Consider the following 102,944-nt stretch of genomic DNA (forward strand, 5'->3'; position numbering starts at 1 on the left):
GAGGACACCCCACTCCAACTCAGCGCATAACCCAACCCGAAGGACACAAAACGATTACACCACTCCACAGTACTTGACCTGAGCAAGAGCACGTTCTACAATGACGCATAAGTTCAAGGAGGTTCGCATGACCGCTTACGACCACTCGTCGGGGTACACCTACGGCACCGATGCCGTCCCCACGTCTCCGCTCACACTCGAGGATCTACGCCAGATTGAGGCCGCCGCGCACGTCCAGCCCGGTGACGCAGAGCTGCTCGCGCGAGCAGAACCCATCCTGGCGCCGCATGCCATGGAAATGGTCGACACGTGGCGCGGGATTTTGGCTCAAAAGACCTACCTGGCAGCACATTCCGCGCATCCGGATGGACAGCCGAACCCCGAGTACGCGCAGGCGTCAAAGCCCCGATTCGCCCAGTGGATCATCGACATGTGCACGCGCGAGCGGGATCAGGCGTGGTTGGACTACCAGTACCTGATCGGAGCTCGACACATGACCGCGGCGAAGAACGCGGCGGATGGGGCGGACTCGACGCCATTCGTGCCTCTGCGCTACGTGCTCGCCTTCATCGCGCCGACTGTGGAGGTCGGGCACCGTCTCCTGGCGGAGGGCTTCGAGGGCGCAGAACTGGACGCTGTCCGTGACGCGTGGACTCGCGCTGTGACTGTCGCCGTGACAGTGTGGGCGTATGCCTACCGCGATCACCCCGAGCAATTCTGATCCGGCGCTCGCCACCTACGACTCCCCCATCGGCCGCCTCACGCTTGATAGCGGTGTATTCGTCTTTCGCACTCTCTGACTGCTCTCCCTGGAAGCCTCAGTGGCTTCCAGGGAGAGCTTTCTTTCTGGGTTATAGGACACTACGTGTTGCTGGTTGGGTGACTTTTCGGCTTTCTGGTGCGGGAAAGTCACTCTTTCAGTTGGTCGTGTTTGCCTCGTTCCTGTGAATACTGCATCGTGCTCTGTGTGTGGCTGCCCCATGATCCGTCACGGTAAGAAGTCAACAGGAGGTCCTTTGAAGATCGCGGTGGTAGAAGTCCGCTCATCATCAAGGACCTCGACCTCTACCCACAACCCCCGACCAATACCTGGTCACCCACACTCAACTCGGAAGAGCCGGAAATAGCCTTCGTGATAGCGGAATAAAACGAAGGTGTGGAACTTGCAAGGACCGATCTCAAACTGGGATTCGATAGAACAGTTTAGCAAACGCTGACTTCGCTTTGCCGTCACTTGGAAACCTATCCGTTGGAAGTGCAGCTATCCTCACATACGCTTTTCCAAGTGAAGTATAGCTATGCACGTTTCACCGACGTTAGTAAAAACCCCGAACTTATCGCAGCCAACAGAAACCCGGTAGAAAATATATAGGAGCCAAAGGTGGCGCCTTTTAAAATCCAAGTCGTGGGAACGACAGCAAACAAGATCGGTGAGTTCGCAAAATCACCTGTGCTAATCGGAAGACCTGCCACCACAAAAAAGATGATAACAATCCATGAAACTAATGAAGTAGTCCAAAGCCGAAGCGCAAAACAGGCCAGAGTTAGCACAACCGAAGAGAAAACAAGTACTAAAGCAGTATGACTCGACAGTCGCTCATTAACAAGCTCGCCAATGATAGAGACATAAAGCAGACTCAAACAAAGGTTAACTACTTGTGCGAGAAGCAGCGATTTAGCAATGAACCGGAGCAGAACTTTATCGTGAATACTAAACGAGACGTACGAGGCAGGGACCTTAGCATGCGACAAAGCTAGACCTGCCGTGGCAATTGGGAGCATGATGAGTAACGCGGATTGCGCTACGGCAATGGTATTTCCATAACGGAGAAACAGCAGCGGAAGAACTAGTGCACCGAGATAAGCGATCGTGACCCAACGAATGATTGCAATTCGCTCGATAGAACACAAAGACTTCATTTTCTTACTGCTCCTTTACTTCGAAACCTAGCCACAAGAACATAGGTAATAATTAGGATTGGTACCGGGATAAGCGCAGAGAAACCGAAATTTGATTGCTCCTGGATATCTACGAACGAGATTGCGGTACCATTGAGATTCAGCCCTACGGAGTGGAGGGCGTTTGATATGTATGGGGTAGCATTGTCAGCTAGGTTACCGGGTAGCACTATCCAGAAGTACAGAAGAACACCTGAAATTACCGCGGCAGTCGGAGGTTTTGAGAGACATTTCTAATGTCGAGTAGATCAGAGCAATTAGTATACTTTGGAAGGTAAGAAAGCAAAGCAGGGTTGCTAGCCCAGAGTGCATTTTCGAACCAGACAAAACCATTGTTAGATCGAATAGCAGCACACTAAGTAGGTTTACAAGAACTATTGAAAGTGTTCGACAGATGGTGCGTAGGACGCTAGGCAACCAGGCAATGTATACCTGCTGAGGCAAACCCCCGTAGTGGACCTTGGAAACCCTAGCATCAAGTATAAAGAGTAATGCGAGGGAAATTAGTGGCTGCGTTCCAGTAAAGAAGAAGCTGTATCCCCCTGTTATTGGAGTTCCGCTTGCCTCACTTGAAATCCATGCACCGAGGAATAGTGACGCCATTGAGCCCAAGATAGCCGCGAGAAAATACCAGATGTTCCAATAGTAAGTAAGCAAAGCACGGATAGCTGAAGTAATTCGCATGGTCCTACCCCCGGTGATATAGGTCCGCGAGATTCACGCCGTTGAGGTCGGGGATATGCAAAGCTTTGCCGTTACGAACTACGACACACTCATCCGGGACGCCTTGAATCTCATGGAGGAGGTGCGTTGATATTACAACGCAGTTCCCTTCGTCCCGATAACGACGAAGCGTCGCAGACAAGGAGATCATGCCATCTGGATCCAAACCATTCTGTGGCTCATCAAGGAACAAAAATCTTGGTCTAGATAATAAAGCAAGACAAAGCTCCAGCCGTTCCTTCATGCCGGTCGAGTAGTCCTTGGCTTTCCGCCCGTGGGCAGCGCGGACGATGCCCACACTATCCAAGGCCGACTCAGGATCAACATCCAGACCCCAGAATGCCGCGACGACCTGTACATTTTGTTTACCGCTCAGATACGGAAAGTAGCTTGGATGGTCGATTGCAGCTGACATTTCGCTAATGTCTGTCTGATCGTATCTAATGTGGCCACTTACTGGTTTTATCCGACCAAGGAGCGTTTTCATTAAGGTGGTTTTACCTGCCCCATTTGGTCCAAGGAGGCAGATTATCCTGCCAGTATTTAGCTGCAAGTTAATGCCGCTCACTACTGGGGAATTCTTGTACCCAACCGACAAATCAGTTACCGATATAGCTGGCATGGCCTACCTTTCAAAGAAAACGGCCCTGGAGGTAAGGCCTAGGATGCCTTCCCTCCAGGGCCGACTGCTGCGACAAAGCTACTAACCACTTGCAGCCAACAGAGATGCCGCAGCCGTTAGCACACTGGGCAGTGAAGCATGCAATGCCACCCGTCGGGCACCCAGGGGCGCACAGGAACTTCGAGGTGATGTGAGGACAAACAGCTTCCTCAACCTCTTCAACACGGGTGTCAAGGTCAACGGTGACCACGACTTCTCCAAGCTCTCAGAATCTGAACATATTCAGGTAACAGAAAGTTACCCGCACTGCTATGATACAACGATGCAAGATTAGTAGGGGCAACTTTCAGAATGTTCAGGTCGCAGGTTCAAATCCTGTCCCCGCAACGGATAACTCCCGATAGCTTAGCTATCGGGAGTTTTTTTATTCCCTAAAACCCGTACTCCCGCCGACCTGTCTCCTTCTGCTGTCCTCCCGTCACCTTCCGACCGCCGGTCTGCCTTCTTTCGCCACCTTCCTGCACCTTTCCTGTCGGCGACCTGTCTTCATTTGCCGCCTACTTTTCTTCTTCTTGTGCTACCTTTCTGCCGCCTGCTGGGCGGCTTTCTTTATATCTCCTGCCTCTCCGTATCTCCTGCCTTCTGTAATCTGCGGAGGGGGTCTTCTGAACCTTGTCGGGGCGGTGCTTCGGGGAGACTGATGGGGGGGGGCAGCCTGCTGCCCCTTCCGGGGTGCTTGAGGTGGATCTTTCGGCCTCTCGAAACCCCTCTTGAAACCTCCTCACGGAATTTCATAGAACCGTCGTGAAAGTACCCTGGACTGGTTTCGGAACGTCTCCCGATGCGTCTTTCGAGGTATTCCTCAGTCCGTCTATCGGGGCTTCAAGCGGGTGTGCCCATGGGGGTGGTGGAGTCACTTCCGAGCGGTTGCTGGAGGGTGGTTACGCCTTCTTGAGACGCTGCTTTTGAGCTCCTTGAAAGGGGATCTGAAAGGGGTCCTGAAGGGGGCTCTGGGGCGGGTCTCAAGAGCGTGATGAGGGGTCCGATAGGATGCCTGGGTGGGGGAGTGGCGAGGGGGCTGTTTTTGCCTCAAAGTGCATTCTCAAAGTGGAATATGCGAAAGGTGTCTATATTCCGGGCTTGGAAATCACCCGTTCTGCCCCGGAATTCCGCGGTTTTTGGAAGAAAATGGTCTTCGAGTGCAACAATTCACTCTGAAAGTGATTGTAGTCACATATAAAACATTCAAGTTAATTGTAGAGTTTTTTGAAACTCTTTCAAAAAACGCTCAAAAACCCCGGAAAATCAAGGAAAAATAGCCCATTCAACCTCTACTTGAGGGTGATTCAAGTTAAACTAGAAGCTTAGAAAAAGCTCTTGTTAAGATTGAATCTTGTTCGATACCCAAAAATAGCCCCAAAAAACCGCTGGAAAAGGCTTTTTGACCTGGTAGCTTTGAGTACGTGGTCACCGCGGTCCGCCGCGTAGCTCTCCGAAATGAATACTGCACCCCTCCATCACACGAGGAAACCCCCGCAACACACACGGGACGGTTACTGGACTTGCTCCATGCGGCATCACATTCGCAGGCCGACCGCCTATAGGCTTCTCACCTATAGACCACCTATCACTCAACCACTCTCGGGCGTCCGCGCCCCACGAAACACCAACAACGAGGACAACCCATGGCACTTCGCCCCCGCACCATTAAGGCTGGCTCTCTCGCAGCCATCGCCGTACCCTCCGTGCTCGGTAGCACCCTGGTAGCACCCGCTTCCGCATTCGCACCCGTCGTTCAGGACATCCCCGGCGCAGCTACCCAGGCTCCGAAGTCCCTGTTCACCTCCACCGTGCAGCCCACCCTCTCGCAGGTTGCTGTGCAGATCCGCCAGCAGGCAGAACAGGCAAAGCAGACTCAGCAGGCTCCCGCAACGACCGCGGTTCAGCCCATCCAGAAGACTTACACTGCACAGGCTGCTCAGCCCGCACAAGCAACCCAGCAGGCTGCTCCCTCAGCTACCTTCCAGTCTGCACAGGCGGCACAGGCTGCACAGCCTTCCGCTCAGCCGACCCTGGCGCAGGTTGCACAGACCCCCGCAGCTACCCAGAATGTTGCCCCCACCGCTCAGCCTGCACAGGCTACCCAGGCGGCATCCGGTGTGGCGGCAACCCGCACCAACCAGACTTTCCTGTCCTACACCTCCCCGGCGGGTACCACCTCGCAGTACCACGTCTACGCTGAGGGTGTGGACTTCTCCAAGCCCATTGGCGTGGTCTTCTACTTCGATGGTGACTACTGGCGCAACGACCAGTCCAAGGTCTACGACCCCTCCGGTGAACTGGCTCAGATGGCTGCATCCGCTGCGGCACAGAACATGCTGTTCGTGCCCGTCATCTCCCCGGATACCAACCGTTACGATGCTGGCGTGACCTGGTGGGAAGACATGGAGCGTAACGGCGAGTTCTTCCGCTCCTTCGCTTCCTCCTTCATTGCGGCTAACGGTGTGGACTCCTCCAACGTGTGGACCATGGGCTACTCCGGTGGCGCTGAGTTCATCACCTACGAGCTGAACACTAAGCCCCAGACCTGGCGCAACGGCGGCGGATCCATCATGATTGCTGGCGGCGGCCTGGACGAGGGCACCCCCTCGGCTGCGCTGAAGTCCCAGCCCATGTTCTGGTACGCAAACTCGAACGATGGCTCCGGCGAGACCTACCCGCAGACCTGGAGCGCACGAGGGGCCGTTGAGGGCGGCTACAACGCCTACCGCAACGCCGGCTACACCAACGCTTCCGCGACCGTTCTGAACGGCTCGGGCCACTTCGACTACAACTTCTCGCAGATTCTGAGCAACTCGCTTACCAAGGGTAAGGCAACCGCCGCTCCCAAGGTCGAGCAGAAGGCTGAGCAGAAGAGCGAACAGAAGTCTGAGCAGAAGCAGAACACTCAGCGTGCCCGCACCATGAGCTCCGCAACCTACCAGAGCTACACCTCCCCGGCGGGCACCACCTCCCAGTACCACGTGTACGCGAACAACCTGGACTACTCTAAGCCCGTTGGCGTGGTCTTCTACTTCGACGGTGACTACTGGCAGCGTGACGAGTCCAAAGTCTACACCCCCGACGAGGGTATGCTCGCGGCAATGGGCAAGATCGCTAACGCCCGCAACATGGTCTTCGTACCGGTTATCTCCCCGGACACCAACGCATCCGGTGACGGCATCACCTGGTGGGAAGACATGGACGCTAATGGCGAGTTCTTCCGCTCCTTCGCGAAGTCCTTCGTTAGCCAGAACAACCTGGACGCTTCCCAGGTGTGGACCATGGGCTACTCCGGTGGCGCCGAGTTCATCACCTACGAGCTGACCGACCACAACACCGCATGGCGTAACGGCGGCGGCTCCATCATGGTTGCAGGCGGTGACTCGGACGGCTCCGTGGACGCTGACGCAACCACCAAGGCATCCCCGATGTACTGGTGGGTTGGCGCGAAGGACACCTCCGGTAACACCAACCCCGTCACCTGGAGCGCACGAGGCGCAGTCGAGTCCGGCTACAACGCATACCTGGGCGCTGGCTTCTCCGACGCCCGCGTGAAGCTGATTGACGGCTTCAGCCACCACGACTACGACCTGCCGCACATCCTGGCGTCCTCCCTGGACTTCGCCGGTAAGACCCCCGCGCTGGGCTACACCGACGTGTCCTCTTCAAACCCGAACTACAACGAGATCAGCTGGAACTCTGATCGCCGCATCATGCTCGGCTTCGCGGACGGCACCTTCCGCCCGAACGCATCGGTCAACCGTGCGCAGCTGGCAACCTACCTGTACCGCGTGGCTGGTCGCCCCGCCGTGAACGCACCGGCTGTTTCGCCGTTCAGCGATGTTCCGGCGAACCACCCCGCGTACAAGGAGATTTTCTGGCTGAGCCAGCAGGGCATCAACGGTAGCGACTTCCGCCCCCTGGAGGCCGTCACCGAGTCCACCATGGCTGAGTTCATGTACCGTGCAGCTGGCTCCCCGGCACAGGCTCAGGGCGGCTACGCGTCCCAGGCTCTGGCGTGGGCCGCCTCCAACGGTATCGGTACCGGTTCCACCTCTTCGGATGCGGTTACCCGCTCCGCGATGGCAGGCTACCTGTACATTTACGCGAACTAAAGCTCGCACCCCTTAACGCATAAAGATCCGCCCCGTTCCTGAACTCATCAGGAACGGGGCGGATTCTTTATGGGTTTAGCTCAAGAAGCTATGCGCTAGACCAGGCATGAGAATCTCAGGCTTAGAGAGTCTGGGTGGGGAGTTCCACAGCCAGGGGAGCCGGAGCTGCCGGAGCGTTCTTTGCCTTCAGAGCGGCCAGGCGAGCGTCCAGCTCGGTCTCGCGCTCCATCTGGTCCAGGGTGTTGAACTGTGCATCCAGGGAGGAAGCTGCCAGCTCCTGCTGACCGATGACGCGTGCCTCTTCGCGGCGAACCTTCTCTTCGAAGCGGCTCATCTCGCTGGTCGGGTCCAGAACGTCGAACGCCTTCAGAGCGTCGTTCACCTGGGTCTGAGCTGCTGCAGTCTTCTGACGTGCGGTCAGCTCATCGCGCTTGTACTTGACCTCTTCAAGCTTGGAGCGCATCTTCTCCAGGCCGTCCTTGAGCTGGTTGACAACCTGAGTCTGGGAAGCCAGCTGAGGCTCAACAGCCTGTGCAGCCTTCTCAGCCAGCAGCTGCTTGTTCAGAGCAATCTTCGCGAGGTTATCGAACTTGTCAGCGTTGGCAACGTCGCCAGCTGCGCGGAACTCATCAGCCTTGTTAGAAGCTGCCAGAGCCTTGGTGCCCCACTCCTGAGCGGCCTTGACGTCCTCAGCGTGGTCCTTTTCGAGCAGTCGCAGGTTGCCGATGGTCTGTGCTACTGCAGCCTCCGCCTCGCGGATGTTGTTGGTGTAGTCACGAACCATCTGGTCCAGCATCTTCTCCGGGTCCTCAGCTGCATCAATCAGAGCGTTGATGTTTGCCTTAGTGAGCTGTGCAATACGGCCGAAGATGGTCTGCTTAGCCATAATCTCCTACTTTCTGTTCACGGGCTGCGGGGGAGCACTACGCTCCTCGTGAGCCGTGCCCGTATAACTAATTATGTGGCAGATTTCTGGGTGCATGCTGTGAAAATGATGCACGCCTGATTTCTGCAACCTAAACTTTTGGTAAATTACCTCAGGTGTTTTCCGACTGGGGAAGAAAGCGGTGAGGTAAGCTAGCCACCCCGCCGGTCAGACTGTAGAAAAACCTACAGAAACCGACCGACAGAATCGTTAGCATCGGAGGCGGTTAGAAGCTACCGCCGTCACCGCCGCCGCTACCCCAATCGCCGCCGCCGCTGAAGCCTCCGCCCCAGCTGCCGCCGCTACTACCGCCACCGCTGTGGCCGCCGCTGCTACCCCAGCTACTGGTGCCGGAGTTCATTGCGGTCATCAGAGCGCCCAGCAGCAGGCCCTTTGCCAGGTCACCGCCGAAGCTACCGCCGCCTCGGTCGTTCTGGTTGTTGTAGTAGTTGCCGACCTCGCTCTGCGCGCGGTTCTGTGCGTCAGTAGCCTTCTGGATCGCCATGTTGGCTTCCTTCATGGCGTTCAGCGGATCCGAAGAAGCCAGGCGCTGAGCCTGACCCAGGTGACGCTCCGCCTCAGAAACAGCGGTCAGGGTCATCGGGCCCACCGCAGCGCGGCGGTTATTGATGTAGCTACGCGCACCGTTCACCGCAGCGTATGCGGAACGCATCGTACGATCCAGGTTCTGCGAAGCCGCACGAGAACGCTCGCGGGTAGCACGCATATTCGTCATTGCCTTATCCAGCTCAGCGGAGAGCTGACGCAGCTGGTTCGCCAGAGTCAGCGGGTCATTCGGGCGAGCCGAAGCGCTCTGGTTGACCTGGTTGAGTACCGCCTCCATACCGGCGGCGACCGCGCCCAAATCATCGCGACGCTGAGAAGCAGCGAGGCTCTTCGCCTCCGCCACGTCACGCTGAATGCTCAGCAGATCGGTGCTCAGACCCAGCTGAGCCTGCTCCAGCTCCTGCGAACGGGCATGCACAGCCGCACCCAGCGCCTGAATCTGCGAGGCGGCTTCCTCAGCGGTGCGCAGGTGAGCGACCGCCTCCGAACGTGCCGTAGCAACGGTCGCCTGAGCCTTCTCAACCTCAGCGGCGCACAGCACCATGTTCGACTCCAACAGGGTAGGAGTCTTGGAAATGGGCTCCAGAGCGCTGGGCAGGTAACGTTCCTTCAACGCGCGGTACTGGGCGGCAATCTCTTCCACCGAGGCGCGCAGCTGCGGCAGACGCTGAGCCAGCGCCTCAATAGCTTGGGGTGCCTCCTGTTCCAGGTTGCGCAGCTGAGCCAGCTTAGCGTCCTGCTCCTGAGCAATGCGGGTGACTTCCTGAGAGTTATCAATAATCTCAGTCAACCAGGCACGCTGCTCAGCCTCGGTATCCGGGATGCTATCGGTCAGAAGCTGCTGACGCTGGAAGGACTTACGCATCAGGTCCTCAGCGCGTGCAATCTCCTGAGCGAACTCAGCCACCTGCTGGTCGCTGTACTGTGCACGCGCAAAATCCAGTTCCTGCTTCGCGTGGCTCATCGTCGTATCAGCCTGAAGCAGGGCGCTGCCGGCGCGAGTGCGCAGCTCCTCCAGCGGAACCTCCGGGATGGGGGAGTAGTTACGAGGTGCACCGTAGGAACGCTGAGGCTGCTGCTGAGCGTTCTTCTTCTTGCGGCGGCGGTACATCGCGTAACCACCAGCACCCACGGTCGCCGCCGCACCCACACCGAGCACGCCGGTCACCACGCCAGAAGAGCTACCGCCCTTCTGAGCCTCGATACCCTCAACCGCGGCCAGTGCCGCACCCGAATAGTCGCTGTTCTGCAACTTCGGCTTGATGTAGTTCTGGTACACCTTCGTCTGCTGATCGCTCGACAGGGTCTTGGTGCTACCGGCTAAGAAATACGCCTGGCGAGACTCGGTAGCAATCACCAGCACCACATCGGCAGAACCCCAATTGTTCTTCGTGGCAAGCGCCTTCGTCCAGCTCGAAGAAGTAGACGGGTTCTCAAACTTATCGATGACCACCACGTGCAAATCCACGTTGTGCTTCTTCGACAGAGCCGAAATCTTAGACTTCAGGGTAGCGGTATCACCCAAAGAGTTCGTGGAATCGTACACGGTGGTGCCCGTAATCTGCATCGGGGCAGCAGCCTGCGCCGACGTGCTCAAAAATGCAGAACCAGCCGGCAAAACCGCCGGGGCACAAGAAAGACCTGCCGCCAGCACTGTGGCACCCAAGATAGTGCGCAGGCGAGGGCGTGCGGGACGAATCTGACGCGCAAAGGCGTGCTCGGTCATGGTCTTTCCTCCGTTGTCGTGAAGTATGAACGGACCTGCACTTCACGGTGTGCTTGTTCATCGCACACCTTAGTGCTGGTCACATTATTAGTGTAGCTGTGGCACAGCCACACAGACGCACAGATACGAGAATATTGCGCCGCTGTTTGCCGACCGTTTACCGACTTCCCAGGCTTTATACAGGAAAGCTGGTATACAGGAAAGCCGGTATATAAGAAAGCCAGGGTCTAGGCTCATGCTAGACCCCGGCTCACCGGCTATTCAGTTAGTTAGCGCCGGCGCGCAATCTTCAGATTGCTCATCAGGTGCTCCACTACCTCCGCGGCATCAACATCGTGGATACTCTGTGCTATGCCGTTCACCACCTGAACTCGTGAAGACGAGGCGAACATCCAGCCTAAGAACTGCACAGTATTCAGCAACCTAGAACTGCGATCTGCCTGTTCCCGCATCTGTGACCACAGGATGCGGGGGACCGGCACGTCACGACCCCTATACTCCCGGGAGCTAGCGTGAGCCTCCAGAAGCTCAGCGAGCGCCTCAATATTTTCGGTCAGCTCCTTCAAATCCTCATCCCCGGCAGAAGGGCCGACGTAATACCGATCAACCAGGCTCAAAGGCATGTAACCGCTACAGCTACTCACCCACGCCAGCTTCAAACGTAGATTCTGCAGGCGAAGCACCTGCCGTAGAAGCCGCGAATGAGTGCGCAATACCGACAGCGGCATGGAAGATAGCCTCTTCTCCTCCGAAAGCAGACCCTCGAAGGAGCCTTCCCCGGAAAACGCCTTATACGGATCCGAGACGCCCGCTAGAAGCACCGGTCCCTCGTAGTGAACGAACGCCAGAACCTCGGGAACACTCGAGAGGGAACGGATGCGCTCGCCAATGGTCGGAAGATCCTCCCCATCCGGGGCGTACTGTTCGCGGCTGAACATCAACGTCTGGATAGGCTGCTCGGCAAGGTCGGGCGAGTCATGAGCAAGCGCCCGCAAATCGGTCACGACCTCCGCCAGAACGCCGTCCTGCTCAACCTGCAGAAGCTCCTCCAGGAGCTCAATGACAGAGCGCGCCTGCAAGCTCAAGACCGCGGCGCAGAACTCCGCATCCTGAAGCTCAAGACGCACCTTCTCCAGGCGCTCTTCCAGCGTGGACTGCACGCCCTTGAGCTCAAACTCGCTCAGCTGTTCCGGGCGGAGCATACGGTGCGTACCGTCCTCGCCGGAACGGTAGAAAAGCTCGCTAAACTCCAACGTAGACTGAACGCCCTTCAACGCCCGCTCTCGCAACTCGGGCAGAACGTCAAAGGCAACTTCGGTCATCTCATTCCAGACCTTGACCTCATCGAGATTCGAGTCCTTACGAACAGTCTTCTTCCAGGTCTCGGCAAGCTGCATGGCGCGATCAAAATCGCTCAGCTCCACAAAAGCCGCCAGCTTCTGCGCGCTCTCACGTAGATAACGCACCGCGTAGAGACGGTCGCTCAAAGAGTCCGGGAGGGTATCCTCCAGCAGACGCCACCGGAAGGTGCGCTCAAAGCACTCCTCGGTCAGGCTAATGACGGTGGCGCTCAGGGAGAGCGCATGATCGCGAGCAAACGCGAAAGAGCCCGGGGTATCCGCCAGACGAGGCAGGGACGTATAAAACTCCAGCGCCCCGCTCAGCTTCAGCCGAGATACCCGGATGGTTTCTTCCAGCTCAGCGGCAAGTACCGTGCGGTCAGCCTGGGCAGTCTCCTTGAAACTGTGCAACGGAGAAACCTGCGCACGCTCCAGCGTCTGCAGGTTCATGACCGCACGCATGAGATAGTTCTCAAGAATATCAATCTGCTGCAGGCGCGGACGCTGATTCAGCGGAACATGATTCTCCTGCGTGCCCACCAGCAGATGCTGCGGCACACCGCTAATCGACGGCAGCGCAAAGACTTCATCCTCTGATGTACTGACAGAAAGCACCATGGGGTAGCGGCTGCGCTGCGCGTTCTCTAGAGGGGGAATGAGCTTGAAGTTGGTGCTCAAAGAGAAATGGTCGGAGGGCGCCGGGTTATTCTTGGGAGCCTGCGGGGCGGTCTCCTGCTGCGGGCGCTCTTCAGGCTGCGCCGGGGTGTTCTGGGTCATGCTCTGCTGCTCCCGGTTTTCTGCTGATGGGCTTTCTGCTGAATGGTTCTGCGCTGTAGAAGAACTAGACTCGCCACCTACCTGCATCGGCTCCAACGGGGACGGCGCCGCCACCGGCTGCTGAGGAGGCTGAGGCGAGGCAGGGTGAGGCGAGGGCGCCTGAGCCTGCTGACTCTGCTGAGTCTGCTGAGCATTGACAGCCTGATCCGGCTCAGGGAGCGGGGACTGCGCCTGGTTCTGAGCAGAACCCTGCGCCGACTGCTGAGCACTATTACCCGGCTGTGCTGGCTTCGGCTGGTAGTGCATCGGGTAGCTCACCGCGCCCTGTATTGGTTGCGAAGGAACCTGCTGAGGGGGTACTTGCTGCGCCGCAGACTGTGAAGGTCTCTGCTGATTCATCGCCTGGTTCTGCTGCTGTTGTAATACCTGCCGCCTAATCTCACGCGCACGACGGCGCGAAGGGCTCAACGACGCGAAAAACGCTACCGCCGCGCAGATCAGAACAAATATAAGCAACGCATACAGGCGTGTTGCGCCATCCAAAGAAGACGCCACCGCCGCAGGCATGACCGACAGCGCGCCAACAAGAGCGAAAACAGCAGAAATAATCCTCATGACTTCACCATAACCCAGCTAAATCCCGGGTGCTCGCAACGCCGTTGCCTTACCGCATACTAAAAGGGAAGTAGCCGGGGTGCCGGGTACTCTCCGACAGTGCTTCCTGTGCCCCGCATCCGCCTCACAGTTAAAGGACGATGCGGCGTGCGCCCTCATGTAGGGGCTCACGCCGCATCAATCATCACTCAACTCATTATCACACCCGGGCCGGTCCTCACACCGACCCTTCGGGACATACTGGGGATTCTCGCCCCTCCCGGTGCAGGGCTCTCATCTCCCGCCCCGGAAAACTATCAAACTCTCTACGCTACCTACCGGCAGTCAGTGCGTGGGTAGCCATCTGCTGAGCCAGCTCGGAGGCCTTTTCCGCACGATGACGGCGGTACACCATTCCCGAGCAACACGCCACAATACCCGCACCAATACCGATGGAGCTTGCCAAGATCGCACAGAAAATCAGGGTGCCGATCATCATGGGTTTCTCCTTTACCTTTGTCCTTTGCCTTTGTTCTCGGCTCTATGTGCCTTCAACATTACGGACTGACCCTGTGTTCAAGCTGTGTACCAAGAAGCATCATGCTGTGTAAACCGTGGAGAAAAACTGGGCGCTTTAAAAGAGAAACATGAGAGCGAGTAGCGAACAAAGCCCCAAAACAAACTAGCCGTCGGGCAAATCTCCGGGTATCTCAGACCCGCGAATCAGCTGCCGATGAAAGGGTGTGAGGAAAATTCCCAGGGAACTCCCCGATAACCAACAGCAAAAAAATATAGAACGCCATAAAACACCCTCTACAGTAGAAAGATAGCGTGCGCCCAGGGTGAGGCACACGCGCGACTCTAGGAGAACTTATGACTCAGAACAACGGATGGTCTTACGGCGGCAATGACGGCGTCACGGATGCAACCCGTCCCCTGCAGAACGTGAACGGACAGGCAAGCTACCAGCCCGCAAACCAGCAGCAGGGTCAGAACGCATACCCGCAGGCATACGCCTCTCCCGGATACACCTACCCCCAGGCGGCGGCTGCTCAGGTCGCTTCGGCACAGTCTGCACCTCAGAACACCGATAACAACAAGCGTTACGGTGCCGGTGTTGTGCTCACCGCAGCTCTGCTCGCAGCCCTCGTTGGCGGCGGCGTTGGCGCGGGCGTCGGAGGCGGCATCGCAGCATCGAACAACAGCTCCTCCAGCGCTTCCTCGCGCGGCTCCGTCAGCTCCAATATCAGCAACTCCTCCACCGTGGCAGGCGTAGCAGAAACCGCGAAGAAGGTCCTGCCCTCTACCGTGACCATCGTTGCTTCGAACGGCTCCTCCTCCGGCGGCGGTAGTGGCGTTATCCTCGACAAGGAAGGCCACATCCTCACCAACCACCACGTGGTTACCCTCGAATCTTCCAGAGAAGCATCCACCATTGAGGTGCGCCTGAGCGACGGCACCGTACGCACCGCAACCGTGATGGGCCTGGACTCTGCCGCTGACCTGGCGGTCCTGAAGATTAACCCCTCCGGCCTGGACCTGCAGCCCATCACCTGGGGTGACTCCTCCAAGCTGGTCTCCGGCGAGGTAGTGGTTGCCCTCGGCGCGCCGTATCGTCGTAGCGAATCGGTAACCTCCGGCGTGGTCTCGAACGCAAACCGCGTGCAGCCTGCCGATGCGAAGGGCCAGAACTACATCCCCATGGTTCAGGTTGACGCTCCCATCAACCACGGTAACTCCGGTGGCCCGCTGGTGAACCTCAAGGGCGAACTGGTCGGCATTAACGCGCAGGGCCAGGCAAGCCAGGATGGCGGCACCGCCGACGGTATGGCGTTCTCCATTACCTCCAACTACGCCAAGCGCATCTCCTCCGAGATCATCGCCAAGGGTAAGGCAACCCACGGCTACCTGGGCGCGAGCGTGAAGAACAGCCCCGCGGACACCGGCTCGGGCTCGTCCAAGCTCATCCCCGGTGGCGTTGAAATTGCCTCGGTAGAATCTAACAGCCCCGCCGCGAAAGCAGGCCTGCGATCCGGCGACGTCGTGATTGAAGCCGACGGTCACGCCGTGACCAAGAGCGACGAGCTTAACGGTACCGTGCGTGCCGCGGCAGCAGGCTCTGATCTGAAGCTGAAGATTAAGCGCGGCTCCTCCACCCATGACATCACCGTGACCCTGGGCGACGCCGACAGCCAGAAGTAAACAGCCAGAAGCAAAACGCGTTGCGCCAACGAACGTTGAGAGATACGGCTGAGAGACACCCGCTCAGTTGCCTATAACGTTCAGCAAGAACGCAACATAGCGTACACAAAGAAAGCTCCCACCCCGCGTATGGGGTGGGAGCTTTCTTTTGTTAGTACAGCAAACTGTATTGGCGTTGCAGATTAGGGGAGAATTAGACGCCCTCGAGAACCTCGCCCACGCGCTTCTGCAAAGCCGGGACAACCTCCTGCTCGAACCACGGGTTCTTCGCCTGCCACCTAAAATTCAGCGGCGAAGGATGCACCAGCGGCAGAAACTTAGGAAGATAAGACTCCCACGCACGAACCGTCTCCGTCAGGTTCTTCTGCGCCTTAGGGGCATGCACACCATCCAGGTAGTGCTTCTGCGAGTAAGCCCCCACCAGCAGAATCAGCTGCACATCCGGCATCAGCTCCAGAAGCTGCGGATGCCACTTCGGCGCGAAATCCTTACGCGGCGGGTTATCGCCGTGCGCGCCCTTACCCGGGTAATAGAAATCCATCGGCAACAGCGAAATCAGCTCGGGGTCATAGAACTGCTCGTCCGTCACGCCCATCCACTCGCGCAACTTTACGCCGCTCGGGTCATTCCACGGGATACGGCTCTCCTGTGCGGCACGCCCAGGCGCCTGACCAATCACCACAATACGGGCATGAGGCGATGCCGAATAAACCGGCTCCCAACCCTGCTCCGTGAACTCCCTATTCTGCGAATCCAAACGAATCTGCTCAGCCAGGGGAGGGGTGGTTTCCAGAATCTGCTGAACCAGAGGCCCCGGCAGATTATGGTGTGCTGCAGCCATGCTAGATGGAGCCTCCCTCAAAACCGTTCTGACGCCATGCCTCAAAAATCGCAATGGATGCAGAATTAGCCAGGTTCAGCGAGCGGCGACCCGGCTTCATCGGAATCTTCACCCGCTCAGTCACGTGCGGATCCTGCTGAACCTCAGCGGGCAGACCCACCGACTCCGGACCAAACATGAACACGTCACCGGGACGGTACTCAATATCCGCATACGACGTCGAAGCAGTCGTCGTGAACGCAAAAACACGTTCCGGAGCCAGAGCCTCCCACGCGTCCTCAAGGGTCTCATGCACCGTCACCACCGCCAGGTCGTGATAATCCAGACCCGCGCGGCGCAGATGCGCATCATCAAAGTTAAAGCCCAGCGGCTTCACCAGGTGCAGCTCAGCGCCAGTAATTGCCGCCAAACGGATAGCATTGCCGGTATTGCCGGGAATCTCAGGGGTATAGAAAAGAATCTTGAACACGTTCCTAAGTGTACCGCGCAGCCCCCGACCAGCCCGGAACAGCCCCCGACCAGCATTGAGCGTCCCGGGGCAGTAGCGCTCGCCGACCCAGCCGCAGGTGAACACGCCTAGAAGAGCTCGGACAGGGCGCGATAAAATAAGCGAGGCGAAAAAAGTCGCCAAACAACCCAGCAGGAGGAACCATGAGCGCAGAAACCAACCGTCAGAACGGCCGCGTCTACCTCGACCACGCCGCCACCACCGACGTACTGCCCGCCGCCATCGACGCCATGGTCGAACAGATGCGCAACGGCGGCAACCCCTCCTCCCTGCACGCCGTAGGACGCGACGCCCGCGCCACCGTCGAATACGCCCGCGAACGCATCGCCCGTGCCATCGGAGCCGACCCCGCCGAGGTTATTTTCACCTCCGGCGGCACCGAAGCGGACAACCTCGCCGTTAAGGGCATCTACTGGAAGCGCCGCGAAGAAGATCCGCAGCGCACCCGAATTCTCGTCTCCTCCATCGAGCACCACGCCGTGGAAGAAACCTGCGAATGGCTCGAAAAGGCAGAAGGTGCGCAGCTCGAATGGATCCCCGTAGACGAGCACGGTAGCGTCAACCCGCAGACCGTTCGCGAGCTCATCGAAAAGAACCCCGAAGATGTCGCCCTCGTGACCGTCATGTGGGCGAACAACGAGGTCGGCACCGTACAGCCCATTCCTGAAATTGCCGCTATCGCCGCCGAATACGGTATTCCCGTGCACTCGGATGCGGTGCAGGCATTCGGTGCGGTCCCCATTGATTTCCACGCCAGCGGGGTAGCGACCCTCGCCATCTCGGGCCACAAGATCGGCGGCCCCATGGGCATCGGCGCGCTGGTTGCAACCCGCGCCGTGCAGCTGACCCCCGTGCTTCACGGAGGCGGTCAGGAACGCTCCGTACGCTCCGGCACCATCGACGCGCCCGCCATCGCAGGTTTCGCGGAGGCCGCCGTACACTCGGTTCAGCACCTCGACGAAGAATCCGCCCGCATCGCCGCGCTACGCAACGAACTCGTTGCGGCAATTAGCGCGCTTATCCCGCAGGCGCACCTGAGCGGCGAAAACCCGCTCACCGAAGAATACCCGGGCCAGAAGCGACTGCCCGGCAACGCCCACTTCACCTTCGAAAACGCCGAAGGAGACACCCTGCTCTTCCTGCTGGACATGCAGGGCATCAGCAGCTCCACCGGCTCCGCCTGCAACGCCGGGGTGACCCGCCCCTCCCACGTGCTCATGGCAATGGGCATGGACGAAGACACCGCCCGCAGTGCCCAGCGCTTCACCCTCGGCCACTCCACCACCGGAGCCGATATTGCGCGCCTCATCGCGGCACTACCCGCCGCCTACGAACAGGCTGCAAAGGCGGGACTGTCCTCGCAGCTGCCGGACGCCTCCCGCTGGCATTAGAAACCCAGAAGAGAAGATACCGAACCGCCCTCAGCCTGCAATCTCAGCGTTCGCTGAGGGCTGGCTGAGGGTGCACTGCCCAATATCCCGCCGAGCCCCTGCGTACAATGGATAGCTACAGTAACAGAAAGTCCGCCCACACGCAGGGCGCGCTCCGAACGTTCCTAGAGGCTCAACACAACAGAAGGATAGGCAGTGAAAATTCTTGCAGCTATGAGTGGCGGCGTTGACTCCGCAGTCGCCGCAGCCCGCGCCGTAGACGCAGGACACGAAGTAGTCGGCGTTCACCTCGCCCTATCCCGCATGCCCGGCACGCTACGCACCGGCTCCCGCGGCTGCTGCACCCTCGAAGACTCCATGGATGCCCGCCGCGTCTGCTCCCAGCTGGGCATCCCCTTCTTCGTCTGGGATTTCTCCGAACGCTTCAAGGAAGACGTCGTTGACGACTTCATCTCCGAATACGAAGCCGGACGAACCCCCAACCCCTGCATGCGCTGCAACGAAAAGATCAAGTTCGCCGCGCTACTCGAACGCGCCCTCGCCCTCGGCTTCGACGCCGTGGTGACCGGCCACTACGCCCGCGTCATCACCACCGAAGACGGCAACCGCGAACTGCACCGCGCCGCCGACTGGGCGAAGGACCAGTCCTACGTGCTCGGCGTGCTCACCCACGAACAGCTCAAGCACGCCTGGTTCCCCCTGGCGGACACCCCCTCCAAGGCACAGGTGCGTGCGGAGGCGGCAGAACGCGGCTTCTCCGTGGCGAAGAAGCCGGACTCCTACGACATCTGCTTCATTCCCGAAGGCGATACCCGCGCCTGGCTGGGCGACCACATCAAGATGCGCCCCGGCCTCATCAAGGACACCCACGGTGAGGTGCTCGGCGAGCACCCCGGCGCGCAGGCGTACACCGTGGGCCAGCGCAAGGGCCTGGCTCTGGGCCGCCCCGCCGCCGACGGTAAGCCCCGCTTCGTGCTGGAGGTGCGCCCCAAGGAGAACGAAGTCATCGTCGGCTCCCGCGAGCTGCTTGCCGTGCACGAAATCCGCGGTATTCGCGCCACCTGGGCTGGCGTGCCCGTGGAGCAGGCGGCACGCTTCCTGGAAGAGCCCGCACAGGCGGGCGCCCGTAGCGAAGAGTTTGAGGTGACCGCACAGGTTCGCGCGCACGCCGACCCGGTCCGCGCCAAGGCGTACATGACCTGGGCACCCGACCCCGAAGCTGAAGAAGAAGGCGCACTGCGCCTAGAAACCGTAGTGCGCCTGCTGGACCCGCTCTCCGGCGTGGCACCGGGCCAGACCATGGTGCTCTACCAGGGCACCCGCGTGCTGGGCCAGTCCACCATCGCCCGCGCCTACTCACTGGACCGCGAAGATATTCAGGAAACCCTGAGCGCCAACTCCCAGCGATAGACACCCCGCGGATTGCCCCAACCACACCGCAACCGCATCGCATAGAAGACCACAAACGATCTGAGGAGAAACCGATGACCGCCGAGAACACGTCCTGCGAATTTGACCCCCACGCCACCTCCATGGGCGATGAAGTCGCACCGGAAGTCTACGAAGAGCTCTTCGCCATGCGCCGCTCCATCGACAACTTTGACGCAGCGCTGGTGCACATCCTCGCGGAGCGTTTTCAGGCAACTAAGCGCGTGGGCATCCTGAAGGCTAAGCACAACCTGCCCGCCGGCGACCCCGGTCGTGAAGAGGCACAGATCGCTCGCCTGCGTGCCATGGCAAAGGAATCCAGCTTGGACCCGGAGTTCGCGGAGAAGTTCCTGAACTTCATTATTTCTGAGGTGATTCGCCACCACGTGCGCATCGCAAACGAGCAGGCTGAGCAGGATGGCGAGGCAACTGAAGCTGAGAAGTCCGAAGGCTAGTACCGCGCTACTTTCGCATCATTGCGTTTGAATCTGTACGTCATCTGATTCCTCTGGATAAACCCCTATGCCCGCTCATTCTTCCAACCGCCAGAATGCCCGCACCGAGCCGGTGCCGGAGCGCCTGCTACTGCCCGGTGAGTACCGCGCCCCCGAAGGCGACGAACTGACCGAGCAGGACCTTGCCGCGCTCGCTACTGAGCGTCCGCTGGTGCGCGCTAGCGGTCGGGGTGATTTTCCCGGCGATGATTTGGCTGAGGCGATGTCCCGTGTAGAAGGCGAGCTGGGCGCACCGCATCTGCCGTTCCTGCCGCATCTGCCTGCGCTGGGTTGGCGGGCTAGCCCGCTGGCACGCACCCTGGCGGTGTGCGAGGGACTTGCCTTTGACGGTGTCTCGTTTGGCTGGCGCATGGTGCATAGCGGCGGCAGGGGAGCGCGCGAGTCTGCCCTGGCGCAGGATCGTCTGCTCTCGGATATCAACCTTCTGGCTGATCGCGTGGGTGCGCAGAAAAAGCGTTTTGGCTCCGGACAGGACACCGCCCCGGTGTATAAGATTCAGCTGGTTGGCCCGTTGACCCTTGCCGCAAGCATCTACCTGCCCGGCGGTGAGCGTGCTATCAGCGATACAGGGGCGAGCCGTGATCTGCTGGAGTCGTTCCTGGAGGGGCTGGAGCGCTGGGTGGAGTCTCTGCGTGAGGCTTTGCAGGCTCCGCGGGCGCTGATTGCCGTGCAGCTGGATGAGTCGGAGTTTCAACGTCTGCTGGAGGGCTCTATCCCTACGGTGAGTGGCTTCCGTTCGGTGCCTTCGCTGCAACCTCACTACTATCAGCAGGTGTACCGCCGTGTGGCGGAGCGCTTCGCGGAGCTGAACCTGCAGCTCATCCTTGATGTGGATGGCACCGCGCTCAAGCCGGTGCAGGAGCTGAAGCTGCTCAGCCAGTCCCGCCCCGCCCTTGATGCTTTGGCGCTGGTGAAGGCTATGCAGGTCGAGGGTGCCGCTCCCTGTGCTTTGCTGTTGCATCCTGACCGTGCCCGGTTGAAGGGTCCGGGCATGCTGCAGGTTCCTCCGCTGAGCGATCCTCGTTCCTGGGAACCTGTGGCGCAGCTTTTGGAGGCTCAGGCTCAGCTGTGGCTGCCGGTGGTGACTTCTGCACGGGTTCCTGATCAGGTGCGCCGTCTGTACAGCCTGTGGCGTGAGGTTGGTCTTGAATCTGCTCAGCTGAGCGCGGTGGGTTTGATGCCTGATGAGCGTATTCAGGGCGGTTCCGCGTCTGCTGGGGCGGCTTCGGGTACGGTGAGTGTGCTGGATGCCACGGCTTCGCTGGCTCGTGTGACAGAGTGTGCCCGTGCATTGGCTGAGTGCGCGGTATGATTAGATAATCAGCATTTTTATGTAAGTATTTACGACAATTCTTTAGGGAGGTACTGTGAGCGCAAGCGATGCACACACCATTTTGGTGGTTGATGACGATGATGCTCTGGCGGAAATGATTGGCCTCGTGCTCGCGCAAGAGGGCTTTAACGCTGTTTTCTGTGAAAATGGTGCACGCGCTTTTGAAACTTTTATGCGTTCCACTCCCGATTTGGTGCTTTTGGATTTGATGCTTCCTGGCATGAACGGTATTGAAGTGTGCCAGCAAATTCGCCGCTCTTCTAATGTGCCGATTATTATGTTGACCGCTAAAAGCGACACTGAAGATGTTGTTAAGGGTCTTGAGGCTGGTGCTGATGATTACATTGCGAAGCCTTTTAAGCACGCTGAATTGTTGGCGCGTATTCGTACTCGTTTGCGTCCGCGCGAGAGCCGCCAGCTGGTGGTGTCCATTGGCGATATTGTCATGGATATGGACGGTCGTACCGTCAAGTACCACAGCACTGAGGTTCCGATGACTCCTCTGGAGTTTGACCTGCTGGCTGCGCTGGTGCGCCACCCGGGTCAGGCGTTGAGCCGTCAGGAACTGCTGGATATGGTCTGGGGTTACACTGATGTGAGCGATTCGCTGGTAAACGTGCACGTCCAGCGTTTGCGCGCTAAGTTTGATGAGCTGGGTGCGGATCGTTTTATTCAGACGGTTCGTGGCGTTGGCTATAAGATTCCGACCGAGCTGGTGGGATCTTCCGGTAGCTAATCGGAACCTATTCATAGGCGAAGGGATAACCTGATTGTCTGTTGCGAAGTCGAGCCATGAGCACGGCGCTTTGACGGCGGAGGCGGTAGCCTCCGCCTCTTCGCGTACCCGCACTTCCAAGCCGCGTAAGGCGAAAAAGCAGAGTAGTAGGAGCCTGATGCAGCGCGCTCAGCGTCTATGGAAGGAATCTCTGCAGTTCCGTGCTTTGGGCACTGCGGGCATCATGATGTTCCTGAGCTTCTTGATGGTGGGTTGGTCCTTGTCGAGCCAGATTGCGACGAGTCTTTTTGAAAATCAGAAGGGTCAGGCGCTGGCGGAATCGGAGAGTGGTTTCCGTAACGTTCAGAGCGTGCTGGACTCCTCTGAGGCCCGTAGTGACAGCGAAATTCGCCGTAATGTGAGCCGTACCCTGACCGTGCTGGATGCGGGTAGCTCGGGTAAGCGCAATTGGATTCTTGTGCCTTTGGAAGGTCAAGGTAAGCAGGGTTTTATTCCTGAGCAGAGCAGTAATAATTCTTTGAATTCTTCGAGTATTCCGAATGATTTCAAACAAACTGTTCGCGATAAAGAGGGTATTTTCTGGCAGACGTCTACGGTGACTACTGTCGAAAATAATCGTGAGCGTACCTATCCGGTGCTTATTGTTGGTACACATATTTCTATTGCACAGAACCCTAATTACGGTTTGTTCCTTGTGTACGATATGACGGATTCTTCCGCCACGATTGCGCATATTAACTTTGTTCTTTTTGGTGGTTTCTGTGCACTGCTTACTGTGGTGCTTTCTGTGGTGTGGATTGTGACTCGTTTTGTGGTCCGCCCGATTACGCAGACCGCTATTACGGCGGAGAAGCTGGCTGCTGGCGACCTGGATCAGCGTGTGTCTGTACACGGTGAGCATCAGGCGGCGCGTCTGGGCTATTCCTTCAACCTGATGGCTGACTCGCTGCAGGAGAAAATTGTTCAGCTGGAGCGCCTGTCGACTCTGCAGCAGCGATTCGTTTCTGACGTTTCGCACGAGTTGCGTACCCCGTTGTCGACGGTTCGTTTGGGTACTGAGCTTCTGTACGATACGCGTGACGAGATGGAACGCACGCAGAGCCGCACCGTGGAGCTTCTGCACGATCAGGTGGATCGTTTCCAGTCGATGCTTTCTGACCTGCTGGAGATTTCTCGTTTCGATGCCGGTAGCGCAATGCTGACCATCGACACTGAAGACTTCATGCGTGTGCTGTCGAATATTCTGCAGGAGGCTCTGCCGCACCTGGAGCGCACGAATACTAAGCTGAACGTGCATACGAGCCATGAGAGCATCATGGTTGATATGGACCGCGTGCGTATTGAGCGTGTGCTCCGTAACCTGCTGTACAACGCGATTGAGCACGGCGAGTCCCGCCCGATTGACGTGTACGTGGGTGCGAATGCCACGAACCTGGGTGTTGCGGTGCGTGACCACGGTATCGGTCTGTCTGAGGATGAGGCTGTTCAGGTGTTCAACCGTTTCTGGCGTGCTGATACTTCACGTAAGCGCACCCTGGGCGGTACGGGTCTGGGGCTGTCGATTGCTGCCGAGGATGTGCGTCTGCACGGCGGCACGATTGAGGCGTGGGGCGAGAAGGGCCGCGGTGCCTGCTTCACGATAAACCTGCCGCTAATTCACGGTGCGCCTTTGGGCGAGTCGCCGGTTTTGGTGACGGGTGAGCCTGAGGTGAGTGCGCATCGTTCGGCGACCGCGAAGGATACGCTGCCCAATATTGCTCCTCGAGCGAACCTTGAGGGCGAGCTCTAAGGGGTTCAAACGGGGAGAGGCTTTAGGCTTCTGTCATATATCGGTGCGTTGGTGTTGCTCGGCTGTATTTACGCTTATCCTTGCGTATTTGCACTGTTCACCCAGTACAATCAATGCAGATATGTTTTCACGGTGTTGCTATTTCGCTGTGGTCATCTTTTCACCGTGTTGCGATGGCCTGCAACGGTAGTTGGCGATTGTTTGTCTTTGTTCGTAGAGGAAGGTTAAGACCTCCATGGCTCACAGGGCTATTGTTTCTCGACGCGCCGCGCTGTCTTGGGGCGCGGTGTCTTTGGCGACGCTCGTGAGCTCTTGCGCGGGTCTTCCTTCGAACGATCGAGTGACTCAGCACAGCAGCGGTCTGGACGTGAAGAGCGTTAATACTTCTCCGGCGCGTGCGCCGGGACCGCTGGCGGGTGCTACCCCCGAGGCGATTATTGAGGGCTTCGTGCGTGCTGGTGTGGATAGCATTGAGAATTATGCTGTGGCGCGCCAGTATTTGAGTTCTTCTTTTGCGCGCCGTTGGAATCCTATGGGTACGACTCGCGTGTACCGTAATACGGTGCAGCCTCGCAGTGACGATAGTGGAGCTGCCAAGGGTACCTACCATGTGCGTTTCCAGCAGACGGCGACTGTGAATAGTCAGGGTATTACGAGCACCTTCCCGGAGGCTCAGACTGAAACTCAGGACTTCACCATGGTTATGGAAGATAACCAGTGGCGTATTAGCTCCTGCCCGGATGGTCTGTGGCTGGATGGTGCCGAGTTTGAGCGCGTGTTTAGCCCGTGCCGCCTGTACTTCTATGATCGTGCGTTCCGTTATGCTGTGCCGGATATTCGTTGGTTCCCGCATACGGACCGCTATTTTGAGTTGCTGGTGCGTACGCTGATGGCTGGCCCGGCCTCCTACCTGAAGGATGTTGCGTTCTCGGCGTTGAACGAGTCGATGAGCCTTGAGACGGCGACCATGAGCGATAACCAGGATGTGCTGGTTCGTCTTTCGGGTGAGCACCTGGACGATAACCGTTTGGCGCGTGTGCGTGAGCAGATTATGCACGGTTTGGAGAACTTCTCCGGTCTGGGTAAGACCGAGGTGTTCTACAACGGTACTTTGATTCCTGAGAATGCACCGAGCGGCTTTTCTGCGGTGAAGCTGAACCCGGGTGTTCCTGCCCGCACGGTTGCTATTAATTCGAACGGCCAGATGGTGGCGCGTGATGACTACATGAGCAACGCGGGCGAGCAGCTGCTTCTGCGTGGCGTGAGCCAGTTGAGCTCCCCGGCGATGGGTTACACTGCGGATGTTTATGCATGCTTGGCGAATGATGCCGCGAGCCTGTACACGGTGTATCAGGGTACTGCCCGCCGCGTGTGGCAGAGTACCGCTCTGACTGCTCCGAGCTTTGATGCGTACGGTTGGGTGTGGGCTGCCGATGGTACGGGCGTTGTGCGTGCGTTCAAGCCGGACTCTGAGGACGCGAATGAGCGCGAGCGCGGCGTGGATATTGGTCTGTCGTGGCAGCGTAATTTGAGCTTTACGAGCGTGAACGTCTCTCACGATGGTGCGCGCATGGCGATTGTGGCGTCAACTGAGGGTGCGTCGGCTGTGATTATTTCCGGTATTGTGCGTGATGATGCCGGCAAGCCTCTGCGCCTGACGGAGATGGTTCGTCTGAGCTCTTCGGTGACTCCGCGTAATGCCCGTTGGGCTGGCGACCAGAGCGTCGTGGTGGTGAACGTGAAGAACGGTGAGTCTGAGGTGATTTCCCTCAGCGGTGAAGAGACGAAGCTGGACCGTCTGGATGGCGTGATGACCATTTCGACGGCGGATAATACGTCGAACATTATTGCCCACCGTTCTGACGGTTCGTGCTACCTGATGGAGGAGCGCGGCTGGATCCGTCTGGATACGACTCTGCACGAGATTAGTTACGCCGGTTAGCCTCGGGCACCGGGTATAGCGCGCGGAAAGGTTGCTTTCGGTGAGTTCAGAACAGCGTGGTTTGAACGAGCCCGTGAACGGGTCCCTGAGCAAGTCTCTGACCGGGCTTGCGGGTGCTCTCAAGAGCGCCGGCGGGTCTTTGGGTGAGGTTCTGATGCCGCGTACCTGCCCGTGCTGTGCGGTGCCGGTTGCCTATGGTGCAGGTTCGCCGCTGTGCGAGGCGTGTCTGCCGCAGCTGCATTCGGCGTTGGCTCGTGTGGAACAAGTACAGGTTCTGCAGCCTCTGTCTTCTGGCGACTGCGCTACTGGCGGAGGTGCCCCTGAGGTGCGTGCGGCATCCCGTTATGAGGGAATCATGCCGCGTGCGCTGTTGGCGTTGAAGAATGCCGGCCGCACCGATTTGTTGCCACTGCTGGGCGAGGGCTTGGCGCGTAGCGTGTATGAGCTTCTGCGCGCTCGCCGGGCTGAGATTCAGCACGGTTCTTCTGCGCCGGTTGAGGTTTTGCTGATTCCGGCACCGTCGTCTGCGCAGAGTGTGCGCCGCCGCGGCTATGCGCCGGCAAATCTTTTGGTGCAGGAGGCGGTGCGCCAGCTCAACCGGCGTTTGCCCGCCTCGGTGCGGGTGCGCGCTGTGGACGTTATCGGGTACGCTCCTCGCAGGCGGCGGGGGAGCGGCGCCTCCATTATTTCTGATGCAATTTCCGGTGCGCAGAACGAGCAGAAGGGCCTGGGCGCTGTGGGTCGTGCCGAACGGATGCACGGTGCCTTGCGCGTCATGGAGCCTGCCCTGTGCGCGGGTCGGGTGAGCATTATCTGTGATGACGTGGTGACTACCGGTGCGACTGCCTCCGAGATGGTGCGTGTGCTGCAGGAATCGGGTTCGCGGGTGCTGGGCGTGTGCGCTGTGGCGGCGGTGCCGAAAAAAGCTCAGATATAGCGTTTCCTGTAGTTAGTTGCAAGAGATACACGATTTTTAGCTGTTAAAGTTCACAGACCGACGAATAGCTATTATTTGGGCTAAATATTTGTCATATCTAGTGATATAAACCATGTTTCGTACTAAAATAAATACAAGGGAACGGCATTGGAGTCGAACCCCCGTACCGGGTCCAACCGGACGCGGTATAAGCCCCCAACCTGGAGGGAATGATCGTGGAAGTCAACATCTACGGCCGCAATATCAAGGTCACCGAACGCCTGGAAGAATACGTGAACGACAAGGTTCAGAAGTTCGCGCAGCTCGGCGATAACGTGAAGGACATCGACGTCAAGTTCAGCAAGGACGGTCACCTGGGTGGCGAGTCCATCCGCGTTGAGATTACCGTTGTTGGTACCGGCCCTGTCCTCCGTTCCGAAGCCCAGGGTCACGACAAGTTCGCGGTCTTCGATGAAACCTACGGCAAGCTCCTGGAGCGTCTGCGCCGTGCACGTGACCGCCGCAAGCTGCACAAGCGCGGTGGCAAGCACCCCGTCTCCGTGGCGGACGCTACCGGCTCGATTCCCGTGGTTACCGAAGCAATTACCGAGATTCTGCTGCCGGATGTTCCGGTTGAAGAAGCAGCATTCGATAACAGCGAGGTCACCCTCGCCGACGAAGCCGCATCTCCCATCGAGATTCGCCACAAGAGCTTCAAGGGTGAGCGTCTGACTCCCGCAGAAGCTGTTGACCGTATGGAACTGGTCGGTCACGACTTCTACCTGTACATTGACAGCGAGACCGGCGCACCGGCTGCGGCATACCGCCGTAAGGGCTGGAGCTACGGCATCATTACTCTGGATAACGAGTAAAACCCAACGTACCTGCTGGTAGCTGAAGCGGCATGCCCAGCGAGCAGGCTAAAGACCCGGGCGGTCTGGAAACACGCACTGTGAATCTCCAGGCCCCCGGGTTTTTCTCTGCCTTCTACAGCTGAGGTTCTCGACTCGGATTCTCAGCGCGGGGATGCGCCCGCCCCCGGAACCCGGTGCTCCCTCCACCTCAGCCAGAGGATGAACGACGCGCAACGTCACCAAATGTCACCTCGTGGGCGTACAGCGTAAAAAATAGCTCGGACGGGCGAATTAGGCGGCTCTGCCATACAATATGTAGGAAGGCCTCACCGCGCGCACTCTCGCGCGCCCTTGGTGAGGGTACCGAAACAAGCAAGGAGTAGAAGCTCAGTGGCATCTTTCTTGGAGAAAATCCTCCGAACCGGCGATAAGAGGGTTCTGCGACAGCTCGAAGCGTACACCAAGGCGGTGAACTCGCTCGAGGACAGCTTCGCATCTATGACCGATGAGGAACTGCGAGCAGAGACCGACAAGTTCCGCGAGCGCGTCAAGGACGGCGAATCCCTCGACATTATGCTGCCGGAGGCCTTTGCGGTGGTCCGTGAAGCATCCAAGCGCACCCTGGGCAAGCGCCACTACGACGTGCAGCTTATGGGTGGTGCAGCGCTGCACCTGGGCAACATTGCCGAAATGAAGACCGGTGAGGGTAAGACCCTCGTTGCGACCCTGCCCGCGTACCTGAACGCGCTGAGCGGCAAGGGCGTGCACATTGTGACCGTGAACGACTACCTGGCTGAGTACCAGGCGAACCTCATGGGTCGTGTGTTCCGTTTCCTCGGCATGGAGTGCGGCGTGATTCTCTCCTCCATGGAACCTGATGAGCGTCGTAAGCAGTACGCCGCAGACATCACCTACGGTACGAACAACGAGTTCGGCTTCGATTACCTGCGCGACAACATGGCGTGGACCGTGGAGGAGCAGGTTCAGCGCGGCCACAACTTCGCCATTATTGATGAGGTGGACTCCATCCTGATCGATGAGGCGCGTACCCCTCTGATCATTTCCGGCCCCGCAGCCGGTGAGGCGAACCGCTGGTACGCAGAGTTCGCGCGCATTGCCGCGACCCTGCTCAAGCGCGGTGAAGACTACGAAGTAGACGAGAAGAAGCGCACCGTCGGCATCCTCGAATCCGGCATTGACAAGGTGGAAGACCACCTGGGTGTGAAGAACCTCTACGAATCCAAGAACACCCCGCTCATTGGCTTCCTGAACAACTCCATTAAGGCGAAGGAGCTGTTCACCAACAACAAGGACTACGTGGTCATCGACGGCGAGGTCCTGATTGTTGACGAGCACACCGGTCGTATTCTGCCGGGCCGCCGCTACAACGACGGCATCCACCAGGCGATTGAGGCGAAGGAAGGCGTCGAAATCAAGCCTGAGAACCAGACCATGGCGACTGTGACCCTGCAGAACTACTTCCGCATGTACGACAAGCTGTCCGGTATGACCGGTACCGCGGAAACCGAAGCGGCAGAGTTCATGAACACCTACGAGCTCGGCGTGGTGCCCATCCCCACCAACAAGGGTGTGCAGCGCATCGACAACCCCGATAAGGTGTACCGCGACGAAATCGCCAAGTTCAAGGCGGTCGTCAAGGACATTAAGGAACGCCACGAAAAGGGCCAGCCGATCCTGGTGGGTACCGCAAGCGTGGAGAACTCCGAATACCTTTCTCGCCAGCTGGCGAAGGCAGGCGTGCGCCACGAGGTGCTGAACGCAAAGAACAACGAGCGTGAGGCTGCTATTGTTGCGCAGGCGGGCCGTAAGGGTGCCGTCACCGTGGCAACCAACATGGCTGGTCGCGGTACCGACATCATGCTCGGCGGTAACCCCGAATTTGAGGCCGTCGAGAAGATGCGTGAGCTCGGCCTGGACCCGAACACCAACTCCGAAGAGTACGAGGCACGCTGGCCCGAGGTTCTGAAGGCCTGCGAAGACGCCGCTAAAGAAGAGCATGATGAAGTCACCAAGCTCGGTGGCCTGTACGTGCTCGGCACTGAGCGTCACGAGTCCCGCCGTATCGACAACCAGCTGCGCGGTCGTTCCGGCCGCCAGGGTGACCCGGGCGAGTCCCGCTTCTACCTGTCGCTGACCGACGAACTGATGCGCCTGTTCAACACCGGCATGGCGACCCGCCTCATGGCGGCAGCCCCCGAGGACTCCGCACTGGACTCCAAGATCGTTAGCCGCGCTATCGCTACCGCACAGGCAAACGTTGAGGGCCGTAACGCTGAGCAGCGTAAGAACGTGCTCAAGTATGACGACGTGCTCAACCGCCAGCGTGAAGCGATTTACAAGGACCGCGGTCGCATCCTGCACGGTGACGACCTGAAGGAACAGATTTCCGGCTTCGTGGACGAGGTGCTGACCACCATCATTGACGCCCGCGTCTCTGAAGGCCACGCCGAGGACTGGGACTTCGACGAGCTCTGGAGCGCCCTCAAGCAGGTGTACCCCATCTCCATCACCGTGGACGACCTGGCAGAGGACGCCGGCGACCGCACCAAGATCACTCGCGACCAGATCGTGAAGGAAGTTTTGGCGGACGCACACCTCATCTACGAGGAGCGTGAAAAGAGCGTCGGCGAAGAGAGCATGCGCGAAATTGAACGCCGCGTCATGCTGTCCGTCATTGGTGAGCGCTGGCCCGAGCACCTGTACGAGATGGAATACCTCAAGGAAGGTATCGGTCTGCGTGCAATGGCTCAGCGTGACCCGCTGGTCGAGTACCAGCGTGAAGGCTACGACATGTACCAGTCGATGCTCGGTGCGGTCCGTGAAGAGACCGTGACCTACCTGTTCAACCTGGACCTGTCCAAGCAGCGTACTCAGGCTTCTGCCGTGCGCCTGGCTGAGCCTTCGCGCCCGAAGTTCCTGCAGTACTCCGCCCCCGATGAGGACGGTCACGAGCAGGTTCACGTGGAACGCTCGAAGGACAAGTAGCCTCAGCGTAAAAGCTGACGCACCGCAAAGCGTAAAAAGAGCATAAAGCACAACAGAGAGGGTGCGAATCCAAGACCGGATTCGCACCCTCTCTGCGTGTCTGTGGGTTTGTGCTCTGCGGGCGATTTATTCAGCAGGCGATGAGGAAACCTAGTCTTCGTCAACCCGGCTCTGCGGTTGCTCAATCGCGGTAATCAGCCACATGCCGTGAATCAGGCGCATCTGCATGGTCACCACACGCACCCTATCCGCGCAACGTAGCAGTGCCACCACCTCGTAGAGCTCATCGTGCACCTTCTGCGCTCGCACCCGCAGCAGAACCGGCGGGAGAGTCAACAGCATCTCCTGGCGCACCTGGCGCGGGTTCTTCGGGAAGAACGGCAGCAGACGGTGGAAACAATCGGCAGACACCCACTGCGCCAACTGCTGACGCGAACGACGAGCCGACATAATCTCCAGGTACGCAATCGCCACACCCGCGCAACGGCCCTCCAACTGGCGAGCTAGTGCATCCGCCGGACGCAACGGGCGGCCCTTCTTCATCACCTGCGGACGCTGCGCCGAATGCTGCTCGTAACGCGGCAGCGGCAACAGCGAGTAAACCGACGGGCTATTACGCTTCTGCACCAGAGCCATCGTGCCCTGACCCTGCTCGGGGAGAGGCTCCGCTTGCTGCGGAATGACCGGCTGCTGAACCACAGACTGAGCGGACGGGCGACTCTTCGAATACGGGCTGACAGGCTGTGCAGGCTGATGCGGCGGGGTCCACGGGGCGCGGGGGAGAAGATGGGAGAAGCTCATGACGGCTCCTTTCGGTGCGAGGGTTTCGGCGCAGAGGCTTTCGGTGCAGGGATATGTGAGGTGAGCTGAGCGAACGAAAGACTGTTAGGATGAGGTGGAATGGGGTGGAAGACGCGGGTGAGGTTAGTGAACGGGCTGTTCGGGAATCTGCAGAACCTGCCCCTCGTAGAGCAGTTCGGCGTTCTGACCCAGAGCGTCCTTATTCGCCTCGTAAATATCGAGAGTGTAGTCGTAAATGGTGGAGGCGTCGGTGCCTTCACCCAGTTGCTCGGCGGCAATAGACCAGAGCGTATCGCCCGCCTGGACCGTGTAGGAGTAGGTGCCCGCCTCAGCGCGGGGTGGGGAGAAGAACGGGCTGCGATCCTGCAACGAGCCTGACGCCTCCGTGGGCTGAGGAGCCAGCGGAATATCGGGAATCTCTGCAGAGAGGGTCAGGGGAGCGGAGGCGGCTTCCGGGGTGATGCTGTCCGTGGTGGTACTGGCGGGCTCCGCATCTGAGACGGTGGCTGGGCTGGCCTCTGCAGTCGCGGTACCCATTGAATCTGTGGTTATGACCGCCGAAATGGTCGTTTGCGGCATGCCCTCCGTGCCGTTTACCCCGGCGTTGCTGGGCGTAACCACCGTAGCCTGCGCGGGAGCCAAGACCGCGCCCACTCCAAGAGCCGTGCCGCCAAGCGTCAGAACGATGCGGCGCATAAAACGCGGACGGAAAAACGCCGGAACCTTCAGCACCGCACGGTCAGTGTTGTGGCTCGAAACGCGCAAAGACCAAGCGTAGAAGAGCGCGTAGATAAAACTGATGAACCACCAGGCGGTAATGAGGGCTGCTACCGCGCCAGCGCAGAGCAGCGAAGCATCAGCCAGCGGGTGTGCCGAGGGGATGCGATGCAGGTTCACGCTCAACGCGCCCAAGACCGCCGCGGAAAGCAGAGGAGGGGCGATGAAGAGCAGCGCGTCCTGGTAGCTTGCCTTAGTGCCGGGCCCGATTGCAGAGCCGCCGCCAGCGGCTACCTCTGCACTGACAGTACGAGGCGCGGCTACGGAGTGTGAGACTGCGGAGTGTGAGGCGAAGGTGGCAGGGCGTGAAGCGAAGGCTGCGGGGGCTGATCCCGGGGTGGAAAATTGGTCCACGATGACCTCCAAATGGTATGTTTGATAGCTTTTGGTGTTGTTTCATTTATACAGGAAGACGTGCCAAAAATGAAGCAAAACGTATCAAAATGCATAAAAAACATATAATTTGGTGGAATTTGCTTCAAAAATTAAGCTCAAGAAGCATCATTCGGCCAGAAAAACGCCCCGGTTCGTATCCGCACCCGCTACTCGGGTAGGGTCATAGTATGAGCATGGAAAAGTTCCTACGAGACATTGAGGCGCGCCTCGCCTCCGAACGTGCCTGGGATATGGAACAGGATGCCCGCCAAGTCGCCCGCGTCCAGTACTCCACCATTACCCTCGACGACCGCCTCCTCGCGCAGGTTGGCGGCCCGATCCGCATCTGCGCCACCGACATGCAAACCTACGAAGGTAAGCTCGAAATGGTCGGCGAAGAATGGGTCAGCATCGAAGCGCGCGGCGAAAACATCATCATCCCCCTGCGCGGAATGCTCTGGTGGGAAGGTGGCATCGCCCCCGGGCGAGCCGATATTCGCCCCGAACGCTACCGCATGAAAATTCAGCTCGCCCTCCGCTCCCTCGCCATGGCACGTGAACCCGTTCGCCTCTCCCTCGAAGGTGGAACCGTCAGCTACGACGGCGTAATCGAGCGAGTCGGTGCAGACTTCCTCGAACTGCGCCTGCTCAATGGCGGCCAGTACCCGCGCATCTACGAACGCGACCAGTACGCGCGTGCAGCCTATGGTGCGCAGGGAGCCTACGGTCAGGCGGGCTATAGTCAGGGTGCCTCCGGCTACTCCCGCGCACCTCGCGGCGCCGGCGTGCGCACCATCCCGCTGGCTCGCGTCAGTGCGGTGATTGCCCGCATCTCGCGCTAAAAAGCGCAGGATAAATAGTGGGTAATGCCAATTGTGGGCACCTTCATAAAATGTGTCTTGACAAGCATAAACACCCGAATAAAGGCGACAATAAATACAAAAAGGTCCGCCCCTCTCCGTTGAAATCTCAACGAGAGGAGCGGACCTTTCTAAAACACTCGAGCGTTACGCCCGTGAGGTGCATGTCGAATGCTACTCAGCCTTAGCCTTTGCAGTGAGCTTGCCGGAAGCAATTGCCTCCAGAGTCTGCTCGTGGCGCTCGGTAATGTACTCTTCGAAACGAGAGCGTTCAATACGCCACTGGTTACGCCCACCAATCTGAATGGCGGGAAGTTCGCCGCTACGCACCAGAGCGCGTACCTGCGAAAGCGAAACCTGCAGCTCCTCGGCGACGTCGCTCAGAGTGAGGAAACGAGGTGCAGTCATCGAATTGGATCCTTTCCGTGAGTGAAATCCTGGGCCCCTAGCTACCGTTAGTAGCCTTTCAGATAGAGTTCGTAGTGAACATCTATTGAGTACTTTCAGTATATGCTATCACCGTGAAATTTGCCCGCAAAAAGCCTTATATGAGCTGAAAAGTTATCTAATCACCCCTTCAAAAGGGACGAAACTCAAAAATATTTCATAAACACGACTCTTGTTGAGAGCGAGTACTAAATGAAATATGCTGTTAGGGTTAGCGCCAGAATCCAGTCAAAGCACTAACGAACACACACCACTCGCTCATCGGTCAGTTGAACAACACCCGGAATCACCGCCGGCTTCCGCACCGAAAGGCACAACCACATCATGCGCATACGACAGAACGCGACGAAGCGTTCCACCCTCACCGAGCCCCACGCCAAACGCCTCAAAAGGCCCACCGTCAAGGACTGGCGATTCATTCTCGGTGTGTTGCTCGTGCTCGTCTCCATCACCGGCGTGCAGCTCTACGTGCAGGCGAACAACAGCAAGACCGAGTACTACACCGCCAAAAGCGAGATCCGCCTCGGCGAGAAGATCACCGAAGACAAACTAGCTCGAGTCGAAGCGAACATCGACTCCGCCAAGGACAAGTACTTCACCCGCGCCGATGCCGCCCAGATGAACGGTAAAATCGCGATTCAGCGCATCCCCGCCGGCAACCTCATCAGCAAAGAATCCGTAGGCACCGAAACCTCCCCGGGCCGCCGCCTCGCAACCGTCAGCATTGACCGTGCGGCAGCCTCCGCACTGAAGGCGGGCGAGCGCGTGGACGTGTGGACCTCCGGCCCGCGCAACCCCGACACCAAGAGCGATAACCGCACCGAAAACGGCGCCCGCGCCATCGTCACCAACGCAGAAATCGTCGCCATCACGGTCGACGAGGGCGTGCTCGGCGCCAACGGCAAGGCAACCGTGCAGCTGTGGGTCAAGGAAGAAGCCCTCACCGACCTGGTGAAGGAAAGCAATAGCGACTCCAAGATCAGCCTCATCCCCGGCACCTACGGGGAGGGCCAGTGAATATCCCCGTCATCCTCTACGGCGATGACGGCTCGCTCTTGACCCGCATCGAATCCCAGCGCGGCCGCGTCTCCGTGGCGCGTACCGTGCAGGACTTCAGCGAAGCCGTCGGCATGGCGCACACCGGCATCGCCCGCGTGTTGCTCTGCGCGCACGTGCCCGCCGAAATGAGCGCCTCCACCGTGGATGCGCTCGCCGCCTCCGAAGTGCTCCTGGCGGTTATCGCCCCGGACAACCTGCCCCTGCCCACGCAGGCGCACCGCATCCGCCCCGAAGCTGCCCTCGACGAGATTCTGGGCTCGCTTGAGCAGGCGGTGGATGCGGCGCTCGCCCGACCCGCCGTAGGCTACGGTATGCCCGCCCCGACCCCGAATCATGCGCCCGCGCAGGCGGTGCACCACCCGGAGGCCGCCTACGGTCAGGACGCCGGCTACGGATACGACGCAGGGTACGGCTACGACAGCGCCTACGGTGGCTACGGTTACGATAACGGCGGACACAGCCCGGCTGGGTACGAGTCGGCTGGGTACGGATACGACCCCGCCGCGGGTGCTGCTACAAATGCTGGTGCACACTACGGCGCCGACTACGGAAGCTACGGAATCGACCCCGCAGCCCCCGCCACCCCGGCATCCGGTGCGCATGACCCGGCGGAAGCCTCCTCCGTTATGCCCAGTAACGTTGCGCCCAGCAACGAGGAATCCGTGCTCAGCCAGGCCGCCGCCATCGTCGACTCTTTCGCACCCGGTAGCGACTACGCCCTGCACGTGCAGAACGAGAACAACGACGGCACCCTGCCGCAACACCCCGACATTAACCAGGACCCCGCCGCGCCTTCCCGCTACCAGCCCGGCCACCGCCTCGGCAAAATCGTGACCGTCTGGGGCACTCACGGCGCACCCGGTCGAAGCACCATTGCCTTCAACCTCGCCGCCCTCGCGGCGCAGCAGGGTCAGCAGGTCTGCCTCATCGACGCAGACACCTACGCGCCCAGCCTGGATGCGCTCATGGCGCTCGAGGATACCGGCTCCGGCCTGGCAATTCTCTGCTCGGACGCCGACCGTGCCCAGCTCGACGAGAAGAAAGCCGGCGCCATCATGGAGCGAGTGCCCCTCAAAAACGGCACCTTCGACTTCTTGAGCGGCATCACCTCCTCCTCGCGTTGGCCCGAGGTGCGCGCCCGCGCTTTCGCCGAGGTACTCGAATGGCTCAAGCACCGCTACGACCTGGTCATTTGCGATGTTGCCGCCCCCATTGAGGTCGACGAGGAACTGACCTTTGACGGCCCGGCACCGCGCCGTAACGCCGCGACCCTCACCGCGCTCGCCTGCTCCGACCGCGTGATTGCGCTGGGCGAAGCGGACGTCATCGGCCTGCCGCGCCTGATTAACCTCGCCCGCGAGGTGCAGGCACGCCCGGATCTTTTCGCCCCCGAAACGGATGTGCAGTACTGGCTCAACCGCAGCCGCCGCGAAGCCGCCGGGTTCAATCCCGAGGCGAAGATGCGCGATAACTGGGCGCGCTACCTGTCGGTTCCGCTCGCCGGCGTGATTCCGTACGAACGGAAGGTCATGGACCGTTTGCGCCGCAACGGTGAAGCGCTGCTGGAGGTCGCACCCCGCCACGCGGTCGTGCAGTCCCTGGAGGCTATGCTCGAGGGTATGTACGCGGTACGCCCCGGCGCTTAACTTCAGCCCCGGCGTACAGGTCCGTCAGCTACAACTAATGCCCGCCAGAGGCGGGCGAACGAAACCCCGGCGTATCGGTGTTTTTCTCGGTTTCTTCTAGGAACTGCAGAGCGCCGATATGCCGGGTTTTCTGTGTCTTTACGCCGGGTTTTACGTAGGGTTTTGGGCCGGGGTTTTGAATCGGGGAAGGTGACAATAATGCAGGGCAGTAGCGCGAATATTTCACCTCAAAGTTGAGGGGTTCATCTCATCTCAGGGCGTCATATTTGCGATTAAAAAGCGCGCTCCAAGAAATGCTCTGTAAACTATTCCACGTATTGTCGTTTGAATGGGATTTGCGGCGAACAAACCGTAAAATGGTTGAACACACCCGAACTTAGGGAAGCACACAAACATATGTCTTTTGCAGAAGGAATTATGAGCGCCTGCGACTTCGGTCCCGGCGACACTGAACGCGTTCACCTCATCATGGGCGAATGGCAGGTCATCTCTGACATCGCCCAGAGTGACCTGGTTCTATGGTTCCCCACCGACTACGTTGTTGCCGACGGCAGCTCCCCGGACGCCGTATCCGGTCCCAGCGAAACCAGTACTTTCCGTGCCTTCGCGCACGTGCGCCCCTCCAATGTCCGAACCCTCTTCCACCACGACATCATCGATCACGACATGGAAGACGGAATCCGCGACGAAGCATACCGCGTCTGGATTGACCAGAACATCAGCACCTACACCGACGAAGGAAGCGGTGAGGGTGTTGGTGCCCGCCCGCGCGTACACGTAACCTTCGTGCCTATCGTGCGCAACAACCGCACCATTGCGTTGCTGACCAGCCACAAGATTGCCACACCCAGTGGCTACCCCTCCATCAGCGACGAGGTCTACGAATATACTGCCGACACCATGCTCTCCATGGTGCACTCCGGCTTGTGGCCCGACCCCCTCGCCCAGGGAAATAACACCCAGGGCAACCCCCGCGTGATCGACGGCATTATTGTGCTTGACCCCTCCGGTCGTGTGGTCGTCGCTTCCCCGAACGCGAACTCCATGTACAACCGCATGGGCATGACCGGCTACCTCGAAAAGCAAAACCTTGCCGACGTCACCCGTGCGATGCTTCCTGCCGGTGAACAGGCAGACGAAACCCTGCAGCTGGTCCTTGCCGGTCGTAGCGACCTGCGCACCGAATTGGTTATTGCCCGTGCTCGCGTGACCATGCGATCCATCCCGCTGCTGGTGCAGAGGCGCGCCCGCATCGAGCGTGAGGGCGCCGTGATTCTCTGCCGTGACGTGACCGAGTTGCGCCGCCGCGAACTGGAACTTATGACCAAGGACGCGACTATCCGCGAAATCCACCACCGCGTGAAGAACAACCTGCAGACCGTGTCCGCTCTGCTGCGCCTGCAGTCACGCCGCATGACCACTGACGAGGCGCGTCAGGGCCTGGAGCAGGCGATGCGCCGCGTGGCAACGATTGCTACCGTGCACGAGGCGCTCTCGCAGGGCCTGACCCAGAATGTCGACTTTGACGAGTTGATTGAGCGTCAGTTCCACCTTGCTGCTGAGCTTGCTTCCCCCGGTCAGCACGTGTCCACCAAGCTGATTGGCTCCTTTGGTTCTTTGCCGAGCCAGTTCGCTACCCCTCTGGCGCTGGTCATTAACGAGGTTGTCGCGAACGCCGTGGAGCACGGCCTGGACGGCGAGACCGGCACCGTGACCCTCGAGGGTATTCGCGGCACTAACGATGAGGGTGAGAACATCCTCACAGTCGTGATTACCGATGACGGTAAGGGTATGGGCGATAAGAAGATTGAAGAGTCCGGACCGAACGCCTACCGCCCGGTGACTGGCAAGGAAGGCCTGGGCATGCAGATTGTGCGTACCCTGGTGGCGAGCGAGCTGAACGGCTCGATTCGCTGGGAGGCTAATGAGCCGAAGGGTACCCGCGTGGTCATTACCGCGGTGCTCGTCTAAGCGCCTTCTTGCATGACATGTAGAACTGCCGCCGCTTCCAATCAGGGGAGCGGCGGCAGTTTACTGTCTAGAGAGGTTCTGGATATGGCAAAAGCGTGGTGCAGTGACAATGTCACTGTACCACGCTTTTGATGCCCTATTGAATACTCCGGAAGTTAGGATGCACGGCGGGCACGAGCTGCGCGACGCTTCATCGCACGACGCTCGTCTTCACTGGTGCCACCCCATACGCCGGAGTCCTGGCCGGTCTCGATGGCCCACTTCAGGCAGACGTCTACAACCTCGCAAGAGCGGCAGACAGTCTTGGCCTCTTCAATTTGCAACAGGGCAGGTCCGGTGTTTCCTACGGGGAAGAACAGCTCCGGATCCTTGTCCAAACAAGCTGCACGACTACGCCAATCCACGGTGGACCTCCTTCATGATTTACGGTCTCACGCGGCGGCAAGACACATCTATTTTCCTGTGTGCGTGTCAAATACATCCGCTGACGGGATGCTCACCCAGCGTTAGGGTGAAAATTGACTTATCAACTTTCGCATGTTGGAGCGGATGTGACAAGTACTTTTCTCTAAAAACTTCAGTATTACACTGAGGCATCTATCACTTAGGCAAACCTTTGTCTAATTGAGAGGGTGGGGAATCGCATGCTGACACACATAGTCTGCACCCCGTCTCATGGGCGAGACGTGGGCGGTTGGGTGAGCGGCACCTCAGGCATAATATAAAGCGGTACCTACCCCTGAAATACCGCACCGAAGACGAGGCGGTGAACCCGAGGCGAACCCGAGGCAGGGGAGCACCCACCCGCTAACGCACTAGCGCATCGACCAGCGCATCAGGCCGAATACACCCCGGTCTGCCGCCGACACTACCCCTGAGGAGCCCACCGTGCCGTCACGCCCGTTCAACGTCATCTACGCATTCGCCCTGACCGAAACCTTCGCGGCATACATTCTGATTCGCGGTATCCTCTACCCCTTTATCGTCAGTGGATTGTCCACCGCCCAGGCAATTGTGGGCGGTGTGCTCCAGGTGCTCATTGCCTCGGGCATGACCTACTTCGGTCTACGTTTTTACCGTGGTCGCTTCGGCTCGCGCCTGCCCATGATCCTGATCACCCTCTGCGCCCTGTGGGTTACCGCAAGCACCCTCATCATGAACGTGAGTGCTTACGGCCTGAACATTAGCCAGTCCATCACGATTGCGGGTGTTATTGGCGCGGCGGTTGCCTTCGTCTTCGTGCTCATGCCCAGTAGCCGCCGCTATATTGAGGCGGTCACCGAGGCATCGGGCGAAGAAGCAGAGAAGTACAGCCGCCGACGCCGCTAAACCCCTAGCGCCGCTAACCCCTAGACGGCTTGGCTCTAGAGTGCTCAGCTCTAGACCGCTCAACTTTAGACCCCGGCCGGCACCTTCTGCACGGCTGCTGCAGCCTGTGCTGCCGTGGTCAGCGCCAGGGGAACCTGCGCCGCGCACACGGAGGCGCCATCCACCACTACAAGACGGCCGGCGGGCTGCTCACCCTGCGTGAATCGATCCAGAGGTAGCGCGGTCACCGTGCACATGTCGGCATCCGCCAGGGATGCGGGTGCGAGCAGAAGCGCACGCGAGCATCCCATGAGCGCAGCCAGCAGGGGTGAGGAGGCACGCCTCGGCCAGGGCGTGTAGGCGACCAGCATGGCGCGGAACTCACCGCGACGCTCCAGAAGTAGCTGCTGAACGGCGGGCTGCAGGTACTGCAAATCATCAATGAGCACGAGCGTGCGCGCGGGGTTTGTCACCGAGTCCAGGAGCGCACGGGTACGCTCCACGCTCGGCGGCTCACCTGTAGCACCGCCAGACCCCTCAAAGACGAGGGTATCCAGCTGCGGGTTGAGCTGAGCAATGCTTTCCAACAGGGTGCTTTTACCCGCCGACCGGGAACCCTGCACGGGAATTACAGCGCCAGCCGGGGCGCTCAACCATACCGGCATCTGCCGGCGGTCAAATGCGACGAGAAGCTTAGAGCCCTGCGGATTGCACGCGGCATGGGCGGCGGTCACGTACTCGGCCGAGGGCATGCGATAGTACTCGGGGAACTGCCTCAGAAGAGTGCCGGGGCGAGTGCTCGACCCGTTAGAAGCGCTCGCGGTGTTACCCCGCAGAACCTGAACCAGCTCCTGGAAACCCGCAACGCAGGGCGAAAGAATCGACGCGCTCAGCGGCTGATCACCGATGAGCTCCTCATTGATGGCACCTTCCACGCAGTAGTGGCTCTGCGCCGGGGTCGGGTAGTCCTTGCTCGTTGAACGCATCAGGTCGGCGTCCAGGAAGCGGCGGCTCAACAGCGTGGAATGCGCCGCAGCGGCGAAACGACCGCGCGGGTTCAACGCGGAGGTGAACACCACCGAATAGCCGCGACGGCACCCCTGCGAGAGTAGATCGTAGAGCAGGTTCTCCGTATCGGGTTGGCGGACCAGCGCCTCCAGCCAACTGTCCAGACCGTCCACGACAATGAGCGGGCGGGCGGAAGCCTCGGTGCCCCACAGGTTCGGGACGCGCAGCTCCTCCAGGCAGAAACGCAGATGCGAAAGCTCCTGCGCACCCACGAGCGTCTCAAAGGCACCGGCGTAGGGTTCCAGGTCGCGGTAGAGTGCACCGTCAGAGGTCAGCAGAACAACCGGCGTGCGGGCGGCGAACGCCTGCATCAGAAGCCCGTAAAGCATCGGGGCTCGTTCGGCGCTCTGCGCCAGCAGCGCCAGCGCTTGCTGACCCGACCAGCTGATCGGGCGGCGCACGCCGTATCGGGCAATCTCCAACTCACCCAGTAGGTACCCTGCGGAAGCGGTGCCAGAATTGGCGGGTTCCTGAGAATCTACAACCTGAGAGGTAGCCGCCGGATCAATGCCGTACGCTACCAGTTCGCTCACCGGCGCCTGCACCACTGGCAGCGGGGTGTTCTCGGGAAGCTCCGGCGGAATCGGGCAGTATTCATCCTCAACTGCTGCATTCTTCTGAAGACCCCTCGGCGCGTACTCGCGTTCATAGAGCGCACGAATCTGCTGCGCCGAACGAATCAGCAGCTCATCCTCATTGCTACCCAACGTCTGAACGGCAGAAGCGGCAGTCAGCTCACGCCAGCCGCCCTCCTCAAGACCCAGCACCTGCACCGGACGGGTATCGCTGCTCGAGGGGACCGCATCCACCAGCGGGGCGCGGAACGGCAGGGAACGACCATCCGGCAGACGCACATACCCGGCACCCGGATGCGCCGCCGAAATATACGCCGCGGACTCATGCTCCAGCAGGTTATAGGAATCCTGTGAGCTCGCCACACGCAAGCAAATGCTCGTGGCAATATTTGCGCGAATATCCTGCGAAATAGCACCCTGCGGACGCTGAGTCGCCAACACCAGGTGCAGACCCAGCGAGCGGCCAATCGTGGCAATGCGCATCAGCTCAGCCATAGCGTCCGGCATAGAATCGATGAGCATACGGAACTCATCCACCACGATCAGCAGCTCGGGGTAGCGCGGAGTCGTGCCCGCCGTCTGGCAGGATGCCAGGTAGTCGCGGTAGGAGTTCACGCCGAGCGCCTGCAGATCCACCTCGCGGCGGTGAATATCGGCGCGCAAAAATTCGAGGGCACGCTCCACCGCGGACACATCAAAATTGCTCAACACGCTGAGCGCATGCGGTAGCTGAGCCAGAGGACCCAAACCAGCCGAGCCCTTGAAGTCCACCAGAATCAGGCCGAGGCGCTCGGGCGGGTAACGTAGCGCAGCGCTGAGCACCAGCGAACGCAACAGCTGCGATTTGCCGGCACCAGTCGTGCCACCGAGCAGCCAGTGTGGGCCGTGCTCAGACAGACCAATATTCAGCGAGCCACCCGAAGAAACACCCAGGTAGCAGCGAATATCGGAGGCGTAACGCTGAGCGGACCAACGTTGCAGAACGGACTCCACCGCCATGTCATCGGTGCGATTCTTCTGCCGCGCGCTCTGCGCCTGCAGGGAAGAGAATAGATGCGCCGACTGGTGCACCTGAGCCTCACTAAGCGCGCCCTGCTCCTGCTCGCACCCGGCGCGGTACAGGTTCTCAAGAGCGGCACAGAATGCCTCAACGCTGAGCCCATCGGCGTGCTGGCACAGACCCTCACACGCCAGAGGGTGCACCTGGTAGACACCCTCGGTGGGCTGCACCGGCGGCGCCGCGTAACCCTGTGTACGGTAACGGATGCTCTGACGGTGGCTACCCTCACTTGCACACTCAACCCAGGCGGCACCAAAAAGCGCACCGGGTGCATGGGCGGAACTATCACCCTCAGCACTGCCCAGCACGCAGAGCGCCGGGGCGTTCATCTTCTGCTCACGCGGGGAGGCGAACGCGCGGGACTGCGAAGACTCCGCGACCGCCCCAGAGGTCAGCGCGGTCAGCAGAGGAGCGTAGACAGTGCTCGCCTGCAGGGGCATGAGAATCAGCGGCGGAACCGAGGAAGAAAGCTCCGACTGCAAGCTACTCTGCAGGGCCTGCAGATACTTCTCATGCTGCACGCCCGGCAGGCAATGCACGCTCACGCCCGGCACCACAGCCAGAGTCTGCAAGAGACTATTGGTGCGCTGCTGATCAGCGCTTTCAGCACCCGCCAGCAGAACGTGCACCGCACCCGGATAGCCCGCCACCAGCTGCACCAGGTAGGCGCGCAGATGTGCCTCCTCCAGCTTCAGGTAGTGCCCGAGAGTCGGGGTGGGTAGCGGCAGATAGTGGGGTGCATCCTGTTTCTCCAGAGTGCCCAGCGGGAGGTTGCGGCCGCGCAGGTAGGGCTGGCGGGGACCGCACCCGAGCACAATAGCCGGGTAGGCGGCATCATGCAGGGCAGAGGTGCCCGAAATCGCCAGGTCGCCTGCGGTCGGCAGGGCGAGGGCACGTTCCTTTTCCTGCTCAGCCGCCTGATGAGTTTGCTGCGATGCGGCACGGTTCTCCGCCCGACCGCCAAAGAAATGCAGAAGCATCAGCAGTGAAGACGCCGCTGACATCAGCAGAAGGAACCACATGCCGGTCACCAGCGCAATGATCAGACCCACCACAATCGGCAGGCACACGCTCAGCAGAATCTGCTTGAGCTTACGCGGCGCGGGAGGGTTCACCACCACCGGCTCAAAGGGGTTGCCGGCATCGCCCAGGGGAGCGAGCATCTGCGCGGGCTCGCCACTGGAAGAGCCAGAAGAAGAACCGAGAGAAGAACCGGGGGTAGCGGTGACGCTCGCCTTCTTGGCGGTGTGTTCGCCGTCGGCGCTGGGGGAGGTGAGCATGCAGAGTGAGGAGCCGAGGTGGAAAGGCTCGTCCCAGCGCAGGATGCGCGGCTCGGCGCTCTGCACCTTCTTGCCGCCCTGCACCTTCTTGCCGCCCTGTGCTTTCATACTGCTCTGCACCTTCTCGCTGCCCTCGCTCGCGGCGGGGTGCTTTTCGATCCAGCGGATGCCGGAGCTATCGGCGTAGAAGTTGCCGTGCACCGGCTTGAGGAAGGGGTCTTGCAGGTGAATGTGGTGCGGCTGTTCTCCTCCAGGGGCAGGTAGTGCCGCCCTGCCGAGGCTGGTGCGGCCGCGGCTGATGGGGAAAGTTGCGCCCGCGTCGGGTCCGCGCAGAATGTGCAGGAGGCTGACGGCGGGCGCGCCCGGAGTTTGAGATTCGTTCGGAATGTGGCTGTTTGGCGCAATCGAGGCGCCGGCGGGATCCTTATCGTGTGCGGGGCGTAGCTGGAACGTCGTTTCCTGTGCCTGAGCGTGCGCGCCGGGTGCAGGGTGCTGTAGAGCTTGGTTGAGTGCCTGATCTAGAGCCTGCTGGTGTACGCTACCGGGGCGCAGCTGTATTCCGGTGGGTGCCGCCTCGCCGTCGAGTCGGAGTACTCGGGGGTAGGGGAGCGCGTTGGTTGTGTTGTGGTGGTCGAGAAAGAAGAGAGTCATACCCTCAGAAAACATTAAAAAGCATTAAAGCTCAATAAATTATCTGTAGGTAAACTAATATGTTCGTATTTTTTGAATTTTTCGCCCTATTTTTCAAAAAATTGTGGATAAACCACCTCAATCACCTCTCGCGTGCACCAGCGCGCATCCCCAAATATGCCGCAGGGGTGCTTCCTTGTAGCGCGTGAGAGCCATGAAACGCCACCCTCGAACCACCCCCCTGCGCCTACAGCTCTAGGTGGCGGGTAATTACCGCCGCAACTAGGACAGGGTGAATATTTACCCGTAAATAAAATTCCTTCACCATGAGTAGACCGTAAAAATACGCAGAAGAAAGAACTGTCTCAGACCGGCGTGACCTCGGGGCTCGCGAAGAATATTCACTCGGGGAAAGAGCGTGCGAACAATAGTCCAAAAGCCCCTAAAAGCACGTCATAAGTATGCGTAGTGCTTGATAAACAGGTATCTTAGATTATGACTATATCCATCACGGGAGGGGCTTTTTGTGCCCACCCGTGCGGATTGCGGCGCGACTGAGAACCCTCGGATGTGTCCAATCTGGTAGGTGAATACCGCCCTCGCAGAAGCGGCGGTGCGCCGTGATAATACAGGAGAAAACATTGACCGCTGACCTCGTAGTAGTCGGTTCGGGCCTCTTTGGTCTGACCATCGCAGAACAGGCTGCCACTGAGCTGGGCCTGAAGGTTGCCCTGCTGGACCGCCGTTCCCACATCGGTGGTAACGCATACAGCGAGAAGGAGAAGCAGACCGGTATTGAGGTGCACCGCTACGGTGCGCACCTGTTCCACACCTCCAACGAGCGTGTCTGGGAGTACGTGAACCGTTTCACCGAGTTCACCAACTACGTACACCGCGTGTACACCCGCCACAACGGCATCGTGTACCCCATGCCGATTAACCTGGGTACCATCAACCAGTTCTTCAACGCAGCTTACTCTCCCGCAGAGGCAAAGGCGCTCATCGCTGAGCAGGCTGGCGAGCTGGCTGGTACCGACCCGCAGAACCTGAACGATAAGGGTATCTCCCTGATTGGTCGCCCCCTGTACGAGGCGTTCATCAAGCACTACACCGCTAAGCAGTGGCAGACCCCGCCGGAAGAGCTGCCCGCATCCATCATTTCCCGCCTGCCGGTTCGCTACAACTACGACAACCGCTACTTCAACGACAAGTACGAGGGTCTGCCCGTTGACGGCTACGCAGCATGGCTGGAGCGTATGGCGGCGCACCCGAACATTGAGGTGCACCTGAACACTGACTTCTTCGAGCCCGGTCACCAGTACTCTCGCGAGAACGTCCTGGGTCAGATTCCCGTGGTCTACACCGGCCCGGTTGACCGCTACTTCGACTACGCTGAGGGCGACCTGTCCTGGCGTACCATCGACCTGGAAGAAGAAGTCCTGCCGATTGAGGACTTCCAGGGCTGCTCCGTGATGAACTACCCCGATGCTGATGTTCCCTTCACCCGCATCCACGAGTTCCGTCACTTCCACCCCGAGCGTGACTACACCAAGGACGCAACCGTCATCATGCGCGAGTACTCTCGCTTCGCGAACAAGGGCGACGAGCCGTACTACCCGGTCAACACCTCCGTGGACCGTGAGAAGCTGCTGGCGTACCGCGACCTGGCTAAGGGTGAGAACAACGTGCTGTTCGGTGGCCGCCTGGGTACCTACAAGTACCTGGATATGCACATGGCTATCGGTGCTGCACTGTCCATGTTCGACAACAAGATCCGCCCGCATTTCGCTAACGGTGCGAAGATCGAGTCCGGTGGTGTTGACGCATAACCATGGCTGATAAGACTTTGAAGAACCTGCAGCGGGTTATTTTCCCGAGCGCGGTTGAGACTGACGTCGTGCCCCTGTACGTGGACGCGAGTGTCGCAACCGGCGTTCAGTTGCCCACCCGTATTGACGGCGACGCTTCCACCTCCATTGCGGAGGCGATGAACACCTCCGGTCAGTCTGTATCGAACGCTAGCGCGAACCGTGATGCCGCGAACAGCCTGAACAGCCGCCGCTCCATCACCGTGAACGCGGGCCAGAGCCTGTCTTTCGGTACGTACTTCAATGCGTTCCCCGCTTCGTACTGGCGCCGCTGGACTGACCTGCAGAAGGTCGTGCTGAGCGTTCAGACTCGCGGCGAGGGCATGGTCATTGTGTACAAGTCCAATGGCCGTGGCGTGATCCAGCGCGTGGATGCGAAGCTGCTCTCCGGCGAGGAGACCAACACCTTCACCCTGCCCCTGGCACCGTTCGGTGACGGCGGCTGGTACTGGTTCGACCTGGCTGGCACCGGCGACCTTGAGCTGATTGAAGCGAACTGGCTGGGCGACATTGAGCCCCGCGCAGACGTGAAGGCTGGTCAGGCAACCGTGCAGATTACCACCATGAACAAGGTGGAGTACTGCATCAACAACATTCGTGCTCTGGGTGAGAGCCCCGAGATTTTCGATGCCGTGCACGAGTTCCTGATTGTGGACCAGGGCACCCAGAAGGTGCAGGACCACGAGGACTTCGAAGAGGTCGTCAAGCCCCTCTCCGGTAAGTTCCGTATTATCAACCAGGGCAACCTGGGTGGTTCCGGTGGCTTCTCGCGCGGCATGTTCGAGGCTGTCAACAACGGTTCCGATTACGTGCTGCTACTCGATGACGACGTTATCGTTGAGCCCGAGTCGATCCTGCGTATGGTGACCTTCGCGAACTACTGCAAGGAACCCACCATCGTGGGTGCGCACATGTTCGACATGTTCGACCGTTCGGTCCTGCACGCATTCGGTGAGGTTGTTGACCCGTGGCGTAACTTCTACGCTAAGCCGCACGATGACATGGCGATGGGTCACAACCTGGGTCACCACAACCTGCGTAACACCCCCTGGCTGCACCGCCGCGTGGACGTGGACTACAACGGCTGGTGGATGTGCCTCATCCCGACCACCGTCATCAAGGAAATCGGTCTGTCTCTGCCCCTGTTCCTGAAGTGGGATGACGCTGAGTACGGTCTGCGCGCTAAGGCTGCGGGCTTCTCTACTGTGTCCTTCCCCGGTGCGGGCGTGTGGCACGTGTCCTGGACCGATAAGGATGACTCGGTCGGCTGGCAGGCGTACTACCACGAGCGCAACCGCCTCATTACGGCGCTGCTGCACTCGCCCTTCGATAAGGGCGGCCGCGTGCTGCTGGAGTCCCTGTTCTTGGATGTCAAGCACACCCTGTCCATGCAGTACTACACTGAGGCTGGCCGCCTGATGGCACTGGAGGATCTGCTCTCCGGCCCCGATCACCTGCACCCCTCGCTCTCGCAGCGTCTGCCGGTGATTCGTGCGATGGCTAAGGAGTACCCGGAGTCTCAGGTGAAGCCGAATGTGGATGACTTCCCGGCTATTCAGACGAAGAAGCCTCCGTTCCGTGGCCGCCGCTCCTTCGCGTCTCCCGGTTACAAGAAGCTTGCTTCCTGGACCGCGAAGACTGTTGCTCGTCAGCTGTTCAAGCCGGTGAGCGAAGAGGCAAAGGCTCACCCGCAGATTCAGCTGAACTACGGCGAGACCAACTGGTGGACCCTGTCGAAGTTCGATTCGGCTCTGGCGACTAACGCTGAGGGTACCGGCCTGTTCTGGTACCGCCGCGATCCCGAGCAGCTGAAGTCGAAGCTGGCACAGGCAGCTAAGCTGCACGTCCAGCTGGTGACCGGCTGGGAGCAGCTGCGTGAGCAGTACCGTTCGAAGGCTGCAGAGGTTGCGTCCTACGATGCGTGGGCTAAGACCTTTGCTGAGCATACGGATTCTGAGCTGACCCGATGAGCGATTTGAAGTCTGTTCCCCTGAAGGCGCCCGGTCGCGGCCGCGGCATTCTGGATGCGATGAAGAATCGCTACCTGCTTCGACTTCTGGTCGATAAGGAAATCCAGGTCCGCTACCGCGGCTCGGTGCTGGGTATTCTGTGGTCCTACATTAAGCCGGGTGTGCAGTTCCTGGTGTTCTACATTGCCATGGGTCTTTTCCTTGGCCTGGAACGCGGTATGCACAACTACGCTGTGTATCTTTTCTCGGGCATGATTGCTATTAACTTCTTCTCGGAGGGGTTCGGCAATGGTGCTCGCGCCATGGTGGTTAACAGTGCTCTGATTCGCAAGATTTACCTGCCGCGTGAGCTGTTCTCGCTGTCTACGGTGTGGGTGGCTCTGGTGCATTTTGTGCCGCAGATTGTGGTCATGCTCCTGGCGTGCTTTGCGGTGGGCTGGCATCCGTCCTTGTTGGCTTTTGAGTCGATTCTGGCGGGCATGCTCATCGTGATGCTGCTGTCCTATGGTCTGGGTCTGATTTTCGGTGTGGCTAACGTGTTCTTCCGAGATTCGGAGAACATCGTGGACATGCTGCTGATGGTGGCTACCTGGTTCTCGCCGGTGCTGTACTCCTGGACCATGGTGCGTGACACCCTGTACCCGTGGGTGTTCAACGTGTTCATGATTAACCCGCTGACCGTTGCGGTGGAGCTGTTCCACTATGGCTTCTGGCATCCGACGCTCCGTCCTGAGGATTTGGCGCTTCCTGCTTCGCAGGTGGTTCCGCATCTCTTCAGCTTCTGGACTCCGATTGCCATTGGTATTTCTCTGCTGACCGTTTTGATTGGTGATTTGCTCTTCCGTAAGTTTGAGGGCAACTTCGCCCAGGAGCTCTGATTCTGTGGATATTAAGAAGCTTGAGTTCCCGCCGGTGAGCCCGGACGCTCCCGTGGTGATTCACGTGGAGAATTTGGTGAAGCGCTTCGTTCTGCGCCACACCCGTTCGATGAAGGAAGCTTTTGTGTGGCTGATTAAGGGCCGCAAGGGTGATCTTTCGGAGAAGTTCAATGCGCTCAACGGCGTGAGCCTGGATATTCGTCAGGGCGAGCGTGTGGCTCTTCTGGGTCTGAACGGCTCGGGTAAGTCCACGCTGCTGAAGATGATTTCTGGTGTGATGCGCGCCGATGAGGGTGAGGTTCTCACGCGCGGCAATATTGCGGGTCTGATTGAGGTGGGCGCTGGTTTCCACCCGGATCTGACCGGCCGCGATAATGTGTACCTCAACGGCGCGATTTTGGGTATGACCAAGGATGAGATTGAGGCTTCCTTTGATTCGATTGTGGATTTCGCTGAGATTCACGACTTTATCGATACAGAGGTGAAGTTCTACTCTTCGGGTATGTATCTGCGTCTGGCCTTCTCGGTTGCGGTGCATACGAACCCGGATATCTTCCTGGTGGATGAGATTCTTGCGGTGGGCGATGAGCCGTTCCAGAAGAAGTGTATTGCGAAGATTCAGGAGCTGTGCTCTGCCGGTAAGACTCTTGCCGTGGTGAGCCACGACCTGGATTTGGTGTCGAAGATTTGTGACCGCGGCGTGGTGCTGGAGCACGGTAACCTGCGTTTTGACGGTCCGATTAAGGAAGCTGTGAAGGTGATTCGTGGCGGCGACTAACCGCTAGATGTATCGCTTGTGATGGGGCGTGTATTCCCGATGGGGGAGTGCACGCCCCTTTACTGTGCCCGGGAAGGAGCGCCCGAAAGTTGTGCCCGGGAAGGTTGTTGGTGCTGGGTAGGGTTCTTGCGCTTTAGCAGGGGAGGCTGCGGCTTTTAAGACGAAATATTACGTGTGCACTAAGTGCAATATGGTGGTGCTCAACGGTGAGCGGTTCGGGAGGCGCACGTGCAATTGTTCTGCAAGTCACAGCTGACTAGGCACTTTGAATTTTGATGCACGTTAGGTAATGATATGTGCGATTCCATGCATCAAAAATACTCAAATACTATACTCGTAAATATTAAGGGGCGTTTTATTACATTTTGATAAATTTGATGCACTGAGGGTAGGGTGATGATGGCATTGATGTATCAATGCTTCACCGTATTCCACACAACCACACCACACAGCATCGGATCATTTCAATGGAGAACACCGTACTGGATACCCGGGCGGAGCATCTAACTCTGCTCGAGGAAAATATCCGTGAGGCAATGCGCCACCGCAGCCTGGACCCGCACGAGGACCAGCGCGCCGTTCGCGGGCTCATTGACGAGCACCTGAACGATTACGAACAGCGCCGCACCCGCATCTCCCTGCCCGATTTGGGCGACCGCGAATCCGTGATTCAGCGCCTGCACGATGAAATCTGCGGCTTCGGCGTGATTCAACCGTTCCTGGACGATGAGAGCGTTGAAGAAATCTGGATCAACTCTCCCGACGAAATCTTTATCGCCCGCAATGGCGAGAGCGAGCTGACCGGCCTGCACCTGAGCGCCGAGGCGATCAATAGCCTTCTGGAGCGCATGCTCAAGCCTTCGGGCCGCCGCGTAGACCTTTCCTCCCCGTTCGTTGACGCATCCCTGCCGGACGGCTCCCGACTGCACGCGGTGATTCCGGACATTACCCGCAAGCATACGAGCATCAATATCCGTAAGTTCGTGGTGCGTGCCCGCCGCCTGCCCGACCTGGTGCGCATGAACTCGCTGAGCGCCGGCGCGGCCTCCCTGCTGCACGCGGCGGTGGAGAGCGGCATGAACATCCTCGTTTCGGGTGCGACCCAGGCGGGTAAAACCACGATGCTGAACTGCCTGTCGGCATCCATTCCGCCGCGTGAGCGCGTGATTACCTGCGAAGAAATTTTTGAGCTCGCGGTTCCGCTGCGCGATGTGGTGGGTCTGCAGTGCCGCCAGCCGAACCTTGAGGGCACCGGCGCGATTGAGCTACGCCGCCTGGTCAAGGAGGCTCTGCGTATGCGCCCGGACCGCATCCTCATTGGTGAGGTGCGTGAGGCGGAGTCCCTGGATATGCTCATTGCGCTCAACGCGGGTCTGCCGGGCATGTGCACGATTCACGCGAACTCGGCACGTGACGCGGTGACCAAGATTTGCACCCTGCCGCTGTTGGCAGGCGAGAATATTTCCTCGGCGTTCGTGGTGCCGACCGTGGCGTCCTGCTTTGACATTGTGGTGCATTGCGGCCGTGATTCGCGCGGTCAGCGTCAGGTCGAAGAGATCAGCATGCTGGGTGGTCGCGTTGAGGACGGTGTGATTGAGATGTCCCCGCTGTTTGTGCGCCGTGATGGCCGGATGGTGTGCGTGGCGTTGGAGCTACCGAATCCGGACCGTTGGGTTCGTGCCGGTCACCGCCCCGAGCAGGTGCTGGCTGCGGCGAAGGCGGGTCAGTAATGCCTCTGTTTCTGAGCCTGATTTTGGGGTTGGGCGTCTGCCTGATTTACCTCTCTTGCTTTCCTGATAACGGCAAGCCGCCGAAGCCGAGTAATGACCCGGCGCTGGTGATTGCGTTGCGTAAGGCGGGCATGCATTCGTTGACGCCTCGCACGTTCATGTGGGTGAGCGTTGCCAGCGGTGTGACTGCCTCAGTGTTGTTGCTGATGGTTACTCAGCTTCTGCCGTTGGGTCTGTTGGGCCTGATTGGTGGTTTTGTGGCGCCTCGCGTGGTTGTGAATCATCGTGCCCGCGCGGCGGATGCCCGTATTTGGCAGCTGTGGCCGGATGCGGTGGACCACCTGCGTTCTGCGATTCGTGCGGGTCTATCCCTGCCGGAGGCGCTGATTCAGCTCTCCTACCGCGGCCCGGAAGAGCTGCGTGATGCCTTCGCCCATTTCTCGCGTGATTACCGCGCGTCGGGTGAGTTTGTGCCCTCGCTGAACCGCCTGAAGGAGTACCTCTCTGACCCGGTGGCGGACACCATCATTGAGGCGTTGAAGATTGCCCGCGAGGTGGGCGGCTCGGACCTGGGTAAGCTGCTGGGCACGCTGAGTGATTTTCTGCGTGAGAATGCGCGTACCCGCTCGGAGCTTCTGGCGCGTCAGTCGTGGACTGTGAATGCGGCTCGCCTTTCCTGCGTGGCGCCCTGGTTTGTGCTGTGCTTGATGGCGACTCAGCCTGCCGCGCGTATGGTGTATAACTCGTTTGCCGGTGCGATGCTGATGATTGCCGGTGCCGCTATTTCTTTGGCGGCGTACCGTCTGATGCTGCGTATTGGCGAGTTGCCGCGTGAACGGAGGGTTTTCGGATGAACCTGCCTCTGATTTTTGGTCTGCTGTTGGCGACCGGCGTGGGTCTGATTCTTTCCTCGGTGCTGAATACTCGCAGTATTTCGTTCTCTGATCGTGTGGCATCGCAGCTGCGCGGTGAGACTTTGCGTGAGTCGCTGTTGAAGGAGCAGGAGCGTCGTGAGCCGAGCCTGTTGGAGGCGATTTCGGCGTTCTGTGCGCCGCTGCTTCGTTCGCTATCTTCGTCGTTGAGCGGTTCGTCGCTGAGTGATAGTTCGGTGCAGGAGCGTCTGCGCCGTGCTGGTTCTTCGCAGAGTGTGAGCGCGTTTCGTGCTGAGCAACTGCTGTGGGCGCTTGCCGGTGTGACCGTCATGAGCGCCCTGACCGTTATCGGTGTGGTGCAGGAGCGTTTCTCCATCCTGGTGGCTCTTGTACTGGTGCTGGTGAGCGGTTTGAGCGGCTTTCTGGCGCGTGACTGGTGGCTGGGCGAGGCAGTGACTAAGCGTGAGAAGCAGCTGGTTGCTGAGTTCCCTGCGCTGGCGGAGATGATGGCTCTGTCGGTGACGGCGGGCGAGTCGGCGCTGGCGGCACTGGAGCGTATCTGTCTGACTTCGCGCGGCGAGTTGGCTCGCGAGTTTTCGGAGATTTTGGCGCAGACCCGCACCGGCGTTTCGCTGTTGAGCGCGCTGCAGGAGTTTGCGGAGCGTACTCGCGTTCCGGCGCTGAGCCGCTTCGTTGAGGGTATTGCCGTGGCGATTGAGCGCGGCACCCCTCTAGCTGATGTGTTGCGTGCGCAGGCTCAGGATGTGCGCGATAACGCTAAGCGTGAGCTGATGGAAACAGCCGGTAAGAAGGAGATTGCGATGCTCGCCCCGGTGGTGTTTTTCATCCTGCCGCTGACGGTGATTTTCGCGGTATTCCCCGGCTTGTCGCTCATGCGTTTGAACTTTTAGATTTTGCGGCGGGTACACACCGTACCGGCTGCACCGCGGTGGGCTGGGCTGATTGCCCGGCGTGCCGCACCAACCACACACTACACCCTTTGAGAGAAGGAGAATACAATGTTCCGTCGTTTCCGCACCACCCTGACCGTGCTGATCGCCCTGGCTATCGCATCCGTGCTGGCTCTGCGCCTGAAGAACAAGCAGGACGACCCCGAGCGCGGCGACGTGCCCGGCTGGGTCATGATCACCATGATGAGCGCCGTGCTGGTTGCAGCTATCCTGGCGATTGCTCAGCCCGCTCTGACCAAGATGTTCAACGACGCAATCGCTCTGGTTCACCAGTGATGCGTAAGCCCCGCATCGCTTCTGAGCTGACTGCCGCTGAGCTATCCTCCGCGGAATATTCTGTGGAGGAGAGCGAGCGCGGTGATGCCAGCACGGAATTCGTCATGGTCGGTGCGCTGTTGGTGTTGCTGACTATGGCGATTCTGCAGGTTTCTTTCGCCCTGTATGCACGAACCATGTTGGTGGATGCTGCGGCGGCTGGGGCACGTTACGGTACGATGCGTGACCGCACTCCGCAGGAGGGCATGGAGCGTACCCGTCAGATGATTGAGGGGGTTCTTCCGTCTTCGTATGCTGAGAATATTTCGTACCGTCAGAGTAGTGATTCTACGGGTGTGCGCACTTTGGAGGTGACGGTGAAGTCTCCGTTACCGGTGCTGGGCCCGTGGGGTTTTCCGGATTCTATTGAGGTGAAGGGGCATGCGATTTATGCGGAGCATCGTTCCGGTGATTAGTGACTTTTCGCTTCGGCAGCGGGTGAAGGAACGCCTGAAGAGCCGCTCTGATCGGCACAATCCTGAAGAGGGCAGCACCATTGTGGAGTTCCTGGGTTTGGGTATTACTCTGCTCATCCCGGTACTCTACGGCATTCTGACGATTTTTAGCTTGCAGTCTTCGGTAATGGCGGCTCATGCGGCGAGCGCCCAGGTGGTGCTGTATGTGCAGGAGCAGCCGCAGGACTCGTCGGTTGGCCCGGATTTGGCTCAGCGTCTGGCGGTGCATGCTGCCGCCGATTACGGGGTTGAGCCCTCCGATGTGAGCGTGTCGTTGAGCTGTGCGTCGGGGGAGTGCGTCTCGGGTACGAAGGCGTACGCCACGGTGACGGTTCAGGCGCGTTTGCCGCTGCTGCCTTCGTTTATGGGTGGCGGCGTGATTCCGGTGAGTTCTCATGCGACGAGTTGGGGGTCTGGTCATGCTGATTCCTAATGGTTTGCTGGCTCGTGCCAACATGAAGATTCGTGCCCGTGCGCAGAGCCGGGCGCTCGCCTCAGGCCGCCTCGCCGCTGACCCGGTCGCCTCAGACCCGGAAGAGGGCAGTATTGCCCCGCTGATTGTGGGCATGCTGGCGTTGCTTCTGCTCATCGGTTCGGTGACGGTGGCGATTACGGGCGCGTATCTGCAGACTCAGCATCTGCAGGATATGGCGGACGCTCAGGCGAACTCGATTACCCGCACGATCCGCACTCCGGAGGAGGCGAACGGTTCGGCGGCGTGGGAGTATGCGAGCGCGTATCTGGCTGAGGTTCAGTCCGGGCAGGATTTTCATGCGTTGCGCCTGGAGAATGTGTCCGTGGATTCTGATCACGGCGTGCACGTGTACCTGTCGGCTCGTATTCGTCCGCCGCTACTGTCGATTCTGGTGCCTGATGGTATTGAGGTAACCGCTCACGGTTCGGCGCGTTTGAAGACTAGCCAGGGCCCGACCACCGATTAGAGACGTTTGAGCCCCATAGACTGCGAGGGCGCATCCGCAAGGTAGTGTAACGGCTAGCGGATGCGCCCTCGTTTTATGCCCTTTTTATGTCTTCGTTGCGCGGGTTCTTCCCTCTGCCTGCCTTATCCTTCTGCGCTGTGGGCTGTTGCGGGCTGTAACGGCGGGACTTTCTGGCCGTTTCGCGATAGTGTTAAAAGCTATGGCATCCTTCGACTTTTCTGCTGAGATTAAAGAGCTTCGCGCGATTTTCACCTCTATTGCTGCTGTGAGCGATATTGAGGGGATTGAGCGCGCTATTGAGGACCTGTCTGCGCAGGCTGCCGCACCCGATTTGTGGGATGACGTGGAGAACGCGCAGAAGGTCACGAGTGCACTGTCGTATAAGCAGTCGGAGCTGAATCGTCTGCGTTCGCTGTCTTCTCGCATTGATGATGTTGAGGTGATGGTGGAGCTTGCCGAAGCTGAGGATGAGGAGACTGCCGCCGAGCTGCTCGCTGATGCTGAGCGTGAGTGCGGTGAGATCCGCACCAAGCTGGAAGAGCTTGAGGTGCTGGTGCTGCTCTCGGGTGAGTACGATCAGCGTGAGGCTGTGGTGACGATCCGTTCGGGCGCCGGTGGCGTGGATGCTGCTGATTTCGCGGAGATGCTGCTGCGCATGTATCTGCGTTGGGCGGAGAAGAACGGCTACCCGACGAAGGTGCTGGACACCTCCTACGCTGAGGAGGCGGGCCTGAAGTCGGTGACCTTTGAGGTGAACGCACCGTATGCTTTTGGTCGCCTGTCGGTGGAGGCGGGTACTCACCGCCTGGTGCGTATTTCGCCGTTCGATAATCAGGGCCGCCGCCAGACCTCGTTCGCGGCGGTTGAGGTGATTCCTCTGATTGAGCAGACGGATGCTATTGAGATTCCCGAGTCTGAGATTAAGGTGGATGTGTTCCGCTCGTCGGGCCCGGGTGGTCAGTCGGTGAATACGACGGATTCGGCGGTGCGTATGACTCACTTGCCGACCGGTATTGTGGTGTCGATGCAGAATGAGAAGTCGCAGTTGCAGAACCGTGCGGCGGCTTTGCGTGTGCTGCAGTCTCGCCTGTTGCTGTTGCGTAAGGAGCAGGAGGACGCGAAGAAGAAGGAGCTTGCCGGTGATATTAAGGCAAGCTGGGGTGACCAGATGCGCTCCTATGTTCTGCATCCGTACCAGATGGTGAAGGATCTGCGTACCGGCTATGAGGAGGGTAATACCTCTAATGTTTTGGATGGCGGTTTGAACGCCTTTATTGATGCTGGTATTCGCTGGCGTGCTTCGGGGCGCGCGGCTGAAGAGAGCTAAGACGTATAAGGATTGAGTGATGGCTCAGAAAAAGAAGAAAGACGCGAAGAAGGACCCGAATAACGCGATTATTGCCCAGAATAAGAAGGCTCGCCACAACTACAACATTGTGGATACCTATGAGGCGGGCATTGTTCTGCTGGGTACTGAGGTGAAGTCTCTGCGTGATGGTGGGGCGTCCATTGTGGATGGTTTCTGCCAGGTGACCGATAACGAGATGTGGCTCGAGGGCATTCATATTGCGGAGTATGGTTACGGTACGTGGACGAACCATGCGGCTCGTCGTCGCCGTAAGCTGCTGCTGCATCGTTCTGAGATTAATAAGTTGGCGCAGAAGCTGAAGGAGACCGGTTACACGGTGGTTCCGTTGAAGCTGTACTTCTCGAATGGTCGTGCGAAGGTTGAGATTGCTTTGGCGACCGGTAAGCGTGAGTACGATAAGCGTCAGGCTTTGCGTGAGCGTCAGGATGACCTGGAGGCGCGCCGCGCGATGCGTTACCGCAACCTCGGCTAGGGCTGAGGCAACGGCCGGGGTGCACGGTTGCTCTAGGAACTTGCCGGTAGGGGCGGGGCGCGGTTCCTCACGTATAATGGTTAAAAATTCGTGGCGTACCGCGAGCACCATTCATTCTTTGAGGAGACATATGTCTGAGAACCCGAACTACCAGCAGAACCCGGGCGAGTTCATTCCCGCACCGCAGCAGGCACCCGCATACAACATGCAGGGCGGCTACCCCGGCTACCAGCCGAAACCGGGCTCGGGGCTGGCTATCGCCTCCTTGGTCTGCGGTATTTTGGGTGTTCTGACCGGTATTTTTATCTTTAGTGGACTTTCTCTTGGCCTGGCGGGTATCGTGCTGGGTATTGTTGCGCTGGTGAAGGTGAAGAACGGTACCGCTTCCGGTAAGGGCATGGCGATTGGTGGCATTGTCACCGGTGCGCTGGGCATGATTGTTGCTGTTGTCGTGCTGGTTCTGGGCATGATTGGCCTTAGCATGCTCGGCGACTGCGCTGAGCAGGCCGTGCAGGATTCGAACGGCAACTACGTGTGCACCATCGAGGGTAAAACCATGACGATGAGCCCCGATGAGTACAAGGTGTACCGCCGTTAAATCGCGTTGAGTCTTTGAAGCGTTGAGGGACCGAATAGTGTTGAACTATTCGGTCCCTTGCTCTGTTTCTGCGCTGATTCTGCCCGATTGGTGGATTCTGGGGGATGATTCTGGAATCTTGGACTTCATAGATGACCCAAATGGCGGCTTATTTATATAATGGAACCGAACTCAGCGCGCAATGGTGCGTTGGGCGAGTATAAATTGTTCGCTGCAACTGTGAAGGAAAGAACGACGGATGTCTGAGAATAACTACGGAAACAACCAGGGGAACGCACAGAACCCCTACGCTGCTCAGCAGCCTAATTCTTCCGCCCAGAGCTCGTACGGTCAGGATTACGGCCAGGCTCCTTCGGCACAGAACACCTACGGCCAGGATTACGGTCAGAGCGCATCCGCTCAGAACACCTACGGCCAGGCACAGCAACAGAACGCTACTCCGCAGAACTCGGCCCAGCAGAACCAGTACGGTCAGTTCGGTGCGCAGTCTTCTTCGCAGACTGCTTACGGCCAGAACGCAGCTCAGGGTACCTCCGCCCAGGGCGCTGCGACTCAGAACACCTACGGTCAGGCTCAGCAGCAGTACGGCTATGGTCAGGACGCTTCCTACCAGGCGCAGCCCGCTCAGCAGAACCAGTACGGTTACGGCCAGGAGGCTTCCTACCAGGCGCAGCCCGCTGACTACAACTACCAGCAGAACTCTTACCAGCAGCAGCCCCAGCAGGATGCTTACGGTTACGGCCAGCCCGCGGGTTACCCGTATGCGGCTCCCGTGACGAAGAAGGCTCCCGGCATGGCGCTGGCTGCGATGATCCTCGGTATTGCGGCTGTGCTGACCGGTTTCCTCGTATTTGGTATTCTGCTGGGTATTGCCGCGATTATTCTGGGTGCGCTGTCCCTGAAGAAGACTAAGGAAGTTGGCGCGGGTAAGGCATTCGCGCTGACCGGTATTATCACCGGTGCGGTGTCTGTCCTGATTTCGATTTGCATGCTTTTCGTATACATTTCTTTCTTCCAGACCGCTGAGAAATGCCTTGAGGTTGGTACCGAGGACGGTCACGGTAACGTGGTCTGCCAGATTGGTGACAACCCGAACAACCGCATGACTGTTCCGGCTCACCGCTAAGGTTTGACCGCCTAATTTTGACTGCCTAATTTTGGCTACCCGGTGCGGTACGCGAACGGGGTGGGGCTCCCAGATGATCTGGGGAGCCTCACCCCGTTTGCTGTGCCCGTGATTTTCTGCACCGATTTTCTGCGCCCACCGTTGATCCGGGTGTGTGCTGGAGGCGCGCTCGCTGTACCCTCTGCGTCTGTTCTTAGCTGGTGTTCTCTATCCTGGTGGTCTCTGTCAGTGAGCGTGCCGCGTGTGTGGGGTAGGGGGGGGACTTGCACGCCGTTAAACATCTTAGATATACTGAATCTCTACCGTGTTTGAATGGCACCACGGCATCAAGGTATGTCGAGGAAAACTTTCAGAAGACGGTGGGCTTTTTGATAAAAGCATAGGGGGATGATCGGTTTCGACGATGTGAGTTGAGATGGGTGAAGCGTGCCGAGGATGCAGGGTTATCTCGTTAACGCCCTCTGCAAAAAATTAAGTGCAGAATCTAAGCGCACTGACTTCGCACTCGCTGCCTAAGCGCGAGTTGCCGTCTGTCGGCCTGAGCATGCCTTTGGCTCAGTTACCGGCATCGACTTAAAAGGCCACTGCTGCTAGCCCTTGTTACGGGGGTTAGTGGGACTTTTACGTGACTAGGTTCGTCGGTATATGTGTTTATGCAAGTACCGGAGCCGAAAAGTAGCGTTCGCATAAACTGCGCACGGAGAAGCCCCGTTGACGCCACATCGGACCGGGGTTCGATTCCCCGCATCTCCACGATCTCCCAACCGCCCGCTCACCTTCACGGGTTTGCGGCGGTGATTATCGGTTCCAATCCAGAGGAAGAACCGCGGTAGGTTTCTACCACCCGGCAGGACGCCTCACGGCGTCACCTGCCGGGTATTTTTATGCCCAATTTTCGGGCCGTTCAGGGTGTGCCTGCGTGCCCGAGGGTGTGCCGACGTGCTCGTGGGTTGGGCGTCAAAAAGTATGGGCTGGCGTCGAAAGGTTTAGACGGACAACATCTTCAGCCGCACCGACCCTGCCGGGACCATCAAACCCGACAAATAAAAATCCACCGAGAAAATCGACGGCGTGGTGGCCACCATCATGGGCCTCGACCTCGCGATTAGATGCGGCAGCGGACCCGCCACTGAGAGTGTGTATGACAGAAGAAGCATATTTTTCATGTAATGTAAATTTACGTGTTACATCTGGCGAGACTCTCTGATAGACTGCTGAGTAGTAACGTAAGATACGTCACTATGTGACGTGGGAATGCAATTACAACCGCAATTTCTGCTTGGAATTGGGGGTTAGCTGCTTCCACGATTGCAAGAGCTTAGGGCCAGCATTTGTTGGTGGTTTTGGAAAAGCCCTTGGAGGTCCGGCACTAATTGCCTTTGCGCTAGCTGTTGCAGCAGTGTCCTGCACTCTTTAATCTGGGAGAGGTCCAATGCGTACGAAGAATATATTTACACTAGGATTTTTTCTCACTATTGTTCCGGTGTTCTGGGTGATTATCTCATTTGCCAGAGACGGGGAGTTCTTTAATCCAGTATCAATTCTAAGTGCAATTTTAGGAGGTCTTTTGGTCACTTTTGCAGCCAGAAGGACGCTTGAGAGTGATTCAAAGTTCCCTAAGGGACCCCCTAAAGGACCTAGTGTGTAAAACATCGCTTAGAAGTTTCTAAGTGGTCAACGAGATGTGGTAGCAGTTTTAAAACTGCTGCCACATCTTGCTGTATATAAAGGTAATATATGAGTCTTTTATCTTGGTTTGGTCTTAAAACACCTGCTCCATCAGCACCACAGAACACCTGGTCTTTGACGAACACCGCGTTCCCCGCATCTCCACGATCTCCCAGCCGTCCGCTATCCCGTATGGGGTGCGGCGGTGATTATCGGTTCCAATCCAGAGGAAGAACCGCGGTAGGTTTCTACCACCCGGCAGGACGCCTCACCGCGTCACCTGCCGGGTATTTTTATGCCCTTTAGTAGCTTGAATTTGAGAGACACATCGATATATATCGTTTGAACATAGCTAAATACAAGTTGGGGAGGTAATTATGCCTCGTGGGTTTCCTACTAAAAAGCATCGTCAGGTGTTTATGATATTTACTTCATGAAGAGGTATCGTAGAGGAAATACTCTTCGAAGAGCGGGATGTTTGCCTGGCGGTTTCTAAGCTGAAACTGAGGTAAATCATCTGGCAGGTAGCCTACCTGCTAATAAGAGTAGGCAAGCCGTACTGCTTTGAGAGCGGAGGAAGGGCTGCTATGAGCAGGTACGGATATTGATTGGTAGACGCTGTAGACCTCGACATAGGGGCTACAGAACACATAGGAGGTGAACAAGTAATGAATCGGTTCAATATCATTGACACGGTTGGTCGTGAGTACCTTACGGAGAATCTCGAGAAAGGTGAATTTAGCTATCCTAAAGCTTTCAAAGAGAAGGGTCTTGAATTTGACCCAATCATGAAGAAGAAGGGGAAAGGCGCTTGGCAGTTTCTTGATATTCGATTTGAGCTGTCAGGAGTTTCCCTGCTCATTGAGACAAAGAACAATGCTGATAAGTGGCCTACTGTCGAAGAGCAAATTGCTGCATATGTCGAATATGAGAAGCGGTTAACTGGTAACAAGATTATTGCGATAGTTGCAAATACTGAGGATGATCGCATTACTGTCTGGAAGTCTGCAGTTGAAGATGACCGAAAACTGGTAAGCGAAGGAGCTATCCGTACGATGCCAGAGTATGTAGAAATGTTTGATGCAAAGCATACAAACAATAAAGAAGAGGTGATGCGCAATACTTATAAGCTCAATGAAAAGCTGCATCGTCACGGTATTAACGAGAGGCTGCGTGCTCAGTTCGTTGGCACTTGTCTCTTGGCTATTAAAAATGGTCTTTCTTATAGTCGCAAACTAAAAACTTCGCAGATTATTAGTGGTATTCGGTCTATTCTTGAGGATCTACTTGAAGGCTCTTTACAAAAAGCTGAAAAGCTATTACTGATTGATGTTCATGTTCTTAAAGATCAAGATATCCGTGACATGAATAATGAAAGCTTTTGTGAAATTCTTGATTTTATTAAAATGGAAATATTTCCGTTTATTAATGATAAAAGTACTGCGGGTCAAGATTTGCTAAATTTGTTCTTTGTTACCTTTAATAAATATGTTGGTAAGTCGGATAAAAATCAGGCCTTCACTCCGGATCATATTACGGACTTTATGTCGACCATTTGTAACGTAAACAAAAACTCAGTTGTTCTTGATATGACGTGTGGTAGCGGTTCATTCCTTGTGCGCTCAATGACGCAGGCTCTTGAAGATTGCCACACAAAAGCTGAAGAAGAGCAGGTTAAGAAGTTCCATATTTATGGCGTTGAGTATGATGAACAGGTATATGGCCTTGCGACAACGAATATGCTTATACACGGTGATGGAAACTCAAATATCGTTCAAGGTAGTTGTTTTGATGAAGTTCCCAAATTTATTAAGGATGGTATTAGTTTTGATGTTGTTCTGATGAACCCTCCGTACAACGCAATGGTAAAGCAGGTTCCCAAGGAGTTCTCTAAAAAATGGGGAAACGCTAAACAGGACCCATCTAAGGGGCTCTACTTTGTCAAATTTATTCTTGAGCAAATGAACGAAAATAATATGCGGGGTAAATTGGCAGTTCTGCTTCCCATGGCATGCGCTATTGGAAATAGTTCACTGATGAAGCAGATGAAGAACGAAATTCTAAAGAATAATACGTTGGATGCTGTTTTTTCGCTTCCTGATGATATCTTCTACCCTGGTGCAAGTGCATGTGCCTGTTGTATGGTTTTTGATATTGGAACTCCGCATGCTTCTGCCAAGCGGGAGACTTTCTTTGCATACTGTAAGGACGACGGGTTTAAAAAGCGTAAAAATCTTGGTCGTGTTGAACAGGTGGATGAAAACGGTGACAGCTTGTGGGTAGCATTTCGCGAAAAATGGATTAATACGTATAAGAATCGCGATATTATTCCTGGTTTTAGCGCAAGACATATGGTTACGGGTAATGATGAATGGCTGTGTGAGGCATACATGGAGACTGACTACACAGCCCTGACTGACGCAGACTTTCAGCAGACTGTTAATGATTATCTCGCCTATTTAGTAAAGATGGGAAATAAAAGGCTTGGTGTTTCGATAGATTCTAATAATTGGAAATGGTTTCAGCTTGGTGGTGAATCTGGTTTATTTGATATACGTAAAGGAAAGCGATTGACAGCAGAAGATCAGACAGAGGGATTTACTCCATATATTGGGGCTATAGATTCAAATAACGGCGTCTCGAATCTTATTGGTCAAAGCCCTCTGCATGAAGGAAATACTATTTCTCTGAGCTATAACGGGTCAGTAGGAGAAGCGTTTTATCAGCCTCTGCCTTATTGGGCAACGGATGATGTAAACGTATTGTACCTTCGTCCTGAATACGGGAAGCTTAACCCAGCTGTGGGGCTATTTATATGTTCTGTGCTCAGAAATGAGAAATATAGGTACTCTTATGGCCGTAAGTGGACGCTTGATAATATGAAACGGACAATGATTAAACTCCCTGCAACCTTTGAAGGTGTCCCAGATTGGGTCCAGATGGAGGAGTATATAAAATCAATGCCTTACGGTGATAGGCTATAAGGATAGATTGGTCTATCTCTTTTGAGATAGACCAATCCGTCGTTACATGACTTGTACTTGTTATTTCCTATATATTCTTAGGTTTCTACCACCCGGCAGGACGCCCCACGGCGTCACCTGCCGGGTATTTTTATGCCCAATTGGTCGGGTCTGTATTGTCGGTCTGTTCTGGGGTGTACCGGCGTGCCCGAGGGTGCTCAGGTGACCGCATTGTAATGAGAACGCCATCAGAGAAGGCGAAAACGCACCCTATGGCGTAGTATCGAAGGGTAGATATCGTTGTTCGGCGTTGATTGTTCATTCAAGCTCACCGGCAACATTCGAGAGCAACCACAGAGCCACCAAACGAGCCACAGAATAGCCGGTCATAGGGACGCCACCGCTACGACGCGGTAGCTACACAGTCGCTATGACGACCACTCAAGGACACACCATGGAAAACCAGATTCCCGCCCCCTCCTTCCCGGAGCAGAACAACGCAAACTCCCCGCAGCCGGTACCTGCAGGCGTCGCACCCGGCGCTCCCATCGGCGCGGCACCCGCCGGCCCCGCCCTGGGCGTGGCACCCGCTAACGTGCGCGACCGCGACGACAGCTACCAGCGCATCCCGGACGTCTACCGGGTACCTGCTGAATACCGCCGCCCCTACGGTGAGACCACCGGCGACTTCCGCGGCCCCGGCTACTTCTACTCCATCGGCGCGTTCGGTGCCTCCCTGGGTGCCCTGGCGCTGACCCTCTACGCGTGGGTTCAGGTCGCGGCACTCCACTCTGAAGCAATGCTCAACTCCCGCGGTTACAGCTCCTCTGCGTATAGCTCCGGTCTGAGCCCCAACATCATGGTGATTGCTCTGCTGCTCGTGGGTCTGATTCCGGTCGGTGTTTCGATTTGGCTTGCCATATACTCGGCGAAGGTGAACGCCGGTCACGTCACCAAGTACACCTCGAAGATGACGACCTTCAACATTCTGGCGTACATCATTTCGGGTCTGAGCCTGCTGGGTCTGCTCGGCACCCTCACGATGCTGTCCTAAAACAGGCAACGCTTGCTCTCATAGCGATAACAGCGAGGCGGCGGCTTTCCACTTACCGGAAAGTCGCCGCCTCGCTATATTGTCACCGTCACCGGGGAGGGGAGTGCAGGCTAGGATTGGGGTGCGAGCGCCTCCAGCACCTGCTGCTGGACCGCCGCCGTATTACTTGCCACCAGGGACACCGGGTGCACACCGGCGACTGAAACGCCTGCGTGCTCGGGCAAATCGCCCTCCAGGGTGGAGGCAACGCCGCCAGCCTCGCGAATAAGCGGCAGTAGCGCCGCCACCTCGTAGAAAGACAGAGATGCGTCCACGACGGTGTCTACGGCACCCTCAGCGAGCATACACGCCGCCCAGAACGAACCGTACGCGCGGGAACGACCCACGCAGCCCAGAAGCTGTACAAGCTCGCCAGAGCGGTCCACAGCACCTTCAGAGGCCGCCTTCCAGGAGGAGAGGTCGGTGTACGCGGCAGACAGCTGATCCAACTGAGTCAGCGAAGACACCTCAAGACGAGTTGCCTGCGCCAAAGACTTACCCGTGTACGCGCCCGAACCGCGAGCAGCCCACCAGCGGCGACCCAGCGCGGGTGCAGATACCACACCCACCACCGGCTCACCCTGATCCAGCAAAGCAATCAGAGTCGCCCACACCGGCACGCCGCGGCGAAAATTATCCTGCTCAGCAATCGGCGCAATCACCCACTGGCGCGCCGCCTGACCGTTATAGCCGGTATGCGCACCGGCAATACCGTCACGAGTACGCACACGCGACAGCTGCGCGCGCAGAAGCTCCTCAACCTCCTGAGCCACACCCGAGGCGTAATCGGCAGGCTCCTGCACCGGCGCCTGCGGCTCCGCGGGCTGCTGAGTAGCCTGCTGCCACGGCGCCAACGGTGCCGCAGCGGGTGCCGCCTCGGCGGGCTCTACCACCTCGGATGCGGGGGAGAAGACCGGGCGGTCACGAAAACGCATGGCGCTCACACGATCGACGCTATCGGCAAGAATATGCGCAAGACGCAAATCGTCGGTGTACTGCTGGGGACGGCTCATAGTAATGCTCTTCTTCAGTATTCGGTGATGTAGTCAGCAAAAATGTGTGTGTAGTGCTGTGTGCAGTGCAGGGGAGAGAACCTAGACGAGAGCGCCCAGTTCCTTCTCCGAATCGCCCTCTTCAGGAGTCAACAGCAGCAGCTTACGCAAGGACTCCAGGCGGGCGGGACCGCTCTCACCGGCATGACCGGAAGCAACGTACGCCTCCAGACCGCACTCGGGAGCCTGCGCCGCGTGAGTACACGCCTTCGGGCAATCCGCCGCACCGGGTGCTAGGTCCACGAACGCCTCCACGACGGTCTCCGGCGGCACATGCGCCAGACCGAAAGAACGAATACCCGGAGTGTCAATAATCCAGGTGCCCGGCTCCATCGGATCGCCATTCGCATTCACCGGACGCAACGCCAACGCCGACGAGGAAGTATGGCGGCCACGGCCCGTCACCGCATTCACATGGCCGGTCGCACGCTCAGAGCCGGTCAGCGCATTCACCAGGGTCGACTTACCCACACCCGAATGGCCCAGAAGCACCGACACCTGACCCAGCAGCTCCTGCAGAAGCTCCTGAACCGGTGCCGACTCCAAACCGGCAGCACCCTCCTGACTCGGCGCCAAACCATCCGAAGACGAAGACAGCACAATCTTCAAACCGCTCGCCGCATAGTAATCCAGCAGGTTCTGCGGGTACCGCACATCGGTCTTCGTAATGCACAGGATCGGCTCAATCCCGGCGTCAAACGCCGCCACCACGGCACGGTCAATGAAGCCGGTGCGCGGCTCCGGGTTCGCCGCAGCAACCACAATCACCAGCTGCTGAGCATTCGCCACGACCACGCGCTCCGACGGGTCGGTGTCATCGGCGCTACGGCGCAGAATCGAGGTGCGCTCGCCCAGACGCACAATGCGTGCCAGGGTATCCTTCGCGCCGGAGGTATCACCCACCAGGTCCACAAAGTCACCGGTCACAATCGCGGTGCGGCGCAGCTCCTTAGCGCGCGCCGCAATGAGGGTACGCTCCTTCTCGGTACCCTCATCCACGACGACCGACCAGCGGCCGCGGTCCACCGTAATGACCCTGCCACGAATCGCTTCTTTGAAGGTCGGGCGGTCCTTCGTGCGGGGGCGGGAGCCCTTCTTGTTTGGGCGCACGCGCACATCCGACTCATCCCATTCGGAGAAATCGCGCACGTTCATGCGGGAAGAACCCATTTAGAAGACCTCCTGGTTGGCGGTAACGTCAGAGGTGGAAGCGCCGGTCTGCCATTGCGCCAGCATGTCCTCCCACATTGCGGTAAATTCGGGCATGGTCTTAGCCACGGTGGCTACGTTCTGCACCACCACATTGGGGCGGCGCAAACCAATAATCGCCGCGAAGGTTGCCACGCGGTGATCGTCGTAGGTACGCGCCAGAACCTGCTCAGCGTCAGTATCAGCGGGGACGGGCGCCTCAATCACCAGCGAATCGGCGGTGTCGTGGGCGGTACCTCCCAGGCGGTTAATCTCAGCGGCGAGCGCTGCAAGGCGGTCCGTCTCATGACCGCGCAGATGCGCAATGCCGGTCAGCTCAACGCGGCCCTTCACGAAAGCGCAGGCAGCCGCCATAGTCGGTGCCAGCTCGCCACCGGCAGACAGATCAAAGGAGAAGTCACCCTCGGGAAGCTGCGCCGGACCGGTCACAGTCAGACGGCCCTCAGCGTAGCGAACCTGCGCACCCAGCGCGGGCAGAAGCTCACGCCACATATCGCCCACCTGCGTCGTACCCGCCGAAGAATCAGCCGCGGGTGCCGGCCAGTGAGGAATAGTCACCGACTCGCCGGTAACCACGGCAGCGGCAAGGAACGGACCGGCATTCGACAGGTCCGGCTCAATGGTCATCTCAAAGCCGGGGAAAGAACCGGGGTGAACCGTCCAACGGTACTCGCCGCCCTCTGCTTCGTTGCCTTGGTTCGGGTAGTGCTCCTGCACCCGAATACCCATCTGGCGTAGCGCCTCCACGGTCATCTGAATGTGCGGGATGGACGGCACCGAAGAGCCCTCGTGCACCAGCACCATGCCCTGCGGCAGGCGAGGCGCCATCAGCAACAGCGCCGAAACGAACTGGGACGACGTCGAAGCATCAATACGAACCACGGGCGCCTCAGAAACACCCTCTACGCTCGCCAGACCGGGGGAGCGCAGCACGAAGGGCAGAGCGTTCTCGCCCTGCTCACAATCCACCTGCACACCCAGCTGACGCAGACCCTCCAGAACCGGACCCATCGGACGCTGACGAGCATGCGGGTCACCGTCAAAAGCGAACTCACCCGGCAACAGCGCGGCCAGAGCGGGCACAAAACGCATCACGGTACCGGCAAGGCCGCACTCAATCGACACAGTGCGCGACTGAGCTTGTGCGGAATGCGCTTCCACAAAGCTCAGGGGAGTGACCTTAACATCCGGACCGAACGGCGAATCGGTCGGCACCAGCTCAATACCCGCACCCAGCTGGCGCAACGCCTCAATCATGAGCGCCGAATCGCGCGAATGTAGCGGCGCACGCAAATACGAGGGGGAATCAGCCAGAGCGGCAAGCAACAGATAACGGTTCGTGAGCGACTTAGAACCCGGAATATGCACCAGCGCGTTCTTGCCAGCGGCTTCACTGGAGGCGGGTGCCAGGGGAGCGGGCCAATCACCGGGGGAAAGCTGCACTGCTGCGTCGCTCATACATCCTCTTCTGGTTCAAATCTTGGGGAGGGCGCAGACTCAGAGACGCTGCGCCGGTTGATGTCTACCCCTATTCTACCGGTTGAGGGTTTGCGAGCCGCTGAGGGCTCCAGTGCTGAGATAGGCACCGCGAACCAGAAAACATGAACCAGACAGCGCGAACTAGACAGTGCGAACTAAAACAATACGCGTGAAGGCGGTGCACCGTTATTGGTGCACCGCCTTCACGCATCATCAGATGTCTATACCCCCAGCGGGGCAACAGCTTGAGGCAGCTTAGAGGTTAGCCTCGGCGCAGAACTTCTGCACATCCTGCAGCAGACGCGCCTTCAGCTGCTCGGGCGCCTGCTGAGCGCACGAAGAACGCATCTTCTCACGAATCATCAGCTCAAAGTCCTTCACATCCGCGCAGTCGGGGCAGGCATCCAGATGCGTCTGAACCGTGCGCAGCTGCTCGGGGCTCAGCTCCCTATCGAGGAATTCGTAGAGGCGCTTGAGAGTCGCCGAGCAGGGCTGGCCGCCGCAATCCTCCAGCGGCTCAGAAGCCGCGGAGGCTTCGGGGACAGAAGAATTCTTGTCTGTGGTTGACATCGGGGTTCCTTTCACACGGAAGGTATAAAGCGTTAGGGGAGTCTAGCCCCAACCTGATGGGGGGGCTAGATTACGTGTAGAAGAGCGAAGCTAAGAATCTGCAGGCGCCTTGGAGCCAGAGCCCGCCGGAGGGGACTTTACGCCTTTGGTAGCCTTAGTGCCCTTGGTAGCCTTTGCCGGCTGCCCCTTAACGCTCGCCTTCGCCGCAACCTTCGCTTCTACCTTTGCGATGGTCGACGGGCGCAGACCGTTCTCACGCGCATAATCAAGCAGCTTCTCACGCAGAATACGGCGGCCACGATGCAGACGAGACATCACCGTGCCCAGAGGGATATCCAGAATCTCCGCAATATCCTTGTACGCGAACCCCTCCACATCGGAGTAGTACACCACCATGCGGAAATCCTCAGACAGCTCGTTCAGAGCCTCACGAACCTCCGTATTCGGCAGGGCACTCAGCGCCTCCGCCTCAGCAGAACGCAGACCCACCGCATCATGCTCACCGGCCTGAGCCAGCTGCCAATCCTCCACCGTCTCACCCTGAGACTGCTGCGGCTCACGCTGACGCTTACGGTACAAATTGATGTACGTATTCGTCAGGATGCGGTACAGCCACGCCTTCAGGTTCGTACCCTCGGTGAACTGGTGGTACGAGGCAAAAGCCTTCATGTAGGTTTCCTGCACCAAGTCTTCAGCATCGGCAGAGTTGCGGCTCATCCGCAGGGCGGCAGCGTAGAGCTGATCCACATACTGCATAGCGTCCGCGGTAAAGCGTTCGCGTAGCTCGCGGGTATCCGCCGCGGTGTTGGTTTCAGCCATGTTTCTCCTCTACAGGAACGCGCCAGGCGTTCACTTCCATAACGTAGAATTCTTCTCTTTATTCCGCAGAATGCGCACAAACATCTGCGGGTAAAGCAAAACCCCGGGTCCGAATAATATCCGAAACGCCGGGGTTTTAAAGTGTATGCAAGATACCTTATGCGTTGGGGCGCTTACCGTGGTTTGCGCCGCCCTTACGACGGTCCTTGCGCTTACGACCGCGCTTGCTCATCAGAGCCTCCTTATAGTGTTCATGGATGCACGCCCCACCTTCGCGGTGCGTGCCCCCTATTACCTGCCCTAGCAGAGGCGGTCACCGAAAACCGGTGGCCCACGCTATAAGGGCAACGCCGTCTATTTTTTCATAGAAACGGCATGATTGCATCTTGGAACCGGGATATGAGCGAAAAAACACGAACTTTCTTCGCATCAGCTCACAACCCCAGCCGGGGGAGCGGGCTCTTAGCCGTGCTCAGGAATGTTCAGCCAGTTGTACCAGCCGCGGTGCAGAACCAGCCACGCCATCAGACCGTAACCGGACTGACCCGGGCGACCGTCATTAGCGGCAAGGTCGTTGCGCCACTGCTCGTGGTGAAGCAGCGGGTTGAACGTATCCACGTACACGTGGTTACGGCGGGTCACCACATCCGCGTATGCCGCCGACAGGTCAGCGATACGGCGGTTACGCTCAGCGTCCAGGGTCGGCGGCGGACCAACAACCAGAACCTTAATGTTGTTCTGCGACGCCATGTCCACAATGTTCGCCAGGTTCAAACGCGAACGAGCGCTGGTCAGACCCAAATCAATGTCAAAGGTCGACGGAGCAATAATGAGGCGGTTATCAGCACCGGGAACGAAGCGGCGGCGCGCCTCCTCGAACCAGCGTGCATTCAGCTGCTCGCTACCTTCATTGGGGGCGGCAAGGTTATATGCCGCAATGGATGCGGTGGTCTGCGGGGTGCGCGCCATAACGCGGCCAAACCAGCCGAGGGTACGGGGGTCGCCAACACCGGCGAGCAGGTCATCGCCGACTGCCACAATTCGAATATTGCGTTGCTCCACGGAATTCTTTCTTCAGCAGGATGCGCCCGCCGTGAGAGGCGGCAAGGCACGTGAGTAATAGTCTTTATATCTAGGATAAGCGCTTACCGGCCTCTTTTCGAACTTAATACCCTATCCGGTAAGTATCCGAGACTAAAAAACCCGTCTGCCCGCCAGAAACATCTGACGGGAAGACGGGTTTTGAAGAGCTAAAACCTTAGCGGTTTAGCAGCAGAAGACCTTAGCCTTCGAAGACCTGCTTGAGCAGAGCCTCAGCCTCAGCTGCGTGCAGCTTACCGGTACCGGCAGCCGGGGAAGCAGCTGCGGGGCGGGAAGCCAGGCGCATACGGCGGTCGAGTAGCGGCTGCAGGTTGAGAGCCATGAACGGCCACTGACCCTGGTTAGCAGGCTCGTCCTGAGCCCACACAACGTCGGTAGCGTTCGAGTACAGAGCCAGCTGCTCCTTGATCTCCTGCTCGGGCAGCGGGTACAGCTGCTCCACCGAGACAATAGCGGTCTTGGTGTCGCCGCGGCGCTCGCGCTCAGCTTCCAGATCGTAGTAGAGACGACCGGATACGAAGACCACACGCTCAACCTGAGCCGGGTTAATACCCGAACGGTCACCAATCACCGGCTGGAACGAACCCTCGGTGAAGTCCTCGATGGAGGACGCAGCAGCCTTCAGACGAAGCAACTGCTTGGGGCTGATCACCACGAGCGGCTTGTACGGACGGTGCTGAGAGTGGCGACGCAGCAGGTGGAAGTGCGAAGCCGGAGTCGAGGGGCATGCAACAGTCATGTTGTTCTCAGCGCACAGCTGCAGGTAACGCTCAACACGAGCCGAGGAGTGGTCAGGACCCTGACCCTCGTAGCCGTGAGGAAGCAGCATAACCAGCGAGGAGCGCTGGCCCCACTTCTGCTCGGAGGAAGACACGAACTCATCAATGATGGTCTGAGCGCCGTTTGCGAAGTCACCGAACTGAGCCTCCCACACCACGAGCGAGTCGGGGCGCTCCACCGAGTAGCCGTACTCGAAGCCGAGAACGCCGTACTCAGAGAGGAAGGAGTTGTAGATACGGAACTTGCCCTGGTCCTCAGAGAGGTGCTCCAGCGGCGACCACTCTTCATCAGTGATGTGGTCGTGCAGAACAGCGTGACGCTGAACAAAGGTACCGCGCTGAACATCCTGACCGCTCATACGAACGTCGGTGCCCTCCATCAGCAGCGAACCGAAGGCGAGCAGTTCACCCATACCCCAGTTCACGTTGCCGGTGCGGCCCATCTCAACACGCTGCTCCATGAGCTTCTTCAGCTTCTTGTGGACGGTGAAGCCCTCGGGCTCCTTACCGAACGCATCAGCGATGTGCTGCAGAGTCTCACGGGAGATTGCAGTCTTTCCGCCGTGAACGACCTCGGTGTTCTGCTGGGATGCGGGCAGTTCCAGACCGGAAACGTGCGCGCCAGCAGGAGCCGGTGCCGAAGACTGAGTCTCGACGAAGATAGCGTCCAGCTTCGAGTGGTAGGAGTCCAGAACTTCGTCTGCCTCTTCCTGAGAGACATCGCCACGACCGACCAGGTCCTGTGCGTACAGGGTGCGGGTCGAGGGCAGGACGTCAATATCCTGGTACATCTTCGGCTGGGTCATCGACGGATCATCGGCCTCGTTGTGACCGCGGCGGCGGTAGCAAATCAGGTCAATGACGACGTCGCGACCGAAACGCTCACGGTACTCGAATGCCAGGCGTGCGGCGCGAACCACTGCGTCCGGGTCATCAGCGTTGACGTGGAAGACCGGAGCCTTGGTCATACGCGCAATGTCGGAGGCGTGGGTTGCAGTGCGGCCGTCGTTCGGCAGGGTGGTGAAGCCAATCTGGTTGTTCACCACAACGTGCACGGTGCCGCCGGTGGTGTACGCCTTCAGGTCAGCCATCTGCAGGGTCTCCATGACGATGCCCTGGCCAGCGAACGCTGCGTCACCGTGAATCAGGATCGGCAGGACCGGGTGACCCTCAACGCCCTGCTCGTTGTAGACGTCCTGCTTAGCGCGGACGATACCCTCGAGCACGGTGTTTGCAGCCTCAAGGTGCGAGGGGTTAGCAGCCACGTACACCTGGGTCTGCTTACCGGAATCGGAGGTGAAGACGCCCTCGGTACCGAGGTGGTACTTCACGTCACCGGAGCCACCCTCGTAGGGTGCTGCGGTGCCGGAGAACTCACGGAAAATCTGAGCGTAGGACTTACCAGCAATGTTGGTCAGCACGTTCAGGCGACCGCGGTGTGCCATACCAATGGCAACGCCCTTCAGGTCGTTGTTAGCGGCCTTGTCCAGCACAGCGTCCAGCAGCGGAATCAGGGACTCGCCGCCCTCCAGGGAGAAGCGCTTCTGACCCAGGTACTTGGTCTGCAGGAAGTTCTCGAATGCCTCAGCCTCAACCAGCTTGGAGAGAACACGCAGCTGCTCTTCGCGGGTGGGCTTAGCAACGCCGCGCTCCAGGCGCTCCTGGAACCATGCGCGAACCTCGGGGTCCTCAGAGTACATGTACTCAACGGACAGGGAGCCGGAGTATGCCTCGTGCAGGCGCTCCAGGATGGTGCGCAGCGGCAGACGCTCGGAACCGCCGAAGCCACCGGTCGGGTAGACGCGGTCCAGATCCCACAGGGTCAGGCCGTAGTTCTCCAGCTTCAGGTCCGGGTGCGAACGCATCTTGTAACCAACGGGGTTGGTTGCTGCGGTCAGGTGGCCGTGCACGCGGTACGCGTGAATCAGCTGCTGAATACGTGCAACCTTAGAGATTTCCTGAGCGTCATCGACGTGGTTGTCGCGTGCCCAACGAACCGGCTCGAAAGGAACCTTCAGGTCGCGGAAGATTGCGTCGTAGAAGTCGTCGCCGCCAAGCAGGTAGTGCTCAACCAGCTTCAGGAACTCACCGGAACCTGCACCCTGAATGACGCGGTGGTCGTAGGTGCTGGTCAGGGTGATGATCTTGGACAGGCCCTGCTGGGTGATGAGCTTCTCGGACAGGCCGCGGAACTCAGCCGGGTACTCCAGCGCACCCACACCGATGATGGCTGCCTGGCCCTTGGAGAGACGGGGCACCGAGTGGACGGTACCAATACCACCGGGGTTGGTCAGCGAAACAGTGGTGCCGCGGAAGTCCTCAATGGTCAGCGCGCCGTTACGGCCACGCTTAACGATGTCGTTGTACGCATCCCAGAACTCGCGGAAGCTCAGCTTCTCAGCACCCTTGAGGTTCGGAACGACCAGGTTACGGGAACCATCGGGGCGGGGCAGGTCAATAGCCAGACCAAAGTTCACGTGTGCGTTGTGGATTGCAACGGGCTTGCCCTTCTCATCCACACCGTAGGTCACGTTCATCGAAGGCATCGCTGCCACTGCGCGAATTACTGCGTAACCAATCAGGTGGGTGAAGGAGACCTTGCCGCCGCGGGTGCTTGCCAGGTACTTGTTGATGGCAGCACGGTTCTCAATGAGCAGCTTTGCGGGGACCGCACGAACGGTGGTTGCGGTGGGGACAGTCAGCGACTCTTCCATGGTCGTGACGACTGCCTTAGCAGGGCCGCGGAGGGGGACAATCTTGTCTTCAGCAGGTTCCACAGGTTCAGCCTTCTTGGTAGCAGCGGGAGGGGTGGGGTTAGCAGGTGCAGCCGCAGGCTTCGGTGCCGCGGGGGCGGGAGTTGCTACAGGTGCGGCAGGTGCAGCCGGTGCGGCGGGTGCCGCAGCAGGAGCTGCACTAGCGGTACCGGCGCCTCCCAGCGCCTTGTCGATGGTCTCAAAAATGGGCCACCATGAAGGGTCCACGAGGTTCTTGTCCTTCTGGTAACGCTCGTACTGTTCTTCAACGAACCATTCGTTACCGGCAAATTCCTCAGGCACCAGATGTTCTGGCAGATTTGGCACGTTAAACGCCTCTTCCAATTAGTGTGAATTTATCCGTCGCGTCCGGGACTCTCCCCGGCATAGACGACCCGCGTCTTCGAGGGGCGAATCATCACGCTGAGCATGTGCGCATCGCCTAAGATGGTGGCCGTATGTGCGGGGTGCGCACCGTACAAACCTGCCTAGCGTGCCGTGAACGTCGGGGTTCATCCGCTTGCATGGCGGCACACTCATGCTCCTATGTATAAGTGTAAAGAGAAGCACGGTGAACTTTCCAGCTCATCGCGCTATATCCGCAATGCAATTTTTCACTCTTACGGATTAGCAATGAGCCGCGTGCGCAACAAGTACTGTCTTGCACGTGTGAGCAGGCACTCTACAGCACCGGGAAGAGACGAAACCTTCGCTAAAATATGGGGTATGGATGACCCTTTGAGTAAGACTCTGACTACTAGCCAGCGCAGAATACTGCCCGCATACTCTGCGCAACACGGCACTGTAACACCCAAAAACACCACCTCCGATGCTCAGCATCTGGACAGCCTGACTGCGGGGCTACCCCGCCAGGCCCAAGGCGCCGCACACCAGTCGATGGAGGCGGTGACCGCGTGGATCTGATTCTCCTACTCATCGGCCTGCTGCTCATCCTGGGAACGGGCTTCTTCGTTGCCGTAGAGTTCTCCCTCGTAGCACTCGAAACCGCCACCGTGCAGCAGGCAAAGGACTCCGGCGATAAAGCCGCCGACGCCGTCCTGCGCTGCCTCAAGACGCTCTCTACTCAGCTCTCCAGCTGCCAGATTGGCATCACCATCACCACGCTGCTGACCGGTTACACCCTCGACGCTGCCATCAAGGCGCTCACCACCGGCGCCATCAGCAGCCTGGGTCTGCCCACCAGCGTGACCGACGTACTCACCCTGGTGCTGGCGATGCTCATCGCAACCTTGCTCTCCATGGTCGTCGGCGAACTGCTGCCCAAGGGCCTCGCTATCGCCGAACCCTACGATGTGGCGCGTCGAGTCGCCCCCGCGCAGCTGGCATTCACCCGCGTCATGTCCCCGCTCGTGCGCATCATGAACGGCTCTGCCAACTGGATTCTCGGACGCTTCGGCATGGAAGCCAAGGAAGAACTCTCCGCGGCACGCACCCCCGAAGAGCTCTCCTCCATGGTGCGCCGCTCCGCAGAAGAAGGCACCCTCGACTCCGACGCGGCACGCTTCGTGGACCGCACCCTGCGCTTCTCCGAGCTGACCGCCTCCGAAGTCATGACCCCGCGCGGCCAGGTCGCCATGCTCGAAGACACCGCCCCCGTTGCCGAAGTTATCAAGCTGGCACGCTCCACCGGCCACTCCCGATTCCCCCTCTACAAGGGCGACCACGACAACATCGTGGGCGTCGTGCACGTGAAGAAGGCAGTCGGCGTGCCCCCGGAGGTTCGCGAAACTCTCGAAGCCGGCGCCCTCGCAGAAGACGTGCTGCAGGTCCCCGAAACCCTGCACCTGGACGCGCTGCTCACCCAGCTACGCCAGGGCGCCCTGCAGCTCGCCGTGGTCCTCGACGAATACGGCGGAACCGCCGGCATCGCAACCCTCGAAGACCTCGTCGAAGAAATCGTCGGCGAAGTCTCCGACGAACACGACCGCGGCCGCACCGAACGCCCCCTGCGCTACGGCAACGGCGACTGGGTGTTCTCCGGCCTACGCCGCCCCGACGAAATCAACGCTCTCATCCCCGGACTCGAGGTTGAGGAAAGCTCCGAATACGAAACCGTCGGCGGCTTCATGATGGAACGCCTCGGCCGCATCCCCGAAGTAGGAGACAGCGTCCCCGTACCCGGCGGCACCCTGCGCGTCGACACCCTCGAAGGCCGCCGCGTGGACCGCATCCGATTCACCCCCGCACCTAGCGCACAGGAACAGACCGAGAAGGGAGGCAAGGCATGAACGACTGGGTAGCCATCGCACTGCTCGTCATCCTGCTCGCCGGAAACGCCTTCTTCGTCGCCGGTGAATTCGCCATCATGTCCACCCGACGAGCACAAATCGAACCGCTCGCCGAAGAAGGCAATAAGCGAGCGCAGACCGTCATCTACGCGCTAGAGAACGTCTCGCTCATGCTCGCCACCTGCCAGCTGGGCATCACCATCTGCTCCCTGCTGATTCTGAATGTTTCAGAACCGGCGCTGCACCATATGCTGGAGGTGCCCCTGCACCTGGTCGGCCTGTCCCACGCGATCGTGGATGTGCTCGCCTTCGGTATCACCCTGATTCTGGTCACCTACTTGCACGTGATTTTCGGCGAGATGGTTCCCAAGAACGCAGCCGTGACCCTCGCCGCCCGCGGCGTGGCTCTCTGGATTGTGCCGCCCCTGGTGACCATCTCCAAGATTTTCGCCCCCGTGGTCGCCCTGCTGAACAACCTGTCCAATAAGCTGCTGGCGCTCATGAAGGTCGAAGCGAAGGACGAAGTCGCCTCCACCTTCACCCTGGGCGAGCTGCAGACCATTGTGGCAACCTCAACCGCGGAAGGCACCGTGGAAGACGACGCCGGCGTGATTGAAAGCGCCCTCGAATTCACCGAGAAGGACGTCTACGAAATCATGGTGCCCGGCGATAAGCTCGTCACCCTGCCCTTCGGCAGCACCCCCGCCGAGCTGGAACGCGCCGTGGCACGTAGCGGCTACTCCCGATTCGTCATTACCGACAGTGACGGAACCTACATGGGCTACCTGCACGTGAAGGACGCCCTCGCCATTGCCCCCGAGCGGTTCGAGGAGCCCTTCCCCTGGTACAAGCTGCGTTCCCTGGACACGCTCACCCCGACCACCGATATTGACGATGCGCTCGCCTCCATGCAGCGCAGCCGAACCCATATCGCACAGGTTATGGATGAACAGGGCGTAACCCTCGGCGTGGTCTTCCTCGAAGACGTGCTGGAGGAGCTCGTCGGCGAAATCAACGACACCACCCAGGATGCGGTGCGTGAGCGTGTACGCCGACAGCAGGCGCGCGAAGCCCAGTAGCCGCATGAAGCACAGTAACCGCATCGTGAGATATCCCGAATAAAACGGGAGAATCTTTGAACGCACAGTCCGCCCGGCGCCCTCGTCAAGGAGGGCGCGGGGCGGGCTGTTTTGCGGTCCAAAACGGCTTATGGGTGCTCCCAAGGAGTGGTCTCAGGCGGCGGGATGAAGCGGCAGTATAAAGTAGCGGTGGGGGAGCGCAGTAGGCTGAGCTAACTATCCCTGTTGCATAAGCTACTAACAGGGAAAAGGGTTGCCTAACAGCACCCAAATGACAACAATAAAGAGTTGTTTATACGGGTGTGCGCATGATGTAGTTAAGGAACCTACAGACTAGAACGAACCGAAAGAGAGCCCTCATGTCGCACCCGAAGATCACCCGCAAGCACTTCCTCACCGCAATGGGCTCACTCGCCGCGTCCTCCCTGCTACTGGCAGGCTGCGCAACCGAGAACAGCACCTCCTCCGGTTCGTCCTCCTCGGCTGGCTCCAACAATGGCAAGGTGAAGGTCGTCGCCTCCACCGACGTCTACGCAGACATCGCCAAGCAGGTCGGCGGCGACTACATTGAGGTCACCGCACTCATCGCCTCCACCAGCACCGACCCCCACTCCTACGAAGCCACCAGCGCCGACCGCCTCAAGGCAAAGGACGCTTCCCTGATCGTCATCAACGGCGCAGGCTACGACCTGTTCCTCGAAGACCTCGCCGGCAAGGACAACGCCTCCCAGAAGATCGTGAACGCGGTCAAGGTCAGCGGCAAGCTCACCGACGCCGAATACACCCACCTGGTCGAGGACCACCGCGGCGGCGAACACCACGAAGACGGCGGCGACCACGCCCACGCACACGAGTTCAATGAGCACCTCTGGTACGACTTCGAAACCATGAAGAAGGTCGCCCAGAAGATCGCTGAAGAGCTCGCAGGCCTCGACTCCGCACACGCTGAGACGTTCCGCACCAACGCATCCACCTTCTCCAAGGAACTGGACGCACTGGACACCACCGCCAAGGCAATCGCCGGTGAAGGTAAGAAGTACCTGTCCACCGAGCCCGTGCCGGACTACCTGATTTCCTCCACCGGCGCAGAGAACGCAACCCCCAGCGAATTCGCTGAGGCGGCAGAAGCCGGCAACGACGTCCCCGCCCTCGTCCTGAAGGAAACCAAGGACATGATCACCGAGAAGAAGGTCCAGCTGCTCGCCTACAACGAGCAGACCTCCACCTCTCAGACCAACGAGGTGCTGCAGGCAGCTAAGGACGCCTCGGTGAACTACGTATCCTTCACCGAAACCCTGCCGGAAAACACCAACTACCTGGCATGGATGAAGACCAACGTCAGCAACCTCGAAAAGGCGCTCTCCTAAGTGACTGACAACAATAACGGTGCCGCCCCCGCGATTTCCATTCGCGGGGGTAGCCTCGCTTTCGGGGCCCGCACCCTCTGGAAAGATCTAACCCTCGACATCGGCGCAGGCGAATACTTCGCCGTGCTCGGACCCAACGGCTCCGGCAAGTCCACCTTCCTCAAAGTCGTTCTCGGCTTGACCGGACTCAACGCCGGAGAAATCTCTGTGCTCGGCAAACCCGCACGTTTGGGCAACGCTGGCGTCGGCTACGTACCGCAGCAGAAGTCCATCCCCACCTCCACCCCGATGCGTGCCCGCGACCTCGTGGGACTTGGCGTGGACGGGCACCGCTGGGGCATCCGCCTGCACGGCCGCAAATACCGCGCCAAGGTTGACGAACTCCTCGAAGCCGTCGGCGCGACCGAATACGCGAACGTGCCGGTGGGGCTGCTCTCCGGCGGTGAGCAGCAGCGCCTGCGTATCGCCCAGGCGCTCGCGAACGACCCGAAGATTCTGCTGGCTGACGAGGCGCTACTCTCCCTGGATCTCAACCACCAGTACGCGGTGGCTGAGCTGATTCACCGGTTCAACCGTGAACGCGGCGTGGCGGTAGTGTTCGTGACCCACGAAATCAACCCCATCATTGAGCATGTGGATCGTGTGCTCTACCTGGCGAACGGTCGTTTCACGGTCGGCTCGGTGGAAGAGGTCATGACCAGCGAGACTCTCACCTCCCTGTACGGAACCCCGGTGAGCGTGCTCAAGTCTAATGGCCGTTACGTGGTGGTGGGTGAGACTCACGCCAGCGACCACTGCCATATTGAGGGCACCGACCAGAACATTCACGGCTCCCACCTGAAATCTGGTCTTTCTGAACCGCAGCGCACTCTACACCTTCCGGGAGGAACCACTCGATGACCATTCTTGCTTCCCTCCCCGCTCTGGCACCGGTTGCCGCCGCGCAGAACGATTTGCTCTCCCGTATCTTCGTTTTTGACCGCTACGGCGAGCTGCTGCAGATGCTGCAGAACTCCATTTTTGCTGGCGCTGTGCTAGGCCTTATTGGCGGTTTCGTCGGCATTTTCGTGATGATGCGCGACCATGCCTTTGCGGTGCACGGCGTCTCTGAAATGTCTTTCGCGGGTGCAGCCCTTGCCCTGTTGCTCGGCTATGACGTGGTGACCGGCTCCATGGTCGGTTCGATTGCCTCGGCTCTGCTGATTGCCTTTCTGGGTTCTAAAGCGAGCAATTCGAACTCGGTCATTGGTGCGCTCATGCCGTTCGGCCTGGGCTTGGGTATTCTCTTCCTCTCCCTGTACCAGGGCCGTAGCGCGAATAAGTTTGGTCTGCTGACCGGTCAGATCGTGTCCGTGGATGCCGACCAGCTGCACACCATGATTATTGGTGCGGTGGTTATTATTTCCCTGCTGGTGATGGTGTGGCGTCCGCTGAGCTTTGCTTCCCTGGACCCGGAGGTCGCGCGCGCTAAGGGCGTGCCGATGCGCTTCCTGTCCCTGGTGTTCATGGTGATTCTGGGTATTGCTGTGGCGCTGTCGGTGCAGGTGGTCGGTTCGCTGCTGGTGCTGGCGCTGCTGATTACTCCGGCGGCTGCGGCGATGCAGGTAACGGCATCTCCGGTACGCACCCTGATTCTGTCGGTGCTGTTTGCGGAGGCGTCTATTGTGGGCGGTATTCTGCTGGCTCTTGCCGGTTCGCTGCCGATTAGCCCCTACGTGACCAGTATTTCCTTCCTGATTTACGTGGTGTGCCGTGTGATTGGTGGCGTGAAGCGCCGCCATAGCGCGTCGGGCCGCCAGCTGGCTGAGAAGGCATAAGATCTATAGAAAGAGCCCCACCTCGGGAATGAGGTGGGGCTCTTTCGTTGTCGTGCTGTGTTAGCGCTACGGGTCATGTACCCGGTGCGCAATGCGGGCTCAACCTGTGTGGCGTTGCCTTGTTCAGATGCCCTGTGTGTCGTGCTGTAGTGGCGCCGAAGATCTTTGAAGACGCCGTATCCTTCGTTGAGAAGGTTTTCCCCGGTGGGGGAGAGCTCCTCAGATGGAGGGGCTTAGAGGTTGCGGCTTAGCCTGCAACGTTAGCGTGCAGCGCCGCCCTGCGATTCTTCCTCGCGACGTGCCAAAGTGCAGTCCGGGCAGTAACCGGTCACTTCAACCACGTGCTCCAGCTCCGAGAAGCCGTGCTGCTTACCCATGGCCAGTGCCCAGTCCTCGAGGGCGGGTGCTTCCAGCTCAATGGCGGTGCCGCATCGGCGGCAGAGCAGGTGGTGGTGGTGATCTTTCACCCGGCAGTGGCGGTACAGGGTCTCACCCTCAACGCCCTTGACCGAGTCGAGCTCACCGGCGTTAGCCAGCGACTGCAGCACGCGGTAGGTGGTTGCGAGAGAGACCTGTTCCTTGCGGTTCGCGAGGGTCAGGTGCAGATCCTGTGCTGAGATGAAATCGCCGAGCTCTTCCATGGTCGCCTTGATGATGCGACGCTGGCGGGTATTTCGGGCTTCGGCGGGCTTCGTAATTCTCCGTACGGGAATATGAGTGTCCATTGCTGAACCTTTCGGGGCGGAAATCCGTCCCATTGTGTGGTCGATCTTGTCTTACGACTTTACACTAGAGGCGTTCAAAAGGTGGTTGATTTGCGCTTTATCTCAAAAATTGAAGTCATCAACAGGCACGAATGAGGGTTAACGGTAGACTAAAACTATGAAAATGACGAAGTACACCCACTCATGTATCCGCCTTGAGAATGAGGGGCGCACCCTCGTTCTTGACCCCGGCAACTTTGCTGCAGAAGGCGAACACGCCACCGCGCTGGAAGGCGCCGATTACCTGTTCGTGACCCACGCGCATCCGGACCATTTTGACGGCCCGTCGGTGCTGCCGCTGATTGCTCAGCGTGCCGAGTCGCAGACCCCGTTGAAGATTTGGGCTCCCGAGGCTGTTGCCCAGGTCATTAAGGAGGCTGTGCCCGCTGCCGAGGTTACCGTTGTTTCCTCTGATTCTGAGTTCAGCATCCCCGGTTTTGAGGTGAAGACCTACGGCGGTCAGCACGCACTGATTCACCCGCTGATTCAGACCATCGCCAATGTCGGTTACCTGATTAACGGTGCCTTGTACCACCCGGGTGACTCGCTGGTGGTTCCTCACCGCGTGCGTGCGAATACCGTTCTGGTGCCGATTCACGCGCCCTGGTCGAAGGTTCAGGAAGTCATTGATTTTGTGATTGCGACCGGCGCTCAGCGTGTGGTTCCGATTCACAATGGCATGATTAACCAGAACGGCACCGGCATTATTGAGGGTCTGGTGACGAACTTCGGCGCGAAGTACGGCACTGAGCTGAAGCACCTGAACCCCGGTGAGAGCATTGAGGTTGAGGCGTAAGCCTGACCACTGAGCTTCAAACGTGCCGGTGACGGCGCATGAAGGAGATTATTGTGAGCACGATTTTTACCAAGATTATTGAGGGTGAGATTCCCGGCCGCTTCGTCTGGAAGGACGAGCACTGCGTCGCCTTCCTGGACATCATGCCCCTGTCGGAAGGTCACCTGCTGCTCGTTCCCCGCGCAGAGATTGACCGTTGGCCCGACCTGCCGGCTGAGCTGGCGGCGCACCTGTTCGCTGTGGCGCACAAGATTTCTGGTGCCCTGGATCAGGCGTTTGATAAGGACCGTGTGGCTCTGATGATTGCGGGCTTCGACGTTCCGCACACCCACATCCACCTGTTCCCGGCTGACGGCATGGCTGACTACGATCCCGCTAACGCGAAGAAGGATGCTACCGCCGAAGAGCTGGATGCGGCTGCTGAGAAGGTGCGTGCTGCCCTGCGCGAGCGCGGCCACGGCGAGTTCGTGCCGGAGGCATAAGCGCCCTTTACAGCGTGTATAAACACGACAGCGCGTATAACCACGAAGGAGCCGCCCTCTACACAACAGTAGAGGGCGGCTCCTTCGTTGCTATATCCCGTTGCTATGTTCCGGCGGGAAAGAAGCTTAGTGCTTTTCAGCCTTGGAGATCTGCTCAGCCAGGTCCTCGGGGGAGAGGTTAGCGGAGGAGAACTCGGGGGTCAGCGGCAGGTGCAGCTGCAGGCCGGTACCGGGGCAAATCTCGACCTTTGCCGAGCGCAGCTTGAAGTCGACCACGTGACCGCCCTGAACGCGCTCATCATCGATAAAGTGGGCGTGGCAGCCGGGCACCGAGATGCCCTGCTCGTAGATCGGGGTGCGGAAGCCAACAATCGTGCCGGTCACGTTATCGAACTGGACAATGTCCTCATTCTCGGTGGCCGCAACCATCTTCGGGTAGGGCTTCTCCTGCTTGATGACGGTGCGGGTGCGGACCCATTCGAACTCGCCGTAAATCTTGATGGCGTACATGTAGTTCTTGGAGACGGTGAAGTCATCCAGAATCTGCGAGGCAGACTTACGGAGTAGGTTATGCGGTAGTTCGCGCTTAATCATGGGCACGAAGTTGGTGACCACGGCGTAGGGGGTCTGCTGGCGCAGGTCGGGCAGGGATACGGAGCCGTCGTGGCGTACCTGGTAGCAGACGCCGTCGAGGACGACCATTTCGCCGTCGAGGCCGTTGAAGGTACCCACACCGAAGTTGCCGTGGCTCAGGAGCTCACCGATGGTCATCTCGCCATCGTAGATGCCGTCCAGCAGCTGGGACATGAGGCCGGTCTGAAAAACTTCGTTACGGAAAACAGTTTCACCGTTTAGGATGGTCGGCTGATATGCCATGAGATTTCTCCTCGTTACAGTGGATGCGGCGTCAGACGGGTCGGTCGGTCATCGGCGATACTCGCCCTAGCTGATGCTAAAAAGGGGAAGGGCGGCGGGGAGAACACGGCGTTGTGATGTCGTTTCTCTAGGAATTCGTAGGTGACGCAGGCCGGGCGCACGCACTTTCATTGTACGCCCGTGCAGGAAGAACCCCGGGACTAGCGGGTACGACATCTTATGATGTGGCCCGCGACCTGCTCCTACAAGGGAAGAGGGGGAGGGCCCGCTAGAGCTCCAGAACCATCTCCACATGCTCAATTCCAACCTCAAGATACGGCTCTCCCACCTGCACAAACCCCGCTGCACCGTAGTAGCTGTCCTTTAGGTAGGACTGGGCGCTAATCACCAGCTGACGAGTTTCCGTATTTTCACGGACCCAGCTAATCGTCTCATGCAGTAGGGCGCGCCCCAGGCCGGTGCCACGCGCCTCCTCACGGACAGCTACTCGACCGACGGTCCAAGCACCCTGGATGGGGCGATGATAGCCGTCATCTACTGTCATAAGATCAAAGATTCTTAAGTATGCTAAGATCCGCCCAGACTCATCTGTGTGGAAGAAATGAATACACTCAAAATCAGCCTCATCGGGTTCTTGCGCAAGAATCTGCTGACCCACTGTAAAGACCATCGAACGCGTGATATGAATCTGCTGCAGTTCTCGTAGAGTCAGCTCATTGAAATGCTTGGCCTGAAAATGCGGGGGCGTTAAAGAGGAAGGAAACAAGAGGCTCTCGATCTTTCGTTGGAGGTCAGGGAATGAGCGTACTCCATTAAGGGAATTTGCGTGCAGGAACAGAACCAAAAGCCGCTCTGTGAAATGTAGCGGTATAACCCTCCACAGGTATTTATTGCTCACAATATATCCGTGCAGATAACCATCTAGACCGCGCATGAATTAATAAAGCTCTTATACTGAGAACGTTATTATCACTCAACACCTTGGAGGTAACTCTATGTCTATCGCTGCTATCATGACCTGGACTCTGCAATCAGAAATTCCAGTACCTCAGGATGCTCAAGCCCTTTTGGGGCCGGGCGAAAGCGCCGTCGCAGCCTTTGCTACTTTCCGCGATTCCGCTATTTTCACGACTCACCGACTCATCATTCGTGATGCTCAAGGCCTGACCGGTAAGAAGGTAGAAATGTACTCGCTGCCTTACTCCTCGATTCATATGTGGTCTTCTGAAAATGCAGGAAACCTGTTCGACGCGAATAGTGAAATTGCTCTATGGACGAAGGTTGGCTACATCAAAATCAAGCTGGGCCGAAAGATTGACGTCCGCAAGCTTGACCGGCTCATCGCTCAGCAGGTTCTAAACGCTCAGCAACATTAGGGCATAAAAATAGACTGGCGTTCCCTCCGGTTGCACGACAAAAAGGGAGGGAACGCCAGCACCAACAGCTTAGCCCTTAGAGCCGCTCTAAGCGCAACTAAGGCACACGAAGCTCAACAAGGCAGAAAAATATTAGACACGAACCGTCATCAAAATAGTCCGGTGAGCCTGCACCCCGTAGAAACCCTGCAGACACCCAGCAGAAAACACAACAACGGCCTATACGCTCCCAAAGGAACGTATAGGTCGTTGTGCGCTATCTAGAACTTGCCCCAGAACCCACCCCGGAATTTACCTCAGTGCGGGTGCGGGGCAAAGCCCAGAAGGAAAGATGAGACGCCAGCGAATTAGACGCCAGTGAATTAGACGCCGTAGTACAGCTGGTACTCAAGCGGGTGCGGAACCAGCGAGAGCGGCTCCAGCTCGTTCTTACGCTTGTAGTCAATCCAAGCCTGAATCAGGTCCTCGGTGAAGACGCCGCCCTCGAGCAGGAAGTCGTGGTCAGCCTCCAGAGCCGCCAGCGCCTCCTCCAGGTTAGCCGGAGCCTTCTTGATGTCCTTAGCCTCTTCAGCGGGCAGCTCGTACAGGTCCTTATCGATCGGTGCCGGCGGCTCAATGCGGTTACGGATACCGTCCAGACCAGCCATCAGCTGAGCAGCAAACGCGAAGTAGGGGTTAGCGGAGGGGTCCGGTGCACGGAACTCCAGACGCTTAGCCTTCGGGTTGGTGCCGGTAATCGGGATGCGGATACCGGCGGAACGGTTACCCTGCGAGTACACCATGTTGATGGGAGCCTCGTAGCCGGGAACCAGACGCTTGTAAGAGTTCACGGTCGGGTTGGTGAACGCCAGAACAGCGGAGGAGTGCTCAATCAGACCGCCAATGTACCAGCGTGCGGTGTCAGAGAGGTTAGCGTAGCCGCGCTCGTCGTAGAAGAGGGGCTCGCCGTCCTGCCACAGCGACTGGTGGCAGTGCATACCGGAGCCGTTGTCACCGAACACGGGCTTGGGCATGAAGGTCACGGACTTGCCCCATGCGTCTGCGGTGCCCTTGATGACGTACTTGAACTTCAGCAGGTCGTCAGCAGCCTTGGTGAGGGTGTCGAACTTGTAGTTGATTTCTGCCTGGCCGGCTGCGCCCACCTCGTGGTGGCTACGCTCAACCTCAAGGCCGACCTCGTCCATTGCTACGCACATTGCGTCACGCAGGTCAGCCTGCTTGTCGACGGGGGAGACGGGGAAGTAGCCGCCCTTGACGGGGGTCTTGTTGCCCAGGTTGCCGCCCTCTTCCTTGCGGCCGGTGTTCCAGGGAGCCTCATCGGAGTCGATCTTGAAGAATACGGAGTTCGGCTCGACCTGGTAGCGGACGTCCTCGAAGACGAAGAATTCAGCCTCGGATGCGAAGAACGCGGTGTCTGCAATGCCGGTGGATTGCAGGTATGCTTCGGCACGCTCAGCGACGCCGCGGGGGTCACGGTGGTAGGGCTCGCCGGTGCGGGGGTTCACGATGGAGCAGATGATGACCAGGGTCTTCTCAATGCGGAAGGGGTCAACGTACGCGGACTGAACGTCGGGGATCAGCTGCATGTCGGACTCTGCAATGCCCTGGAAGCCGCGAATGGAGGAGCCGTCAAAAAGCTGGCCGTTGACGAAGAAATCGTCATCAATCGCCTTAGCGGGCAGGTTGAAGTGCTGCTGCACGCCGGGCATGTCGGTGAATCGGATATCAACGAAGACTACTTCTTCGTTCTTGATAAAGTCGAGAACTTCCTGGGGGCTGGTAAACATGAGGACTGCTCCTTGTTCGACTGACGGTGCAGGAGGGTGCTTTCCCTCATCACATTCAGTCTTTGGTTTAGTTTTTGGCCGCGGGCAAAACCCTGTGACATATCAAGCATAGTGGTTATTTTTTGCGCGTGCGTGACTATCGTGTTTCGGTAATGTTACAAATCCTGGAAAGGAGTTACATCTACGTTGCCTCACGAAACACAGTAGAGATGCTAACGCCCTCAGTAGAGCCAGTAGCAAAGCCAATATCAATGCCAGCAACAGCGCAATAACCGGGCGTAACAAAAGGCCCCGACCCTCCCCACACGGGAAGAGCCGGAGCCTTCAAAACCTCATATCAGCGTCTCGCTTAGCGGCCGCGCATCGCACGACGGTCGGGGCGTGCACGCATCGGGTCAACACCCTTCGGCAGACCATTCATCGGGTTACGCATAGTGTTCAGAGTGCTCAGGCGACCAGAAACAACCTGCATCTCCTGCTGAGTCAGAGCCTTCGGAAGCTTGTTCATAGTCTTCACAACGTCCTTGAGCTCAACCTGACCCTCATCGTGACCGGTCTCAATCACATGAACCGGCACACCGGGAGCCACACGAGCCAGGTGCTTCTTCTCAGTGTTCACCAGCGAGTTCACGCGGCTGTGAGGGCCCTCGGTCACCAGCACAATACCGGGACGGCCCAGCGCACGGAACACCAGATCCTGGTTGCGGTTCGCAGCAACGGGCTGCTCCTCAACAATCCAACCGCGGCGCACCGAGTTCATCGCTGCACCACTACGACCGGGCTGGTTCTCAATCTGAGCAAAAGCCGCAGTCTGCGCGCGGCGACCCAGCAGAAGCATCGCCACAATAGCGGCAACGCCCAGACCCAGAATCAGGAAAGTAATCCAGTTACCCAGGGCAATACCGATGAGGAGGAAAACCAAAAGGGTACCCAGAGCCGACAGACTCAGAATCCAACCGATATTCGGGTCGGACTTCTTGGTCATCTGGTAGACCTGCTTCATCTGGGCGAAAGTGCCCGGAGTGCGTTCCTTCTTCTTTTTCTTCTCTTCGCGCTTATCTGCCACGATTCTTCCTCGGCTGGTTCTTCCGCGGCCCCGAGAAGCGCCTCAAACGCTCACGGAACCATAGTGACGTAACGATGCAGTGTATGCCTGCAATTTTTCTAGTTTACCCTACCCGCACAAGGGGCGGGGCATAAGGGGAGGCTCCCCGAACACCGGACGAACACCGGGTTCGAGGAGCCTCAACGCTCTCAGAAAGATTCTGAAAAGGCTTAGTAGCCCGCAGCCACCAGGGAGGAGGCTTCCTGCAGGGCTGCACCCTCACCCTCAATGTGGGCAAGGTTCTCAGGGATCGGGTAGCCGTTCTTACGCATTGCACGAGCCCACAGGCGACCTGCACGGTACGAAGAACGAACCATCGGGCCCGCCATAACGCCAGCGAAACCAATCTCCTCAGCCATGTTCGCAAAATCCACGAACTGCTGCGGCTTCACCCAACGCTCAATCGGGTGGAAGAGCGGGCCGGGGCGCAGGTACTGGGTGAGGGTAATGATGTCACAACCAGCATCGTGCAGATCGCACAGCGCCTCGTAAATCTCCTCGTCGGTCTCGCCCATACCCAGAATCAGGTTGGACTTGGTGACCATGCCACCTTCCTTAGCCTGGGTAATAACATCCAGGGAACGCTCGTAACGGAACGCCGGGCGAATCTGACGGAAGATACGGGGGACGGTCTCCAGGTTGTGCGCGAAAACCTCAGGCTTAGCGTCAATCACCTTCTGAACATGCTCGGGAACACCCTTGAAGTCGGGGACGAGCATCTCAACGCCGGTGTTCGGGCACATCTTGTGAATCTGGCGGGTGGTCTCTGCGTACAGCCACGCACCGCCGTCTTCCAGATCGTCACGAGCAACACCGGTCACGGTTGCGTAACGCAGACCCATGACCTTCACGTTCTTAGCAACCTTGAACGGCTCAGCGTAGTCAACAGCAACGGGCTTACCGGTCGCAATATTGCAGAAGTCGCAACGGCGGGTGCACTCGGAACCACCAATCAGGTAGGTTGCCTCACGGTCTTCCCAGCATTCGTAAATATTGGGGCAGCCTGCCTCTTCACACACGGTGTGCAGGCCCTGACCGCGAGCCAGCTCGCGCATCTCGTTGTATTCGGGGCCAACAATAGCCTTGGTCTTAATCCAGTGAGGCTTCTTCTCAATGGGAACCTCAGCGTTGCGGGCCTCCACACGCAGTAGCTTGCGTCCTTCAGGTGCGGTGCTCAAAAGTCTTCTCCTTGGTCTAGATGTGCCCTCTGTGCAGGTGGGCCATCTTCTATTTTACGCCCGCTCAGGCGTAGGTGAAACTGATTTTCGTATATGACGAACAAAGCCGGACGCGTTACGTGTACGGCCCGTTCGATGCTTCTTGACTGCGTCTAACCCTGCGTTTAGTCCTGCGCCGCAATGGGCTCGAAAGACTCCGCCAGGCGGTCCTGGTACTTCAGAAGCTCCGCCTCCAGCGGCTCCAAAATATCGGCGGGGGTGACGGTGCGGCCCAGCTGCTCCGAAATAGTGGTAACACCCGCATCGCTAATGCCGCAGGGAATGAACTGCTGGAAGGGTGCGGTGTCGTTGCAGCAGTTAATCGCAAAGCCGTGCATGGTGGTGTTACGGGAAACGCGCATGCCCAGTGCCGCGATCTTCTTGTCCTGGGTGATGCCGTCGCCCAGAATCCACACGCCGCTACGGCCCTCAACGCGCTCACCCTTAATGCCCAGGCCAGCCAGGACGTTAATGATGATTTCCTCGATAATGCGCACATACGCCACCACGTCAATGGGCTCGGGCAGGCGCAGAATCGGGTAGCCGGTCAACTGGCCGGGGCCGTGCCAGGTCAGCTTGCCGCCGCGGTCAATCTTGACGACGGGAGTGGACTTGTCTGCGGGGTACTCGTGGTCTTCGGTGCGTTTACCGGCGGTAATCACTGCCTCGTGCTCAAGTAGAAGAATCGTATTCTGGCGGGTGCGGTTAGCCACCTCATCGTGGATGCGGTACTGCTCGTCCAGGCACTCAACATAGTTCACATAGTTCGGGGCGAAGCCCACGCGTTCAATCGTCACAGACATACTTTCTACCTTAGTACTGCTAATGGAGGGAAGAAAATTAGGGCGCCCTGAATCACGTGATGAGCGAACACGTCGGAATGTTACGTGAGGGTGTGCTCAAGGGGAGGGGGTGAATGAGCAGATAAATGCCTGAATTAACCTTTGGGGTCCTTTGGAGTATTTGAACTATTTTAGAGTGCTTAAAGATATTGTTTGATGCAATTTGATAACATAATGGTATGAGAAGCAAAGAAGCACACGTTCTGGAAAGCATCGCCAACCCGGCTCTACCCACTCTGCAGATTGTCGAGTACCGGGGCGAAACCACCGAGAGTGCGCCCGCTACACGTTCCGTAACCTCCGCGCACCCCGAACGCTACACCCTGCGCACCATTTCTCACCCCGCCCCGCCAGCTCCCTCCGCCCAGCTGGCTCCTGCCGCGCCCACTCTGCGCGCGGCAGCCAACGGGTACGGATTCGAGGAAAACACGGATGCATCCGCTCAGCGGCACGCCCAGACCCCGCAAGTAGCCGCCGCCCTACGTAACGCGCCCGGACTCGCCAAGCTCCACGCCGTTACTAGTGGGAGCGCCGATAGCGCCAATCGGCTGTGCCTCTGGTACGAGCCCCTCGACGCGGGCACTCTCGACAAGCTCCTGCGCGCTCGCACCCTGACACCCGCCGAGCTCATGACCCTGGCACGAACCCTGCACCGGGCGCTCGGCAGCCTCAAAAAGGTGGGGGAGGGGCGCGCCGAACTAAGCGCCGAATACATCGCGCTGAGCGCCGCCGGAGTGCCCAAACTCCTGCTACCTGACGCCGTCTACCGTGAAACGGCCCCTCAAGACGGAGAACAGCTCACCGCCGCTCGGGGCAACTACGCACGCTCCGCAGCAGCCCTGCTCTGGCAAGCCGCCTGCGGGCACGCGCCGGAACCCTCCACCGCCCGCGTACCCCTCTCACTGCGCATGGATTCACAGCGCATGGGAGCCGCCGACACCGCAACCGAAGGGGCGCCCAACAGCGAGTGGATTGAGCGCCTCGGCAGAGCCCTCGAATACCTGCTGGACGCACCCGCCCAGGAGGCGGCGCTCGCAGGGCTCAGCTCCGTGGTCGCCCTGGCGGAGGAGGTGCCGCCTCGCCCGCTCAACGTCTACCTGAGCTGTTCAGAACGAGCCCGCGCCCTCATTCCCGTAGCTGTGGAGCCCGCGCCGGTACAGAAGCTCTCAAAGACGCAGAAGGCGCAACGCTACCTGGCGGAACGTTTGCCACACGTGAAGAAGCCGGGTGTGAAGAAATCGGGGCGCGCAGCTACCGCAGGTTCTAAGCCACTGACTCCCACTGGGAGCCCTGCGGTGAGCTTCACAAAGAGCCCCGCAGAGACCGCGCCGTCCGCCCTAAAGAACGCAGAAGCGACAGGCACATCCCGCCTGACGGCGCTACGCGGTGCGCTGAGCCGTCCCTCCGTACGTCTGGGCGTAGCCGCGCTCGCACTGGGGGCTATCGCGCTGCCTCTCGGGTTCACCCTCTACGGGCAGAACGCTCCGGCAACGGCGCAGCCCGTATCCGCTCAATCCGTGAACACTGCGGGGGAGCAGGAGCCCGGCGGCACGGAAACACAGGATCAGAGCACACAGGATACAGCCGCGCAGGATAAAAGCGCACAGGGCGATCAGATCCTACGCGCACTCATCGACCAGCGAAACCAAGAACGCCGTGCCCGAGGCGGCGCAGAGCTCACCGTCGACACCGCCGAAGAACTCAGTCGCGACAGCGAGAACATCCGCGTGATGGCGGTAGTCTCCGTGCCCGGCTACCGCGCCGATAAAACCGAGCGGGAAGCCCGCAAGCTCAGCGAAGAAAACGGCGTCACCCGCCAGAAAGTCATCTTCGACCTGCACCGCGGGGAGAAAGGCTGGGAGATAGCCCGCGCCGAACCCGTACCGGCATAGCTGAGGCCGCGTAACTAACACCGTGTAACTGACACCGTAGCAACGCGGACACAACAAAAGGCGGCGGCCCCACCCACCGAAGTGGATGGAACCGCCGCCTTTTTGCTCACTGTCCGGGAAAACCCGGAGAGCTACACTCGGCTACCCATCAGGGCACCGCCACAAGGAAACTTCCTTGAATCTTTGCAGGTCTTAGAGGCCCAGCTCAGACTCGAAGTTTGCCTCCTCCAGGCGGGTCTTGAGGGTGTGCAGGAAGCGACCAGCGTCCGCACCGTCGACCACGCGGTGATCGTAGGTGAGGGACAGGTAGCACATGGAGCGGATAGCGATAACGTCGTTACCGTCAACATCCTTAACAACCATGGGGCGCTTCACGATGGAACCGGTACCGAGGATTGCAACGTTCGGCTGGTTGATGATCGGGGTGTCGAACAGTGCACCGAAGGAACCAATGTTGGTGATGGTGAAGGTCGAACCCGACAGCTCCTCGGGGGAGATGTCGCCGGTGCGTGCGCGGCCACCCAGGTCGCCAATAGCCTTTGCCAGGCCAGCAATGCCCAGGTCAGAAGCGTTCTTGATGACGGGAACCAGCAGACCCTTGGGGGTGTCCACAGCAATAGCGATGTTCTCGGAGCCGTGGTAAGTGATCTGCTTGTAGTCTTCGGTCATGGAAGCGTTCAGAGCGGGGTGCTGCTGCAGAGCCTCAGCGGATGCCTGGACGAAGAAGGGCAGGAAGGTCAGCTTAGCGCCCTCACGAGCAGCGAAGCCGTCCTTAGCCTTTGCACGCAGCTGAACGATGCGGGTCACGTCAACCTCGGTGACCTGGGTCAGCTGGGTGGAGATGTCCAGGGACTCACGCATACGCTTTGCAATAACCTGGCGGATACGTGCGGTCTTCTCGACGGTGCCACGCTTGGGGGAAACCTCGAAGGTGTGCGGTGCCTTTGCGGAACCAGCAGCCGGAGCAGCAGCTGCAGCGGGAGCAGCAGCGGCGGGAGCAGCGGAACCCTTAGCAGCGATAGCAGCCTGAACATCCTGCTTGCGGATGCGGCCACCAACACCGGTGCCCTTGACGGTGGACAGGTCGATGCCGTTGTCCTTAGCGAGCTTACGGACCAGCGGGGTCACGTATGCTTCGCCCTCAGCAGCTGCCGGAGCGGCAGGTGCAGCGGGAGCTGCAGGAGCTGCAGGAGCTGCGGGTGCAGCGGGTGCAGCCGGAGCAGCAGCGGGTGCTGCAGGAGCTGCGGGAGCCTCAGCAACCGGAGCGGGAGCAGCCGGTGCAGCAGCAGCGGAAGCGTCGCCGATGATAGCCAGAACCTGGCCAACCTCTGCGTCCTCATCCTCGGGGATGCGGATCTCGAGCAGGGTACCTGCTACGGGGGAGGGAACCTCGGTGTCAACCTTGTCGGTGGAAACCTCAACCAGGGGCTCGTCAACCTCAACCTGCTCGCCAACTTCCTTCAGCCAGCGGGTAACGGTGCCCTCGGTGACGGACTCGCCCAGTGCGGGCAGTACGACCTCGATGCCTGCAGCAGCAGCTGCGGGAGCAGCCTGAGCAGCAGCGGGTGCAGCGGGAGCCTCAGCAACCGGAGCGGGAGCTGCGGGAGCCTCAGCAGCTGCGGGAGCAGCCGGAGCAGCAGCGCCGGAACCGTCGCCAATGATAGCCAGAGCAGCGCCAACCTCGACGTCCTCGTCCTCGGGGACGAGAATCTGCTCAACAACGCCTGCTACGGGGGAGGGAACCTCGGTGTCAACCTTGTCGGTGGAAACCTCAACCAGGGGTGCGTCAACCTCAATGGTGTCGCCGACCTCAACGAGCCAGCGGGTAACGGTACCCTCGGTCACGGACTCGCCCAGTGCGGGCAGTACTACGGTGTGGGACATAATCTTTCCCGTTCTCCTTGTGAATGCTTGAACTAGAAAAATGTGAGCGGCGACCCGGATGCGCGCCGTATGCGTCAAAGCACGTCGACGCGCATCCAGATAGGGGCGTTGTTCAGCGGACACGCCCGGCAACCGCTAACGACCAACGGTCGTCAATACTAAGCTGACGCGCTAACGCCAGTCAGCAAAATTTATGCGCTGTGCAGCGGGGTGCCGTTCAGGACCATTGCAGCCTCACCCAGGGACTCGTTCTGAGTCGGGTGTGCGTGGATGAACTTAGCGACGTCCTCGGGGAATGCTTCCCAAGCAACCCACATCTGAGCCTCACCAATCTGCTCACCCATACGCTTACCAATAGCGTGAACACCAACGATGGGACCGTCCTTCTGGCGGACAACCTTCACGATACCGGTAGCACCGAGGATAGCGGACTTGCCGTTACCAGCCAGGTTGTACTCAGCGGTCTCAACGTTCTCAGCGCCGAACTTCTCCTTAGCCTTGGGCTCGGAGTAACCAACGGAAGCGATCTCCGGGTCACAGAAGGTGACCTTGGGGATGTTCACGTCTTCAACGATGGAGGGGTTCAGGCCAGCGATTTCCTCAGCAACGAAGATACCCTGCTGGTAACCGCGGTGAGCCAGCTGAACGCCGGGGACGATGTCGCCAACAGCGTAGATGTTGCCAACGCCGGTGTGCAGGCGCTCGTTAGCCAGGACGAAGCCGCGATCCATGGGGATGCCCTGCTCCTCGTAGCCCATGTTTGCGGTGTTCGGGCCACGACCAACAGCAACCAGAACGATCTCTGCCTCGAAGACCTTGCCATCAGCCAGGGTGACCTTAGCACCGTTAGCGTCCTGCTCAACCTTCTCGAAGAGGGTGCCGGTGTTGAACTTGATGCCGCGCTTCTTGAACGCACGCTCCAGAACCTTGATGATTGCCGGGTCCTCGTTGGGAACCAGGTTCGGCAGGCCCTCGATGATGGTGACGTCAACGCCCATAGCGTTCCACATGGATGCGAACTCGCAACCAATCACGCCGCCGCCGAGCACGATAGCGCTCTTGGGCAGGTAGTCCATCTCCAGTGCCTCAGTGGAGGTCAGAACGCGACCCTCAATGGGCAGACCGAAGGTCTTGGAGACCGAGCCGGATGCCAGGATAATGTTCTTACCCTTGTACTCAACACCACCGACGGTGATGGTGTCCTGAGCGGTCAGCTTACCCTCGCCGGGGATAACCTCTACGCCCTTCATCTTCAGCAGGCCTGCAAGACCCTTGAACTTACCGGAGACGATGTTGTCCTTGTAATCGCGAACCTTGCCCATTTCGATGGACTGCAGCACAGCGTTAACGCCAACCTTGGACGCCTCGCGTGCCTCTTCTGCCAGCTCAGCAGCGTGCAGGTACGCCTTGGTGGGGATACAGCCAGTGTGCAGGCAGGTGCCGCCGACCTTTTCCTTCTCGATCAGGCCGACGGTGAAGCCTAGCTGGCGTGCGCGAATAGCTGCAGAGTAGCCAGCGGAACCGCCGCCGAGGATGAGGATGTCGAATTCTTGAGCCACGATATTGCTCCCTTGCATAGTTGTGGGGGCTAAAGACCCCTGCAATGAGTTCTTTACCAATTTATTGGTAGGTTTCCCAGCATGCGCGAAAGGCCCGCGACTTACAAAAAATCGCGCGCCCCTCCGCGTACGCAGAAAAACACTTAATACAACAATACCCCCGTTGACGGTCGTTTAAGTTCACTCAGGGCGGTTTTAGCCGATTAATCGCCCAAACACCGTAAATTTTTCACCACGCAAGAAAAGCGGCGCGTCATAGAACAGTGCGATGACAGGAGCACCACAGCGGTCGCACAGAACGTGTCCGAGAACAGACGCAGAGGAGGGCTCCCCGGTAGAAATACCGGAAAGCCCTCCTCCGATCAGCTCTATGCTGTGCGGCTCGCACCAGATAAGGGGCACCAATTAGGATGCGCCAATTAGGGCGCGCGCCCAGCCAATCAGACTACTTAGCGTAGGACTCGATGAAGTTCACCAGGGTAGCGGTACCGAAACCGGTGCCTTCCTTCGGAGTGAAGCCGTACGGGGACTCCTCATTGAACGCGGGGCCCGCAATATCCAGGTGAGCCCAGGGGATGCCCTCGCCCACGAACTCCTTCAGGAACAGGCCCGCAGTCAGCGCGCCACCGTAGCGGGAACCAATGTTCTTGATGTCAGCAACGGGGGACTCCAGGCTCTTACGCAGGTAGGACTCCAGCGGCATCGGCCAGTAAGCCTCACCCGCAGCTGCACCGGCTGCAATCACGCGGTCGCGAATCTCCTCGTCACCGAGCAGAGCCGCAGTGCGCAGACCCAGAGCAGCCATAGCGGCACCGGTCAGGGTAGCGATGTCCAGGATGACGTCCGGGTTCGACTCGGAAGCCAGGGCGATACCATCAGCCATGACCAGGCGGCCCTCAGCGTCAGTGTTCAGCACCTCAACGGTACGGCCATCACGCATGGTGATAATGTCCTCCGGGCGCAGTGCGTGACCGCCGGGCATGTTCTCAGCCAGGCACAGGTAGCCGGTGACAGCAACCGGAACATCCAGCTCAGCAGAAGCAACCACAGCGCTCAGAACCGATGCCGCACCAGCCATATCGCACTTCATGGTCATCATCGAAGCGGCAGGCTTCAGCGAGTTACCACCGGTATCGAAGGTGATACCCTTACCAACCAGAGCAACGTGAGCCTTCGGGTTCTCCGGGGTGTACTTCACAACGGCAAGAACCGGCTTGCGGGGCGAACCCTGACCAACACCGGAAATGCCGCCGAAGCCCTCCTCTGCCAGGCGGTCGTGGTGGAACAGTTCAATCTCAATGTTCGAGTAATCCTCAGCGACCTCAGCAGCGAACTCAGCGAAAGTCTCCGGGTACAGGTGCGACGGGGGCAGGTTCACCAGGCGGCGAGCGTCCTTAGCGGTCTCGCCCAGAACCAGGCCGTGCACCAGAGCCTCTTCAGCCTCTTCCTGATCAATCGAAGAAACAATCAGAATGGACTCGATTTCTTCCTTGATCGAATCCTTGGTCTTGAAACGCAGACCCTCTTCAATGAAGTTGCCCAGCACAGCGCCGTGAGCAATAGCCTCAATTTCCTCTACCGAAGAAACGCCGAAATCGAAAGCGACCTCCTCAGCGGAACCAGCCAGCTGACGAGCCGCAGAACCGGCGGCGTAACGCAGAGCATCCAGGCGCTCCTGACCCTCAGCAGTATCAGAGCCCAGACCCGCCAGCGCCACAATGCCGGCACCGGTGTCCTCAAGGCCGGGCAGACGCAGCAGCTGATCGGGGGCACCCGAGGCGCCCAGCGCCTCCAGCAGCTCGTTAATACCCTCAACAGAGTCCTCAGACAGGGAGCTCGGCGCCAGGTACGCACCGTCCGAACCCTTCAAAACGCCCAGAACCAGAACGTCAGCTTCGAGCGCTTCAAGGTCGGTGCTGTGAATAGACAGAGACAGAGACATCGTTACTCCTTTGCGTATGTCTTCTCAAAATAGTCGGGGCACATCCTCGCGCCCGAAAAACTCAACTGTAGGCCCTCGAAGAGTGAGGATGAATACCGCCGCGCAAAGCCGCGCGGACTACTGCTTCTACTCTACACGGATATGTAGGAGGGTGTGAGGTTCAGCTCTCACCCCAAACAGCTGGCAGAACAGAAAAAATGCACAAGAAGCCGAGCTGCAGCACCTTAAGAACGTCGACGAGACACCAAACAAGTTCACCTATTGCGAGAAAAGCCCGCACACTGTTGAGACAGGGCAGTAGTGGCATAAAATGAAAGACTACGGAAAGCGTCAGATAACAGAAGACGCCCCTTCGCCCCAACACCTCGGGTACCGGCAGAAACACTAAGCCCACCCCGAACGCGGCGCGAACCAGACAGAAGTGAGGAGGCGTAATGCTCAACCCCGAAGATCTCTACTTAGCCAACACCAAAATATTGGACGACCCCAGGATGCACGGGCTAACCCTCGTCATCGCCCTCTCCAGTCCGCAAGACGCAGGCTCCACCGCAGGCCAGCTCGGACAGGTGCTGCTCAGCGAACTCAAAAATATTGAAATCGTCGAGTTCGACAGCGACCAGCTACACAACTACCGTGCCCGCCGCCCCTACATCCGCTACGAAAAAGACCACTTTGAACAGCCGCAATACCCGCAGCTGAAGCTCTACGCCGTAGAAGACAGCCTCGACAAGCCGTTCCTGCTGCTCACCGGCGCCGAACCGGACCTGCAGTGGCAGCGCTTCGAAAAGGCGGTGCTGACCATCGCCCAGCGGGTCAAGCCCTCCCTGGTCGTGCTGGTCTCCGCATTCCCCATGCCGGTGCCGCACACCCGCCCCTTCCCGATTACCGCGCACGGCTCCCGCAAGGATCTGATTCGCGGCATCTCCCCGTGGAAGCCCAGCGCGGACGTGCACGCGACCGTCACCAACCTGCTGGAAGTGCTCTTCACCGAAAACGGAATCGACACCGTCGGCTTCGGCGTGAACATTCCCCAGTACATTTCGGAGGCGGACCTGCCGCAGGGCACCCTCACCGCCCTCGAACACGTGGGCATGGCCGCGCACCTCTCGCTACCCACCGAGAACCTGCGCGAAGCCGCACGCCACGTGCACAGCCAGATTAACGATCAGGTCAAGCAGAACCCCGAAATTGGTCGCATGATCACGACCATGGAAGAGAACTACGACGAGAACTTCCGCACCTCCGACATTGCGGTTCCCCTCTCGCGCCGCGACGCGCACAACGTGCCCAGCCGCGACGAGATTGGTGCGCTCTTCGAGCGGTTCCTCGACGAACAGTAAAGCGTGCGCAGTAGGGGAAAGCACTCGGGGCGCCCTTACTCTGCATGACGGAATATGACGCGGCACCCCGCGCCGCTGTGGACAAACCCCGGTAAACAAACGAACAATACGAATAAATCTGTGGAACCAACGGACACATGAACCGAAGTATCCACAGATTTATTCGTTTAACCTGAGCACCCGCACAAACCATGCCACCGTGAAGGCATGAACGCAAATAATATCCCCAATGGCAACATCCCCAACGGCAATACCCCCAACAGCGACCACTTCCACAGCGGCTACGACACGCCCCCGCCCATCCGCAACGAATACGACGTGCTCAGCTGCGCCCTCCACCAGCACGGCTACTGGCCCGACCACTCACTCATCATCCTCACCGCAACCGATGACACCCTCGGCCCCAGCCTGCGCGTCAACCTACCCGACGAACCCTGCACCCACAGCGAACGCGCCGACTTCCTACACGAAACCTTCACCAAACTCCCCACCCACCACAACGGCGAAACCCTCACCCGCTTCTACGCCATCATCATCGACGGCGACAACACCGTACGCCAACGCCAACTGCACCCCAACACCGCGCAACTTGCCGCCATCGAAGAAATCCAACAGGACGTCGACACCCAAATCCCCATCAACGCATGGCTCCACCTGCTCCACGACCCGCGCATCGTCAGCGAACTACGCTGCGAAGACGTCATCTACGCAGGCGGCGCCAGCATCTGGGCGCTCAACCCCGAACAGCAAGCACTCACCCTCCTCGCACCCATCGAAGAAATCCGCCACAGCAGCTACTACACCTGGCTCACCCGCCACGGCGACACCATCGCCGACACCGCCCAACACAACTACGCCCACAGCCACTGGGACACCGACCCCACAGCCAACCCCGAAACCCGCCACGACTGGGAAAACGCCGTAGAACTCTGGGACCACACCCACACCACCCGCCACGACGAAGCCCGCCAGAGCGTCCGCACCATCTACCGCCAAGCCCAAATCGACCTCTGCTACTGGGACGCCGCCATCAACGCCGCCGCGCACCTGCTCACCACCCACCCGGTCGATAACGCGGGCAACCCCATCACCGGTGACGCGCCCACTATCGGCGACGCACTCCGTGAACTCATCCCCGCCGAAGTCGCAGGGCACCTACGCGCCTCCATCGCGCCCGCAACCCTCAACCCCATCACCGCCGAAATGCTCACCTACCTCGCCGGCTACGGGCTCAACCACGCCCAAAAAGCGCTCGCCTACCTGCACTACTCCGCCCAATACACCTACCACGCCTTCGGCGGCGAATACCCCAGCACCGACCGCGCGCCGCTCGAACCACCCCGCTACGGCACCCGCATCACCCGCAAAACCTACATCCCCGCCAGCTTCACCCACGCACTCAGCGCCACAGTAGGCACCGAACAGCCACACGTACGCGCCGTGCCCGAAAAATGCGTGCAATGGCAAGACTGGATCCGCCGCACCCACCGCACCATTCAGCAGAGCCGCAGCATTCAACAGAACCGCAGCAACCAGCACACCAACCTCAACGGCTGGGCACTCGAAAACCTCACCCCCGCCGACCTCGCCAGCGCCGCCGAACTCAACACCATCAGCCGCGACCTGCTCCCACGCCTCGAGGAACACTCCAAAGACCACAACGCCCACAACAAACTCGAAAGCCTCCAACAACGAATCGACGAAAGCTGCACCAACAGCGAATACCTCACCAAACACCACGCCGTCTACACCCACTACCTCAACGCCCTCAAAGGAAAACTAGACAGCCCCCACTGGGCACGCCTCAACGCACTCGAACTACTCACCAGCCTGCTCACACCCCACAGCACCGACGGAGAATACGCCGAACTACGCAACACCCAAGCCTGGGCCAACTGGTACAAGGGCTACAGCACCTACGCCCGCATGCTCCGCCAAGAAGCCCACCGCCACACATTCGGAAAGGACCTCAACATCCTCGATGTACACCTCAACGCAGGCAACCTACCCGCCTGGATCAAATACACCATCTGCGGCGAACCCGGAACACACCGCGAACCCATCAGCACCCTCAAACCCCGAAAACCTTAAAAGCCCGGCACCTAAAACCGGCACCTAAAAGCGAGGTACAAAACGAGGGAGGGGCGCGCCACCGGGCACGCCCCTCCCGCACACAGCCGCACTCACCCAAAACCAGGCCCACAAGCCACCCAAACAGCGCGTCAAGTTGAAAGCAACCAAAAATCTGCAATACTTATATATTGACCCCGTACAGTCAATGCGCTATAACGCGCCCTCAAACCGCTCCACACAACGAGCAACGGAACCCTGCAAACCACCCAACGCACGCGGAATAAAACCCGCCCCCCACAGCGTTAAACCGGACAAACGCAGCAAACACCCCGACCGAGGACGCCAGCACAGACTTGACAGGGTCTTAGGTGTTTTGCAGACAAAGCACCCCACCACAAGCCAGAAAGGGTTCTAGTGGCACCTGCAACCAGCAAGAAGACCGTGACCGGCGACGCAACCGAAGAAACCGTCGCAAAAACCACCACCAAGACCACCCGCACCAAGAAGGCAACCACCAAAGCCGCAGCGGCAACCGAAGACACCACCGGCGCAACCGCCGAAACCGGTGCTGAAACCACTGCCGAAACTACTGCCGAAACCGAGGCAGACAAGCCCAAGCGCACCCGCAAAACCACCACCACCAAAACCGCAACCAAGCGCAAGACCGGTGGCCGCCGCAAAAAGAGCGACGACGAATTCGACCTCGGACTCGACGAAGAACTCGAAACCACCGACGGCGAAGACGAAACCGACGAAGAAGACGAAGAAACCGCAGCCAAAATAGAAGAAAAGAAGGCCGCAGAAGCAGTAGCAGCCAAGGGCTCCGGCTTCGTCCTCACCGCAAACGACGACGACGACGCACCCGCACAGCGCGTCGTCACCCCCGGCGCAACCGCCGACCCCGTCAAGGACTACCTCAAGCAGATCGGCAAAGTCTCCCTGCTCAACGCACAGCAGGAAGTCGACCTCGCCATGCGCATCGAAGCAGGCCTCTACGCCGAGCACAAGCTCGCCGAAAACCCCGACATGGACAAAGAACTCAAGAAAGCCCTGCGCTGGGTCATCCACGACGGCAAGCGAGCCAAGAACCACCTGCTCGAAGCTAACCTGCGACTCGTCGTCTCCCTCGCCAAGCGCTACACCGGCCGCGGCATGCTCTTCCTCGACCTCATCCAGGAAGGCAACCTCGGCCTCATCCGCGCCGTCGAAAAGTTCGACTACTCCAAGGGCTTCAAGTTCTCCACCTACGCAACCTGGTGGATCCGCCAGGCCATCACCCGCGCAATGGCAGACCAGGCCCGCACCATCCGCATCCCCGTGCACATGGTAGAAGTCATCAACAAGCTCGCCCGCGTGCAGCGCCAGATGCTCCAGGACCTCGGCCGCGAACCCACCCCCGAAGAACTCGGCAAGGAACTCGACATGACCCCCGAAAAGGTCATCGAAGTCCAGAAGTACGGCCGCGAACCCATCTCCCTGCACACCCCCCTCGGTGAAGACGGCGACTCCGAATTCGGCGACCTCATCGAAGACTCCGAAGCAGTCGTCCCCGCAGATGCAGTGTCCTTCACCCTTCTGCAGGAACAGCTCCACTCCGTGCTCGACACCCTCTCCGAGCGTGAAGCCGGCGTGGTCGCAATGCGCTTCGGCATGACCGACGGCCAGCCCAAGACCCTCGACGAAATCGGCAAGGTCTACGGCGTGACCCGCGAACGAATCCGCCAGATCGAGTCCAAGACCATGTCTAAGCTCCGTCACCCGTCGCGTTCGCAGGTACTGCGCGACTACCTGGACTAAAAAAAGTTCATAGCTAGCGGTTCTAACGTGCTGGCGGATGCTCGTGCAGCTGGTCTGCTGTCCGGCACGCGGACGATGCTCGCGGGGCCGGACTCCGTGTGCTTGTTCTTACAGACGGCGCACCGGTTCCCGCTCGCGGGGGAGTGCCCCCTCTTCAGCGCCT

General features: G+C 58.8%; 80 protein-coding genes and 1 other RNA gene. 49 read left to right on the forward strand and 32 right to left on the reverse strand.

Annotated elements, in window-relative coordinates; translation table 11 throughout:
* The first annotated feature begins 127 nt into the window (after positions 1-127).
* Positions 128-721 carry a protoglobin domain-containing protein gene (locus tag HMPREF2980_RS04535; RefSeq protein ID WP_005505324.1) on the forward strand — a complete coding sequence of 198 codons (594 nt, stop codon included), beginning with the start codon at positions 128-130 and terminating at the stop codon, positions 719-721.
* Positions 722-1,296: 575 nt separating this feature from the next.
* Here the strand turns inward: HMPREF2980_RS04535 and HMPREF2980_RS04540 are convergent.
* From HMPREF2980_RS04540 to HMPREF2980_RS09725, 3 genes are all read right to left on the reverse strand, one after another.
* The gene (locus tag HMPREF2980_RS04540) at positions 1,297-1,920 is read right to left on the reverse strand and encodes a hypothetical protein (RefSeq protein WP_005505326.1); all 624 of its coding nucleotides are present in this window, start codon (positions 1,918-1,920) and stop codon (positions 1,297-1,299) included.
* A gap of 727 nt (positions 1,921-2,647) precedes the next feature.
* Complete coding sequence (locus HMPREF2980_RS04545; RefSeq protein WP_239663304.1) at positions 2,648-3,250, reverse strand: ABC transporter ATP-binding protein; 603 nt, start codon at positions 3,248-3,250, stop codon at positions 2,648-2,650.
* A gap of 64 nt (positions 3,251-3,314) precedes the next feature.
* Positions 3,315-3,554, reverse strand: coding sequence for a gallidermin/nisin family lantibiotic (locus HMPREF2980_RS09725; protein ID WP_005505332.1), 240 nt, complete (start codon positions 3,552-3,554; stop codon positions 3,315-3,317).
* Positions 3,555-4,989: 1,435 nt separating this feature from the next.
* Here HMPREF2980_RS09725 and HMPREF2980_RS04550 point away from each other — a divergent pair.
* Positions 4,990-7,461 (forward strand): S-layer homology domain-containing protein, encoded by a 2,472-nt coding sequence (locus tag HMPREF2980_RS04550; RefSeq protein WP_070690379.1) that lies wholly within the window; start codon positions 4,990-4,992, stop codon positions 7,459-7,461.
* 121 nt (positions 7,462-7,582) lie between these two features.
* On the opposite strand, the gene HMPREF2980_RS04555 is transcribed toward HMPREF2980_RS04550, so the two are convergent.
* From HMPREF2980_RS04555 to HMPREF2980_RS09515, 4 genes are all read right to left on the reverse strand, one after another.
* Positions 7,583-8,347 (reverse strand): PspA/IM30 family protein, encoded by a 765-nt coding sequence (locus HMPREF2980_RS04555; RefSeq protein WP_005505336.1) that lies wholly within the window; start codon positions 8,345-8,347, stop codon positions 7,583-7,585.
* A 265-nt stretch (positions 8,348-8,612) separates the two neighbouring features.
* A complete protein-coding gene (locus HMPREF2980_RS04560) occupies positions 8,613-10,679 on the reverse strand; it encodes a TPM domain-containing protein (RefSeq protein WP_070690381.1) in 2,067 nt (688 codons plus the stop codon).
* A 269-nt stretch (positions 10,680-10,948) separates the two neighbouring features.
* Positions 10,949-13,411, reverse strand: coding sequence for a non-ribosomal peptide synthetase subunit (locus tag HMPREF2980_RS04565; RefSeq protein ID WP_070688515.1), 2,463 nt, complete (start codon positions 13,409-13,411; stop codon positions 10,949-10,951).
* A 310-nt stretch (positions 13,412-13,721) separates the two neighbouring features.
* Positions 13,722-13,889, reverse strand: a complete 168-nt coding sequence (locus HMPREF2980_RS09515; protein WP_168160863.1) for a hypothetical protein — start codon at positions 13,887-13,889, stop codon at positions 13,722-13,724.
* A gap of 374 nt (positions 13,890-14,263) precedes the next feature.
* Here HMPREF2980_RS09515 and HMPREF2980_RS04570 point away from each other — a divergent pair, with 374 nt between their 5' ends.
* Complete coding sequence (locus tag HMPREF2980_RS04570) at positions 14,264-15,592, forward strand: S1C family serine protease (RefSeq protein WP_070690383.1); 1,329 nt, start codon at positions 14,264-14,266, stop codon at positions 15,590-15,592.
* A gap of 193 nt (positions 15,593-15,785) precedes the next feature.
* On the opposite strand, the gene HMPREF2980_RS04575 is transcribed toward HMPREF2980_RS04570, so the two are convergent.
* Both HMPREF2980_RS04575 and HMPREF2980_RS04580 read right to left on the reverse strand, forming a co-directional pair.
* Positions 15,786-16,433, reverse strand: coding sequence for a uracil-DNA glycosylase family protein (locus HMPREF2980_RS04575; RefSeq protein ID WP_070690385.1), 648 nt, complete (start codon positions 16,431-16,433; stop codon positions 15,786-15,788).
* Position 16,434: 1 nt separating this feature from the next.
* The gene (locus HMPREF2980_RS04580; protein WP_070690387.1) at positions 16,435-16,902 is read right to left on the reverse strand and encodes a tRNA (cytidine(34)-2'-O)-methyltransferase; all 468 of its coding nucleotides are present in this window, start codon (positions 16,900-16,902) and stop codon (positions 16,435-16,437) included.
* A 182-nt stretch (positions 16,903-17,084) separates the two neighbouring features.
* Between HMPREF2980_RS04580 and HMPREF2980_RS04585 the strand changes: the two genes are divergently transcribed.
* The 10 genes from HMPREF2980_RS04585 (at position 17,085) to secA (ending at position 30,851) form a co-directional block, all read left to right on the forward strand.
* Positions 17,085-18,332, forward strand: coding sequence for a cysteine desulfurase family protein (locus tag HMPREF2980_RS04585; RefSeq protein WP_049354270.1), 1,248 nt, complete (start codon positions 17,085-17,087; stop codon positions 18,330-18,332).
* 195 nt (positions 18,333-18,527) lie between these two features.
* On the forward strand, positions 18,528-19,742 hold the full coding sequence (gene mnmA, locus HMPREF2980_RS04590; RefSeq protein ID WP_070690391.1) for a tRNA 2-thiouridine(34) synthase MnmA: 1,215 nt from the start codon (positions 18,528-18,530) through the stop codon (positions 19,740-19,742).
* Positions 19,743-19,816: 74 nt separating this feature from the next.
* Complete coding sequence (locus HMPREF2980_RS04595; RefSeq protein ID WP_070634482.1) at positions 19,817-20,215, forward strand: chorismate mutase; 399 nt, start codon at positions 19,817-19,819, stop codon at positions 20,213-20,215.
* Positions 20,216-20,282: 67 nt separating this feature from the next.
* Entirely contained in the window at positions 20,283-21,587 is a 1,305-nt protein-coding gene (locus tag HMPREF2980_RS04600; protein ID WP_070690394.1) for a uroporphyrinogen decarboxylase/cobalamine-independent methonine synthase family protein, read from the forward strand.
* A gap of 55 nt (positions 21,588-21,642) precedes the next feature.
* Complete coding sequence (mtrA, locus tag HMPREF2980_RS04605) at positions 21,643-22,344, forward strand: MtrAB system response regulator MtrA (RefSeq protein WP_012903206.1); 702 nt, start codon at positions 21,643-21,645, stop codon at positions 22,342-22,344.
* A gap of 34 nt (positions 22,345-22,378) precedes the next feature.
* Entirely contained in the window at positions 22,379-24,133 is a 1,755-nt protein-coding gene (mtrB, locus tag HMPREF2980_RS04610; RefSeq protein ID WP_070690397.1) for an MtrAB system histidine kinase MtrB, read from the forward strand.
* A gap of 235 nt (positions 24,134-24,368) precedes the next feature.
* The gene (locus tag HMPREF2980_RS04615) at positions 24,369-26,075 is read left to right on the forward strand and encodes an LpqB family beta-propeller domain-containing protein (protein ID WP_070690398.1); all 1,707 of its coding nucleotides are present in this window, start codon (positions 24,369-24,371) and stop codon (positions 26,073-26,075) included.
* Positions 26,076-26,115: 40 nt separating this feature from the next.
* Positions 26,116-27,012, forward strand: a complete 897-nt coding sequence (locus tag HMPREF2980_RS04620) for a ComF family protein (RefSeq protein ID WP_246823678.1) — start codon at positions 26,116-26,118, stop codon at positions 27,010-27,012.
* Positions 27,013-27,221: 209 nt separating this feature from the next.
* Positions 27,222-27,863, forward strand: a complete 642-nt coding sequence (gene hpf, locus HMPREF2980_RS04625; RefSeq protein ID WP_012903212.1) for a ribosome hibernation-promoting factor, HPF/YfiA family — start codon at positions 27,222-27,224, stop codon at positions 27,861-27,863.
* A 372-nt stretch (positions 27,864-28,235) separates the two neighbouring features.
* Positions 28,236-30,851, forward strand: coding sequence for a preprotein translocase subunit SecA (secA, locus tag HMPREF2980_RS04630; RefSeq protein WP_070690404.1), 2,616 nt, complete (start codon positions 28,236-28,238; stop codon positions 30,849-30,851).
* 150 nt (positions 30,852-31,001) lie between these two features.
* Here the strand turns inward: secA and HMPREF2980_RS04635 are convergent, their stop codons facing one another.
* Together HMPREF2980_RS04635 and HMPREF2980_RS04640 are read right to left on the reverse strand one after the other, a co-directional pair.
* On the reverse strand, positions 31,002-31,652 hold the full coding sequence (locus tag HMPREF2980_RS04635; protein ID WP_070599456.1) for an Rv3235 family protein: 651 nt from the start codon (positions 31,650-31,652) through the stop codon (positions 31,002-31,004).
* 123 nt (positions 31,653-31,775) lie between these two features.
* Complete coding sequence (locus tag HMPREF2980_RS04640; RefSeq protein WP_083313512.1) at positions 31,776-32,783, reverse strand: LysM peptidoglycan-binding domain-containing protein; 1,008 nt, start codon at positions 32,781-32,783, stop codon at positions 31,776-31,778.
* 209 nt (positions 32,784-32,992) lie between these two features.
* Here HMPREF2980_RS04640 and HMPREF2980_RS04645 point away from each other — a divergent pair, with 209 nt between their 5' ends.
* Complete coding sequence (locus HMPREF2980_RS04645) at positions 32,993-33,646, forward strand: histidine kinase (protein ID WP_070690412.1); 654 nt, start codon at positions 32,993-32,995, stop codon at positions 33,644-33,646.
* 192 nt (positions 33,647-33,838) lie between these two features.
* Here HMPREF2980_RS04645 and HMPREF2980_RS04650 read toward each other — a convergent pair whose 3' ends face one another.
* Complete coding sequence (locus HMPREF2980_RS04650) at positions 33,839-34,072, reverse strand: helix-turn-helix domain-containing protein (RefSeq protein WP_044150292.1); 234 nt, start codon at positions 34,070-34,072, stop codon at positions 33,839-33,841.
* 363 nt (positions 34,073-34,435) lie between these two features.
* Between HMPREF2980_RS04650 and HMPREF2980_RS04655 the strand changes: the two genes are divergently transcribed.
* The 3 genes from HMPREF2980_RS04655 (at position 34,436) to HMPREF2980_RS04665 (ending at position 38,787) form a co-directional block, all read left to right on the forward strand.
* Positions 34,436-35,128 carry an SAF domain-containing protein gene (locus HMPREF2980_RS04655; RefSeq protein ID WP_049356534.1) on the forward strand — a complete coding sequence of 231 codons (693 nt, stop codon included), beginning with the start codon at positions 34,436-34,438 and terminating at the stop codon, positions 35,126-35,128.
* Positions 35,125-36,816 carry a CpaE/TadZ family protein gene (locus tag HMPREF2980_RS09705; protein ID WP_070690413.1) on the forward strand — a complete coding sequence of 564 codons (1,692 nt, stop codon included), beginning with the start codon at positions 35,125-35,127 and terminating at the stop codon, positions 36,814-36,816. The genes HMPREF2980_RS04655 and HMPREF2980_RS09705 overlap by 4 nt, the downstream gene beginning before the upstream one ends.
* A 396-nt stretch (positions 36,817-37,212) precedes the next feature.
* A complete protein-coding gene (locus HMPREF2980_RS04665) occupies positions 37,213-38,787 on the forward strand; it encodes a sensor histidine kinase (RefSeq protein WP_044145786.1) in 1,575 nt (524 codons plus the stop codon).
* A 155-nt stretch (positions 38,788-38,942) separates the two neighbouring features.
* Here the strand turns inward: HMPREF2980_RS04665 and HMPREF2980_RS04670 are convergent, their stop codons facing one another.
* Positions 38,943-39,191 (reverse strand): WhiB family transcriptional regulator, encoded by a 249-nt coding sequence (locus HMPREF2980_RS04670; RefSeq protein WP_005505386.1) that lies wholly within the window; start codon positions 39,189-39,191, stop codon positions 38,943-38,945.
* 484 nt (positions 39,192-39,675) lie between these two features.
* Here HMPREF2980_RS04670 and HMPREF2980_RS04675 point away from each other — a divergent pair, with 484 nt between their 5' ends.
* Entirely contained in the window at positions 39,676-40,116 is a 441-nt protein-coding gene (locus HMPREF2980_RS04675) for an alpha-N-acetylglucosamine transferase (protein ID WP_049342194.1), read from the forward strand.
* A 65-nt stretch (positions 40,117-40,181) separates the two neighbouring features.
* Here the strand turns inward: HMPREF2980_RS04675 and HMPREF2980_RS04680 are convergent, their stop codons facing one another.
* The gene (locus HMPREF2980_RS04680) at positions 40,182-44,729 is read right to left on the reverse strand and encodes an FtsK/SpoIIIE domain-containing protein (RefSeq protein WP_246823679.1); all 4,548 of its coding nucleotides are present in this window, start codon (positions 44,727-44,729) and stop codon (positions 40,182-40,184) included.
* 620 nt (positions 44,730-45,349) lie between these two features.
* On the opposite strand from HMPREF2980_RS04680, the gene glf reads away from it, so the two are divergent.
* From glf to HMPREF2980_RS04770, 18 genes are all read left to right on the forward strand, one after another.
* Positions 45,350-46,537, forward strand: coding sequence for a UDP-galactopyranose mutase (glf, locus tag HMPREF2980_RS04685; RefSeq protein ID WP_005508581.1), 1,188 nt, complete (start codon positions 45,350-45,352; stop codon positions 46,535-46,537).
* A gap of 2 nt (positions 46,538-46,539) precedes the next feature.
* A complete protein-coding gene (locus tag HMPREF2980_RS04690; protein ID WP_070690417.1) occupies positions 46,540-48,546 on the forward strand; it encodes a glycosyltransferase in 2,007 nt (668 codons plus the stop codon).
* Positions 48,543-49,424, forward strand: coding sequence for an ABC transporter permease (locus tag HMPREF2980_RS04695; RefSeq protein ID WP_005505397.1), 882 nt, complete (start codon positions 48,543-48,545; stop codon positions 49,422-49,424). Before HMPREF2980_RS04690 ends, HMPREF2980_RS04695 begins: the two co-directional genes overlap by 4 nt.
* 4 nt (positions 49,425-49,428) lie before the next feature.
* Positions 49,429-50,202: an ABC transporter ATP-binding protein gene (locus tag HMPREF2980_RS04700; RefSeq protein ID WP_005505398.1), complete on the forward strand. Its 774-nt coding sequence runs from the start codon at positions 49,429-49,431 to the stop codon at positions 50,200-50,202.
* Positions 50,203-50,669: 467 nt separating this feature from the next.
* A complete protein-coding gene (locus tag HMPREF2980_RS04705; RefSeq protein WP_070690419.1) occupies positions 50,670-51,932 on the forward strand; it encodes a TadA family conjugal transfer-associated ATPase in 1,263 nt (420 codons plus the stop codon).
* Positions 51,932-52,786, forward strand: a complete 855-nt coding sequence (locus tag HMPREF2980_RS04710) for a type II secretion system F family protein (protein WP_049354294.1) — start codon at positions 51,932-51,934, stop codon at positions 52,784-52,786. The genes HMPREF2980_RS04705 and HMPREF2980_RS04710 overlap by 1 nt, the downstream gene beginning before the upstream one ends.
* Complete coding sequence (locus HMPREF2980_RS04715; RefSeq protein ID WP_049345773.1) at positions 52,783-53,715, forward strand: type II secretion system F family protein; 933 nt, start codon at positions 52,783-52,785, stop codon at positions 53,713-53,715. The genes HMPREF2980_RS04710 and HMPREF2980_RS04715 overlap by 4 nt, the downstream gene beginning before the upstream one ends.
* Positions 53,716-53,823: 108 nt before the next feature.
* Positions 53,824-54,051: a hypothetical protein gene (locus HMPREF2980_RS04720; RefSeq protein ID WP_005505403.1), complete on the forward strand. Its 228-nt coding sequence runs from the start codon at positions 53,824-53,826 to the stop codon at positions 54,049-54,051.
* Positions 54,051-54,506, forward strand: a complete 456-nt coding sequence (locus HMPREF2980_RS04725; protein WP_049344011.1) for a TadE family protein — start codon at positions 54,051-54,053, stop codon at positions 54,504-54,506. The genes HMPREF2980_RS04720 and HMPREF2980_RS04725 overlap by 1 nt, the downstream gene beginning before the upstream one ends.
* Complete coding sequence (locus HMPREF2980_RS04730; protein WP_083309201.1) at positions 54,472-54,978, forward strand: pilus assembly protein TadE; 507 nt, start codon at positions 54,472-54,474, stop codon at positions 54,976-54,978. Before HMPREF2980_RS04725 ends, HMPREF2980_RS04730 begins: the two co-directional genes overlap by 35 nt.
* The gene (locus HMPREF2980_RS04735; protein ID WP_083313504.1) at positions 54,941-55,486 is read left to right on the forward strand and encodes a pilus assembly protein TadG-related protein; all 546 of its coding nucleotides are present in this window, start codon (positions 54,941-54,943) and stop codon (positions 55,484-55,486) included. The genes HMPREF2980_RS04730 and HMPREF2980_RS04735 overlap by 38 nt, the downstream gene beginning before the upstream one ends.
* A gap of 199 nt (positions 55,487-55,685) precedes the next feature.
* Positions 55,686-56,813: a peptide chain release factor 2 gene (gene prfB, locus HMPREF2980_RS04740; RefSeq protein ID WP_070690422.1), complete on the forward strand. Its 1,128-nt coding sequence runs from the start codon at positions 55,686-55,688 to the stop codon at positions 56,811-56,813.
* Positions 56,814-56,832: 19 nt separating this feature from the next.
* Positions 56,833-57,327: an SsrA-binding protein SmpB gene (smpB, locus tag HMPREF2980_RS04745; RefSeq protein ID WP_005505423.1), complete on the forward strand. Its 495-nt coding sequence runs from the start codon at positions 56,833-56,835 to the stop codon at positions 57,325-57,327.
* Positions 57,328-57,457: 130 nt separating this feature from the next.
* Positions 57,458-57,925 (forward strand): DUF4190 domain-containing protein, encoded by a 468-nt coding sequence (locus tag HMPREF2980_RS04750; RefSeq protein ID WP_060824559.1) that lies wholly within the window; start codon positions 57,458-57,460, stop codon positions 57,923-57,925.
* A gap of 238 nt (positions 57,926-58,163) precedes the next feature.
* Positions 58,164-59,051 (forward strand): DUF4190 domain-containing protein, encoded by an 888-nt coding sequence (locus tag HMPREF2980_RS04755; protein WP_070690425.1) that lies wholly within the window; start codon positions 58,164-58,166, stop codon positions 59,049-59,051.
* Positions 59,052-59,434: 383 nt separating this feature from the next.
* Positions 59,435-59,807, forward strand: a transfer-messenger RNA (tmRNA) gene (ssrA, locus tag HMPREF2980_RS04760).
* A gap of 1,580 nt (positions 59,808-61,387) precedes the next feature.
* Entirely contained in the window at positions 61,388-63,703 is a 2,316-nt protein-coding gene (locus tag HMPREF2980_RS04765; protein ID WP_070690428.1) for an N-6 DNA methylase, read from the forward strand.
* Between the two features lie 433 nt (positions 63,704-64,136).
* Entirely contained in the window at positions 64,137-64,736 is a 600-nt protein-coding gene (locus tag HMPREF2980_RS04770) for a hypothetical protein (protein WP_070690430.1), read from the forward strand.
* A gap of 110 nt (positions 64,737-64,846) precedes the next feature.
* On the opposite strand, the gene HMPREF2980_RS04775 is transcribed toward HMPREF2980_RS04770, so the two are convergent.
* From HMPREF2980_RS04775 to HMPREF2980_RS04805, 8 genes are all read right to left on the reverse strand, one after another.
* Entirely contained in the window at positions 64,847-65,788 is a 942-nt protein-coding gene (locus tag HMPREF2980_RS04775) for an inositol monophosphatase family protein (RefSeq protein WP_070690433.1), read from the reverse strand.
* 81 nt (positions 65,789-65,869) lie between these two features.
* Positions 65,870-66,997, reverse strand: coding sequence for a ribosome small subunit-dependent GTPase A (gene rsgA / locus HMPREF2980_RS04780; RefSeq protein WP_070690435.1), 1,128 nt, complete (start codon positions 66,995-66,997; stop codon positions 65,870-65,872).
* On the reverse strand, positions 66,998-68,494 hold the full coding sequence (aroA, locus tag HMPREF2980_RS04785; protein WP_070690439.1) for a 3-phosphoshikimate 1-carboxyvinyltransferase: 1,497 nt from the start codon (positions 68,492-68,494) through the stop codon (positions 66,998-67,000).
* Positions 68,495-68,770: 276 nt separating this feature from the next.
* The gene (gene rsrA, locus HMPREF2980_RS04790) at positions 68,771-69,085 is read right to left on the reverse strand and encodes a mycothiol system anti-sigma-R factor (protein ID WP_070690442.1); all 315 of its coding nucleotides are present in this window, start codon (positions 69,083-69,085) and stop codon (positions 68,771-68,773) included.
* A 90-nt stretch (positions 69,086-69,175) separates the two neighbouring features.
* Positions 69,176-69,904 (reverse strand): sigma-70 family RNA polymerase sigma factor, encoded by a 729-nt coding sequence (locus tag HMPREF2980_RS04795; RefSeq protein WP_070690445.1) that lies wholly within the window; start codon positions 69,902-69,904, stop codon positions 69,176-69,178.
* Positions 69,905-70,061: 157 nt separating this feature from the next.
* Positions 70,062-70,136 carry a 50S ribosomal protein bL37 gene (locus HMPREF2980_RS09730; RefSeq protein ID WP_095343185.1) on the reverse strand — a complete coding sequence of 25 codons (75 nt, stop codon included), beginning with the start codon at positions 70,134-70,136 and terminating at the stop codon, positions 70,062-70,064.
* Between the two features lie 230 nt (positions 70,137-70,366).
* A complete protein-coding gene (locus tag HMPREF2980_RS04800; RefSeq protein ID WP_005505446.1) occupies positions 70,367-70,966 on the reverse strand; it encodes a GDSL-type esterase/lipase family protein in 600 nt (199 codons plus the stop codon).
* A gap of 220 nt (positions 70,967-71,186) precedes the next feature.
* On the reverse strand, positions 71,187-74,864 hold the full coding sequence (locus tag HMPREF2980_RS04805; RefSeq protein ID WP_070634499.1) for a multifunctional oxoglutarate decarboxylase/oxoglutarate dehydrogenase thiamine pyrophosphate-binding subunit/dihydrolipoyllysine-residue succinyltransferase subunit: 3,678 nt from the start codon (positions 74,862-74,864) through the stop codon (positions 71,187-71,189).
* Between the two features lie 411 nt (positions 74,865-75,275).
* Here HMPREF2980_RS04805 and HMPREF2980_RS09555 point away from each other — a divergent pair, with 411 nt between their 5' ends.
* The 6 genes from HMPREF2980_RS09555 to HMPREF2980_RS04835 all read left to right on the forward strand — a co-directional run bounded on the left by HMPREF2980_RS09555 (position 75,276) and on the right by HMPREF2980_RS04835 (position 81,049).
* Positions 75,276-75,461 carry a hypothetical protein gene (locus tag HMPREF2980_RS09555; protein ID WP_141755593.1) on the forward strand — a complete coding sequence of 62 codons (186 nt, stop codon included), beginning with the start codon at positions 75,276-75,278 and terminating at the stop codon, positions 75,459-75,461.
* On the forward strand, positions 75,452-76,786 hold the full coding sequence (locus HMPREF2980_RS04815; RefSeq protein ID WP_070690448.1) for a hemolysin family protein: 1,335 nt from the start codon (positions 75,452-75,454) through the stop codon (positions 76,784-76,786). Before HMPREF2980_RS09555 ends, HMPREF2980_RS04815 begins: the two co-directional genes overlap by 10 nt.
* Entirely contained in the window at positions 76,783-77,865 is a 1,083-nt protein-coding gene (locus HMPREF2980_RS04820; RefSeq protein WP_070690450.1) for a hemolysin family protein, read from the forward strand. The genes HMPREF2980_RS04815 and HMPREF2980_RS04820 overlap by 4 nt, the downstream gene beginning before the upstream one ends.
* A 359-nt stretch (positions 77,866-78,224) precedes the next feature.
* Complete coding sequence (locus tag HMPREF2980_RS04825; RefSeq protein ID WP_049337827.1) at positions 78,225-79,232, forward strand: metal ABC transporter solute-binding protein, Zn/Mn family; 1,008 nt, start codon at positions 78,225-78,227, stop codon at positions 79,230-79,232.
* Positions 79,233-80,132: a metal ABC transporter ATP-binding protein gene (locus HMPREF2980_RS04830; protein ID WP_005508610.1), complete on the forward strand. Its 900-nt coding sequence runs from the start codon at positions 79,233-79,235 to the stop codon at positions 80,130-80,132. It begins immediately after the preceding gene.
* Positions 80,129-81,049, forward strand: a complete 921-nt coding sequence (locus tag HMPREF2980_RS04835; protein WP_005505453.1) for a metal ABC transporter permease — start codon at positions 80,129-80,131, stop codon at positions 81,047-81,049. The genes HMPREF2980_RS04830 and HMPREF2980_RS04835 overlap by 4 nt, the downstream gene beginning before the upstream one ends.
* A gap of 260 nt (positions 81,050-81,309) precedes the next feature.
* On the opposite strand, the gene HMPREF2980_RS04840 is transcribed toward HMPREF2980_RS04835, so the two are convergent.
* The gene (locus HMPREF2980_RS04840; protein ID WP_005505454.1) at positions 81,310-81,774 is read right to left on the reverse strand and encodes a Fur family transcriptional regulator; all 465 of its coding nucleotides are present in this window, start codon (positions 81,772-81,774) and stop codon (positions 81,310-81,312) included.
* A 157-nt stretch (positions 81,775-81,931) separates the two neighbouring features.
* On the opposite strand from HMPREF2980_RS04840, the gene HMPREF2980_RS04845 reads away from it, so the two are divergent.
* Both HMPREF2980_RS04845 and HMPREF2980_RS04850 read left to right on the forward strand, forming a co-directional pair.
* Positions 81,932-82,609 carry an MBL fold metallo-hydrolase gene (locus HMPREF2980_RS04845; RefSeq protein ID WP_005505455.1) on the forward strand — a complete coding sequence of 226 codons (678 nt, stop codon included), beginning with the start codon at positions 81,932-81,934 and terminating at the stop codon, positions 82,607-82,609.
* Between the two features lie 53 nt (positions 82,610-82,662).
* On the forward strand, positions 82,663-83,091 hold the full coding sequence (locus tag HMPREF2980_RS04850; protein ID WP_005505456.1) for an HIT family protein: 429 nt from the start codon (positions 82,663-82,665) through the stop codon (positions 83,089-83,091).
* A gap of 126 nt (positions 83,092-83,217) precedes the next feature.
* Here the strand turns inward: HMPREF2980_RS04850 and budA are convergent, their stop codons facing one another.
* Together budA and HMPREF2980_RS09620 are read right to left on the reverse strand one after the other, a co-directional pair.
* Positions 83,218-83,967 (reverse strand): acetolactate decarboxylase, encoded by a 750-nt coding sequence (gene budA, locus HMPREF2980_RS04855; protein WP_005505457.1) that lies wholly within the window; start codon positions 83,965-83,967, stop codon positions 83,218-83,220.
* 268 nt (positions 83,968-84,235) lie between these two features.
* Positions 84,236-84,865: a GNAT family N-acetyltransferase gene (locus HMPREF2980_RS09620; RefSeq protein WP_246823680.1), complete on the reverse strand. Its 630-nt coding sequence runs from the start codon at positions 84,863-84,865 to the stop codon at positions 84,236-84,238.
* A 97-nt stretch (positions 84,866-84,962) separates the two neighbouring features.
* On the opposite strand from HMPREF2980_RS09620, the gene HMPREF2980_RS04865 reads away from it, so the two are divergent.
* On the forward strand, positions 84,963-85,343 hold the full coding sequence (locus HMPREF2980_RS04865; RefSeq protein WP_005505460.1) for a PH domain-containing protein: 381 nt from the start codon (positions 84,963-84,965) through the stop codon (positions 85,341-85,343).
* Positions 85,344-85,705: 362 nt separating this feature from the next.
* On the opposite strand, the gene glnA is transcribed toward HMPREF2980_RS04865, so the two are convergent.
* The 4 genes from glnA to lipB all read right to left on the reverse strand — a co-directional run bounded on the left by glnA (position 85,706) and on the right by lipB (position 90,279).
* Positions 85,706-87,130: a type I glutamate--ammonia ligase gene (glnA, locus tag HMPREF2980_RS04870; RefSeq protein WP_060824576.1), complete on the reverse strand. Its 1,425-nt coding sequence runs from the start codon at positions 87,128-87,130 to the stop codon at positions 85,706-85,708.
* A gap of 349 nt (positions 87,131-87,479) precedes the next feature.
* Positions 87,480-88,196: a DUF4191 domain-containing protein gene (locus HMPREF2980_RS04875; protein WP_005505470.1), complete on the reverse strand. Its 717-nt coding sequence runs from the start codon at positions 88,194-88,196 to the stop codon at positions 87,480-87,482.
* A gap of 209 nt (positions 88,197-88,405) precedes the next feature.
* On the reverse strand, positions 88,406-89,413 hold the full coding sequence (lipA, locus tag HMPREF2980_RS04880; protein ID WP_049347251.1) for a lipoyl synthase: 1,008 nt from the start codon (positions 89,411-89,413) through the stop codon (positions 88,406-88,408).
* A gap of 164 nt (positions 89,414-89,577) precedes the next feature.
* A complete protein-coding gene (gene lipB, locus HMPREF2980_RS04885) occupies positions 89,578-90,279 on the reverse strand; it encodes a lipoyl(octanoyl) transferase LipB (protein WP_256370617.1) in 702 nt (233 codons plus the stop codon).
* Between the two features lie 194 nt (positions 90,280-90,473).
* Between lipB and HMPREF2980_RS04890 the strand changes: the two genes are divergently transcribed.
* Positions 90,474-92,186, forward strand: a complete 1,713-nt coding sequence (locus tag HMPREF2980_RS04890) for a peptidase (RefSeq protein WP_070690453.1) — start codon at positions 90,474-90,476, stop codon at positions 92,184-92,186.
* A gap of 192 nt (positions 92,187-92,378) precedes the next feature.
* Here HMPREF2980_RS04890 and sucB read toward each other — a convergent pair whose 3' ends face one another.
* The 3 genes from sucB to HMPREF2980_RS04905 form a co-directional block, all read right to left on the reverse strand.
* Complete coding sequence (gene sucB, locus HMPREF2980_RS04895; protein ID WP_049349541.1) at positions 92,379-94,070, reverse strand: 2-oxoglutarate dehydrogenase, E2 component, dihydrolipoamide succinyltransferase; 1,692 nt, start codon at positions 94,068-94,070, stop codon at positions 92,379-92,381.
* A gap of 191 nt (positions 94,071-94,261) precedes the next feature.
* Positions 94,262-95,647 (reverse strand): dihydrolipoyl dehydrogenase, encoded by a 1,386-nt coding sequence (gene lpdA / locus HMPREF2980_RS04900; RefSeq protein WP_044142607.1) that lies wholly within the window; start codon positions 95,645-95,647, stop codon positions 94,262-94,264.
* Between the two features lie 427 nt (positions 95,648-96,074).
* The gene (locus tag HMPREF2980_RS04905) at positions 96,075-97,571 is read right to left on the reverse strand and encodes a leucyl aminopeptidase (RefSeq protein WP_070642706.1); all 1,497 of its coding nucleotides are present in this window, start codon (positions 97,569-97,571) and stop codon (positions 96,075-96,077) included.
* A gap of 434 nt (positions 97,572-98,005) precedes the next feature.
* Between HMPREF2980_RS04905 and HMPREF2980_RS04910 the strand changes: the two genes are divergently transcribed.
* The 3 genes from HMPREF2980_RS04910 to HMPREF2980_RS04920 all read left to right on the forward strand — a co-directional run bounded on the left by HMPREF2980_RS04910 (position 98,006) and on the right by HMPREF2980_RS04920 (position 102,781).
* Entirely contained in the window at positions 98,006-98,911 is a 906-nt protein-coding gene (locus HMPREF2980_RS04910) for a PAC2 family protein (protein ID WP_070599423.1), read from the forward strand.
* Positions 98,912-99,118: 207 nt separating this feature from the next.
* Positions 99,119-101,002, forward strand: coding sequence for a metal-dependent hydrolase (locus HMPREF2980_RS04915; RefSeq protein ID WP_070690456.1), 1,884 nt, complete (start codon positions 99,119-99,121; stop codon positions 101,000-101,002).
* 396 nt (positions 101,003-101,398) lie between these two features.
* Positions 101,399-102,781, forward strand: coding sequence for an RNA polymerase sigma factor (locus HMPREF2980_RS04920; RefSeq protein ID WP_070690459.1), 1,383 nt, complete (start codon positions 101,399-101,401; stop codon positions 102,779-102,781).
* The last annotated feature ends 163 nt before the right edge of the window (positions 102,782-102,944 follow it).

Source organism: Rothia sp. HMSC076D04, from assembly GCF_001814645.1.
Lineage (GTDB): Bacteria > Actinomycetota > Actinomycetes > Actinomycetales > Micrococcaceae > Rothia > Rothia mucilaginosa.

What these genes read in the sequence shown, in the direction of transcription:
- HMPREF2980_RS04835 (WP_005505453.1), top strand. Translation starts at nt 80,129, where the DNA reads ATGACCATTCTTGCTTCCCTCCCCGCTCTGGCACCGGTTGCCGCCGCG.
- HMPREF2980_RS04570 (WP_070690383.1), top strand. Translation starts at nt 14,264, where the DNA reads ATGACTCAGAACAACGGATGGTCTTACGGCGGCAATGACGGCGTCACG.
- HMPREF2980_RS04775 (WP_070690433.1), bottom strand. Translation starts at nt 65,788, where the DNA reads ATGAGCCGTCCCCAGCAGTACACCGACGATTTGCGTCTTGCGCATATT.
- HMPREF2980_RS04725 (WP_049344011.1), top strand. Translation starts at nt 54,051, where the DNA reads ATGCGTAAGCCCCGCATCGCTTCTGAGCTGACTGCCGCTGAGCTATCC.
- aroA (WP_070690439.1), bottom strand. Translation starts at nt 68,494, where the DNA reads ATGAGCGACGCAGCAGTGCAGCTTTCCCCCGGTGATTGGCCCGCTCCC.
- HMPREF2980_RS04540 (WP_005505326.1), bottom strand. Translation starts at nt 1,920, where the DNA reads ATGAAGTCTTTGTGTTCTATCGAGCGAATTGCAATCATTCGTTGGGTC.
- HMPREF2980_RS04890 (WP_070690453.1), top strand. Translation starts at nt 90,474, where the DNA reads ATGAGAAGCAAAGAAGCACACGTTCTGGAAAGCATCGCCAACCCGGCT.
- HMPREF2980_RS04575 (WP_070690385.1), bottom strand. Translation starts at nt 16,433, where the DNA reads ATGGCTGCAGCACACCATAATCTGCCGGGGCCTCTGGTTCAGCAGATT.
- HMPREF2980_RS04635 (WP_070599456.1), bottom strand. Translation starts at nt 31,652, where the DNA reads ATGAGCTTCTCCCATCTTCTCCCCCGCGCCCCGTGGACCCCGCCGCAT.
- HMPREF2980_RS04765 (WP_070690428.1), top strand. Translation starts at nt 61,388, where the DNA reads ATGAATCGGTTCAATATCATTGACACGGTTGGTCGTGAGTACCTTACG.
- HMPREF2980_RS04690 (WP_070690417.1), top strand. Translation starts at nt 46,540, where the DNA reads ATGGCTGATAAGACTTTGAAGAACCTGCAGCGGGTTATTTTCCCGAGC.
- HMPREF2980_RS04915 (WP_070690456.1), top strand. Translation starts at nt 99,119, where the DNA reads ATGAACGCAAATAATATCCCCAATGGCAACATCCCCAACGGCAATACC.
- HMPREF2980_RS04905 (WP_070642706.1), bottom strand. Translation starts at nt 97,571, where the DNA reads ATGTCTCTGTCTCTGTCTATTCACAGCACCGACCTTGAAGCGCTCGAA.
- budA (WP_005505457.1), bottom strand. Translation starts at nt 83,967, where the DNA reads ATGGCATATCAGCCGACCATCCTAAACGGTGAAACTGTTTTCCGTAAC.
- rsgA (WP_070690435.1), bottom strand. Translation starts at nt 66,997, where the DNA reads ATGGGTTCTTCCCGCATGAACGTGCGCGATTTCTCCGAATGGGATGAG.
- HMPREF2980_RS04715 (WP_049345773.1), top strand. Translation starts at nt 52,783, where the DNA reads ATGAACCTGCCTCTGATTTTTGGTCTGCTGTTGGCGACCGGCGTGGGT.
- HMPREF2980_RS04595 (WP_070634482.1), top strand. Translation starts at nt 19,817, where the DNA reads ATGACCGCCGAGAACACGTCCTGCGAATTTGACCCCCACGCCACCTCC.
- sucB (WP_049349541.1), bottom strand. Translation starts at nt 94,070, where the DNA reads ATGTCCCACACCGTAGTACTGCCCGCACTGGGCGAGTCCGTGACCGAG.
- HMPREF2980_RS04650 (WP_044150292.1), bottom strand. Translation starts at nt 34,072, where the DNA reads ATGACTGCACCTCGTTTCCTCACTCTGAGCGACGTCGCCGAGGAGCTG.
- HMPREF2980_RS04750 (WP_060824559.1), top strand. Translation starts at nt 57,458, where the DNA reads ATGTCTGAGAACCCGAACTACCAGCAGAACCCGGGCGAGTTCATTCCC.
- HMPREF2980_RS04615 (WP_070690398.1), top strand. Translation starts at nt 24,369, where the DNA reads ATGGCTCACAGGGCTATTGTTTCTCGACGCGCCGCGCTGTCTTGGGGC.
- smpB (WP_005505423.1), top strand. Translation starts at nt 56,833, where the DNA reads ATGGCTCAGAAAAAGAAGAAAGACGCGAAGAAGGACCCGAATAACGCG.
- HMPREF2980_RS04560 (WP_070690381.1), bottom strand. Translation starts at nt 10,679, where the DNA reads ATGACCGAGCACGCCTTTGCGCGTCAGATTCGTCCCGCACGCCCTCGC.
- glnA (WP_060824576.1), bottom strand. Translation starts at nt 87,130, where the DNA reads ATGTTTACCAGCCCCCAGGAAGTTCTCGACTTTATCAAGAACGAAGAA.
- HMPREF2980_RS04845 (WP_005505455.1), top strand. Translation starts at nt 81,932, where the DNA reads ATGAAAATGACGAAGTACACCCACTCATGTATCCGCCTTGAGAATGAG.
- HMPREF2980_RS04820 (WP_070690450.1), top strand. Translation starts at nt 76,783, where the DNA reads ATGAACGACTGGGTAGCCATCGCACTGCTCGTCATCCTGCTCGCCGGA.
- HMPREF2980_RS04565 (WP_070688515.1), bottom strand. Translation starts at nt 13,411, where the DNA reads ATGAGGATTATTTCTGCTGTTTTCGCTCTTGTTGGCGCGCTGTCGGTC.
- HMPREF2980_RS04910 (WP_070599423.1), top strand. Translation starts at nt 98,006, where the DNA reads ATGCTCAACCCCGAAGATCTCTACTTAGCCAACACCAAAATATTGGAC.
- HMPREF2980_RS04770 (WP_070690430.1), top strand. Translation starts at nt 64,137, where the DNA reads ATGGAAAACCAGATTCCCGCCCCCTCCTTCCCGGAGCAGAACAACGCA.
- HMPREF2980_RS04710 (WP_049354294.1), top strand. Translation starts at nt 51,932, where the DNA reads ATGCCTCTGTTTCTGAGCCTGATTTTGGGGTTGGGCGTCTGCCTGATT.
- hpf (WP_012903212.1), top strand. Translation starts at nt 27,222, where the DNA reads ATGATCGTGGAAGTCAACATCTACGGCCGCAATATCAAGGTCACCGAA.
- HMPREF2980_RS04720 (WP_005505403.1), top strand. Translation starts at nt 53,824, where the DNA reads ATGTTCCGTCGTTTCCGCACCACCCTGACCGTGCTGATCGCCCTGGCT.
- HMPREF2980_RS04535 (WP_005505324.1), top strand. Translation starts at nt 128, where the DNA reads ATGACCGCTTACGACCACTCGTCGGGGTACACCTACGGCACCGATGCC.
- HMPREF2980_RS04550 (WP_070690379.1), top strand. Translation starts at nt 4,990, where the DNA reads ATGGCACTTCGCCCCCGCACCATTAAGGCTGGCTCTCTCGCAGCCATC.
- HMPREF2980_RS04600 (WP_070690394.1), top strand. Translation starts at nt 20,283, where the DNA reads ATGCCCGCTCATTCTTCCAACCGCCAGAATGCCCGCACCGAGCCGGTG.
- lpdA (WP_044142607.1), bottom strand. Translation starts at nt 95,647, where the DNA reads ATGCAAGGGAGCAATATCGTGGCTCAAGAATTCGACATCCTCATCCTC.
- HMPREF2980_RS09515 (WP_168160863.1), bottom strand. Translation starts at nt 13,889, where the DNA reads ATGATGATCGGCACCCTGATTTTCTGTGCGATCTTGGCAAGCTCCATC.
- rsrA (WP_070690442.1), bottom strand. Translation starts at nt 69,085, where the DNA reads ATGTCAACCACAGACAAGAATTCTTCTGTCCCCGAAGCCTCCGCGGCT.
- HMPREF2980_RS04555 (WP_005505336.1), bottom strand. Translation starts at nt 8,347, where the DNA reads ATGGCTAAGCAGACCATCTTCGGCCGTATTGCACAGCTCACTAAGGCA.
- HMPREF2980_RS04680 (WP_246823679.1), bottom strand. Translation starts at nt 44,729, where the DNA reads ATGACTCTCTTCTTTCTCGACCACCACAACACAACCAACGCGCTCCCC.
- HMPREF2980_RS04840 (WP_005505454.1), bottom strand. Translation starts at nt 81,774, where the DNA reads ATGGACACTCATATTCCCGTACGGAGAATTACGAAGCCCGCCGAAGCC.
- HMPREF2980_RS04755 (WP_070690425.1), top strand. Translation starts at nt 58,164, where the DNA reads ATGTCTGAGAATAACTACGGAAACAACCAGGGGAACGCACAGAACCCC.
- HMPREF2980_RS04735 (WP_083313504.1), top strand. Translation starts at nt 54,941, where the DNA reads ATGCGACGAGTTGGGGGTCTGGTCATGCTGATTCCTAATGGTTTGCTG.
- HMPREF2980_RS04645 (WP_070690412.1), top strand. Translation starts at nt 32,993, where the DNA reads ATGAGCATGGAAAAGTTCCTACGAGACATTGAGGCGCGCCTCGCCTCC.
- HMPREF2980_RS04795 (WP_070690445.1), bottom strand. Translation starts at nt 69,904, where the DNA reads ATGGCTGAAACCAACACCGCGGCGGATACCCGCGAGCTACGCGAACGC.
- HMPREF2980_RS04705 (WP_070690419.1), top strand. Translation starts at nt 50,670, where the DNA reads ATGGAGAACACCGTACTGGATACCCGGGCGGAGCATCTAACTCTGCTC.
- HMPREF2980_RS04655 (WP_049356534.1), top strand. Translation starts at nt 34,436, where the DNA reads ATGCGCATACGACAGAACGCGACGAAGCGTTCCACCCTCACCGAGCCC.
- HMPREF2980_RS04585 (WP_049354270.1), top strand. Translation starts at nt 17,085, where the DNA reads ATGAGCGCAGAAACCAACCGTCAGAACGGCCGCGTCTACCTCGACCAC.
- HMPREF2980_RS04695 (WP_005505397.1), top strand. Translation starts at nt 48,543, where the DNA reads ATGAGCGATTTGAAGTCTGTTCCCCTGAAGGCGCCCGGTCGCGGCCGC.
- HMPREF2980_RS04665 (WP_044145786.1), top strand. Translation starts at nt 37,213, where the DNA reads ATGTCTTTTGCAGAAGGAATTATGAGCGCCTGCGACTTCGGTCCCGGC.
- HMPREF2980_RS04825 (WP_049337827.1), top strand. Translation starts at nt 78,225, where the DNA reads ATGTCGCACCCGAAGATCACCCGCAAGCACTTCCTCACCGCAATGGGC.
- HMPREF2980_RS04865 (WP_005505460.1), top strand. Translation starts at nt 84,963, where the DNA reads ATGTCTATCGCTGCTATCATGACCTGGACTCTGCAATCAGAAATTCCA.
- prfB (WP_070690422.1), top strand. Translation starts at nt 55,686, where the DNA reads ATGGCATCCTTCGACTTTTCTGCTGAGATTAAAGAGCTTCGCGCGATT.
- HMPREF2980_RS04730 (WP_083309201.1), top strand. Translation starts at nt 54,472, where the DNA reads ATGCGATTTATGCGGAGCATCGTTCCGGTGATTAGTGACTTTTCGCTT.